We start from the raw sequence: 115,343 nt of genomic DNA, 5'->3' as shown, positions 1-115,343 counted from the left end.
GAACGTGCGTTCACTGACCGGCAGCCGGGTGATGTCCGACATCGTCTTGACGCCGAGTCGCTCCGCGGTGGGTGTGGCCACCGCGAATGCGTACGTGTCGTTGAAGTTCGCGGGCGGCAGCCACACGAGGTCGTTCTGTGCGAGTTCGACGTCGTGAACCTTCTGCCAGAGCAACTGCGAGTCCGGGATCGTCTGCGTCTCGTGGAGATAGGTGACCCACGCGGTGCCCGTGTAGTCCCACGTGAGGTCGGCGTCACCGTTGAGCATGGCCTGCCGCGACGACGCAGACCCTGGCGCATTGGTCATGTCGGTGATGTCGGCGCCGGCCGCGGCGAGATACGTGGCGGCGATCTTGCCGAGCAGGATGCTCTCGGTGAAGTTCTTGGACGTGACGGTGATGGCAGCGCCGTCGAGCGGCGTACTCCCATCGGGGAGTGAGGTGTGGTGGAATGTGCCCGAGGAACTCACCAGCCCGCAGGCGCTCAGCGTCATCAGTGCCGCCAGGAGACAGGCGAACAGGCGACCGCCCGTCATGAGAGACCCCGAGGGGTGGCGAACAACTCGACCAGCCGTCCGAGCCAGTCGATGGTGAGCGCCAGCAGCCCGACCAGGATCGCGCCCGACACGAGCAGTTTCGGCAGGAATAGCGTGACCCCTGTGGTGATCAGGGTGCCCAGGCTGGTGGCACCGATGAACGTGCTCAGCGTTGCCGTTCCGACCAGGATCACCAGGGCCGTGCGAACTCCGTTGAGAATCACCGGAACCGCCAGCGGAAGCTCCACCAATACGAGGGTGCGCGCCGCGGAATAGCCGATCCCCCGGGACGCCTCGATGGTGCGTTGGTCGACCTGTCGCAGACCGACGATGGTGTTCTGCAGGATGGGCAGTATGGCATAGACCACCAGGCCGACGACCGCGGTCCGGAAGCCGGTGCCCAGCCAGAACGTGAACAGCACGAGCAGGCCGACGGCGGGAGCGGCCTGCCCGATGTTGGCGATGTTCACCGCGATCGGATTGAGCCACCGCATCGACGGCCGGGTCAGCAGGATTCCCAAGGGTATTGCGATCACGATCACGATCACGGTCGCCACCAGGGTCAGCTTGATGTGGTCGAGCAGGGTGGTGCGCAGGACGTCCCAGCGGAGTGAGGCCTGCTCGGTCTCGGTGAGCGTCGTCGACCGGTACCAGACGATGTAGCCGGCGGTGAACACGACAATGAGGAGCGGCTCGAGCCACACGTCGATCGGCAGACTCCTCAGTCGCTTCATGGCTGCTCGTCGGGTTCGTCGGCGGCGACGATGGCCGGCATCTCGTCGGTCGATGTGCCCTCGGCGTGCGACACATAGGACAGGTGCACCTCATCAGGCCGGGCCTCCCTCAGCTGCCCGCGGATCACCTCCATCACCGTGTCGATCGCCAGTGACCCGATGACGGCGCCACGACCGTCGGTGACCAGCACGCCACCCTGACTGGCGGCGAGCATCGTGTCGAGAGCGTCGTTGAGGGTCGACGACCGCGCCACCACGGGCAGGCGACGGTCGATGTAGTCGGAGACCTGCGGCTTGGTGGCTACCTCGTCGAGCGTCGGCCATGCCCGCGGGTGGTCATGATCGTTGACGACGACCACCCAATCGGTGCCGGCCGCATGGGCGCGGGCGAGGACCGCCTGCGACGATTCACCCACCTTGGCGGTGACCACCGGCTCGTGCGGCACATCGCGGACTCGGGTGAATGTCAGATGAGCCAATGTCGCGCCGGAGCCGATGAACTGTTCCACGAACTCCGACGCCGGGTTGGCGAGGATCTCCTCCGGCGCCGCGTACTGCTCGATATGTCCGCCTTCGGAGAGGATCAGGACCTTGTCGCCGAGTTTGGTGGCCTCCTCGAAGTCGTGGGTGACCACGACGATGGTTTTGCCGAGTTCCTGCTGGATCCCGAGCAAGCTGTCCTGCAGACGGACCCGTGTGATGGGGTCGACGGCACCGAAGGGTTCGTCCATCAAGAGGATCGGCGGGTCGGCGGCCAACGCCCGGGCCACGCCCACGCGCTGCTGCTGGCCACCGGACATGTCCTTGGGCAGCCGGTGCGCGAACGTGTCGGCGTCGAGTCCGACGAGATCGAGCAGATACTCGGTGCGCTCCGCTATTCGCTGTTTTTCCCACCGGAGCACGCGGGGGATCGCCCCGATGTTCTTGGCCACCGACCAGTGCGGGAACAGGCCGCCCGACTGGATGACGTAACCGATCGACTGGCGTAGTTTGTCCGGATTCACGTGCGTGACATCGCGGCCGTCGATGAGGATGCGGCCCTCGGAAGGCTCGATGAGTCGGTTGATCATCTTCAACGTCGTCGTCTTACCGCAGCCCGAGGGTCCGACGAAGGCCACGATGTGCCCGGCGTCGATCTCGAGGTCGAGTCGCTCCACGGCCGGCTTCGGTTGTCCACGATACTGTTTCATCACGCCGTCAAGGTGGATCGGCACGCCGGTAATGGTGCGATCCGAGGGCTGGGGGCCGATGGAGGTTTCGGTCATTGCAGTCCTTTGGAAATCGTGGCGCGCCCGAGCAGGACGAGCAGACCGTCGAACACCAGGGCGATCAGCACGATGAGAATTGTTCCGGTGAGCGCCATCTCGAGTGCATTGGCACCGCCGAGTCGGGACAGGCCGCTGAAGATGAGCGAGCCGAGTCCGGGGCCGAGGACATAGGCGACAATGGCGGCGATGCCGATGATCATCTGCGTCGACACGCGGATTCCGGTGAGGATGACCGGCCACGCGATCGGCAACTCGACCGACAGTAGAATCCGCCAGCGCGGCAGCCCGATTCCGCGTGCCGCCTCGATGACCGCGGGTGGGACCGAACGCAGTCCTACGATGGCGTTGCCGATCACCGGCATGGTCGCGAAGAAGGCCAGCATGATGAACGACGGCACAACACCGAGACCGAACGGGATGATCAGCAGGGCGAGGAGCGCGAGCGAGGGGATGGTCAGGGCAACGCGACTGCTGGTCAGCGTGAGCGCCGAGACGAACGAGAGCCGATAGACGAGCACCGCGATGAGGACGGCGATCACCGTACCCAGCAGAACGGATTGGAAGGCCAGGGACGCATGCTGATACGTGAGAAAGGTCAGGGTCCCGGCATGGCCCTGAACGTAGTCCCACAGCTGCACGACAACGTCCTTCCTCCCTCTCCCGGCCGCGGCCAGGCACTGGAGAGGGTCCGTTGGCCAGCCTAGTGCGTGAATCCGCCGGGATCGTCCGCAGCCATGTGCAGGGTGGTCTGACCCGTGGGTTCCGGTGTCGCAATGACGGTCTGACCTGGACTGATGTCAAAAGGGTAACGATTCGCCCGAATCTGTTCGGGTTTGCCGACGGCCGTCAGAGCTGCTTGTCGAAGCACTTCTCCTGAGCGCGGGTGCGGATACGCCATCCACGGTCGGTCCGCACCCACGTGTCGGAGTACCACAGAGCTATCAAGAAGGTCGAATCATCAGGTGCCTGCATGGGATTCAGGCACAGGGTGCGGCTGGTGGCGGTGTCACCGGCGATGGCGATGTCGTGGTTGCCCAGGAGATGGCAGTAGGCCTTGAAGTTCGGGAGTACCTGGGCGAGCCAGGTTTTCACCTCGGCGAGGGGGCCGGCGATACCGCCCGTGGCGCTGAAGTCGATGACGGCGTCGGCAGTGAACACGTCGTCGAGGTCGTCGAAATGGCCGGAATCCACCGCGGTCGAGTAGTCGGTCAGAACCTGCTGGATCTCCAGCCGAGCCGAGATCTCCTCGATGGTCATCATGTCTCCTGATTACCGCATATGCGCGCGCGTGGATAGGCTGGTCGGCATGGCAGACAGCCGCCCGACCGACAAGTCCGGTGACGTGCAACGTGCGCCCCGGGCCAGGATGACCGGTCCCCAGCGGCGGCAACAGCTCATCGACGTGGCGCGCGGACTGTTCGCGGAACGGGGTTTCGAGGGCACCTCGATCGAGGAGATCGCCCAGCGTGCCGGGGTCTCCAAGCCGGTCGTGTACGAACACTTCGGCGGCAAGGAGGGACTCTACGCGGTGGTCGTCGACCGCGAGATGGAGACGTTGCTGGAGATGGTGACGTCATCGTTGAGCAAGAATCGGTCGCTCTACCGTATCCAGCAGGTGGCACTGGCGCTGCTGACCTATATGGAGGAGCGCACCGACGGATTCCGCATCCTTGTCCGCGGCGACAGCGCCAACACCAGCCGGCCGTCCACGTATTCCAGCCTGCTCAACGATGCGATCAGCCAGGTCGAGCACATTCTGGCCGGTGACTTCGAGCGGCGCGGGTTCGACCCGGCCCTGGCGCCGCTGTACGCGCAGGCACTGGTGGGCATGGTCTCGGTGACCGCGATGTGGTGGCTCGATGTCCGCGAGCCGTCCAAGGAGGTCGTCGCCGCGCACCTGGTCAATCTCTGTTGGAACGGTCTCACCCGCCTCGACCCCCACCCCGAACTCGTCGGCCCTGACTACGTGGAACCGACCGACCGCTCCACGGCGGAATCGCCGGGCGAGGACCGGGTGGTCTGACTCTCGGGGCGATCACCCGGACATCGCCGGCGCGGCCTTATCCCCGCGGGCCCCATATGCGCAAAGCCGGTGACGGGCTGTCTCGAATTCTGAGCTGTCGGCCCTGTTGCCTACAATCGTCGGAGTGTCCACACCCTCCGCCCTGCACGGGCTCGCCGCGGTCACCTGTGCGGACAAGGCCCTCGCGGACCTGGCGGGTCGGCGAGGGCAGAACCGCCTCGAGATCACCGCACCCGACGCCGCTCGCCCGTTCGTGGTGGCCTGCCTCGCCGAATCCGCCGAGGCGCCCCTGCTCGTCGTCTCGGCCAACGGCCGCGAGGCCGACGACCTGACGGCGGAGCTCGCCGAACTGCTCGACGACCCGGCCGCGGTGGCCCAGTTCCCGTCGTGGGAGACGCTGCCGCACGAGCGGCTGTCACCGAGCGCCGACACCGTCGGTCAGCGACTCGCGGTCCTGCACCGCCTCGCGCATCCGGGGGAGGGCACGCCGCTGCGCGTCGTCGTCACCACCGTGCGATCCCTCGTGCAGCCCATGGCGCCCGGCCTGGGTGATGTCCGCACCATCGCACTGTCCGAAGGCATCGAACTCGACTTCGATCAGCTACTCGCCGACCTGGTCGAGATGGCCTACGAACGCGTCGACATGGTCGGGCGGCGCGGCGAGTTCGCGGTCCGCGGCGGCATCCTGGACGTGTTCCCGACGACCGCGGACTATCCCGTGCGTGTGGAGTTCTGGGGCGACGAGGTCAGCGAGATGCGGGCCTTCTCCGTGGCCGATCAACGCAGCCAACCCGAGATCGACCTATCGGTGGTCCGTATCCTGCCGGGCCGCGAGATCGTCCTGACGCCCGCGGTGCGCGCTCGTGCCGCCGACCTCGGCGAGCGTCACACCGGTGAACGCGTTCTTGCCGAGATGCTCGAGAAGCTGGCCGAGGGCATCCCGGTCGAGGGTATGGAAGCGCTCATCCCGATGCTCGTCGACGGCGAGATGCAGATGCTGACCCAGGTGGTGCCCGACGGCACCGGTGTCCTGCTGCTCGATCCGGAGAAGATTCGGACTCGTGCGGCCGACCTGGCGCAAACCGGGGCGGAGTTCCTGGAGGCCTCCTGGACCGCGGCCGCGCTGGGTGCCGAGGCGCCGGTGCACGCCGGCGGCATCGACCTGCAGGCCAGTGCGTACCGGTCTCTCGATGAGGTCGAGAAGCTCACCCTGGCGGCGCATCGGTCCTGGTGGACGATGAGTCCGCTCGCGACCGGCGCCGCCGACGAACTCTCCCTCGACCTCACCGTCGGTCCCGCACCGCACGGTAACGACGACGAGATCGCGAAAACCTTCGCCTCCCTGCGGGCCCACGTCACCACCGGTGGCAGCGCCGCAATCGTTGTGGCGGGCAAGGGAACCGCGGCCCGCGTGCATGAACGTCTCGCCGAGGCGGAGGTGCCCGCGGAGATCGTCGAACCCGGTGCCGCGCCCCGGCCGGGCCAGGTGTCGGTGTTCCACGGCACGCTGCGGCACGGAATCGTCTGTCCCGCTGCGCGACTGGTCATCGTCACCGAGACCGACCTGACCGGCAACCGGGTCGCCAGCGTCCGCGACGGCCGCCGACTCCCCGCCAAACGCCGCAATCAGGTGGACCCGCTGGCCCTGACCGCCGGTGACCTGGTGGTACACGACCAGCACGGCATCGGCCGGTTCGTCGAGATGATCGAACGGACCGTCTCCGGCGCCCGACGCGAGTACCTGGTCCTCGAGTACGCGGCCGGCAAACGAGGGCAACCCGGCGACCGTCTCTACGTCCCGATGGATGCGCTCGATCAGTTGTCGCGCTACGTCGGCGGCGAACAGCCCTCACTGTCGAAGCTCGGCGGCTCGGACTGGCAGAACACGAAGCGCAAGGCGCGCAAGGCTGTTCGTGAGATCGCAGGCGAACTCGTACAGCTCTACGCCGCCCGGCACGCGGCGCCGGGTCACGCCTTCAGCCCCGACACGCCCTGGCAGCGTGAGATGGAGGACGCCTTTGACTTCACCGAGACGATGGATCAGCTCACGGTCATCGCCGAGGTGAAAGCCGACATGGAGAAGGCGGTCCCGATGGACCGCGTCATCGTCGGCGACGTCGGCTACGGCAAGACCGAGATCGCCGTCCGGGCCGCCTTCAAGGCCGTCCAGGACGGCAAGCAGGTTGCCGTTCTGGTGCCGACCACCATTCTGGCGCAACAACATCTGCAGACCTTCACCGAACGGATGACCGAGTTCCCGGTGCGTATCCGCGGCCTGTCTCGCTTCACCGACGCCAAGGAGTCCAAGGAGATCATCGACGCGATGGCGGCCGGTGACGTGGACATCGTCATCGGCACCCATCGTCTCCTTCAGACCGGCGTCACGTGGAAGGATCTCGGCCTGGTTGTCGTCGACGAGGAACAGCGCTTCGGTGTCGAACACAAGGAGCACATCAAGTCGCTGCGGACCCACGTCGACGTGCTGACCATGTCGGCCACCCCGATCCCGCGCACCCTCGAGATGTCGATGGCGGGTATCCGCGAGATGTCGACCATCCTCACCCCGCCCGAGGAACGCCACCCGGTACTCACGTATGTCGGTGGGTACGCGCCCAAACAGGTGGCCGCGGCGATCCGGCGAGAACTCCTGCGCGACGGTCAGGTCTTCTACGTGCACAACCGGGTGTCGACCATCGACAAGACGGCCAAGGAGATCTCGCAGATGGTGCCCGAGGCCCGGGTTGTGGTCGCGCACGGGCAGATGAACGAGGATCAGCTCGAGCGGACCGTCTCCGGATTCTGGAACCGCGAGTACGACGTGCTGGTGTGCACCACCATCATCGAGACCGGTCTGGACATCTCCAACGCCAACACGCTGATCGTCGACCGGGCAGAGAACCTCGGTCTGTCGCAGTTGCATCAGCTTCGTGGCCGCGTCGGACGCAGCCGGGAACGTGGATACGCCTACCTGCTCTACAGCCCGGAACGTCCGCTGACCGAGACCGCCTACGACCGGCTGGCGACCATCGCGCAGAACAACGAACTCGGTGCCGGCATGGCGGTCGCACTCAAGGACCTCGAATTGCGCGGCGCCGGAAACGTGTTGGGCGCCGAGCAATCCGGTCACGTAGCCGGGGTCGGGTTCGATCTTTACGTCCGGCTGGTGGGGGAGGCCGTGGAGGCCTATCGAGCCGCTGCGGACGGACAGACGGTGTCGACGACGGAGCCGACCGAAGTGCGCATCGACCTGCCTGTCGATGCCCACATCCCGGTGGAATACGTGGATTCGGACCGGCTGCGCCTCGAGGCCTACCGCAAACTCGCGTCGGCGGTCGACGACTCCGCCGTCGACGCCGTCATGGTGGAGTTGAACGACCGGTACGGCGAACCGCCGCAGGAAACCAAGCGGCTGGCGGCGATCGCGCACCTACGCCTGCGGTGTCGGGAGCGCGCCGTGGGCGAGTTGGGGATGGCGGGCACGAACGTGAAGGTCTCGCCGATGACCCTGCTCGACAGCGAGCAGGTGCGCCTCAAGCGGCTCTACTCCTCGGCCGGCTACCGCGCCACCACGTCGGTGATCACGCTGCCCGTGCCGCGCACCGGCGGGGTGGGCTCGCCCCGGCTGCGTGACGAAGAACTCATCGAGTACCTGACGACATTCCTGACGACGATCAAACCGATTCGGACTGAGAGTAATTCGACCGCATGACCGTGATCCTGCTCGACCCGCTCCGGCCCGACGTCATCCCGGCGCGCGCCGTGGCCCTGCTCTCCGGGCCGGTGATCGTCACCGAGGACGTGCACCCGTCGACGCTGTGGGACCTCGGTCTGACGTCGTCGGCCTGGGCGGCCACCGACGATCCCACGGCCACATTGCTCACCGGCGACCCCACCCATCCGTTCGTCGGCGCGCGAATCGCGAACGGCGAGCAGGTTATCGCGGGACAGAGCGTGCCCGGTGACGCGTTGCTGCAGGCGGTCTCCCTGATGGACACACTGCGGCGCAACGGACCGTGGGAGTCCACGCAGACCCACGGCTCCCTGCGCCGCTACCTCCTCGAGGAGGTCTACGAACTCCTCGACGCCATCGATGCGGGAGACCCGGCGGAGCTGACCGAGGAACTCGGGGATCTGTTGCTGCAGGTACTCTTTCACGCGCGCATCGCCGCCGACGACGAGCACGCACCCTTCGACATCGACGACGTCGCGCGCAGCTTCACCGAGAAGGTGATGGGCCGTACCCCGGGTGTGCTCTCGGGCGCGCACAGTGATCTCGAGACACAGATCCGGGAGTGGGAGGAGCGCAAAGCCGCCGAGAAGAACCGGGGGTCCGTCCTCGATGGCGTCGCCACCACCGCACCGGCACTCGCGCTCACCCAAAAGGTGCTCGAACGCCTGACCGGCGCCGGATACCCAACCGAGACAATCGACCCGGAGGTTCTGACGGTCACTGTCGTCGCGGGCGGTGACAGCGTCGAGGCCCAGGCGCGCGAGCGCACACTCGCGCTGATGGACCGGGTGCGCGAGATCGAGGCCCGTGCCGCGCAACTCGACATCACCCTCGACACCCGAGACGCCTGGCTGCGCGCCGCGTCGATCGGCTGAGGTGCGTCCCCCACGACCTGGTTCGTCCCCTTGCTGCAGGTGGAGGATGAACCGGCTTCCGGGGGAAGAACATTCGGATCGCGACGGGGAGCGCGCAGGGGAGCGCCCGGGGGCGAGGGGGAGTGTCTACTCGAAGAGGCGCTGACCCCACCATTCGCCGTCGCCGAGGCCGGGTGGCACCGCGAACAGCGACGATCCGTTCGGTATGAGGTACTCGGTCATCGCATCCTGCCGCGACAACACCTGCTGCATCGGCACGAACTGGGTGCCCGGGTCCCGGTTGAAGGCGATGAAGAACAGGCCCGCGTCCAGATGACCGAAACCGTCGGAACCGTCCGTGAAGTTGTAGCCGCGCCGCAGGATTCGCACTCCACCGAGGTTGTCGGGGTGTGCCAGCCGGACATGTGCGGTACGCGGGATCATCGGGGCGCCGAAGGACGTGATGTTGAAATCCGGTTCGTCGAACTCGTCCTTCTGGCCCAGGGGTGCGCCGCTGGCCTTCAGACGTCCGACGATCTGTTCCTGTTCGAGGAGGTTCGCCCGGTCCCACGGCTCGATGTCCATCCGAATCCGTCGAGCGACGAGATAGGTCCCCCCCGTCATCCACTGCGCGGCAGTGGGATTGTCGTCCTTGCCGACCCACACCCAGCGATCGAGCAGTTCGGTGTCCTCGGCGCGTAGGTTGGCGGTGCCATCCTTGAACCCGAACATGTTCCGTGGGGTGTCCTGCGACTTGGTGGTCGAGGAGGTCCGCCCGAATCCGAGCTGCGACCAGCGCACCGCGACGACCCCGGTACCGATCCGGGCCAGATTGCGGATGGCGTGCACCGCCACCTGCGGGTCGTCGGCGCAGGCTTGGATGCAGATGTCACCGAAGGACCGGGCGGGTTCGATGCGCTCCGCGGTGAATGCGGGCAGGTCGGTCAACGCCGCGGGTTTGCGGTCGGCGATGCCGAAGCGGTCGCCCCGATCGGGGGCTGACGCACTCGGTCCGAACAGGCCGGGCCCGAATCCGATGGTGAGCGTGAGTCGCGAAGCGTGCAGACCCAGCGCCTCACCGGTGTCGGCGGGCGGTGTGTAGTCACCGAGGCCGGTCGCACCGTCGGGCACGGTCTCCTCGCCGAGGGTCATCCGTTCGGCCGCGTCGGTCCACTTCTTGAGCATCGCGATCAGATCCGACCGGGAATCGGTGATCACGTCGAAACTGGCGAAGTGCAGGCGATCCTGCGCGGCGGTGATGATGCCGGACTGCCGCTCGCCGCGGAAGGCGACCACCTGTGACTCGGGGCCGATATCTCGCGACGCGGCGGCATGACCGACGGCGACACCACCGGCCGCGGCGGCGGCGACACCGGCACCCGCGCCCCCGATCAGCAGAGCGCGACGGGAGAAGCCACGGCGGCGTCGTTGACCGCCGTGCGGGTTCTGCGGCGAGTCCGGTTGCATCGGGGTCGTCTCGGTCATTGCTGCAACACGATCCCGGGCACCTGCGAGAGCGACGCCGACAGGGCGTCGATCTTGTTCGACAGATCCTTGCGTGCCTCGGCGGAGACCTCGGTGTAGGACACGTAGCCGTCGCCGCGCTGGAACTGGTTGACCGCGTCACGGACTTCGGCGAACTGTGCGGTGATCTTGTCCATCAGTTCCGGGCTCTTTGCCGAGATGATCGGCTGCATGGTGGCGATCGCGGTCTCGGATCCGTCCACGTTCGCCGCGAAGTCGTACAGGTCCGCGTGCGAGTAACGGTCCTCCTCGCCGTCGACCTTGGTGGCCGCGACCTCGTCGATCAGGGCCTGCGGGCCGGACACGAACGAGCGGGTCTCGAACTCGAAGTCGGCCTTGCTCACCTCATCCTTGAGTCGGGTCACGTTCGCGAGCAGTTCGTCGGCGATCGGGTCGATGGCGGCCTTGGTGTCGGAGGCGTTGGCGTGGGCGGCATCGGCGGGCGCCACCTGGCCGGGGTCGTCACCGATGTCGGACGCCTGCGGGGGCCACAGGTAGCGCTCGAGACGATGGAATCCGGTGAAGGCCAGGGAACCGTCCTCGGTGTCGTCCCACCGCATGTCGATCGCGGGGTCGAGATCGGCGAAGGATTCGGCGACCGGCTCGATGCGCTCATAGGGTGTGCGCACCAGACCGAACTGATCGCGGGCGGCGTCGAGATTGCCGCTCTTGATGTTGGTGACGAACGTCTGGGTCTGCGCCACCAAGGTGTTGAGCTGGTTGCCGACGTAGTCGAGATAGGCCACCTTCGCGGCGTTCACATCCTCCGGATCCTGCGACTTCTCCATCGCCTCACCGCTGACGGTCAGCTCCTGCCGGATTCCGGTGCCGACCATGCCCGGCTTGCAGGCGACGGTGTAGGTGCCGGGATCGACGATCTCGACGGTCAGGTTGCCGGTCACGCCGGGACCGATGTTCTCGACCTCGCCGAGTACGCGATTGTTGTCGCCGTACACGTAGAACTCGGTGACCTTGGTGCCGTTGTTCACCACGGAGAAGTCGACCTCCCCGGTCTGGGTCTCGGTACTCGCGAGGTCGCACGCCGACTCGGTCGACGTGACCTCGATGGCGCCCTCGGCCCCGGCCTTCGACGTGCACCCCGCGAGCAGGATCGGGGTGGCGACGGTCAGTGCGACCGCCGCAATCGACGTGGTGATACTGCGATTCACCTGGTGGTCCTTTCAGAGGTCGGCTCCAAGGTCGCCGGAGCGGGTGTGGGTGAGGTCTGTTCGGTCGTGTGGCTCGCCGAGGCGGTGCTGCGCCGGTTCGCGCGCAGGAACACCGTGAGCACAACGGCGACGTAGACGACCCAGGCCACGACCTGCAGCACCGACGGGTCGGGCCGGAAGTTGAAGATGCCGGCCAGCACCGTGCCGTACCAGGACGCTTGGTCGTAGTGCGCGGAGACGTCGAAGGCGGTGTTGTTCAGGCCGGGCAGCCAGCCGACCGTCTGCAGGGCGTGGACGCCGTAGGACAGGATGCCGGCGGCGACGACGATCAGGAAGATGCCGGTGTAGAGGAAGAACCGGTGGAAGTCAAGGCGGACGGCGCCCTGGTAGAGCAGCACGGTCAGGCCGACGGCGACGAGGACCCCGAGGATCAGCCCGATCAGCGGCCACAGTCCGCCGGAGACGCTCTCGGCGTAGCCCACCATCAGTAGCGCGGTCTCGAAACCTTCGCGGCCGACCGCCAGGAACGACAGCCCCAGCACCGACGCGCCTCCGGCCACCAGCGCGTGGGACATACTGTCCTTGAGATCCGACGAGATGTGCGCGGCCGCCTTACTCATCCACAACACCATGAAGGTGACGATCGCCACCGCGACCAGCGAGGCGACACCGGCAATGGTTTCCGCGGCCAGCGGGGTCATCGTCGACGTGCCCAAGTGGATGACAAGAAAGATGACGATCACCATCGCGACCGCGATCCCGACACCCGTCCAGATCCACTTCAGGGCATCGCGTCGTCCCGCCTTGGTCACGAACGCGATCAGGATCATGACCACGATGCCGGTTTCGAGGCCTTCGCGCAGTCCGATGAGTCCGCTCCCGAACATCTGCGCAAAAACCGAGGGTGCGCCACCCGAAGCGAGAAACTCCATGTGTCCTGTCCTGATCGTCGATATCCGCGGCTGATTGAGGTGAGGGTTGGATTACCTATTCATTTTTTGGTGAGGCTAACCAAGCGAGACTAACGCCCTCGTGCCGGGAACCGAAAGTGGGTCCGCGAAGTTGAGTGTCTGATTGGGGTCGAAAGACCCGGGCATGGGATGGTGGGACCGGTCGCCTCGCCGCGGAGGGCACTCGTGCGGGTCGTCGGTGCCGGGTTACGTCAGGGGAGTGTGAAGCAGGATGGGTGTCGCGCGCGGGGCGTCGTGGGGACGTGCACTGTCCGTCGGTGTCGTCGGACTGACGACGGCGTTCACTGTGTCGGCATGCCTGGACCTGCCGTCGTTGCAGCGTCCCGACATCCCCGACGGCCTCCCGCCGGGGGCCGGTGCACCTGTGCCCTACATCAACATCAATGCCCCCGGCCGGACCGCGGAGCTGCTGCGTGACTGGGCCCGCCCGATCTCGGAATCCACGGGGATTCCGCTGATCGCGCTCGAGGCCTACGGAAACGCCGCCGAGATCGAACGCCAGCAGCACCCGGAATGCGGTATCGCTTGGACGACGATCGCGGGCATCGGGGCCGTGGAGAGCAAACATGGCACCCATCACGGAACCGGCATCGCCACCAACGGTGATACGTCCCCACCCATCCGCGGGGTCGCCCTCGACGGCACACGTGGGAACATGCGCATCCACGACACCGACGGGGGGAAGATGGACGGCGACGCCGTACACGACCGGGCGATGGGGCCGTTCCAGTTCATCCCGGAGACCTGGCAGCGCTATGGCGTCGACGCGAACGGCGACGGCCGGCCCGACCCCGACAACCTCGACGACGCGGCACTGTCGGCGGCGCGCTACCTCTGTGTGTCGTCGGGCGGTGACATGACCACACCGCAGGGGTGGGAGAAGGCGGTGCAGGTCTACAACAACTCGATGGCCTACGTCATCGACGTCCGCGATCGCGCCAACGCCTACTCGATCAACGTTCGGTACTGACGCCTCCCGTCGGAGCGACCGTGGCCGAAAACGGCCTTGCCACGTGCGCCCGGCGGGCAACGATTAGGCTTTCCCTCGTACCTGTCGGCGCAGTCCAAGACGCCGACCCGTCCAGGTGAAAAGGGGCAAGAGCTGTGGCAATGATCGAGCAGGTCGGTGCGCGCGAGATTCTCGATTCCCGGGGCAACCCGACAGTCGAGGTCGAGGTGGTCCTCGACGACGGCACATTCACCCGCGCCGCGGTCCCGTCGGGCGCATCCACCGGTGAACACGAGGCGGTCGAATTGCGCGACGGCGGTGACCGTTACAACGGTAAGGGCGTCACCAAGGCGGTCGAGGGTGTGCTTAGCGAACTCGCGCCGGCAGTCATCGGTCTCGAGGCGGAGGACCAGCGGCTCGTGGACCAGGCGCTGCTGGACTGCGACGGAACCCCGGACAAGGGACGCATCGGCGCCAACGCCATTCTCGGTGTGTCGCTGGCAGTCGCCAAGGGCGCGGCCGAGTCGGCCGGTCTGCCGCTGTACCGCTACCTCGGCGGTCCCAACGCGCATATCCTCCCCGTGCCGTGCATGAACATCATCAACGGCGGTGAGCACGCCGACAATGGCATCGACTTCCAGGAATTCATGGTCTGCCCGGTTGGTGCACCCACGTTCAAGGAAGCCCTGCGCTGCGGCGCCGAGGTCTATCACGCCCTCAAATCGGTTCTGGGCAAGCAAGGTATGAACACCGCGCTCGGTGACGAGGGCGGATTCGCGCCGGACCTCCCCAACACCGACGCGGCGATCTCTGTGATCGGCGAAGCGGTCGGCAAAGCCGGATATGACTTCGGCAAGGACGTGGTCATCGCCCTCGACGCTGCCGCCACCGAGTTCTACTCCAACGGGGTCTACAAACTCGAGGGCAAGGACTATTCGTCCGACGACATGATTCCGTACTACGAGAAGCTGATCGCCGATTTCCCGATCGTCTCGATCGAGGATGGCCTGGCCGAGGACGACTGGGAGGCCTGGGCGAAGCTGACCGAGGCCGTCGGCGACAAGGTCCAGCTCGTCGGCGACGACCTGTTCGTCACCAACCCGGAGCGCCTCGAACGCGGCATCTCCGAGGGCGTGGCCAACGCGCTGCTGGTCAAGGTCAACCAGATCGGTTCGCTGACCGAGACGCTCGACGCGGTTGCCTTATCGCACAACAACAGCTACAAGACGATGATGAGCCACCGGTCCGGTGAGACCGAGGACACCACCATCGCCGACCTCGCCGTCGCCTGCGCCTGTGGACAGATCAAGACCGGTGCGCCGGCCCGAAGTGAGCGTGTCGCCAAGTACAACCAGCTGCTCCGCATCGAGGAGGGTCTCGGAGACGCGGCGCGGTACGCGGGAGACCTTGCCTTCCCGCGTTTCGCCTTCGGTTCGTGATTAGCTTGACCCCATGACATCGGGTCGTGGGGCGTCGAATGGACGGCGTCATCGGGGTCGGGCGGACCGGCGTGCGAGCACGCGCGGTCACGCCCGTCCCCGGTCGCCGGGGGCCCGGTCGGGACCGGCACGTCCCGCTGCGGACCCGGTCACAGAGACGGGCGAACACGAGGTCCACGCCGATGACGTGGACCTCGTCGAGTTCGACGAGGCCGATCAGGTCGATGAGGCCGATCAGGTCGATGAGGTCGCTCCGGGTTCCGACGGCGGCGGGGACGGTGAAGTGCGGGCGCCGCGGGTACGCGACCGTCGTCTGCGCGGATCTCGATCGTTGTCGACGCGGTGGGAGATGCTCGACGCGAAACGGGCGATCGTGCTTGCCCTGGTAATCAGCGTCGTCGCACTGACACTGGCCATGCCCGTGCGTACCTACTTCGCCCAGCACGCAGAGTTCGACCAGCTCCGCGCCAGCAACGATCAACTCCGCAGCGAGGTCACGGATTACCAGCAGAAGGTCAACGAACAAGGTGACCCCGCCTACATCGAGGCGCAGGCGCGTGAACGCCTTCAGTTCGTCCGGCCCGGTGAGACGCCGCTGGTGATGATGTTCCCCGGTGACGACGCACGGCGGGCCGCGCAGCAACGCGCCGAGGAATACGCGCGCAACCCCTGGTACGGCAACCTGTGGGAGTCCGTGGCGAACCCCCCGAACGCACAGTGAGCGTTTCACCGACCGACCTCGAGACGATCGCCGCGCAGTTGGGCCGCGAGCCCCGCGGCGTGATCGAGGTCAGCTACTACACACCCGATGGTCAGCCGGCGGTGGTCAAGACCGCTCCGCGGCTGCCCGACGGCACGCCCTTCCCGACGCTGTACTACCTGACCGACCCGCGGCTGACCGCGGAGGCGAGCCGCCTCGAATCGGCCGGTGTGATGAAGACGATGACGGCGCGACTGGCCGACGACCCCGACCTCGCCGCCGCCTATCGCCGTGCCCACGAGTCCTATCTCGCCGAACGCGATGCCATCGAATCGTTGGGCACCGAGTTCACCGGCGGCGGGATGCCCGATCGGGTCAAGTGTCTGCACGTGCTGATGGCGCACTCGCTGGCGAAGGGCCCCGGGGTGAACCCGCTCGGCGACGAGGCGGTCGCGCTGGCCGCGGAGGGCGCGCTGCGGGGGACCGCGATCCCACAGGACTGGCCGACCTATCCGGACGAGGCACGATGACCGTCGTCGGTGCCGTCGACTGTGGTACCAATTCCATCCGCCTCCTGGTGGCCCGCGCCTCTTCCGCTGGTGGAGTAGTCGGCACTTCTGCCGCTGATCGAGGTGCGGCTCGTTCCGCTGATCGAGTGGCTGACGAGCGCAGCGAGGAGGCGTCCCCTTCTGCTGATCGAGTAGTCGACGAGCCCAGCGAGGAGGCGTATCGAGATCACCCCCCACCCCACCTCGTCGACATCCACCGCGAGATGCGGGTCGTACGGCTCGGTCAGGGCGTGGATGCGACCGGTGAGTTCGCCCCCGAGGCGATCGAGCGGACGCGCGCGGCCCTCGCCGACTATGTCGACATCATGGTCTCCGCGGGCGTCGAGCGAGTGCGGATGGTCGCGACGTCGGCGACCCGCGATGCCGCCAACCGCGACGACTTCTTCGCGATGACCGCCGACCTGCTCGGGCGCGTCGTCGAGGGCGCATGCGCCGAGGTCATCACCGGCGACGAGGAAGCCCGGCTGTCGTTCCGCGGCGCCGTCGGCGAACTCGATCCGGCGAGTGGACCTTTCGTGGTCACCGACCTCGGTGGCGGCTCCACGGAGGTTGTCGTCGGCGATGCGCAGGGCGTCACGGCGGCCCATTCGGCCGACATCGGCTGTGTCCGCCTCACCGAACGATGCCTTCCGTCGGATCCGCCCACCGAAGCGGAGATCACGGCAGCGCACGATTTCGCCCGCACGCGACTGGCCGAGGCGTTTGCGACGGTGCCGGTGGAAGGCGCGCGGACCTGGGTGGGTGTTGCCGGGACGATGACGACGCTGTCCGCCGTGGGCGCAGGATTGACCGCCTACGATCCGGAGGTCATCCACCTGTCCCGGATCTCGCTCGGTGACCTCGACGCGGTGTGCCATCGACTCATCGGGATGACCCGCGCGGAGCGGGCGGCGCTCGGTCCGATGCATCCGGGCCGCGTCGATGTGATCGGAGGCGGGGCGCTGGTGACGATGGAGTTGGCGCGGGTCCTACGGGACCGGACCGCAATCACCGAACTGGTCGTGAGCGAACACGACATCCTCGACGGGATCGCGCTTGGTCTCCTCGACTGAGCCCCGCACCACCACCAGCATCTGTCTCACGACCATGCTGGCAGACGGTGGACGACCGGAACCGTGGGGGAAGAAGTCTCGGCGACCGTCTCAGGCGGCCGCCTGCTGCTGCTCGGCCGGTAGACGCAGCGACAGGTTGTTGCACGCTTCGCACACGGTCTCCGGGATGATGCCCTTGTTCTGCAGGAACCCGAAGGCGACACATCCCAGGCAGAGACCGAAGACGCATTCGAGGGTGGCTGCGACGATGAGCAGACCGACGACGATCTGCGCGGCGAGTCCGAGACCGAACAGCGACAGCACGAGGGCGGTGCTGCTGAAGACCAGTCCGACCGACTGGGCGAATCGTTTCGGCGGCCCGGGCACCAGCTTGGTCTTGCGCCAGATCTTCGGGGCGATCACCCGCACCGACAGCTGCCCGAACGGTGAGAACCGCGGCCCGGCCATCACCCGCAACAGGAATCCGACGGCGAGCATCGCGTACACGACGGGCTGGTTCACCGCGATCGCCACGATCGCGAGCACGATCACCAGGCCGGCGGTGGACCGGGCCGCGTACTCGTTGACCGGGTTGGGGAACGTCAGCGCCGACGGCAACGAACGGGACACCTGGAGACCTCCTGCAAAGACAACCTCACAGAGGTTAGTCAGTACAAACGGCCAGGACAAACCTTTTACTCATGCTGATTCGAATGCCGCGATCGTGGCCAGGACGGCGTCGCCGTACTGTTCGAGCTTCGCGTCACCGATGCCGGACACACTGCGCAGCTGCGCGGCGCTCTCCGGGCGTCGGGTGGCGAGTTCGCGCAGCGTCGCGTCGTTAAACACCACATACGGCGGCACCCCGCGCTGCGACGCCTCGGCCTTGCGCCAGGTGCGCAGGTGCTCGAACAAGCCGCGGTCGGCGTCGGGGAGCTCGGCCGCGGCTTTCGTCGAGCGTCCGCGGGTGGCCGGCGACCGCGCCGGATCGGTGCGCAGCATCACCGTCGTCTCACCGCGTAGCACCGGCCCACTCTTCTCGGTGAGCACCAGCACCCCGTAGTCGCCGCGGGGTTCGACGACCCCGGTGGCGACCAGCTGCCGGATCACGCTGCGCCAGGCGGCGGCGTCGAGGTCGGCGCCGATGCCGTAGGTGGTCAGCCGGGTATGGCCGCGTTCGCGGATACGCGCGGTGTCGGCGCCCCGCAGGATGTCGATCAGGTGCCCCGCCCCATAGGGCGGATCGCCGAGATCGCGCTGCAAACGCACCATCGTCGACAGCAGTTTCTGCGCCGGGACGGTACCGTCCCAGGTCGCCGGCGGATCCAGGCACGTGTCGCAGTTGCCGCAGGGCGCTGCCTCCTGGCCGAAGTACCGGAGCAACTGCACACGGCGGCAGTCGACGGTCTCGCATAGCGCGAGCATCGCGTCGAGATGTTGCTGCTGAACCCGACGATGCTGCGCGTCGCCGTCAGACTGGTCGATGAGCCGCCGCTGTTGCATCACGTCGGCCAGACCGTAGGTCATCCATGCCGCCGACGGCAGGCCGTCGCGCCCGGCGCGCCCGGTCTCCTGGTAGTAACCCTCGACGCTCTTGGGCAGATCGATGTGGGCGACGAAGCGCACGTCGGGTTTGTCAATGCCCATCCCGAAGGCGATGGTGGCGACCACCACCACACCGTCGGCACGCAGGAACCGTTCGAGGGTCACCTGCCGCAGACGACGGTCGAGCCCGGCGTGATACGGCATGGCGTCGATCCCGTTGGCCACCAGGAACTCCGCGGTTGCCTCCACCGATTTCCGGCTGAGCGCGTAGACGATGCCGGTCGCCGGCCTACCCTCGACGACCCCCTCGGAGCGGATGAAGTCGAGGAGTTGTCGTCGCGGGTCGGTCTTGGTGACGATCCGGTAGGTGATGTTGGGACGGTCGAAGTCCGCGACGAAGTGCCGGGCACGCTGCAGGTGCAGGCGGTCGGTGATCTCGTCGTGGGTGCGCTGGGTCGCCGTCGCGGTCAGCGCGATTCGCGGCACGTCGGGCCAGAGCTCGGCGAGGTCGCCGAGGGCGAGATAGTCGGGCCGGAAGTCGTGGCCCCACTGCGACACGCAATGCGCCTCGTCGATCGCGAAGAGCGCGATCTTACCCTGGGACAACAGGTTTCGGGTCCCGGCGGTGTTCAGTCGCTCCGGTGCGACATAGAGCAGATCGAGGTTGCCCGCACGGAACGCGGACTCCACCTCGGCGCGTTCCTCGGGCATCTGGGTGGAGTTGAGGAAGGCCGCCCGGACACCGAGGTCGCGCAGCGCCGCCACCTGGTCGGCCATCAGGGCGATCAGGGGGGAGACGACCACCCCGCAGCCCTCCCGAACCAGTGCGGGCACCTGGTAGCAGAGGCTCTTACCGCCGCCGGTCGGCATGAGTACGACGGCGTCACCGCCGCCGACGACGTGGGCGACGATCTGCTCCTGATCACCCCGAAACGACTCGTAGCCGAACGTCGACCGGAGCACCTCCCACATGTCGGACATGGGCCCAACGTTACTGGCCGGGTGCGTCAGGGCCTGGGTATGGCTGGTGGCGACGGCAGATGTGTACGGGACAAGGTACCGCCGCGCACATCCGCCGTTGTCCAGCCCACCACGTCATGTGTCGGGACGATCACGTGCCCGACGGCTGGTCGGTTGCGTCAGGTCTGTTCGCCCGGCAACTCGCCGATGTCCACAGGTTCTTCCGGGACGATGTCCGCGCTGAGCAGGGCGACCTGGTCGACGGCCGGTATCTCGCCGAGGTCGACAGGATCGCCGATATCGTCGATGTCGGGCTCGCCGTCCTCGATGAGGTCGATCTCCTCGACCTCGACGATGCCCCGCTCCTCGTCGTCACGGGCCCGACGCGCAGCGTCACGCATCTCGATACCGTCGGTGACCAAGTCGCCGATCTCGCGTGCCACCTCGGCGACCGCGCCGGTGATGATCATGGCGATCCGTCCCACATGAGTTGCGGTCGACTCGACCAGCTCCTGGACGAGGTCTTTGTTGCGTTCGAAGCTGTCCACCATGACTCCGTATTCTGCCATCGTCAGCGGGTCCGCGCCGTCACGCCGCCGCCGGCTTGCGCCGTTCGACGGTCACGACGAGGTCGTTGTCGTCGCGGGTCATGAAGTTGGGCAGCGAGAGCTTGGCGATCTTCTTCCAGGTCGATCCGAGCTGATGCGACAGCGAGCCGGTGTTGTAGGGCAGGCCGTAGCGTGCGCAGATCTCGCGGACCTCGCCGGCCATCTCCGGGTAGCGACCGGCCGGGATGTCGGGGAACAGATGATGCTCGATCTGATGCGAGAGATTGCCGCTCATGATGTGGAACAGGCGCCCGCCGGTGATGTTGGCCGATCCCAGCATCTGCCGCAGATACCATTGGCCGCGGGTCTCGTCTGCGCATTCCTCCGGTGTGAAGGTCTGTGCGCCGCTGGGGAAGTGGCCACAGAAGATGATCGAGTAGGCCCAGACGTTGCGGATCAGGTTGGCCGTCGCGTTGCCCAGCAGGGTCGGGACGAACAGCGGTCCGGTCAGGGCCGGGAAGACGACATAGTCCTTGAGCACCTGGCGGCGCGCCTTGCGCCACATGCCCTTCACGAGGCCCTTGACGTCATGCCATTTGCGTTTGCCGGCGATGATGTTCTCGGTCTCGAGGTCGTGCAGCATCACCCCCCACTCGAACACCAGCATCAGTCCGGTGGCGTAGGCGAGATTGCCGAGGTAGTACGGATTCCACTTCTGGTCGCGGGCCATGCGGAGGATGCCGTATCCGATGTCGCGGTCCTCGCCGAGAATGTTGGTGAACGTGTGGTGCATGTAGTTGTGGCTGTGCCGCCACTGGTCGGCCGGGCACACGTTGTCCCACTCGAACTGGCGCGAGTTGTAGGTGTCCTCGCGCATCCAGTCGTATTGGCCGTGCATCACGTTGTGCCCGATTTCCATATTGTCGAGGATCTTCGACACCGAGAGCGCGCCGACGGCGGCGAGCCACGCCGGCGGGAAGAAGCCGAGATACATCAGGCCGCGGCCGGCGATCTCGAATCCGCGCTGGGCCCGGATGATCGAGTACAGGTAGTCGCGATCCTGCTGTCCGAGGTCGGCGACGACGCGGGCACGAAGGGCGTCGAGGTCGCGGCCGAGCGCCTCGACCTGCTCGTAGCTCAGCGTGATGTGTTTGGGATCGGCGTCGTGCTCGACGAGTAGGCCCGTCAACGGTGTGGTCGTGGCGTCGGCGGGGGCGGGCAGGTAGGTGCGGGTGGTGATGGTCATGGCTATACCTCGATTTCCACATCGCCGACGGGAGCGTTGATGCACAGCTGGATCCGCTTGTCGGCTTCGGTGTTGGTTTCGCCGGTCAGCACGTTGCGGGTGCAGCCGGATTTCTTGATGGCGTTACAGGAGAAGCAGATCCCCATCCGGCAGCCGGAGTCCGGGCTCAGCCCGGCGGATTCGGCCTGGTCGAGGATGGTGCGACCGTCGTTGGTCGCGGATCGGCCGGAGCGCAGGAAGGTTAGTTCTCCGTCGACCGGAGCGTCCGGATCGATGGTGATCGGTGCGGCGAGTGTGAATGCCTCGCTGTGTAGCGGTTGCGTCATGCCCGTCTCGTGGTGGAACCGGGTGACGGCGTTCATCAGAGCCGGCGGCCCACAGACGAACAGGTGCGCGTCGTCGAGATCGGGGATGTCGGCGAGATGCGCGGCGGTGAAGTGATCGGGGTCGTCCCCGCGGGTGTAGTGCATGCGTAGGTCGATGGTGGGATGCGCGGCGTCGAGCGCGACCAGTTCGTCGCGGTAGGCGACGTCGGCGCGCGTTCGTGCGTAGTGCACGAAGGTGATCTGTCCGGTGTAGTGTTCGGCGACGAGTGTTCTTACCATCGAGAGTACGGGTGTAACCCCGCTGCCGCCATTCAAGAAGACCGCCGCCCGGGGACGTTCGGTGGGGAGGCGGAACTCACCCATGGCCGGACTCAAGCCCAGCACCATGCCCACGCGGGCATGCTCGCGTAGGTATGTCGAGACGACGCCGTTGTCGTGGGCGGTGATGGTCAGCTCGAGGTCGCCGCCTGGGCGCGCGGCATTGGCCGGGGAGAAACACCGGGTGTGCCGGACACCGTTGATCACAACGCTGAGCTGTACATACTGTCCGGCCTCGTGTCCGGTCCACTGTCGTGTCGGCCGCAACGTGAGGCGGACGGTGCGGTCGGTCGGGTGGTCCACGGCGATGACCTGCGCGCGCAGGTCGCGCCAGGTGAGCATCGGGTCGATCAGTTCGAGATAGCGATCGACGGGGTGGGGGGTCAGGGCTGCCTCGACAATCGAACCGACGAGGTGTGGCAGTCGGATACCCATGATGTGCTCCGTTTGTGGTCTGTTGCATTCAGTGAACAGATGTACACGAAACAGTGTGACACAGTGACGCGGCGTGGCGTCAAGACGAATCCGCTGTGACGGCAGTCACTGAATTGTCAGGGCGACGGGGAGGCGGCGGCGTCATCGCCGGTGGGCGCACTTACACTCGTTTCGTGACCAGGTCTCGGAATCCTTCGCGTTCGCGCGCCTCGCGTGCCGCCGCGGAGTCGGAGACCCGGGCCGAACGCAAGAACCGGACACGGCAGGCGTTGCTCGACACGACGATGCAACTGGTGGCCGACCGAAGTTTCGCCAGCATCAGTCTCCGGGAGGTGGCGCGTGGTGCCGGCATCGTGCCGACCGCGTTCTATCGGCATTTCGCCTCCATGGAGGACCTCGGCGTGACCCTCGTCGAGGACTCGATGCGCGTTCTGCGGCGCACCCTGCGGGACGGGCGGCGCGATCTGGCGGCCCGGCAGGCATTGCCCACCGCGCAGAATTCGCTCGCCATCCTGCTGCGCCATGTACACGACAACGAGGCGCAATTCCGATTCCTGGTGCGCGAACAGCATGGTGGGATCGCCGAGATCCGTCGCGCGATCGACACCGAATTACGTTTGTTCTCAAAGGAACTCGCGATAGATCTATCGCGCCTGCCCGATCTTGCGCAATGGCAGCCCGAGGATCTCGAGGTGGCCGCCGAACTGATCGTGACGATCATGCTGACCGCCGTCGCCGACCTGCTCGACAACGACTACCGCGGGCCCGGCGTGGAAAGCGAGATCGTCGAACGCACCGAACGTCAGCTGGTGATGGTGTTCCTGGGTATGGGGCGCTGGCGGTCTCGGGAGGATTGACCGCTCACCGATCCCGCCCCGAAAACCTCACCGGTGAGAGTCGCTGAGTGCAATGTGTCGATGGCGCGGCCCTGCGGTGATGTTTTCGGTGCGCGTGCTCCGGGGAACGCGGCCGATTACTACAGATTCGCATCGTCGCTGGTAGCCGACGGGCGGTCACCGTAGTCTTCCTGTTGCAGAAGTGACTCAGGAGACAAAAGTGACTCGTTCGAAATGGATCGTCGGTGTGGTCTCGATGACGGTGGTGTGCGGCGTCGTGTTCGGCGGCGGGTCCGCCGCCGCCTCACCCTCATGGTGGCCACCGCAACTGCCGCCGCTTCCGCCCGAGGTGTCGCGGTTCTTCGAGCCGCCGGTCACGATGGACAAGAAGCTCACCAAGAGCTTCGCCGTGCTCCAGAAGTCCATGCGCAAGTCTCTGCCCGGAAAGGTCGGGCTGGCCATCGTGCCGATCGGTTCCGACCGGGCGGTCACGATGGGGAATCTGAAATCGGGTCGTGCGTGGTCCACGCTGAAGGTGCCGGTGTCTCTGGCCGCCCAGCGCAAGAACGGGTACCGGGTCGCGGCGATGGAGGACAAAGCGATCATCTTCTCCGACAACGACGCGGCGGGTGAGTTGTGGGGTTCGCTCGGCGGGGGACAGGCGTCGGTTGCGGCGGTCACAAACGTGCTCCGTGAGGGCCACGACAGCCGCACCCGGGTGAGTTCGGAGGTCGACGATCCGCCGTCCTACCCCGGTTACACGCCCTGGGCGCTCTCCGATCAGGCTCGGTTCGGGGCCCATCTGCCCTGTATGCCCGGAACCGAGGACCTCATCCGCCTGATGAGCCACGTGGCGGCGAATCAACAGTGGGGCATCGCCAAGATGTCACGCAGCCGTGGAGTGGTGACCGCGGTCAAGGGTGGCTGGGGTCCGGCGACATCGACGTCGCCGGGTTACCTCGTGCGCCAACTCGGCATCATCACCACCAATCGGGGACAGGTGGCGGTTGCCATGGCCGCGATGCCGCGCAGCGGGTCGTTCGGTGATGGCACCAGGATGCTCAACAAGGTCGGTGGCTGGCTCGAACGCAATCTCGCAGGCCTGCCCGCGGGACGCTGCTGATCAACCCTCGACCCTGGTCGGATCAGTCGTCGGACCGGGCATGTCGTGCGGTCGGCGTCGGCGAGGTGGAACCGTGTGCGGGTTCGACCTGCGGTTGTGTCGGCACTTCGGCTCCCGCGGGTTGTGCGAGAGCGGCCGCGATGACGGTCGTCAGGGGCACCGACAGCGCGATGGCGATGCCGCCGACGAACGATCGCGCGAGCTCCACCGCCAAGGCGTCGGTGGTGAGCAGCGACGCGAACGGCTGCTGGGCCACCGAGAACAGCAGCAGAAGTGGCAACGCGCTGCCGGCATAGGCGAACACAAGGGTGTAGACGGTGCTCGCGATGTGGTCGCGGCCCACCCGCATCGCGGCACGGAAGGTGGCCAGCCGGGTCGGTTCACCCGCCGCCGCGAGTTCGAAGGCTGCCGACGCCTGCGTGATCGTGACGTCGTTGAGCACACCGAGGGTGCCGATGATGAATCCGGCCAGCAGGAGCCCGTCGACCGAGATCGTGCCCGAGTAGACCTGCAAATTGGTCGTCTGGTCGCCCGACAGACCGGTCAGGTGCATGGTGTTGATCGCCAGCCAGCTCAGTACCCCGGCGAGCACGAGCGACGTCAACGTCCCCAGGAGCGCCGAACTCGTTCGCAGGCTTACCCCATGCGCCAGGTAAAGCACGACGAACAGGATCGCGGCCGACGACACGACGGCGACGGCCACCGGTGGCTCGCCGTTGAGGATCGCCGGCAGGGTGAACACGCCCAGTACGAGGAATGCGAACGCCAGGCCGATGATCGAACGTAGACCACGCCAGGCGGCCACCATCACCACCGCTCCGACGAACAGCAGCGCCCATACCAGCGTCGGGACACCCCGCTGGAAGTCGAAGAAGGTGTAGCGACTGTTCCCGTAGGGGCCGGGGAGCGTCGTGAGTCGGATCTTGTCGCCGATCTCCAAGGTCGGCTGCCCGGCTTGCGGCTGATCGGGTGCCTCGGTGCTCATGACGGCGCCCGGCTCCGAGCCGGATTGGGCGGCGTTGGTCGGCACCTCCAGCAGGGTGTGGCGGCCGGTGTCGGGACCGCTGTCGAGCTGAACGGTGCTCAGGATGCAGGGTCCGCTCGCGCCCTCGATCTGGAATACCGGACTGTCCTGCACCGTGCCGGCCAGCGGATTCAGACACGCGGCCCGCGTCTGTGACACCACATGCCCGTCCACCGTCTCGATCGGGCCCCCGTCGGCCGCCCGGAACTGCAGGGGGATGGCGTGCTCGCCGTCGCCGGAGGGCCACAGTACGACCGTCCCCACGACGACCCCGACGCCGATGATCGCGAGGCTCACGATCACGAACCACTTGGCGAACGGGGACAGGACGGCGGGGATCTCCGAGAGATGATGGGAGTGCCCGGAACGGGGATGGGCGGACCGGCGTCGGTTGCCTGGATGACTCACGTCGACACCCTATGCGGTTCGGGATCCGGAGACCATAGTGGATGTATGAGATCAATCGACGTACTCATCGACGGCTTCGGGCGGGTGTCGGAGAACGTGCATGCGGTTCTCGACGGCATCACCGCGGAACAACTGGTGTATCGGCCGGGTCCCCGGGCGAACACGATCGCCTGGCTGATCTGGCATCTCAGCCGGGTGCAGGACGCGCAGATCGCCGATGTCGCGGGCACCGAACAGCTCTGGACTTCGGCGGACTTCTTCGGTCGGTTCGGCCTACCGTTCGAGGCAACGGCGTCGGGGTACGGCCAGACCGCCGAAGAGGTCGCCCAGGTGAAGGGGATCGACCCGGCACTGCTGGCCGAGTATTACGACGCCGCACACGCGGTCACCGTCGACCATCTGGGCGGACTGTCGGACACCGATCTCGATCGGGTGATCGACGAGCGGTGGAATCCTCCTGTGACACTGGGTGTTCGGCTGGTGTCCATCCTCGACGACGACGTCCAGCACGTTGGCCAGGCCGCCTACGTCCGGGGGCTGCTCGACTGATCTGCGCGTCCGCGGGCGACACGCAGTCGGACCGTGCCGTGAACGATATCGGCACGTCCCCCGAGGTGGCGTAGGTTGACAGACGTGGATCTACGCGTCTTCATCGAACCCCAGCAAGGTGCCACCTACGACGATCAACTGCGGGTGGCCCAGGCCACCGAGGCGCTCGGTTTCGACGCGTTCTTCCGGTCGGATCACTATCTGGCGATGGGTGTCGACGGTCGGCCGGGCCCCACCGACTCCTGGTTGACCCTGGCTGCGCTGGGGCGCGAGACGTCGACGATCCGCCTCGGCACCCTGGTGACCTCGGCGACCTTCCGTCATCCGGGTGCCCTGGCGATCGCGGTCGCGCAGGCCGACCAGATGAGCGGTGGTCGTGTCGAGTTGGGTTTGGGTGCAGGATGGTTCGAGGCCGAGCACGCCGCCTATGGCATCCCGTTCCCGTCGGTCGGTGAGCGGTTCGACCGGCTGGAGGAATCCTTTGAGATCATCACCGGACTCTGGGAGACGCCGTCGGGTCGCACCTTCGACTATCTGGGCGACCACTATCGCATCGCGAACTCACCGGCGCTGCCGAAGCCCGCGCAGTCGCCGCGCCCGCCGATCATCGTCGGCGGGCTGGGTAAGCAGCGCACACCCGCACTGGCCGCCCGATTCGCCGACGAGTTCAACACGGTGTTCATGCCGGTGCACGCGGCCGCCGAGCAGATCGGCCGGGTGCGCGCGGCGTGCGCGCGGGCCGGCCGGCGGCCGGGGACGATGACCTTCTCCTCGGCGCTCGTATTGTGCTGTGGCCGAACCGATGCCGAACTCGCGCGTCGGGCCGAGGCGATCGGTCGCGACCTCGGTGAGATGCGTGAGGTGGGTGCCGCCGGAACACCCGACGAGGTGGTCGAGAAGATCGAGGCCTACCGCGAGATCGGTGCACGGCGCATCTACCTGCAGGTGCTCGACCTCACCGATCTCGACCACCTGGACCTGGTCGCAAAGGAAGTCGTCCCGAAGCTGATCCGCTGATCGACCGCCGGCGGCGTCCTACGGCCCGGCCGGGAACGTCGGCGTGCCCAGCAGTCGATTGCACGCCGTCGCGCCCTGGAGGTAGCCGGCGTCGAACGCCGATTGGCGCTGCTGCGCGGAACCGTGACCGAGTCCTCCGGCGGCCGCGCGCAGCAACCCCTGGGCACCCGCGCGGGCCGTCGCAGCCAGCATGCCCTCGTCGACGAACCAGCGCAGCGCCATGCCGGCCCAGCAGTCCGCGGACAGTTCGAGTGGAAGGAGTCGGTGGCCGTCGAACGAGAGCGTGATGGCCACCGGGTCGAGGCCGGCGCGTTCGTGGACGCCGTGGGCGGATTCGTGGGCCAGAGCGGTCACCGTCGTCACGTCGTCGCTCAGCAGCATGAAGTCCTGGGACGGATAGACAAAGGTGCGGTGGTCGCAATGGTGCAGCCCGAGGCCGAGCTTGCCCGCCGCACCGAAACCGCAGATCCCGCCCGTCGTCGAGCTGCGCCACAGACCCGCGCCGACCGGCGCGACGAGCACGGTCTCGCGCACCACGTCACCGAGTCCCATCCGTCGCATCCAGCGCTCGGTGAGGTGCGCGGCGCAGCTGACCGAACGAACGCCGCCGTGATCGCCGCAGGCGCCCCGATCGGGGGTCACGTGGGTCGTCCCGATCGGTGCGGCCGTGGCCGGCGAGATCTGGGCGAACACGATCGACGCGAGCACGGCGAGGGCACCGATCGTGACCCTCGCCGCAACCCGTGTCGTGCGTGCTCGGTCGGCCGACCGCGGTCCGGCCATCTGGGTCCTCCTGCTCGATCGTGGTCGCCGACGAACCGCCGAGCGTGCCGACGTACCGATGTGTCGATGAGTTGATGGTCGGTGAGCGATGACGGGCCCGCACCACGATTCCGGCAGGATCATCCGAACGGATGCGGGCAGACCGTCAGCGTCGGGGCGACGACAGTGAATAATCGAGACATGGCCGACAAAGTTATCGGGAATCGGGGAATCGGTAATCAGGGCGATGTCTATGGGGGACGACCGCCCGAACGGCAACGTTTCAAGAAGCTCGCGCAGGCGGCCCTCAACGCCGACATGACCGTGGATCAGATCGAGGCGATCCTCTCGGATATGAGCGACGTCCTCGTCGACATGAACAAGACGATCGGTGGTCTCGACGGTGCCATCGAGAGCCTGGACACCACCATGAACAGGATCTCCGGGACACTGGATCAGGTGGACAAGACCGTGGTCACGATGACCGACGTGGTCGATCGGCTCGAGAACATCGTCGGACGGGTGGAGGCGCTCGTCGGGATCGGGGAGGCGGCGCTGCGCCCCATCGGGGCCATCGAGGGCGCTATCGAATCGGCGGGCCGCACTCTGGCCTCCCGACTGGGATTGGGGAATGGACAGTGAGCAACCTGAAGATCGAGGAGCGCACGTTCCGGGGACGGCACGGCGAACAGATCACCTACGACGTCTTTGCGCCCGAGGGTGACGCGGTGCGGACCGTGGTCATCGCTCACGGGCTCGGCGAGCACGGGCGGCGTTACCGTCACGTCGTCGAACGACTGGTGGACGCCGGTTCGGTGGTGGCGGTGCCTGATCATCTGGGGCATGGCCGATCGGGTGGCAAGCGGCTGCGGGTGCAGCGGTTCTCGGATTTCACCGACGACCTCGACACCGTCATCACCGAGGTCGCCGACGAGCGCCGCCCGACCTTCCTCATCGGGCACAGCATGGGCGGCTGTATCGCCCTCGACTACGCACTCGATCACCCCGACCGACTCTCGGGGCTGATCCTGTCGGGCGCCGCGGTGGCGCCCGGCGCGGATCTGTCGCCGATCATGATCAAGCTCGCGCCGCTCATCGGCCGCATCGCACCCGGCCTACCCACCACGGCACTGAGTTCGGCGAGTATCTCCCGGGATCCGCAGGTGGTCGCCGATTACGATGCCGATCCGCTGGTAGTGCGCGCCAAGATCCCGGCCGGACTCGGCGGCGCGATGCTGGCCACGATGCGGTCGTTCCCGGAGCGGCTTCCGACACTGCACATGCCGCTGCTGATCCTGCACGGCAGCGCGGATGCGCTCACCGATCCGGCGGGCAGTGAGATGGTGGCGCGGCTGGCCGGGTCCGACGACAAGTCGCTGATCGTCTACGACGGCCTGTACCACGAGATCTTCAACGAACCCGAGCAGGATCGGGTGCTCGACGACGTGACGGGCTGGCTGGCGGCCCGGACGCCGCCGGCGGCGTAGCGCCGCGAATGATCCGTGTGCACGAAGGCCCCCGCGGGTACCGACGCAAGGCGTCGGTACCCGCGGGGGGGCCGTTCTCGAGTCGTGTCCGGGCCGTGAGAGGGTGAGCCCGGGTCGCTCAGGCGCCGTATCCGAGCAGCGACTTCACCTCGAGGAACTCGTCGAACGCGTAATCGCCCCATTCGCGTCCATTGCCGCTCTGCTTGTACCCGCCGAACGGGGCAACCGGGTCGAGCTGAGCGCCGTTGAGGGAGATGGATCCGGCACGGATACGCGAACCGACGTCGCGGACGGCGTCGACGTCCTTTCCTGACACGTAGCCGGCCAGCCCGTAATCGGTGTCGTTGGCGATCTCGATCGCGTCGTCGAGTGAGTCGTAGCCGATCATCACCAGCACCGGGCCGAAGATCTCCGTGCGGGCGATCTCCATGTCGTTGGTGACGTCGCGGAACACGGTCGGGCGCACGTAGTAGCCCGTCGGCAGGTCGTCGGGGCGGCCGGGACCACCGAAGACGGGCTTGGCACCTTCGGCGATTCCGCGTTCGATCAGGCCCTGGATCTTGGTGAACTGCGCCTCGGACACCACCGGGCCCATCCGGACGCTGCTGGTCGGATCGCCGACAGTCAGGGTGGGCGCCACCGACAGTGCAGCCTCGGCGGCCTCGTCCATCCGGGACGCGGGCACCAGCATCCGGGTCGGTGCGTTACAGGACTGCCCGGAGTTCATCATCATGGCGGCGACACCACCGGCGACGTTCTTTGCGAAGTCCTCGTCGTCGAGGATGATGTTGGGGCTCTTGCCGCCGAGCTCCTGCGCGACCCGTTTGACCGTCGGCGCCGCATTCTTGGCGACCTCGATGCCGGCGCGGGTGCTGCCGGTGAACGACACCATGTCGATGCCGGGGTGGGTGGCGAGCGCGGTTCCGACACCGGGACCGTCACCGTTGACGAGGTTGAAGACACCGGCGGGAACTCCGGCGGCGTCGAAGATCTCGGCGACGATCGCCGCACTGAACGGGGCCACCTCGGACGGCTTGAGGATCATCGTGCAGCCGGTGGCCATCGCCGGGGCGACCTTGCACATGACCTGGTTGAGCGGCCAGTTCCACGGCGTGATGAACCCGCACACGCCGATCGGTTCCTTGACGATGCGCGAGCTGCCGCGGTCCTCGCTGAAGCTGAAGGCCGGCAGCTGCGCAGCGGCGGTCATCAGGTGAGCCAGACCGATGGGCACCTGGACGTTGCCGGACAGACCGCTCGGGGCGCCCATCTCCTCGGTCACCGCGGCAGCCAGATCGCCCATCCGCTTCTGGTACTCCGCGACCACGGCATTCAGCACATCGACACGCTCGTCGACAGTGGTCTTGCTCCAGGTGGCGAAAGCCCGGCGGGCGGCGTCCACCGCGGCATCCACGTCGGCAGCCGTGCCCAGTGCGACATGTCCCGCCGCCTTCTCCGTGGCCGGATTGATCACGTCGACGATGTTGAATTCGGCCGGTTCCACCCACTGGCCGTCGATGTAGAACTTGGTGATTTCGCGCATGTACTCGTTCCTCCGTCTCGTCATGGTGTTGCCACCCCATGTGTCGTCCACCACACTATGCCGATTCGCGCCGGGTCCGCGATGCAGTGGGGAAACCCCTGTTGTCAGATTAACGTCTCGAATTGAGACACGGAACGGGTTGGGTCCTCACCGTGGATCACTAGTGTTGAACCCATGATCTTCATCGTGGCAAAATGGCCGGTCAAACCCGAATTCGCCGATCAGTTCCCGGAACTCGTCAAGGACTTCACCGAGGCGACCCGGGCCGAACCGGGCAACAAGTGGTTCGAGTGGTCCCGTAGTCTCGACGACCCCACCGTCTACGTGCTCGTCGAGGCCTTCGACGACGACGCGGCCGAGGCACACGTCACCTCGGATCACTTCAAGGCGGCGACGGCGGAGTTCCCGAAGTATCTGGTCCGCACCCCTGACATCGTCAACTTCTCGATCGACCAGGACGACTGGTCGGCGCTGGGCGAGATGGCGGTCGAGTAGGCAGGCATCGGCAACAGGCGCGGCTCGCGACCGGTCGCCGGGACTGCGGGCTCATCTGCGGCGGTGTAGCCGGACCGCCCGGGACGCCGATGCCGCGAGAGCCGCCGCCGCGAGCACGATCATCGGCGCGACGAGGCCGATGGTGGGGGTGATCGTGCTCAGCAGCACCGGTAGACCGAATCCGAGGTAGCAGGCCACATAGAAGATCCCGGTGACGGCGCCGCGATGAGCCGGGGGCGTCAGGGCCTCGACATCCATCAGACCGTCCCGCAGGCACAGGCCGTAGGCCAGACCGAGCACCACGGCGGTCACCACGAATATCGCCATCCCGGGTTGGGCACCGGCCAGACCGACCATCAGGAAGCCGACGCCCGCCAAGGCCGCGCCGACCACCCCGGCGACCGGGCCGATGTGACGTCGACGCACCACGAACTGGATCACGACGCCGGTACCGAGGCTCAGGGCGGCAGCAACCCCCGGAATCCACGCCCCGTCGTGACCTGCGCCGACCCGCGCGGCCATCACGACCACCGCGACCGTCACCGACGAGAACACCCACAGCGCCATGGGCACCGACCAGGACAGTGCCGCTCCCATCGAGCGCTCCGACGGCTCGTCGATGTCAGTGGGAGGGTGATGGTGTTGCGGGACGCCGCCCGGAGTCAACAGGGCGGCGGCGCCGGCGACGACCAGCGACACGATCCCGGACACCGCGAACGGCGCCGCGAGGCGGTGCGGCACGAATTCCGCGAGCAGACCGGTGATGACCGGGCCCATGGCAAAGCCGGCGGTCAGCAGGACGCCTGCCATCGCGGCGCCGGATCTGCCCCGGAGGTCGGCCGCCCAGGCCGTGCCGGCACTGATCGTGAGGCCGGCGCCGAGTCCGACGACGAGTCGGCCGATCATGACGCCCGGCGCGTCATGCCAGAACACCATCGTGAGATTACCGACGCCCGCCAACCCGGCGCCGGTCAGCACGACCGGACGCCGACCGACCCGGTCCGACAGGGTGCCGCCGCCGAGCAGTCCGGGTAGCAGGCCGAGGGCGTAGATCCCGAACGCGGCGTCGAGGATCGTCGATGACAACCCCTCGTCCGCCTTGAGGACGGGGATCATCGACGCGAAATGGTTCGCGCCCCATCCGGTGGTGAACAGCACCGTCAGAATCGCCACCGACGCAGTACGTTTGGTGGTGGATTCGGCGGACATCATCGACGACGATTCTGCCGGTTGTCCGGCCGGTGAAGGAAATCGGGCCGGGCCTAAATGGTGCTACGCCACGCTGCTCGCGACAGCGACGACGACACCGACGATGACCAGCACACCGACGACGACCGCGGCGGTGATCGCCCGCGTCCGCTGATGACGGGTGACCGCGTTGATGCAGACTCCGATACCGACGAGGATCGCGGCGGCGTACAGCGAGATCCCGAGCGTCAGCGCGGCCGCCGACGAATCGGCCATCGCGACCACCTGCCCTGCGTGTTCGATCATGCGTCGAGTGCACCACGGCCGGTGCGCAAAGAGGGCAACCGGGTCCGGCTCGTGTCAGTCGGCCGTCGTGCCGCCTGCGCTGCCGCTCGACCCGGCCGAACCGGAGTCGGTTCCCGTGTCGGTGGAGCCGTCTGCCGTCGACGCGTCGGCGCTCGCCTCCGAACCGCTGCCGTCGCCGGTCGCTGCGGCGTTCGACTCGGACCCGCCTGCGTCTCCGGACGCCGAATCATCAGCCGAGGTGTCCTCGGAGGTGGCGTTCAGGGTCTGGCCGGTCGATTCCTCGGCGACGTTTCCGCCCTCGTCTCCGGTCGCCGACCCCGCAGCGGAACCGGTGGCGTCGGTGCGGCCGGTGCCCGTTGTCGCGGGGGGCTCCGGCGTCGACGGCGTCTCGGCGGGGGATGATTCGAAGGTCTGTTCCGGCGCGAAACCCGATGGCGCGGAGTCGTTCTGGATGGACTGCGACTGCCCGGTGGCGACCTCGGCCGGGACCGTCACCTCGTAGCTGCGAGCCGTGGTGCCCGGTGTCGAGATGCTCTGCGTCGAGGTGCTCTGGGTTGACGTGCTCTGGGTCGAGGAACCGTCGCTGACCTTGGTGACCTCGACGGCGGCGTTGTCCGCGGTGGGTTCTTGGATCGGATAGAACGCCTCGGCGGCCCGATCCCATCGGTCGAGGTCGTCCGCGGTGTAGGGGATGCCGAGTTCGTCGTACACCATGGCGTTCAGGAGGGCCAGGGGGTGGTGGGCGTCGTACACCTCGTAGGTGGTGTTGCCGTCGGCGCTCTGGTAGACGGTCGGATCGCCCAGCTCGTCGAGGTTCGCGTACGTCTCCGGGCCGTTGCCCGAGTGGATCGTGAGGAAGCCCGCCAGGTCGACGGCCAGCGACGACACCGGGCGGTACCACACCCATTGGAAGTTGCCCACCGGATCGCCGACGATGATCACCGACTTCACTTCGGTGTTACCGGTATCGGCCGGGTTGCGGGCACCGTTGGACTCGACGCCGATGACGCCGGCGAGCTGCGGCAACAACGGCATTCCGGCCACCCATGCCTTGATGCCCCATGGGCCACGAGGATCGGAGACGAGGATGATGATCGAGTTGTCCAGGAGCCCCTCTTTGGAGGCTGTTTCCGCGGCGTCACCGAGGGCGTCGGCGCCCTGGGAGAAGCCGGTGTAGACGATCAGCGGATGACCGCCCGAATCGTGGAACGCCTGCATGATGTCGAGGTTCGCGGCGATGGCGACGTTCTTCGACGCGTCATAGGTCGGCGCGAGGAAGGGGAGCGTACCCGACTTTCCGGCGATGATCGGCCCGAACGACTCCGGATAGTTGACGATCACGGTCTCTCGGGTGCCGATGATGGGTTGGATGCGTTGCGTCATTGTCACGTCGTCGGTGCCGGGCGTCACCACCATGATCGCGTCCGAAGGCAGGCCGGGGTAGATGTCCTTGGTGTTGTCCGGCTGCTGTCCGTCGCGAACCGTGCCGTCGGCGATGAGTCCGTCGACGACCGGGGAGGTGGTGGCAGCGAGCGCGGTGGGGACGACCATGCCGCCGAGGCAGATCGCACATGCCACCGCCGGGCCGACGGTCCAGCGGGAGACGCGGGGCAGTGCGGCTGTGCGTGAACGCCACGCCGGCCGCGTCGTAGTCGACCGATGTCGTCCGGCGCTGGTCACGTGGTCTCCTTCGACAGCGCGGCGTCGGGGCCACGCACAACCCGCCGGACCCGGGTAGAGCCTGGCTGTGGACATCCTAAGAGAATGCTGAATAGCAAATCTATCCTACGATCAGGGGACATTTTGCTAGGCGAAGTAAATTTTCGCCACGACGAGGTGAATTGCGGTTTGCGGTGGGGTTTCATACCGATGACCTGCGATGTCTGGGACTTGTGACCCCTGCGGGCCGCGTAATGGCGGTCGTAATGTGAAGGACGAAGCGTACAGATCACCCCCCGAGCGTTGTCGATCCGCACACCTGCGAGGAGTACGACCATGACCACTCATGCCGGTGACCACACCGTCGACAGCGGCAGTGGGAAGCTTCGCATTCCGGCATGGCGAGGGTTCATCCCGGGCGACTGGTGCGACCGCATCGATGTCCGCGACTTCATCCAGCGCAACTACACGCCATACGAGGGTGACGGTTCGTTTCTCGTCGGCCCCACTGAGCGCACCACCGGCATCTGGGCGACCCTGTCGGCGATGTTCCCGGACGAGCGACGCAAAGGGGTCTACGACGTCGACTTCGAGACCCCGGCGGCGATCACCGCGCACGCGCCCGGCTACATCGACCGCGACAAGGAAGTCATCGTCGGCCTGCAGACGGATGCGCCGCTCAAGCGCGCGATCATGCCGTTCGGCGGGTGGCGCATGGTGGTCAAGGAGCTGGAGACCTACGGCTACCCGGTGAGCCCGGTGCTCGAGGAGACCTTCACCAAGTACCGCAAAACCCACAACGACGGCGTCTTCGACGTGTACCCGCCCAACGTCCGGGCCGCCCGCGCATCCCACGTCGTCACCGGCCTACCCGACGCCTATGGTCGGGGACGCATCATCGGTGACTACCGACGCGTCGCTCTCTACGGTGTCGACGCCCTGATCGAGGGTAAGAAGCTCGATCGGCTCGAACTCGACATGGAGCGTTCAACCGAGGACGTCATCCGCGACCGCGAGGAGAACTCCGAGCAGACCAAGGCGCTCGGAGAGCTCAAGGAGATGGCCGCATCGTACGGCTTCGACATCTCCGGTCCCGCCACGAACGCCCGAGAGGCTGTGCAATGGCTCTACTTCGCCTATCTTGCGGCGGTCAAGGAACAGAACGGCGCCGCGATGTCGCTGGGACGTACCTCGACCTTCGTCGATGTGTACGTGGCGCGCGATATCGCCGCAGGTCTGCTCACCGAATCCGAGGCGCAGGAGATCATCGACGATTTCGTCATCAAACTGCGCATCGTGCGGTTCCTACGGACCCCCGACTACGACGCCCTCTTCTCCGGTGACCCGACCTGGGTCACCGAGACCATCGGCGGCATGGGCGCCGACGGCCGTCCGCTGGTCACGCGCACCTCGTTCCGCTACCTGCAGACGCTCTACAACCTGGGGCCGGCGCCCGAACCCAACATGACGGTTTTCTGGTCTGATCGCCTACCCCGCCCATTCAAGGAGTTCTGCGCGCAGGTCTCGATCGACACATCTGCCATCCAGTACGAGTCCGACGACCTCGTCCGGGAGTGCTGGGGTGACGACTCGGCGATCGCCTGCTGTGTGTCGGCCATGGAGGTCGGCAAGCAGATGCAGTTCTTCGGCGCCCGCGTGAACCTCGCCAAAGCCCTGCTGTACGCGATCAACGGGGGTCGGGATGAGATCTCCGGCAAGCAGATCGCGCCGGCCACCACCCCGGTGTCCGGGGACGTGCTGGACTTCGACACCGTGATGGGGGGCTACGACACCCTGCTCGACTGGCTGGCCGAGACCTATGTCGACGCGCTCAACTGCATCCACTACATGCACGACAAGTACGCCTACGAACGGCTTGAGATGGCGCTGCACGACCGCACCATCCTGCGCACCATGGCGTGCGGTGTCGCCGGGTTGTCGGTCGCGGCGGACTCTCTGTCGGCCATCAAGTACGCGACCGTGCGTCCGGTTCGCGACGACACCGGACTGGTGGTCGACTACGAGATCACCGGGGAGTTCCCCTGCTTCGGCAACGACGACGACCGTGTCGACGACATCGCGGTGGACCTGGTCGGCCGTTTCATGGACAAGGTGCGCAAGCAGCCCACATATCGCAACGCCACCCACACGCAGTCGGTGCTGACCATTACCTCGAACGTGGTGTACGGCAAGCACACCGGCAACACCCCGGACGGACGCCGCCTGGGCGAGCCCTTCGCGCCCGGCGCGAACCCGATGAACGGCCGCGATGTGCACGGCGTGCTGGCGTCCGGGCTGTCGGTGGCGAAACTCCCGTATTCCGAGGCGCAGGACGGGATCTCGCTGACCACGTCGATCGTGCCCAGCGGCCTCGGCCGCACCCGGGCCGAGCAGGTGGCGAACCTGGTGGGCACCCTGGACGCGTACATGGTGTCGAAGGGATTCCACGTCAACATCAACGTTCTGAACCGCGAGATCCTCGAGGATGCGATGGCGAATCCGGAGAAGTATCCGCAGCTGACCATCCGCGTGTCCGGCTATGCGGTGAACTTCATCCGCCTGACCCGCGAGCAGCAACTCGACGTCCTGTCCCGCACCTTCCACGCGGGAATGTAACGGTCGGCGATGGCAGACGACCACATGTCGGTGTCACCGCCCGACTCGCCCCCGATGCACGTCGCGGACCGGGAGCTCGCGGCCAGTGAGGTGATCACCGATCACCAGGTCGGCTCGGTGCACTCCTGGGATCTGTCGACAGGCGTGGACGGTCCGGGTTCGCGCATGACGCTGTTCATGGCCGGCTGCGGGATGCGGTGTCAGTATTGCCAGAATCCCGACTCGTGGCGTATGGGCGACGGTGTGCACAACACCGTCGACGAGGTGATGGAGCGGGTCGCCCGCTATCGCACGATCATGGAGGTCACCGGCGGCGGGCTCACCGTCTCGGGTGGGGAACCGCTGCTGCAGGCGCGGTTCGTCATGAACGTCTTTCGTCGCTGCCACGAGCTCGGCGTCCACACCGCACTGGACACCTCGGGCCTGCTGGGAGCCAGGCTGCACGACGAGGACCTCGACCTCGTGGACCTCGTGCTGCTCGACATCAAGTCCGGCCTGCCCGAGACCTACCGGCGGGTGACGGGACGCCCGCTGCAGCCCACCCTCGACTTCGCGCGCCGGCTCTCCGACCACGGCAAGACGATGTGGATTCGCTTCGTCCTCGTGCCCGGACTCACCGACGCGGTCGAGAACGTCGAGGCCGTCGCGGATGTGGTGGAGACGCTCAACGGCGTGGAGCGGCTGGAGGTGTTGCCGTTTCATCAGTTGGGGCGGGAGAAGTGGGTCGCCACCGGCGAACCCTACCTGCTGGCCGACACGCGGCTGCCGGACGCCGATCTTCTCGCCAGGGTGCACGGTCAGTTCGCCGCGCGAGGTATCACCGTGCTGTAGGTCCGGCGCCTCGTTCTGAGGAACCGGGCGCACGGTCATCCGGGTGGTTGTTAGGGTCGACGGATGTATCTCGACGAGTACATGTCGATGGATGCGATCGCGCTGGCCGAGCTCGTCCGGCGTAAACAGGTCACTCCGGCCGAACTCCTGTCCCTGGCGCGTCGTCGCGCCGACGCGGTCAATCCCAGGTTGAATGCGATCGTTCGCCGTCTCGATGATGTCGCGGACAGGCAGGTCGCCGACCCGGATCTGCGTGGCGCATTTGCCGGGGTGCCGTTTCTGCTCAAGGACCTCGCACAGGAGTATCGGGGCTTTCCCACCTCCTGGGGTTCCCGGTCGCTGGCCGGTGATGTCGCGGACCGACATGCGCTGATCACACAGCGGTTCCTCGACGCCGGCCTGGTGATCTTCGGCATGACCAACACGCCCGAGTTCGGCGCCAAGGGCGTGACGGAACCGGAGTACTGGGGTCCGACCCGCAACCCCTGGAGCACGGCGCGGACCTCGGGCGGTTCGTCGGGCGGATCGGCATCGGCGGTCGCCGCGGGCATCGTCCCGGCAGCAGGGGCCAGCGACGGTGGCGGATCGATCCGCATCCCGGCCGCGTGCAACGGACTTGTCGGTCTCAAGCTCAGCCGGGGACTATCCCCGTATGGCCCCCAGGCCGGCGAGACGATGTTCGGCATGGTCAGTCAGGGCGTCGTCTCGCGCACCGTGCGCGACAGCGCGGCCCTCTACGACGCGATCATCGGCCCCAATCCACGCGCGGAATACCAGGCTGCGCTCCCGGACACCCCGTTCGGCGAATACATCAAGACCCCTCCGAGCACCCTCACCGTCGGGTATTCGACATCCTCCGCGATCAATCCCGATCCCGATCGGGAAGCGGTCGCCGCGGTCGAGCAAGCGGTATCGCTGCTCGACGAACTGGGTCACCGGGTGGAGGAGGTCGCGCCGCCCTACGACGACGCGGCGCTGGCGCGCGACTTCCTGACCATCTGGTTCGCACAGCTCTACCGGCATGTCGCCGAGGCCAGACGGCGAACCGGGGCGCGCGACCGCGATTTCGAGGCGGACACCCTGGCCATGTGCGAGCTGGCCCGATCCGCTGGGGTCCTGGCGCCGATGCTGGCTCTGGAGAACAGGAACAGCTACGTCCAATCCCTCGCGACGTTCCACGAGAGCTACGACGTCTTCGTGACACCCACCCTGGCCACACCGCCTCTCGCTGTCGGTGCCACGACGACATCGCACCGCCTACAGACCGTGGCCCGGGCCGTGAGCAAAGCACATGCCGGAAAAGTGCTGGCGTTCAGCGGGATCATGGATGACCTCATCCAGGCGAGTCTGGGCTGGGTGCCCTATACGCAGCTGGCGAACCTCACCGGGCGGCCCGCCATCAGCGTGCCGCTGCACTGGACCGATGACGGGCTGCCGCTGGGTGTGCAGTTCGTCGGACGTCTGGGCGCCGACGGCGATCTCCTGAGGTTGGCTGCCCAACTCGAAGATGCCCGGCCCTGGGCGCACCGCCATCCGGCCCCCGCCGTGCCGGCAGATTAGCTGCTGCCGGCCATGAGGCTGTTGACGTCCCGCGCGCGCTGAACGCGACGATCACCGCGAGGCGACGCTGCTCGAGACACGGCAGATCACGAGCGTCATCGACGACGTCCATCCGCTTCGACACGCGGCCCGAGCCATCGGGACGATGCTCGGCCACCAGGCGCGGGGCATCGTCGTGATAGCGGTCGACGGGCACGACGGGCTTGCGTGACGACAACCCGCCCCAACGTGACGGCGGGGCATCTCGGTAGTCGGCCATCTCAGTGTGCGTACCAGCAGACCTCTACGGCTTCGAGCGGAACCGACGCGTTCGGGTGGTACGGCACGACACGGGGGGTGTACGCGTCGGGCGGTCGCGGCCCTTCGACGTGGGCGTGGTAACTGAATGTTCCACGGATCACCTCGTCGCCACGCTCCATCGGTATTCGTTCGGTCCCGCCGTGCTCCCAGGCGGCTGCGTACAGCTGCACCTGCACCGCGTCCGGTCCGATCGCGCCGAGCGACACAAGGACCCGGAAGTCCGTCCCGGCCGCGGTCGCCTTGATGTGGAGCGCGCCGAACGACACGTCTCCCCAGTAGTTCGCGATCATCTCCCGCCAGCGCTGTATGTCGATGCCGACCCGGCAGTGGTCGGCCAGGCGGATGCGGTAGGCGACAGCCGAGGGGGCATAGAGTTCCTCGACGTACTGGCGGACCATTCGTTCCGACGAGAACCGGGGAGTCAAGGTCGCCATGCTCTCCCGCACACGCTTGATCCAGTCCCCCGGAATCCCCCGCTCGTCGCGCGCGTAGAACATCGGCACGATTTCGTTCTCCAGCAGCGCATACAGGTTGTTCGCCTCCTCGGCATCCCACTCTGCGGCGTCGTCGTGTTCCTGTCCGTCACCGATCGCCCATCCGACCTGCGAGGTATGTGCTTCGGCCCACCAGCCGTCCAGCTCCGACAGGTTGAGGCCGCCGTTGACGAGCACTTTCATCCCGCTCGTCCCGCTGGCCTCCCACGGCCGGCGCGGTGTGTTGACCCACACGTCGATGCCACCGACGAGCTGTTCGGCGAGCAGCAGGTCGTAGTCGGAGATGAACGCGACGTGCGAGCGAAGCTCTGGACGTTGCGAGAACTCGTACCAACGCTGGATCATCGCCTTACCGAACGTGTCGGCAGGATGTGCCTTCCCGGCGACGGCGATCTGGACGGGACGTTCGAGATTTGTCAGGATGCGCGCGAAGCGGCCGGGATCATGCAGCAGAAGGCCGATTCGTTTGTATTCGGTGAACCGCCGGGCGAAGCCCAGCGTCAGGACGTCCGGGTCGAAGACACGCTGTGCTTCATCGATGTGGTCGGCGTCGGCCCCGGCGATCGTCGCTTGACGCGCCAGCCGGCGGCGCGCCCAGAGCACGAAGCGCTCGCGGTTTCGATTGCGCATCCGCCACAACTCGGACGCTGGGAGCTTGTCCACCCGCTCGCCGATCGGTGTTGGACGACCCAGCCACTGATGACGTAGCTCCGCGTCCGTCCACAGCTCGTCGGCGGCCGGCGTATCCCATGAGGGAACGTGGACGCCGTTGGTGACGTGCCCGACCGGAACCTCCTCGATCGGGCAGCGGGGGAACAGATCCGCGAAGAGCTCGCGACTGACCTCGCCGTGCAGCCGACTCACGCCGTTGATGCGTGACGCCCCGCGAATCGCGAGATACGCCATGTTGAACGGTTCGGAATCGTCTTTCGGATGCATGCGGCCCAAGCCGAGGATCTCGCCGATGCTCACCCGCATCTCGGCCGCGAACGGCGACAGGTAGCTTGCGACGTAGCCGGGATCGAATCGGTCGAAGGCCGCGGCGACGGGCGTGTGTGTGGTGAACACGGTGCCTGCGCGTGCGATGGTCAGCGCGACGGCGAACGGCACGTTCTGGTCCCGGGCGATCCACCGGGCGCGTTCCAGTACTGCGAAGGCGGCATGCCCTTCGTTGAGGTGACAGACGTCCGGATCGAGTCCGATTTCGCGCAACAGCCGCCAGCCGCCGAACCCGAGTGCCATCTCCTGCTCCCACCGCACCTGGGGATCGGCCTCGTAGAGATGTGCCGTGATACCGCGATCGGACGGTTCGTTGGCCGGATCGTTGCTGTCCAGCAGGTACAACGACAGCCGGCCGACGTTCACCTCCCAGGCGCGCAAGTGCACCGTCCGGCCCGGAAAATCGAGCGGGATGCGGATCCAGGCACCGTCTTTGCCGCGCAACCGCTGCACCGGAATCTCGCTGGGATCGCTGAACGGGTACAGCTCGCGCTGATTGCCCTGCGAGTCGAGCGCCTGGCGAAAGTATCCCTGCTGGTACAGGAGGCCGACGCCGACCACCGGCGCACCGAGATCGGTCGACGACTTCATGTGATCGCCCGCCAACACGCCGAGCCCGCCGGCGTAGATCGGCAACGCCTCGGAGAGCCCGAATTCCATGCTGAAGTATGCGGTGAGATTCAGCGTCTTCGACGCCTCCGAGCGAGGAAACCAGTACGGGTCGCTGTTGCGTCGTCGGCGATCCTCGATCAGAGCGCGTACTTGGGTCACGAACTCGTCGTCGCTGCCCAGCTCCTCGAGCTGGGCCTGGCCGATCGATTTGAGCGCCGCCCAGGGATTGCGCGACGCGGCCCAGAGCTCCGGATTGACGCGACTCCAGACGCGATCGGCCCGGTGCGATGCGATGAGCCGCATGTCGAGTGCGAGGTCGTCCATACCGCGCAGCGAGTCCGGGAGTGTGATTTCCGTCCGATGATCCGCCATGTGTACGTCCTACACGTCGGTGTGCGAAAGCACTTGCGAACCTACGTCGGCGGGATGAATCCGAAGTGAAGCCTCGGTGACGGCATGCATTCGGATATCCCCGCAGTCAGAAATCACAGACACGGCCCGCACAGCCGCCGCTGAACGACGTGTCGGCCCGTGGAATCGCCGACCGGTCTGCCGCGAACGTGAGCACCTGTCCCTCGCGGCTGCCATATCGATAGACGGTCACGCCCTTGACCTTTGCCTTCCATGCGGCCAGGTAGATCGCGCGAACGTCGTCGACCGTCGCCGTCGCCGGAAGATTCACGGTCTTGGACACCGCGGCGTCGACGTGGCGCTGCACGGCGGCCTGGATCCTCAGATGCCATTCGGGTGCAATCTCCAGCGCGGTGGGAAACGCCGCACGCACCGCCGCGGGAACACCCGGGTAGGCCCGCACTCCGCCCTTCTGCGCGATCTCGGTGGCGAGCGAGTCGGTGTAGAAGCCCTGGTCGCGCGCGAGCCGGTCGAAGCAGGGGTTGACCTCGAGAAGGTGCCGGCCCAGCACGGAGCGTGTGTAAGCGATCGCGAACATCGGTTCGATCCCGGCGGTGGTGCCGGCGATCAACGAGATCGTCCCTGTCGGCGCCACCGAGGTGAGTTGCGCATTGCGGATCGGCTGCGACGCGGCAAATCTGCTGTCCGCGAACGCCGGAAACGGTCCTCGCTCGACGGCAAGCTCTGCCGACGCCGCGTGCGCCGCGCGCTGGATATGGGCGGCGATACGTCCGGCCAACCGAACGGCCTCGTCGCTGTCATAGGGAATCCCCAAGGCCGCCAGCAGTTCCGCCAGACCCATCATCCCCAGCCCGACCTTGCGGCTCGCATGGCTGGCGTCGGCCAGTTCGCCGAACGGATAGACATTGACGTCGATGACGTCGTCAAGAAACCTGACCGCCTCAGTCGTCACCGCTGTGAGTCGATCCCAGTCGACGGTGCCGTGGGCACACATCCGCGCAAGGTTGATCGAGCCCAGGTTGCAGGACTCGTGGGGGAGCAACGGAACCTCGCCGCATGGGTTCGTGGCCTCGATCCGGCCACGGTGCGGCAGCGGGTTCGCGCGGTTTATCGCGTCGAGGAACAGCAGTCCCGGATCCCCGCAGGCGTGCGCCGCCTCGCAGATCGCGCCGAAAAGATCCGCGGCCGATACCCGCGCGACGGTCTTGTGCGTGCGCGGATTGACCAGGCGGTGAGTGGCGCCGCGCTCGACGGCCCGTAAGAACGCGTCGGTGACGCCCACCGAGAGATTGAAGTGAGACAGTTCGTCCCTCGCGCCGGCCTTGGCGGTGGCGAACTCGTAGACGTCCGGGTGCGACACGTCCAGCACGGCCATGTTGGCACCCCGACGGCGCCCGGCCATGGACACCACGTCCGAAGCGGTGTCGAAGAGCCGCAGGAAAGACATCGGTCCGCTCGACATGCCGCCGGTACCAGCGACGAAGTCACCCGCCGGTCGCAGGTGGGAGAACGCATAGCCGGTGCCGCCTCCGGCCTGGTGGATCTCGGCGGCGTGCCCAAGCGTGGTGAAGATCGACCGCAGCGAATCGTCGAGTGGCAGAACGACACAACCGGAAAGGAACCCGATCCGTGTCCCCGCGTTCATCAACGTCGGCGAGTTCGGCAAGAACTCCAGCCCGCGCAGCAGCGCGGAGAAGCGCTCGGCCCACTGCGCCGACGACCCCGCGCGGTGGGTGTCCTCGGTCGCCGCCACGTGGACGGCGACGCGGTCCATCAGCTCGCCGGTCGATTCCGTGGCCCGGCCCTGCTCGTCGCGAAGCAGGTATCGGTCGTTGAGCACCGTCACCGCGGCCAGGCTCAGCTTCAGCTCGTCGCGGACGCCCACGAGCGCCTTCGCGGCACGCAGTTCGGCACGACGCTGCCGATAGACGATATAGGCCCGCGCGATGTCGGACCGCCCCGCCGCGTTGAGCTGCGTCTCGACGAGGTCCTGCACTTCCTCGACGGTGACTTGCCCGGTGTGTGGCCGGGTCGCGAGCGCGTCTGCGACCGCGGCAGCCACCTCGGTGGGCAGCCGTGACTGCGGATCTCCGACTTCGCGTGCCGCCCGCGCGATCGCCGACTCGATCCGCTTCACGTCAAAGGCCACCAGTCGCCCGTCTCGCCGCTGCACTCTTCTCGGCCACCGAGCGGCCGACTTCGCCGAGCCCACGAAGCCAGTATCCGCGCCGTCTCAACAGACCACCCACGATTGCGGGATGTATCCATAGGACTCGACCCCGCTGGTCGACCACAGCGGAATGCGGCATTTGCCGGGATACTAGTAGACCGCAAACAGCACATCGGCGTGGTCGACGGTCGTGGCGGCCGCCCACCCTAAGAGCAGGGGGAGCGCGTGACAACTGTCGCCATCTATCTCGTCATCACCTTCGGTCTCGGCGGCCTCGCGATGGCGCTACGCCTGCCTCCCCTGGTCGGATTTCTGGCGGCCGGGTTCGTCATCAACGCCCTGGATGTGGAGGAACTGCCGCAGCTGGACGTGCTGGCGGACCTCGGCGTCACGCTGCTGCTGTTCGCGATCGGACTCAAGCTCAACGTGCGCATCCTGCTGCGTCGCGAGGTGTGGCTGACCACCTCCGTACATCTGTTGATCAGCGTCATCGTCGGCAGCGTCGTCATGTGGCTCGCCGCGGTGGCCGGTATGGCGATGCTGGCGGGCCAGAGCCTGCAGACGATCGCCCTGCTGGCCTTCGCGCTGTCGTTCTCCAGCACCGTGTTCGTGGTCAAGATCCTCGAGGAGCGCGGTGAATCGCATTCGCTGTACGGCCGCGTCGCCATCGGCATCCTGGTCATGCAGGACATCGCCGCGGTGATCTTCCTGACCGTGACCAGCGGCCATCCGCCCAGCCCGTGGGCGGTGACGCTGGTGGGGCTGTTTCCGCTGACCTACGTGCTGCGCAGAATCTGGAGCCGGTTGGGCCACGGCGAGATGCAGTCGCTGTTCGGCATCGTCATGGCGCTCGTGCCCGGGTACGCCTGGTTCACCGCCGTCGGACTCAAAGGTGACCTCGGTGCCCTCATCGTCGGTGTGCTGCTCGCCTCGCACCCGGCCTCCTCCGAACTCGCCCGTTCCCTGTTCCACATCAAGGAACTACTGCTCGTGGCGTTCTTCGTGTCGATCGGACTGACCGGGCTGCCCGATCTGCCGACCATCGGTGTCGCCGTGCTCATGCTGCTGCTCCTGCCGTTCAAGGCGGCGCTGTACGTGGGGCTGCTGTCGTTGATGAAGCTGCGCTACCGCACCGCGATACTCGGCGGGCTGGGGCTGATGAACTTCTCCGAGTTCGGACTGATCGTGGTGTCGGTCGGGGTCACCGCCGACATGTTGGGGCAGGAGTGGCTGGTGGAGATGTCCATCGCGGTTGCCCTGAGCTTCGTGGTGTCGGCACTGGTCAACGGGCGCGGGCACCTGATGGTGGAGAAGATCGCGGCGCGGCTGCCCGCCCAGGACGAACGCACGTTGCACCCGGAGGAGCGTCCCGGCGACGCCGGCGACGCCGAGGTCGTGGTGATCGGGATGGGCCGGGTCGGGGCCGCCGCCTACCGACGGCTGACCGATCACTATCGGCTGCGGGTCGTCGGTGTCGACTACGACGGACCCCGGATCGGCCGGCTCAAGGAGGAGGGCCTCCGGGTCATCGAGGGCGACGCCACCGACCTCGACTTCTGGAACCAGCTGCGACGCTCGCAGTCGGTCCGCATCGCCGTGCTGGCCATGCCGCGTCACGGCGCCAACGTCACCGCGCTGGAATGTCTGCGCGAGTCGGGATTCAGCGGCCAGGTCGCCTCGGTCGCCCGATACGACGACGAGGTGGCCTGGGCCAAGGAACACGGCGTCGATATCGCCTTCAACGTCTACGCGGGCGCGGGATTGGAACTGGCCGACCAAGTGGGCGGGGCCCGGCCGGCGGGCGACGACTCGCCGGAACACGCCCAGTCGCACCCGGACTGAGGCGCGCGGGGCCGGGTGGCCCGACGCGCCCCAGGAATCGGTCAGCGACGCAGCCGGCGCACCAGGACGAACAGGATCGCGGCGATCACGACCGCACCGACGATCGGCCCGACCCGCTTCAGCACCGAACCGCCGGCGTACTGCATCAGGTCGAGCGCCTCGGCCTCCGCGGGCTGTGCCGCCGCGCCGGCCGAGACGACCGCGCCCTCGGCGGCCGGCTGCGCTTCCGGCTCCGGCCCGGCGAGCTTGCTCGACAGGCACGACGCGAACTGCTCGATGATCTTGCCGCCCACGTCCGAGAGCATGCCCCGGCCGAACTGCGCCGGTTTGCCGGTGATGGCCAGGTCGGTGACGACGGTGCCGGTGGTCTTGTCACCCTCGTCCTTGAGTGACATCGTGACGGTGGCCTTCGCTGTGCCCTGGCCCCGCGACTCCTTCGCGTTGCCCTCGATCACGGCGCGGTGTGCACCCTCGTCCTTCTCGATGAACGCGCCGGTGCCCTTGTACACCAGGGCGACCGGGCCGATCTTGACCTTGATCTGTCCGGTGAAGGAGTCCCCGTCGACTCCGGTCAGGCTGGCGCCGGGCATACACCCCGCCACCCGCTCCGGTTCGATCAGGGCCGCCCACACATCCGCGAGGGGTGCGTCGACGGAGAACGTGTGTTCCAGTTGCATGGTCAGACCCCCGCCGCTGTGACGACGGCGCGGCGTGTGAGCACCTTCGCCAGATGGGTGCGGTACTCGGCGTCGGCGTTGGGGTCGCTCAACGGATCGGTGCCCTCGGCGGCGTGTTCGGCGGCTGCCCGAATCACGTCGGTGTCCGCGGACTGCCCGACGAGGGCCTGCTCCACCGTGCGCGCCCGCACCGGCACCGCGCCCATGTTGGTCAGCGCCACGGCGGCGTTGCGGATCACTCCGCCGTCGACGTCGAGCGTCGCGGCGACGGCGATCATCGACCAACTCTGCGCCACTCGATGGAACTTCTCGTAGTGCGCGGTCCACCCGGTGTGCTTGGGGATACGCACATGGACCAGGATCTCGTCGGGTTCGAGCGCGGTGGTGAAGAAGTCGGTGAAGAATTCTTCCGCGCCGATGGTGCGCTGCCCGTTGGGCCCTGCGATGGTCAGCTTCGCGTCGAGCGCCAGCGCCGCCGCGCCCAGATCCCCGGCCGGGTCGGCATGGGCGAGTGAACCACCGAATGTGCCGCGGTGACGGATCTGCGGGTCCGCCACCGTCTGCGTGGCCTCGGCGAGCAACGCCGCATGTTCGACCACGAGTGCGTCGTTCATGACGTTGTGATGCGTGGTCATCGCCCCGACGACGATCGACTCGCCATCATCGCGCACCCCGCGCAACTCCTCGATCCGCCCGAGGTCGACGAGCGTGCTCGGTGAGTTCAGCCGCAGGCGCAGCACCGGCATCAGGCTCTGTCCGCCGGCGATGATCTTGGCGTCCTCGCCGGCGTCGGCGAGCGCCGAGATCGCGTCGGCCAGGCTGGTCGGGGCGACGTAGTCGAAGCTGGCCGGAATCACTGGGCACCTCCCTGGGCGGATTGGATCGCTTTCCAGACACGCATCGGACTGCACGGCATCTCTACATCGCGCACGCCGAGAGGGCGCAGCGCATCGAGCACCGAATTGACCACCGCCGGTGTGGACGCGATGGTTCCCGCCTCGCCGACGCCCTTCGCGCCCAGCGGATTGCTGAGCGCAGGGGTTTCGGTGCGGTCGGTGTCGAAGTGCGGGAGGTCGGGCGCGGCCGGTACCAGGTACTCCGCCAGCGAACCGGACAGCAACGTGCCGGACTCGTCGTACACGGCGTCCTCGTACAGCGCCTGAGCGATGCCCTGGGCGAGTCCACCGTGCACCTGTCCCTCCACGATCAGCGGGTTCACCACGGTCCCGACGTCGTCGACGCACACGTACTTGCGGATCTTCACAAACCCGGTCTCGGTATCCACCTCTGCAGCACACAGATGCGTGCCGTGCGGGAACGAGAAACTCTCCGGGTCGAACGTCGCCTCGGAATCGAGGTTCGGCTCGACCCCTTCGGGCATGTCGTGCGCGGCGAACACCGCCAGTGCGACGTCGGTGATGCCGACCGCCTTCTCGGTGCCCTTCACCGTGAACTTGCCCTCGGTGAACTCCAGGTCGTCCTCGGCCGCTTCCATCAGATGCGCGGCGATCGGGCGGGCCTTCTCGACCACCTTCTCCGCCGCCTTGATGACCGCGACAGCGCCGACCACGAGCGACCGGGAACCGTAGGTGTCCAGTCCGCGCGGCGCGGTTTGCGTGTCACCGTGCAGCACCTCGACATCCTCGAACGGCACGCCGAGTCGATCCGCCACGATCTGACTCCAGGCGGTCTCATGACCCTGTCCGTGCGGCGATGTTCCGGTGACCACCTCGACCTTGCCGGTCGGCAGCATCCGGATCGCGGCGTGTTCCCAGCCACCGGCACCGTAGGACAGCGCGCCGAGCATCCGTGACGGCGCGATCCCGCACATCTCCGTGAACGTCGACACCCCGATCCCGAGTTGCACGGTGTCGCCGCGCTCGCGCCGCTGCGCCTGCTCGCGACGCAGTCCGTCGTAGTCGAACAGCTCCTTCGCCTTCGCGGTCGCGGCCTCGTAGTTGCCCGAGTCGTAGGTCAGCCCGCAGACCGTGTCGAACGGGAACTCCTCGTGTTTGATCCAGTTCTTCTCCCGCAGCTCGAGCGGGTCCATGGACAGCTCGGTGGCGAGTTCGTCCATCATCCGCTCGATGGCGAAGGTGGCCTCGGGACGCCCGGCGCCGCGGTAGGCGTCGGTGGGCACCTTGTTGGTGAAGACGTTGGTGCAGGCGAAGTGATAGGCCGGGAACTTGTAGATGCCGTTGTACATGAACGCACCCAGGATCGGCACGCCGGACGTGACGAGGCGCAGGTAGGCGCCCATGTCGGCGAGCAACTCGGCCTTCATGGCCGTGACCGTGCCGTCGCGGCGAGCCGCGATCGTCAGCTTCTGGATCTGGTCGCGGCCGTGGTGGGCCGCCTGCATCGACTCACTGCGGGTCTCGGTGTACTTCACCGGCTTTCCGAGCCGCCGCGCCGCGAGCAGGGTGAGCACTTCTTCCGGGGTGACCTGGAGCTTGCCGCCGAACCCGCCGCCGACATCGGGGGCGATCACCCGGATCTTGTGCTCGGGGATGCCGAGGGTCATGGCGAGCATGAGGCGCACGATGTGCGGGACCTGGGTGGCCGACCACATGGTGATCTGCGCCGCCGTGGGGTCGACGACCACCGAGCGCGGCTCCATGAACGCCGGGATGAGGCGTTGCTGGCGGAAGGTGCGCTCCACGACCACCTCCGCGTTGCGGATCTCGTCCGCCACGTCGGTTCCGGTGCCCGCCTCCGCGGAGTCGAACACCCACACCGCGCTGACGTTGGTGCCCAGGTCGGGGTGCACCAGGTCGGCACCGTCCTGCGCGGCGGCGGCCAGGTCGAGCACCACCGGTAGCTCCTCGTAGTCGACGTCGATGGCCTCGCTCGCGTCGCGGGCCTCAGCGGCGGTCCGGGCGATCACCATCGCGACTGCCTCGCCCGAGAACTGGACGGTGTCGACCGCGAGCGACGGTGCCGCCGGCGCCTTCATGTCCGGGGTGATCTGCCACGCGTTCGGGAGGCTGCCCTGCTCCTCGGCGAGGTCGGCGCCGGTGTAGACGGCGACCACGCCCGGCATCGAGCGGGCCTCTGCGGTGTCGATGTTCGTGATCCGCGCGTGCGCCATCGGGCTGCGCAGCAGCGCGGCGTGCAGCATGCCCGGCAGCACCAGGTTGTCGGTCCACTTGGTGCGCCCGGTGATGAGGTGCTCGTCCTCCTTGCGGACGCGGGCCTTGCCGATCTCGTGTTCGGCGGCGGCGCTTGGTTCGACGGTCGCGGTCACTGGGCACCTCCTGCACCCTGCATCCGGCCGGCTGCGTCGAGCGCGGCCCGGACGATGTTCTGGTAGCCGGTGCACCGGCACAGGTTGCCCTCGAGGCCCTCGCGCACCGCATCTTCGTCGGGATTCGGATTGTCACCGAGCAGGTCGATGGTGGACATGATCATGCCGGGAGTGCAGTAACCGCACTGCAGGGCGTGATTGTCGCGGAAGGCCTCCTGGACCGGATGCAGCGTGCCGTCTCTGGCCAGGCCCTCGACGGTGGTGATGTCGGCCCCGTCGGCCTGCACGGCCAGCACGGAGCACGACTTGACGGTGTGTCCGTTCATCAGCACCGTGCACGCGCCGCAGTTGCTGGTATCGCATCCGATCACGGTGCCGACCTTGCCCAGCTGATTCCGGAGGTGTTGGACGAGTAACGTGCGTGGCTCCACCTCGTCGGTATAGGTCGTGCCGTCGACCGTGACTGTTATACGCATAGGGCCTCCAATGCTTGCCGCCAATCGTGGGTTGGTGCTAGGCGAAACACTCACGGATCACTTTGCGCCGCCCGCCCGCATCAGATAGCCGGAATCGTGGAATCCGTAGTCAAGACACGGGATTCGCCGGTGATCGCAGCCTCAGGCGTCCCGGACCGCGGCAAGCAGTTCCTGCAGGGTGGCCAACGAATGCCCGGCCAGCAGGCGGTCGACATAGGGCAGTGCTGCGACGATCCCGCCCTGCACGGGCTCGTAACCGGCCGCACCCGCGTGCGGGTTGACCCACAGCACGGCCCGGGCGAGCCGGTGCAGCTGTGCCATCTGCTGCGCCAGGAGGGTCGGATCGCCTCGTTCCCAGCCGTCGGAGAAGATCACCACCACCGCACCGCGGGCCAGTCCGCGCCGGCCCCAGCGGTCCAGGAACGCCTGCAGTGTCTCGCCGAGCCGGGTGCCGCCGGCCCAGTCCGGCACCGCGCGGCCGGCCGCCGCGAGTGCCATTTCGGGATCGCGGGCGCGCAATGCCCGTGACAGCCGGGTCAGTCGGGTGCCGAGCGAGAACACCTCGGTGCCGGCCGGATTCGCCCGGGTCACCACGTGTGCAAAGCGCAACAGCGCGTCCGCGTACGGGCTCATCGAACCGGAGACGTCGATCAGCAACACCACCCGTCGCGGCCGGGTCGCGGGACGATGTCGGCTCGGGCGTACCGGCTCGCCGCCGGCGGCGAGCATCTCGCGCACGGTGCGGCGCGGGTCCACGGCTCCACGCCGGGCCGGGGCGCGGCGCAGGGCTGCGCGGCGTGGTGGCTCCGGTTTCAGCGTTGCGACGAGTTCGGCCAGGTGAGCGCGCTCGGCCGCGGACAGTGTCGCGATGTCGCGGTGCCGCAGTACCTCCGTGTCGTCGGCGGCCACCGCCAGATGCGACCCCGATTCGGTGGTGGTGCCTTCCCCGGACGTGCGCAACGCCGCCATCCGGCTCTGCTTCGGTTGTGTGGGGCGTCGGACCGCCCGTGGCATCCGGTCACCGAACCAGGCGTCGAATGCCAGGTCGAAGCATGGATGATCGTCCGGATCACGGCACAGGGTCGCCCGGCCCGCCCAATACACCTGTTCGGCGTCGGCGAGATCGATCTCGCGCAACGCCCGGACGAAGGCCTCCACGGAGTCGGTCGCCACCGGCAGGCCCGCGTTGGTCAGGCTCCGAGCAAATCCGGCGATGCCGACCAGTTCGCCGGTCATGCGCCGGTTTCGTTCGGCCCGCTCGCTCCGCTCCCGGCGCCTGTTGTATTCGGCCCGCTCGCTCCGCTCCCGGCGCCTGTTGTATTCGGCCCGCTCGCTCCGCTCCCGGCGCCTGTTGTATTCGGCCCGCTCGCTCCGCTCCCGGCGCCGAGCAGGCGGTCCAGCCCGCCGCGTACAACGCGGTCGAGGTCCTCGCGGTATTTCAGCACCGCGCCCAAGGTTGCCGCGGCGATCTCGGCGTCGAGGACGTCGCGATCGAGTTCACGCAGCGCGCGAGCCCAATCCAGGGTCTCGGCGACTCCCGGCGGCTTGAGCAGCTCCATCCTGCGCAACGCATGGATCGCATGCGCGACCTGCTCGGCGAGTTCGTCACCGACGCCCGGTACGCGGCGATGCAGGATGGCTATCTCGCGGGCGAGACTCGGGTGCTCGAGCCAGTGGTACAGGCAGCGGCGCTTGAGCGCGTCGTGCACCTCGCGGGTGCGGTTGGAGGTGAGGATCACCAGCGGTGGAGTCTCCGCCTGCACGCGCCCGAGTTCGGGGATCGTGACCGCGTTCTCGTCGAGCAACTGCAGCAGGAACGCCTCGAACTCGTCGTCGGCGCGGTCGATCTCGTCGACGAGGAGCACACACGGCGCCTCGGTCAGCGCGCGTAGCAGCGGTCGCGCGAGCAGAAACCGCTCGGTATAGAGGGAGCTCTCGGCCTCATCCGCATCGAGGGCGCCGCCACTGGCCGCCTCGAGCGTCCGCAGGTGCAGCAGTTGGCGAGGGAAGTCCCAGTCGTAGAGCGCCTGCGAGGCGTCGATTCCCTCATGACATTGCAGCCGGATCAGCGGCAACTGCAGAGCCTGCGACAGCCCGACCGCGAGCGAGGTCTTGCCGGTGCCGGGCTCGCCCTCGCAAAACAGCGGCCGGCCCATCCGCAATGCAAGGAACGCGGCCATGGCCAAGCCGTCGTCGGCGAGATAGCCGGTGGATTCCAGTGCCGCCGCCAGTTCGTCGGGTGATCGGGGGACGGGTCGTGGATCGGTCACGTCGCGAGCCTATGCCCCGGCTTCGTGCCCGCGGGCCGAGACCGCGCACATCGACCGGTGGGTAGCTGATCGTGCCCACCCGAGGGCGGGACGCGATCAAGGCGGGAGCAGACCATTGAGGGGATGGAAGCGTTCAGGGTGTGGTGCGGTTCGTGGCCATCCCCAGGATGCGGTAGATCGGGCAGAAGCCCACGGCAGCGGTCACCAGCAGGATCGCGGCCACCACCAGCAGGATGATGCCCGGGACGCTGCCTGCCCCGACGACGATCCCGAGGATCAGCGCGAGGACGCCGACCCCGGCTCGGAGCGCCCGATCGAGGGCCGATTCGTTTGTCTTCATCGTCATTCCCTTTCCTCGGCGGCAGTGGTGCGGCAGATATCGACGTATACCCGGCGGGGTATACGTCGATGTTACTCCACGGGTCGTGAGCTGCGCGGCCGGATTCGGGCAGTTGATGTCGAATGCGACCGGTCCGGGATGCCGTGTTTGTCGGGCGGATCGGACTGCGAGCACGCGCTGCTCGTTGGCGCCAGAGCGGATGATTGTCGAATCCCATTCACGCGGCGGGTGTTTGGTCGATTGCGAGGAGCGCGTCGATTTCCGGCCGCATGGCCTGGCTCAGGTCTCGGAGATGTCCGCGCAATACATCGAGATCCCAGGCGTAGCTCGCGATGCGCTCGGTGACGTCGAACAAGGGCGTAGCGAGTCGATCGCGGATGCGTTCGTAGTCCGTCAGGGCATCGCTTCGGGCACGTCGGCCAACAGGTGTGTCGAGAACCGCGTCGGCGAGCAACTCCGCGTCGCGCAGCGCATCGGTGATGCCATGGGCGGTGATGGGGTCCTTGAGATAGGCGGCGTCGCCGACCAGCGCCCAGCCGGGGCCCGTCGAGGCGCGGACCCAGCCCGGCCGGCCGGGGTCGGCTCGGAGCGTGCCGACGGGCGACGTGGCACTGATGGCGCGCGCAAGTCTCGGGTCTGCCTCTGCGAGCAGCCAACGGAAGGTGGCGTCGAGGCTCGTGCGTCGTTCCCTGGCGAACCGGGTGCTTGCGGTGCCCGCCCACACACACGCCAACCCGTCGCCGGTGGGTATCACGCCGCCGGCGAATCCCGGGCGGTATGCCCAGTGGTAGCGATCCCGCGGGAGCCCGGGAAAGTAGCCGTAGACGACCGCACCGGACTCGACTCCTCGGCGTCGGAAGGGGGCGTCCACAGCGTGCGCGATCGTCGAGTTCCGGCCGTCGGCGCCGATGACCAGTGGCGCCGCGGCACGGAACCTGGTGCCGGTTCCGCGCTCGATTCCCTCGACCCCGTACACCCTGCCGCCCTCGGTCAGCACACGCATGACGCGGGCCGGGGTGCGCACCTCGGCACCTGCGGCGCGGGCGGCTTCGAGAAGCAGGGGGTCCAGGACGGTCCGGCGCGGGGCGCGGAGTGCGGAGATCCCACCGCCGGGGCGGATGTCGACCGTCTCGATCTCGTCGCCATAGACGAACTCGGTCGAGCGGATGGCCGGGGTGCCGGCGGCTACGACGTCGTCGAGCAGTCCCCAGCGGTGCAGCTGTAGTACTCCGCCACGCATGAGCGCATGCGTGGACAGCGTGTCGGTGCCGGGGCGGGACGCGTCGATGACGAGCACGCGCATGCCGCCGCGGGCGAGCAGCATCGCGGTCGCCGCGCCTGCACACCGGCCGCCGACGACGATCGCGTCGTAATGGTGGTTCATCGGAAACTCCTTATGTGGCATCGAGGTAGCTGGTGAGGTGGCCGCTGAGGTATGCGGAGTCTGCAGCGGCACCGTCGATGAAGGTCGACTTGCGACGCCGCAGGAACGGCATGCCCATGACGTACAGGCCGGGGCTCGCGGTCACTCCGCCGTCGTGACGGACATCGCCCTTCCGGTCGAAGACCGGGACGTCGAGCCACGACAGGTCCGGACGAAACCCGGTGGCCCACACGATCGTTGCGATGGCGCCTGAGGTCAGATCGAGAGACAGCGGGGCGGGTCCGGAAATCTCAGTGGGAGAGAACCGTTCTGGCGGATCGTCGACGTCCAGACCAGTGATCGCCCACGCGTCGATCGTGTCGAGCAGCCGTCCCAACTTCAGGTCCGCCAACGCGAACATGTTGGGCAGCGAACCGGAGAACTGGGCGACCCCATCTCGGATGCCCGTCAACCGCCCGACCAACTGCACCCCGATCCTGGACAGGGAATTCAGGTCGACGGTGCGACGGTCGTCGGAGCCGACCAGTTGCATCGACGGCAGGCGACGAGCCCGGGCGAGGTCGGGAATCCGGTCGTAACGCTCGTCGAGGAGTCCGGACGCGTCCATCCACCACAGGATGTCCTTGCCCCGATAGGTTCGCGGCATCCGGACGTGCTCGCCGACGGCGAGGGTGACCGGGCGGCCGGAGCGGTGTAACTCCTCGGCGATCTGGACACCGCTCGCCGAGGCGCCGACGACGAGAACGCCGCCCTCGGGGAGTTCGCCCGGATTGCGGTAGTCCGCCGGGGTGAGGTTGGTGATCCCGTCAGGAACTCCGGCCTGCAGCGCAGGCACTTTGGCGACGGTGCAGGCGCCCGCGGCGACTACCACCGACCGCGCGAGCCAGGTGTCCTGGTCGGTCTGCACCCGGTACCCGCCGTCGGTGCGTCGCACAGACGTCACGGTGGTGTTCGCCCGGACGGGTGCCGCGGAATCCTTCGCGTAGTCCGCGATCAGGGTCACGACGTCGGCTGCGGCGAGGTAGCCGTGGGGATCGTCACCGCGGTAGGCGTACCCCGGCAGCCGGGTCATCCAGTTCGGTGTGAGCAGCCGCAGCGAGTCCCACCGCTGCGTGCGCCACGCATGCGCCACCTCGCCGCGTTCCAGAACGAGGTGATCGATGGAACGGGCGGCGAGGCGGCGACTCATGGCCAGCCCGCTGTGACCTGCACCCACCACGACGGTGGTTGTCTTCAGCATGGGGGACTCCTACTGCGCTGCGCCGGCCTACGCCACGTCGACGGTGACGTTGGTCGGATTGGTCAGGATGTCGTAGACGGCGGATCGCTTCTGCGACTGCGCGACAAGGGCCTTGATCTCGTCCGCGGTGGCATCGGCGTCGATCGTGTAGTTCACCCTCACGCCGCTGAAGCCGTTGCGGATCTGCGGGTCGGCCCCGAGGATTCCGTGCAGATCATGATCGGCCTCGACGGTGGCCTGCACCGAGCGCAGCTGAATCCGACGTTGCTGGGCGATGGAGGCGATGCCGGCGGTCAGGCAGCTGCCCAACGCGACCAGGATGTACTCGACCGGCGTGATGCCGTTGTCCTGCGCGGCGAACGCCAGGGGATGGTCGGCATCGTAGGTGAACGTCGTCTTGTGCTGCTGTTGCGCGCCGAAGCCGTAGAACGTGTCCACGGCCGAGCGGCTGTGGGTGCCGCCCATCCAGGAAACCGTTGCTTTCCAGTGAAATTCGGCGATCTCCGGCGTGTCGGCCATCGCGTCGCGGACGCCGAGCAGTGCTGCGACATTGACGCCGTTGTCCGCGGCGGTGTGCATCGTGGTCATGTGAGTTCTCCATCTCTGGGTGAAACGTGCTTGGTGATTGGTGCATCGGTGATGACGTCGGTCGCGGAAGAAGGACGCAGTGCGGGGTGTTCGATTGCGTTCGCCTTGTGCGATGGCGTCTTCGGGTGTGCACTCAAAAGATAGGAATTCGGCGTCCCCCACCGCATCGGTGCTACTACCCAAACAGTGACGACGAGCATGTCGGCGCGCACGTAGCATGTGCACATGCGGCAGGAACTGCGGTTCTGCACGGCGCCAGATGGGGTGCGGCTTGCGTACGCCACGAGCGGACGCGGCGAAGCGGTGGTCAAGGTCGGACATTGGATGACCCACCTCGAGCGGGATCGGACGTCGCCCGTCTGGCGCCACTGGGTGGAATTCCTGAGTGAGGAGCACACCCTCGTCCGATACGACGAGCGCGGCTGCGGACTTTCCGACCGGGAGTATCCGAGCCTCACGCTGGAGAACTGGGTCGACGATCTCGAGGCTGTCGTCGACGCTGCGGGCTCCGACGAGTTCACCCTGTTCGGCGCCAGCGGGGGCGGTCCGGTGGCGATCGCGTATGCGGCTCGTCATCCGGAACGAGTGACCGGCCTCGTGCTCTACGGCACGTACAGCCGTGGCCGGATGACCCGAGACCCGACACCGGAGGCGCGCGAGGAAGCCGAAATGCTCCTCTCGCTGACCAGGCTGGGCTGGGGCAAGTCGAACCCGGCGTTTCGACGAGTGTTCACGACCCTGTTCATCCCGGGTGGCTCGGATACGCAGACGGCCTGGTTCGACGAATTGCAGCGAGCATCGTGTTCGGCAGAGCACGCGGCCCGCTCCCGTGCCGTGCGCTACACCGTGGACGTCAGCGACATGGCGCGGACGATCACCGTTCCGACGCTGGTACTGCACTCCCGGGACGACGCAGTGGTCTCGATGGACGAGGGGCGCAACGTCGCGTCGCTGATTCCGGGCGCCACGTTCGTCCCACTCGACAGCGCCAACCACATCTTGCTCGACAACGAACCGGCCTGGAGCGAGTTCCGCGCGCAACTGCGCAACTTCCTACCCGCCGGTCACCCGGCGCCGCCACCGCTGCAGGACGGCCTGTTCACCGATCGTGAGATCGAGGTCCTCCGCTTCATCGCCCAAGGCAGGGACAACGAAGAAATCGCGGCCGTCCTGCATCTGAGCGTGCGGACCGTGGAACGGCACCTGTCCAACTGCTACGCCAAGCTCGGGGTGCGCGGGAAGTCGGCGCGAGCAGCCGCTGCCGCCCGTCTCGCCACCCTGCAGCGGTAGTGCCGCGGTCGGGAAACGGGGATGGACTTCCTCACCGCCGAGGCGAAGAATCGACAACGGGACATCTGGCACCAACGGCGCATGAATGCATCGAGGAGGCGTCATGGCCCACACCGATCCCACTTTTTACCGCAGTCCGGGGGCCGCCATCACGGCAGCACCCGAACAGATCGCCTACGTCGCCGCGTACGACCCGGCCGGGCAGCAACGCGACGCGATCGCCGTCGTCGACTGCGACCCCGACTCGTCGACATACGGCGGTGTCGTGGGCTGGACAGAGCTGCCGACCGCCGGCAACGAACTGCATCATTTCGGCTGGAACGCCTGCTCGAGCGCGCTGTGTCACGACCACGGCCATCACGAGCACGGCCATCACGGCGACGCGATGGAGCGCCGCTACCTCGTCGTGCCCGGCATCCGGTCGTCGAATACCTACGTACTCGACACCAAACCCGACCCCCGACACCCGGTGCTGGCACACACGATCGAGGCCGACGAGTTGGCCGCCAAGGCCGGATACTCCCGCCCGCACACCGTGCACTGCGGGCCGGGTGGCATCTACATGTCGGCGTTGGGCGGACCCAACGGCGACGAGGGCCCCGGCGGCGTGGCACTGATCGACCACGACACGTTCGAGGTCATCGGGCCATGGGAGGTCGATCGGGGACCGCAGCATTTCGCCTACGACGTGTGGTGGCATCTTCGGTACGACACGGTGATGACATCGGAGTGGGCGTCGCCGTCGATGATCGAGAACGGACTCAATCCCGCGGACCTGCTCGGCCGCAAATTCGGTCACCACCTGAATTTCTGGAGCATGTCGGAGCGGAAGCTGACCCAGCGCGTGGACCTCGGCGATCAGCACCAGATGGTGCTCGAGTTGCGGCCTGCCCATGACCCGTCCAAGGCGTACGGCTTCGCCGGCGTGGTGATCAGCGTCGAGGATCTCTCGGCGTCGGTGTGGTTGTGGCATCGCGATGGCGACCAGTGGGCGGTCGACAAGGTGATCACCATCCCCGCCGAACCTGCGGCCGTCGACGACCTGCCGCCGGCGCTGCAGCCCTTTGCCGCCGTACCGCCCCTCATCAGCGACATCGACCTGTCCGTCGACGACCGATGGCTGTACGTATCCTGCTTCGGCACAGGCGAACTCAAGCAGTTCGACGTCAGCGATCCGTTCCATCCGCGCGAGACGGCATCGGTGCGGCTCGGCGGGATCACCGGTCGCACGCCGCATCCGGCCGCGCCCGACCTGCCGCTGGCCGGTGCGCCGCAGATGGTCGAGATCAGCCGCGACGGGCGGCGGGTGTATGCGACCAACTCGCTGTATGCCGCCTGGGACGAGGTGTTCTACCCCGACGGCGTGGGGGCGTGGATGGCCAAGATGGACGCTGACGTCACCGCCGGTGGCCTCGTCCCCGACGCTGGATTCTTCCCCCACGGTGACGACTTCCGTGGCCTGCGAGTGCATCAGACCCGGTTGCAGGGCGGCGATGCCTCGAGCGATTCGTACTGCTACACCGACTGACCGCTGGCGCGGTCTCATCCTGGAGGCGATTTCCACGGCTGTTCTTTGAGGCTGATGCCCCATGCCTCGTGGTGGCGTTCGGGTCGAGCATTGCTCCGTAACGGATCGAGCATGATCGCGACGAGGCCAGGAGGAATCATGTTCACGGTCGACGAATTGTCCACCCTTCCGCTGTTGTCGGGGCTGGGGGAGAAGGAGCTGGAGTATCTCGCCGGAGCCGTCGAGGACCTCCACGCGGTCCCCGGCGAGTACGTGGCCCACGAGGGCGACGGCCGATTCCTGGCGATCGTGGTCGAGGGCGAGACCGAACTGACGAAGCTGGTGAACGGCGTCGAGCAGGTGATCGCCGTCCGGCACCCGGGCGAGGTCGGCGGTGAGGTTCCGATGACACTCGGTACCCCGCTGCCCGCCAGCATGCGGGCGGTCGAGTCGTCGCGGGTGCTGAAGATGACGGTCGACGTGTACCACACGCTCGTCGCCATGGCTCCGCAGATCTCCACGATCGTCGGGACCGCCGCGTTGGAGCGGATGGAGATGCTCACGACGGCCACCGCACAACCGCTCGAACCCGCGATCTTCGTGATCGGCCCACGCCTCGACCAGGGAATTCACAGCTGCGACGCATTCCTGCACCGCAACCGGATTTCCTACCATCGTCTGGATCCCGACGATCCCGCAGCCATCGCACTCACCGGCGGCGCTGCCACCAGGTATCCGGTCGTGGTGCTGCGCGACGGCACCCAGCTCGTCGCGCCCACCATGAGGGCCGTTGCCACGGCGGTCGGCCTGACCGTCAAGCCGAGCCGGGCGCACTATGACGTGGTCATCGTCGGCGGTGGGCCGGCCGGTCTGACAGCGGCGGTCAACGCCGCATCCGAGGGCCTGCAGACCGCAGTGATCGAGTCCTTCGCCCCGGGCGGGCAGGCGGGTACGTCGACCCGGATCGAGAACTACACCGGATTCCCGTTCGGTGTCTCCGGCGACGAATTGGCAAGCCGGGCACTGCAACAGGCGAGTCGACTGGGTGCCGAGATCCTGGTGACCCGCCGCGTCGTGGGTATCGATCCCATCGGAATGACCGTCACACTCGACGGCGGTGACATCCTCCATACCAAGTCGATCGTCCTCGCGACGGGGGTGGAGTGGCGCCGCCTCGACATAGACGGCATCGACCGATTCGTCGGTTCCGGGGTCTACTACGGAGCGGCCCGCAGCGACGCCGGTCTGGTGCAGGGCATCGACCTGTACCTGATCGGGGCGGGTAACTCCGCCGGCCAGGCCGCCGTCTTCTTCTCCGGCCACGCCCGATCGGTGACGCTGCTGGTGCGAGGCGAATCATTGGCAGACACCATGTCGCACTACCTCATCGAGCAGATCGCGACGAAGGCGAACATCCGTGTGGAGACGCGATCCGAGGTTGTTGCGGCGTACGGCGACGAACTGCTCGTGGCGATCGACGTCGTCGACCGAAGGACCGGGTCGACCTCGCGTCGTGATGCCACGGCGTTGTTCGTGCTGATCGGCGCCGAAGCGGCGACGGATTGGCTGCCCCCGGACATCGCCCGTGACGAGCATGGGTTCGTGGTGACCGGGCCCGATGTGCTCGGTGCCGGACAGTGGACGGGTGACCGCAGGCCGTATGCGCTGGAGACGAGCGCTCGCGGCATATTCGCCATCGGTGACATCCGCTCGGGTTCGGTGAAACGCGTTGCGGCGTCGGTCGGTGAGGGCGGCATGGCGATCGCATTCGTGCACGGCTACCTACAGCTGCCCGCCGGCGTGGCGTCGCGACCCTTCCGCCCATCGGGAAGGAAGGGCGACGCCGAGGTCAGGGCAGCTTGACGGCCGACACGTACATGTCGACCATCGGCCGATAGAGATCGACATCGTCGAGTTCGCTGCCGAGGACGACGGCATCACTGGTGGCGATGAGTATCTGAGCGAATGTCTGCGGTGAGATGAGGAGCGTTGCGCCGAGCCGAGTCACGCCTTCGACGATGAAATCGGACAATGCCGCGACGACCTCGGATCGCTTTGCGGCGACCCGCTCTCGGGCGTCGGGGTTACGTAGAAGATAGAGCGTGAACTCGTGCCCCAGCGCAGCGCGCTCGACGCCGCGGTCGCGGCTCAGGCGAAGCCAACGCTCGGCGATCGCGTCTCGCTCCTGAGCCCCGACCTGCGGCGCTGCCATCACCGCCTCGGCGAAATCATCGAAGTATCCGCGCCAGTATCTGTCGCTGACCGCCAGGAACAAGTCTTCCTTCGTCGAGAAATGCTTGTAGATGGCGCCCTTCGTATAGCCGGCGGCGCGGGCGATGTCGTCGAGAGTCGCCGGAGCGAATCCCTTCTCGGCGAATACGTCCTCGGCAGCATCCAGCAGGAGCGTGCGTGTGTGCGCGAGGCGCCGTTCCGGTGTCCAAGGCTCCGCCATGTCGGAATTCTGTCATACGTATTCTCAGAAACTTATCAGTTACCGAGATACCGAATGGTATCTTGACCGTGCAATCAAGGGGAGCACGTCGAGGAGGGGCAGTGAGCGAACTCTCGAATACCAAGCGGGTTGTCACCGAAAAGCTCAGCGGCACAATCGAATCAGACAAGAAAGATCAGCCTCGGAGCAGTCGGGTCAAGATCTGGGCCATCATCGGGGGCCTGGTGCTCGCGCTTCAGCTGTACGTGTGGATTCGCTGGGTCAGCGGCCCCTACTTCGAGCGGGTACCGAGCGGACCCACCGATCCGCCGATGTACATGAAGGTCTTCCTGACCTCGAATGCCATCCTGATGTGGGTGATCCTGCCGATCACGATCTGGTTCTTCATCATCAGACCCTGGCTCCGGGAACGCCGGATCACGCTCGACGGCATCCTGCTGGTGTCGATGGGTCTGATGTTCTTCCAGGACCCGATGCTGAACTACTTCAACACCTGGTGCACCTACAACACCTGGCTGTTCAACCTCGGGGCGTGGACCCCGTACGTCCCGGGATGGCTGTCCCCGGACTCTCCCGGCCGGCAGGTCTCGGAACCGATCCTGACGAACGCTCCGGGCTACGCGGCCGGCGTTCTGATGCTGACGATCTTCGGCTGCTGGGTCATGCGCAAGATGAAGACGCGGTGGCCGAACATGAGCAACCTGCGCCTGATCGCGGCCATGTTCGGAATCGCGTTTGTCTTCGACTTCGTCATGGAGGCCCTCTTCCTGTTGCCGTTCGGGCTCTACACGTACCCGGGCGCGATTCGCGAGCTCTCCTTCGCCGCGGGTACCTATCACCAGTGGCCGGTCTATGAGGGAATCCTGTGGGGCGGGGTGCAGACCGCACTGTGCTGCCTGCGCTACTTCACCGACGACCGTGGGCGCACCGTCGTCGAACGCGGGCTCGACCATGTCCGTGGCGGGTTCGCCCGACAGCAGTTCACCCGATTCCTGGCGATCTTCGGAGCGGTGAGCGCCTGCTTCTTCCTGATCTACAACGTGCCGATCCAGTGGTTCGCCATGCATGCCGATCCGTGGCCCGAGGATCACATGAAGCGTTCGTACTTCATCGGCGGCATCTGCGGTGAGGGCACCGACGTCCCGTGCCCGGACCCCATCCTGCCGATGCCGACCGACCGGTCCGGATTCATCAACTCGGACGGCAAGCTGGTGTTGCCCGACGGAGCTCAACTGCCGACGACCGTGCCGATCGAGGTGTCGAAGTGATGGCGGTCAACGGTCGTCCCGTCATCGACTCACCCGCTGCGGACACACCCTCTGCGGCGGCCCCGTTCTACCGTGCCGTCGGAGATGAGGTGGAGGTGTTCCGCGCGGCGGCGCGCCGCGGACTGCCGGTGCTGTTGAAGGGACCGACCGGATGCGGCAAGACACGGTTCGTCGAGGCGATGGCGCACGAACTCGGAAAGGAGTTGGTCACCGTCGCGGGCCACGAGGACATGACCTCGGCTGACCTGGTGGGTCGCTTCCTGCTCAGGGGCGGCGAAACGATCTGGGTGGACGGCCCGCTGACCCGCGCTGTGCGCGACGGCGCCATCTGCTACCTCGATGAGATCGTCGAGGCACGCCAGGACACCACCGTGGTCATCCATCCACTCGCCGATCACCGGCGTGAACTTCCGCTCGACCGGCTTGGCACGACTTTGCCCGCCGCACCCGGCTTCCAGCTTGTCATCTCATACAACCCGGGCTACCAGAGCGTGCTGAAGAACATCAAGGAGTCGACCCGCCAACGCTTCGTCGCCATCGAACTCGACTTCCCTCCCGCCGACATCGAAACGGAAATCGTCGCCCACGAGGCGGGGATCGATGGCGAGACCGCGGGGACGCTGGTCACGCTCGGGCGGGCGATCCGCAGCCTGGACGGCTCACCGCTGCGTGAGGTCTCTTCCACCCGGATGCTGATCCTCGCCGGCGGACTCGTCGCCGAGGGACTCAGCCTGCGCAGCGCCGTGCGGGCAGCGGTCGTCCGGGTCCTGTCCGACGACCCGGACGTCGTACGCGCGCTCGGTGAACTCGCCGATGCGGTGCTGCCCCAGTGAGCGATCGCGCGAAGGGCATGTGACTCGCCGTGAACGAATCCGGCCCCGTAGCGCCCGAACGATTTCGGCTGCTCGCCGGCTACCTCGCCGGCCGGTCGATCGATGTAGCGGTGGCAGCGGCGGGAGTTCCCGCGCACACCGATGGACAGGTGGTGTTCGTGTCGGCGGGAGGCTCTGCCGAGCAGCAGCGGCGCGAGGTGATCGTGCAGGCGGCATTGATCGGAGCGGGCAGTCTCGACCGGCGACTGGTGAAGAGCTTGCGCGGACACCCGCCGGCAGCGCGCCGCTACGTAGCCCTGGAGGGGCACCGAGTGTTGGACGAACTGGCTGCACGCCTGCCCCTCGCCGCCTCGATCGGCCCCGACGCGGCGCCGATCACGGCCACCGCGGACGAGTCACTCGACATGGCACGAGGCCGCACCCACGTGGATGATCCGCCGGAGTGGTACGGAGCCATCAAGCCATCGAAGCTGCTGGGATCATCCGCCGGACCGGGTGCACGCGCGAGTGATGAGGAACTGCGCCTGCAGTTCCATCCCATCGACCTGCCTGAGTCGGATGATGACGACGACGAGGACGCCCAGGAACTGTTTGAGAACAGCAAGATCCTCAGGCTGTTCGAGAATCCCGTTGTCAATTCCCGGATGATCTCAGACTTCCTCCGAAAGATGTTCGGCGGTAGACGATCTGAGAGCAGCGACGCCCCGGGTGGTGAGTTGGCGGTCCGCTCGCTTCGTCGCATGCGGGAAGCGGGGCCGGATGCGCGGCCACTGCCCAGTCATATCCGGTTCGCCGACGGCGACAGACCCGGTGCGGCCGTCGGCGTCGGCGGAGCGCTGCATCCCGAGTGGGACGTATTCGGCAGCCGGTATCGGGCCGACTGGTGCCGGGTGATCGACTTTCCGCTGATGGTCCCCGCCGACGTATCCTCCGCCGGTATCGAGCAGGATGATGTGCTCCGACGACGCCTGTCTCGAGTTGGCCTCGGGCGTAGGGTCGTGCGCCGCAGCCCCGATGGCGACGACCTCGACGTCGAGGCGCTCATCGATCTGGCCGTTGATCTGCGCTCTGGCCACTCACCGTCGGAGAACGTGTACACGGACCGCCGCCTCCTCGCGCGCGAACTCGGGGTGCTCATCCTGGTCGACGCCTCGGGCTCTGCGACCGACACCGATTCGGACGGGCTCGCCGTTCACGATCACCAGCGGCGTGCGGCCGCGACACTCGCTGCAACGCTGGAAGAACTCGGCGACCGGGTCGCCGTGTACGCGTTCCGGTCGCACGGCCGCCACGCCGTTCATCTGCCGGCGATCAAGAACTTCGGACAACCCTTCGGAGCCATCGGACGTGCGCGGATCAACCAGCTTCGACCGTCGGGTTACACCCGCCTCGGTGCCGGCATCCGTGGTGCCGGCACGATTCTGAAACAGGAGGCCGGCACGCCCAACAAACTGCTGTTGGTGCTCTCGGACGGATTTCCGTACGACGACGGGTACGAAGGGCGTTACGCCGAAGCGGACGCGCACCGAGCGCTCGAGGAACTCCGGGCGGATGGCGTTGCGTGTCTGTGCCTCTCGCTGGGTGCCGCCACGGACACGGCTTCGCTCGAACGTGTCTTCGGCTCTGCAAGCCATGCCAGCGCCGCAAACCTGGCGGCACTGAGCCCACGGATGGACGAGCTCTTCCTATCGTCGCTTCGGGAACTCGCCGCCCCGAGGCGGCGGGCCCCGAGAACAAAGGTCAGACCATAGCAGTCTGAGGAAGTAGCGATGATGTTTGCGCTGGATCGCGGACGTGCCGCCGGCGACGGTCCGCGCAAAGCTTCCCAGATGCCGTAGTTGTCCGCGCGCCTGGTCGCGGGGGATCGACTGGTGTGCGTGCACCCACCACGGTATGGGGCCAATCCGCCCGGTCTGCTATCGCCACACCCAGAAGTCGACCTGGGGAACATTGTTCAGGAATCCGTAGCCGAGGTAGACGCCGTTGGGCATGCGGCGCAGTTCGTCGTGAGCGAACGGCAAGCCGCTGCGCGAGTAGTCGATCCACACGACCGGCTTCCGGTCGATCGCCGACAATCCGTATCGGACGTTCGCCGCGACTCCCTCGCCGCCCAGAACCCGGTTGTTCAGCCAGCCGTCGTAGAAGTGCTTGCCGGACCACACAGCCGCCGCGGCGGCCATGGCCGTCGGGTTGGGCGCCCCGACCGGCCGGGTTTGGCCGTTCATCACCACGTTCGTCGGCAACGGACCGGCGGGGAGCCGGCCGAACAGCGAATCGAACTGGGCCTGGGTGCAGGTCTCTCCAAGTGCGGCGACGGTCTCGGACACCGCGACAGGCGCGTTCAGGTTGGTCGGGCAGACCGGTGCCGCACGCGCGGCGCCGACACCTGCCACGGACATACCCGCCGCGGCCCCGGCGACGAGAACGGCCGATAGGCCCCGCCGTAAGCGGGTGGATACCGTGGGCGACGTGAGAGTCATGGTCACTCCTTCATTTCTCGTGGTGCACGCTGTACCAGAAGGAACCCTCTGAATCTCACGGTACGCCGTCCCGCCCAGCCGCACCGGACCTCGGTCCACTTCTGTGGAAGGTGTTGAAGGTGCTTCTACCTGCGGTTATGCCCATCAACTCCCTGTGCCCGCTGCCCGGCGTCCTCGAGGAACTGGTCCGATTTCGGACGCACCCTGCACCGATGGTGATCGCTCTTGCACACCGGTGCACTACACGTACGGTCAATGCACTCGAATCGCGAAGAACCCGTTTACACCGCACTGGGGAGCGAGCAAAGAATAGAGTTGCCGCATGGGTAATCCGGTTTAGCCCAATCGCGGAATGCCAGAGTCATGCAACCCGGGGAGGTGGCTGGGTGGTTATCACGGCTCACTTGGTGGCCGGGCATGTCGGATACGGTCGGAAGCTCCCTTTCGCGCAACCCGTCCGGCCCGGTCGTGTTCGGCGAGGTGTCACACGGTGAGCGCTGGAGTCCTCATTCGCCGTCTTGGTCCGTTTCAGGTCCTCAAGACCGGAAGTCCTCTGTCGCTGCGGTCTGGAGGCAAGGCGGAACAGCTACTCAGCTGTCTGGCCCTGCACCCGCACATCGGGATTCATCGCGAAACGTTGGTCGAGCGTATCTGGCCGGAGACCTCGCTTGGGCCAGCAATCCAGTGCCTGAACACGTTGACGCACTCGCTGAAGATGCAACTGGCCGATGCGCTCGGGGGACAACCGCCAATCGTGCATAGCGAAAGCCACTACGCCCTCAATCTGGACGGCGGTGTAAGGGTGGATGTGCTTGAGTTCGAATCAGCTATCGAGACAGGACACCGCTTGCATTCGGAAGGGTCGACGGGGGCGGCCATCAAGTCATACGAACGCGCCGTCGATCTTTACCGCGGTGACCTGACACCTGCTCCCGACATTTCCGCACTGCTGGAGCGTGAGCGGTTGCGCGCAGCATGCCTGACAACTCTGGCCCGGCTCGCGGACACGCATTTCGGAGTCGCGGCCTATGACAGGGCGCTTGAAACTGCGCTCCGACTGCTCGCGATCGACCCATGTCGCGAGGACGCACACAGGATGGTTATGCGCTCATACGTCCGTCTTGGTGCGAGGGCCCAGGCACTTCGGCAATACAAGCTGTGTCGGATCATCCTCGACGGCGAGTTCGCTGTCGCACCCGAACCTGCCACAGAGCGGCTCTTCCGGCTCATTCGCACGGATCCTGGCCAGGTCTGAACCCGGCGGAGCGAACCGAGGCTCCCACCCCGAGCGGACCTCACCAAAACATCATCGCGAGCTTTCTGGCTCTTCACCCATCGGTGCCGCAATCTCATCGCCTTGTCAGAAGGCGGGACTATAACTGCCTTCGTAATCACGACAACGAGGGCCCAGTGACCGAAGGTGAACCCGAGGACAGGCTTTCAGCGAAGCGTCAGTTCGTCCTGGTGCTTCGCGTAGTTGTTGACGAGGGCGGGAAGGTGGCGGGTGAACTCGTGGACCCATTGTCGAAGCGAAGACAACGGTTCACCAGAGAAACCCTCGTTGGCGCCATACGCGCATGGATTGATGAGGTTCTCACCGGCACTGCCCAGGAGTCGAGCAGTCAGCGGAAGACAAGGACCTCCGACACGTAGTCGGTCACAGGGGACAGTCGTGCCGATCGTACGCACGTTTCCGGGCGTGATCTCGGGGTCACGGGCGCATCCGCAGGCCCAACGACCTCGAGCCCGCTGGTTCGAGATGCCACCGCAATCAGCTTCCTTGTCCGGTTGCACGGGGGCCGGTGCTGTTGCCGATTGACCAGTGTTGCTTGATCACCTTCTCAGTGAAACGGGGTGAAAGACATATGCGCCAACCTGGCGGCGTCCTCATGCCGGCGGTGCGAGGTCGTGGTCGGGCTGCTCGTGAAGGAGAATCGCAATGAACAGAGTGACGTCGCCTGTGAAACTTCAGATGCGCGGACAGAAGGTAGCCGATCTCCAGGACGCTCTGACGGTTATTCTTGGCCGGCAGCTTCTTCTGCGGGGTGACGAGGCAGCCGGGCGTGAACTCGCCGAGGGGCTGAAGCCCGAACGTGAAGCGAAGCGGTATGGCCGGTTCACTCGCGGATTGGTCTCAGTCTTCCAACAAGAGCGCCAACTCCAGCCGACCGGTGAGGTGGACGAACCGACGGCAAACGCTCTGAACAATCTGCTGGAAGAACTGGGGGGCATTGGCCCAGCCGTGACTTATCACGTCGAGGGTCGCGTCGTGAGTCGCGTCAGCGCGTCGGTGGATGGACTGCGCGTCGTCGTGGTTGACAAGTCTGTCGGGGGTGACGTTGTCCTAGCCGAAGCGACGACGGACGTGCGCGGCAACTACGAGGTCTCGTTCTTGGATGGCGAACTCATGCGCCGCGGCAAGCAGAAGCCGGACCTGCAGGCGCGCGTCTTTTCCGGCGGGCATTTCCTGGTCGCCTCCACCGTCCGCTACGACGTGTCCACCCAAGTGAAGGACTTGAATGTCCTTCTGGACGAGAAGATGTCGAGAAGTCTGCGGTCGGAGCATGAGACCCTGATCGCCGCGCTCTCCGTCCACTACAGGGGCGACTTGCGCGATCTTCAGGAGACCGACGAGCGCCAGGATGTCACCTACCTCGCGAACAAGACCGGCTGGGATGCCCGCGCGGTCGCGCTGGGAGCGCTCGCCGACCAGTTCAGTGCCCGGACGACGTCTGCGGGCGCCGACACCCGCATCGAACCGGCGTTCTTCTATGCGTTGTTGCGTGCTGGGCTTCCCGCCAACGACGCGGCGCTCTATCGGACGGATTCCAAGACGGTCGAGGGGATTTGGAAACAGGCCCTCGAACAGGGACTGATCCCTACAGGGCTTCAGACGCGCTTCCCGGCGGCTTTGGAACAGTTTCAGCAGTTGGCCTCCCGGCACTTGATGGAAGCCGCGCCGGACGTCGGAGCATCGTCCTTCAAGGAAATCCTGGAGCTCTCCTTGGGCGATGATGCCCGGAAACAGCGGCAGATCGCCGACCTTTACACCCGCCACACGGACGATCCGTCCGAGTTCTGGGAAGCTGTGGAGGGCGCCGTCGGCGAAGCGACGGCGAGGCGGCTGCAGTTGGACGGGCAACTTGCCTATCTCACCCTGAACAACGCGCCGCTGATCCGGAAGCTCCATGCCGCTGTCGGCGCGAACGGTCTCCGGGACAGTTCGGAGCTGGTGGGGCAGGGGTTCCATGGCGCCCAGAGGTGGAAGGAGGTTGTCGGGAGCGACCCGATCCCGCTGGAGATCCGTGGCGAGGACGCCGACATGAAGCGTGAGCGCTACGCCGAGTTGCTTGCCGCCCAGGTGCGACTCAGTTTTCCCACGGCGGTCGTGGCGCAGATGGTGAAGAACGGCGAGACGCCGGTCGGCTCGGCCAGGCTGAAGGACGCCGTGCACACTTTCCTCACCCAGCATGAAGGCAAGTTCGAGATCGGCATGCAGCCCGTCGCCCAGTACGTGGCGCGCCACAATCTTCAGGCGGATGTCGAGGTGATACAGGAGATCACCCGCATCCAACGTGTCTACCAGATCTCGCCAGGTGACGAGGCGATGAACGGCCTGCTCAAAAAGGGGATCGACTCGGCGCATGCCGTGGTGCGTCATGAGCGGGATGAGTTCGTCCGGGCTTTCAAGGATGACGTCGGTGGCGAGCAGAACGCGCGGCAAATCCACTCAAAGGCGAAACAGGTACATGCGGCGGTGCTGAACGTCGCGCTCACCTTCCTCACCGCCAGGAATGCGCCAGGCATCGGCGTTCACTCGCCCGCCTCCATCGTCGCCCCGACGCCCTCGCCGCCGGCCAATGCCGCCGACGTGCTCGCCTACGGCACGCTGGAGAGCCTCTTCGGCGAGATGGACTACTGCACCTGCGAGCATTGCCGCTCAATCCTCAGTCCAGCGGCCTATCTGGTCGACCTGCTGCAATTCATCGACCGACCGGCGAGCGAAGTGCCACACGGGTTCACCAACCCCCAGACGGTCCTCTTCGATCGTCGCCCCGACCTCCAGCACCTGTCTCTGACCTGCGAGAACACCCACACGCCCCTTCCGTACGTCGATCTCGTCAACGAGACGCTGGAGTACTACATCGCGAGCGGACTCACGCTTGCGGGTTACGAGGGCTACAACACCGACGACAGCGTCAAGGCCGAGGAACTGCTGGCCAGCCCACAGTTTGTCATCGATAACGCCTACACCGCGCTGGCAGGGGAGCACTTCCCGCCCCCGTTGCCCTTCCACCAACCCTTGGAGAACCTGCGCCGCTACTTCCACCGTTTCGAGACCCCGCTGCCCGAGGTCATGGAGGTCCTGCGCAAGGACGATGGCCTGGAGCGGACCAGCGCCGCAGACTACGGCTGGCGCGATATCTGGATGGAGACCCTCGGGCTCTCGCGGGCGGAGCACCGCCTGCTGACCGAGGGCTGGCGCACCGGTCGCGCCGCCGATGCGATGCTGACGGTGAAGCGTCTCTATGGCTTCGACCCGGCCAGACCTGACGCTGAGGTCCTGTTGGGAATCTCGGATCCCGGTACGGATCACGAGAGGCGCCTTGGTCTCTCGTATGCCAAAGCGTTCTCCCGCCGAGTCGGGGTCACCTACGAGGAGCTCGTGGAGATCCTCATGACGCGCTTCGTCAATCCGAACTCCCGCCTCATCCCCAGATTGGAGCGGCTGGGAGTCTCTTTCGAAACCCTCAAGGCGCTCAGGGATGGCACCATCTCCGAAGCCGGATTCGACAGCTTGGTTGCCGCCGGCCTCAATCCCGCCCAGTACGGCGGCGACATCAAGGCGTGGGTGAGGAACGACGACAACTTCGGCCAGATCATGGGCCTCCTCACGCTGACAAATCCCACCGACCCCGAGGACGTGTGCAGCTTCGACAAGGTTGAACTGCGCTACTCGAACCCCGACACACGCGTCAACCGGCCCCGCCCGTTCGAGTTCATCCGGTTGATCCGCTTCATCCGGCTCTGGAAGAAACTTGGCTGGACCATCGAACAGACCGATAGGGCGATAGTCGCTCTCTATCCGGTGACACGAACGCCCGACGACGCGAACGATGCGGTGAACCTGGAGCGACTCGACGCCGGGTTTCTCTCCTTGCTTCCCGCCCTGGGCGTGGTGATGCGGGTGATGAACATTCTCAAGCTGGTGCCCAAGAGGGACCTGCTCCCGCTGCTCGCCTGCTTCGGCCCGATCGACACCCATGGAGAATCATCCCTCTACCGGCAGATGTTCTTCAGTCCTTCGCGGATCGACGACGCCTTCGCCGAGGACGGCTACGGTAACTACCTCACCAACGCGAACGAGAAGCTGCTCGACCATACCGAGACCCTGCGTGGCGCCTTCACTCTCACTGCCAGCGAGTTCAGCGAGATCACGGCCGCGCTCGGCTATGACGCCAACACGGTGCTGACCCTCGACAACATCAGCGCCGTCTTCCGCCGCGGCTGGCTGGCTCGCAAGCTGAAGCTGAGCGTGCGGGAGTTTCTTCTTCTGACCAGGTTCACGGGCTACGACCCCTTCGAGGGTCCCAATCCAGTGGCCCCCGCCGTCCTGCGCTTCATCGGCTTCGTGCGCCGTCTGAGTGCCCTTAAGCTCAAGCCGGTCCAGGCTCTCTACCTGATCTGGAACCAGGACCTGAGTGGGAAGTCGATGCCGGCCGAGGCGGAGGTGACGGGGTTTGCCCGTACTTTGCGCAGCGGTCTTGCAGCGATCGAGGAGTCATTCGCGCGGGTGGACGATCCGGACGGCACCATCGCACGCGCACACATGGCATTGGTCTACGGAAACGAGACAACCGACCTCTTCTTCGGCCTGTTGGAGAACACCTTTGTCACCGAGGTGGAGTACAGCCACGTTGATCACGCGGGTAAGAAGCAGTCCACACTGGAACAGCCCATCCTCGATGCCGCGCCTGGGCGCATCGTCTATGACGACTTCAGAAAGCGGCTCTCCTACAGCGGTGTCCTCACGACGACCACGCGCGAGGCGCTGAAGGCGGTACCCGGGTCGGCCCAGGCGTTCAAAGACGCAGTAGGTACCCTCTACGACGAGAATCAGAAGGTGGTGGGGCCGTTCTTCGCCCGCTACCCGGCGCTGCTGCCGCTCTATGATGCCTTCGTCGCTTCCGCCGACCCGCTGGAGAAAAGAAGGACGACTCTGCTCGAGGCCTTCCTGCCGGAGCTGAAGCGGCTGCGCAAGCGCCAGCAGGCGTTACAGTCGGTCAGCGTCGCAGCCGAGGCCGATATCGGGCTGGCGAGCGCTCTGCTCGAGGATGCGGCCGCCCTGCACGCGGCCGGGGATGCGGCCCGGCCCGCCCTCGACGAATTCACCGCGATGGAGACGGCGGGCCTAGCCGCACAGTTCTCCTATGCGGTCACCGCGGCGGGGAATCCCGACCTCTCTCACAACGCCGAGGCCAGCCTGGAATACGCCCCCTCGGGGACCACCACACTGCCACCAAACGCCACCAGTCCGGCCGCTGCCATCTCCTGCGTCTGGAGCGGCTACCTGGAGGTGCCGGAGAACGGCTTCTACAACGTCCGCATCGACACGGACACCACCGCAGCCGTGACGCTCACCCTGAACCGGGAGCAGAAGCAGATTTCGCGAGCGCAGAACGGCGGCACCTGGGAGAACACCGAGCCCATCGAGTTGCGCGCCGGCGCGCTCTACGCCATTTCTCTCACGGTGGAGAACGTCAAGAACACCGTCGTCGTGCGCTGGCAAACGGCCGGGCGCGGCTGGGAGATCATCCCCGCCCGGTACCTCTACTCGGAGACGCTGGTCGCGAACCTGCGCCTAGCTTATGTCCGGTTCCTGAAGGCCACCGCGCTGGCAACGGTGCTGAAGCTGACTGCCGCAGAGGTGGCGCACTTCGCTGTCGACGCCGCCTATCACGTCGGCGGCGAAGGCTGGTTGAACCACCTGTCCGTGACGGGCAGCCCGGACAACCCCACCGCCGCCGCGCTGCTCAAGGCCTTCGCCGGGCTTCTCGACTTCAGCCGCATGAAGGCAGATGTGTCTCCCGGCGACGAGCGATTGCTTGAGGTTCTGCGGCAGCCGGCAGCGGCGACAGCCGATGCGAACGGCCTGCTCTACGTTCTCACTCGTTGGGAGAAGGACTCGGTCGACGCCCTTCTCTCACGCTTCGGCAAAGTGGCCTCCGATCTGGCCCATGTGGAGACCCTGCGACGGGTCTACGACGCCTACGGGTGCGTGAGCAAAATAGGCACCCCAGCGACAGCGCTCACCAACGTAACGACCAACGAGCCTGCCGCCGCCGCGGTGCGCAGCTTCCAGGCCTCCCTGCGCGCCCGTTACGACGAGAGCGCCTGGCTGGAGGTGCTCAGGCCCATCAACGACGAGATGCGGTCGGTACAACGCGACGCACTGGTGGCATACACACTGCACCGCATGCGGTCGAATCCGGCCTCCGCACACATCGACACACCGGGGAAGCTCTTCGAGTACTTCCTGATGGATGTGCAGATGGACCCGTGCATGCTCACCTCGCGTATTCGCCACGCGCTCTCGTCGGTGCAACTGTTCATCGAACGCTGCCTGATGAACCTGGAGCCCGGGGTCTCGCCGGCGAGCATCAAGGCGAAGCAGTGGGAGTGGATGAAGCGCTACCGGGTCTGGGAGGCCAACCGCAAAGTCTTCCTCTGGCCGGAGAACTGGCTCGAGCCCGAGTTGAGGGACGACCAGTCGCCCTTCTTCAAGGAGGCAATGAGCGAGCTTCTGCAAGGGGACATCACCGAGGACAGAGCGGCGGAAGTGCTCACGCGCTACCTGACAAAGCTCGAAGAGGTGGCGAAGCTCGAGATCTGCGGTGTCCACTACGAAGAGAACGGAGTAGGCACGGCCGACGACGTCGAGCACGTCATCGGCCGCACCGCCGGCGCGAATCGCAAGTACTTCTGTCGCCGCCACGACGGCTCCTGGACGCCGTGGGAGCAGATCAGCCTGGACATCGAGGACAACCCCGTGCTGCCGGTGGTGTGGAAGGGCCGCCTCTTTCTCTTCTGGCTGAAGCTCGTCGAAGAGATACAGCAGGAGACGCCGTCGCCGCCGACCGATGCCAACACCCTGGCCGACGTCAAGCCTTCGGAGGCCTTTCCGAACAAGGCGCCGATGCTCGTCGTCAAAGTCATCTTGAACTGGAGCGAATTCCTGGACGGCACATGGCAGCCGCCACGCAATTCGGACCCTCAAGAGCTGGTTACGCAAGCCTGCCCCAAAGGGGGCACTTTCGATCGCTCTCAACTGAAGCTCTCGGTCCGCCGGATAGACGACGAACTTCGCGGGATAAACGACGGACTTCGCGTTTACGTGTCGCGCGGATCTTATCCCCATGCCCAGTTCTTTGACCTGTACAACTCCTTCTCCAATCCCGAAGTGTGGGGCTCCACGTACTTCTTTCCGAACCGGTCAATGGATACGGCCACGGAATCGCTCACAATCACCTACTACGGCAAGGTTGTTCCCGAATACGCCGAAGAACTCGGCTCCCATAGCATCCTGAGTAACAGCATTACAGACCGCACGGTAGACCCCCACCATCCCGTGAGCGGAAAACCCTGGGATTCGCCGTTCTTCTACGAGGACAACCGTCACGTTTTCCACGTGACCACAGACGCGACCCTGTTCACGGTGCCTCAGTGGAAGGGTATCGGCATCGTCAGCAAAATGTCCAAGCCGATTCCCTCCAAGATCCCCGAACTCGTGGTTCCGCCGGGAGGGGTGGATCTCCTGAACCCAACAATTCACCAACCGGGATTCGGCGTTATCGATCCGTCGCCCGTCGAACGCTTCATCACCGAGGATGCCTATATCAATACGGCTATCGGCACGCCCGGAACCGTGACTTATGGCAACAAGATAATCGGCCCTTCTGGCAGTTGATTCGAAGCAAACCGGATTCGAACGACTCCTTAGAGGAGGAAAGAAATGGCATACAAGGCAACAAACATGGTCGGCTTCCACGCCTTCAAGGACGAGATGGCCGCAACGGATCTGAGCCTGCTGGTAACCCAGCAGGAGTCGGCGTTCACATACACGTTCGAGAACTTCTTCCACCCCTTCGCTGGGGAGTTGATCGAGAAGCTCAACAAGGAATCGCTGTCCGGGCTTCTTGATCCGCAGTTTCTCGGAGCGCTCGGCGACGTCACCAAGACCCCATCGAGCAGGATGCCCGGGAGCTACTACGACACCACAAGCTCTTCCGGCACCAAGCTCGTCAAGACAGATTTTCACGACAAGCAGATCGACGTCACGCTTGGCGGGCCGTATGCCAACTACAACTGGGAGCTGTTCTTCCACGTCCCGCTCACCATCGCTGTGCACTTGAGCAAGAACCAGCGTTTCGCCGAGGCGCAGCGGTGGTTCCACTTCATCTTCAATCCCACCGCCAACGACACGAATGTCGATGTGCCCGAACGCTATTGGAGGTTCATCGCCTTCCGGAAAGGGGGCGCCGGCAAACAGGTCGACGAGTTGCTGACCTTGCTCAGCAAGCCCACTTCTGAGCTCGATGTCGATGAGATGGATCTGAAAGCGAAGATCCTGAACGATTACGAGAAGATCTTGGACCATCCGTTCCAGCCTCACCGCGTTGCCCGATCCCCGGGCCGGCACCTTGCCTACATGTACTGCGTGGTCATGAAGTACCTCGACAACCTCTTTGCCTGGGGCGACCAGCTATTCCGGCAGGACACTCTCGAGTCGATCAACGAGGCGACGCAGATCTACGTGCTGGCAGCCAATATCCTGGGCACGCGGCCCGAGAAGGTACCTCTGCAGGGACGGGTGCGGCCCAAGACCTTCGCCCAGCTCAAGAAGAAGGGCCTCGACCAGGGAATGCACGACGCCCTGGTGGAGCTTGAGGGGCTCTTTCCGTTCAACCTCGGCATGCCGACGGGGAGCGATGGCGCCGACACCGCCGCGCCGCTCTTCGGCATCGGGCGGACGCTGTACTTCTGCATCCCACACAACGACAGGCTGCTCTCCTACTGGGATACCGCAGCCGACCGGCTGTTCAAGATCCGCCACTGCATGAACATCGAGGGTGTGGTGCGTCCACTCGCCCTCTTCGACCCGCCCCTCGACCCAGGCATGCTGGTCAAGGCGGCCGCCGCCGGCATCGATATCGGCGCAATTGTCGCTGGATTGAACCAGCCGGTCAGCCCCGTACGCTCCCAACTGCTGATCCAGAAGGCCCTCGAACTATCCGCCGAGGTCCGGGGCCTCGGCTCCTCCCTGCTCCAATCGATAGAGAAGGAGGACGCGGAACGCCTCGCCGTGCTGCGCCAGGGCCACGAAATCAAGATTCAGCAGCTGCAGCAGGAAGTTCGATTCCTGCAGTGGAAGCAGGCGCAGGAGTCGACGGAGTCGCTGCTGAAGTCGCGTTCGGTTGTGTTGGGACGCTACAAACACTATCTGCGCCTGATGTCCCAGGAACCGAATCCCAACCTCGTTCCGGACTCCCTCCCCGCAGACCGCCGCGAACTCACCGAGGAGAACTTCGACGAAACCTACGCCGAGCTCGTCGGTCAGTACGAGAAGGAAATACCGCTCAACGCTTACCCGAAACTCGACATCGAAGGCGGCGGATCGCCAACCATCGAAGCCGACGCCGAAGGCAAGGGAAACCTTTCGCTCATCACCGCCGAGAGCGACGAAATCAGCCACTTGAAAACCGCCAGGGACCTAGGGCTCGCCGCCTCCTTCGTCGATGCCGCCGCGACCGCTGCCGTCTACATGCCAGATATCCACTTCGACTTCCACTATTGGGGCATCGGCGGCACGACAAAGCTGCCGGTCGGAACCGCTATAGTCAAGGCCCTTGAGATTACCGCCCAGGTTCTGCGAATGAAGGCGGCCTGGGATCGCGACCAGGCAGGGCTCCAGTCGCTTGATGCCGCACACACGCGCCGCGCCGACGACTGGATCCTGCAGGCGAACTCTGCCGCCCTCGAACTGCGACAGATCGGACGACAGCTCATCTCCTCTCTGATCGCCGAGCAGGTCGCCCAGCGCGAGTACGAGAACACTCAGCGTCAGATCGAACAGTCGCAGGAGGTCGACCTCTTCCTGCGGGAGAAGTTCACGAGCGCCGAACTCTACGCCTGGATGCAGGGCGAGCTCTCGCGCCTCTACTACGAGTACTACCGTTTTGCCTTCGACGTGGCGCGCCGGGCCGAGCAGACGATGAAGCGCGAGCTGATGCGACCTGAACTCGACAGCAAGACACTAATAAAATTCAACTATTGGGACGGCGGCCGCAGGGGGCTGCTCTCCGGCGAAGCGCTCTACCTGGATGTGAAGCGCATGGAGATGGCCTACCACGAACACAACCTGCGTGAGCTGGAACTCACCAAACACGTCTCGCTACGCCAGCTCGACCCGCTGGCACTCTTGAGTCTCAAGGTCACCCGTTCGTGCGAAGTGAGCCTGCCCGAATGGTTTTTCGACCTCGACGGCCCCGGTCATTACATGCGCCGGGTGCGCAACGTCGCGGTCACCGTACCCGCGGTGACCGGGCCCTACACCAGCGTCAACTGCACGCTGTCGCTGCTGAAGAGCTCTATCCGGAAATCGCCGACGTTGACCGATGGCGGCCAGTATGGGAGAACCGGCAGCGAGGACGGACGGTTCGTCGACTCCTACGGCACGATCCAGTCGATCGTCACCAGCGAGGCGAACAATGACAGCGGCATGCACAACGTCGACCTGCGAGACGATCGCTTCCTGCCATTCGAGGGCGCCGGCGCCGTCAGCACGTGGCGGATCGAGCTGCCGCCACTGGCCCAGTTTGACTACGACAGCATCGCCGATGTGGTGCTGCACCTGCGCTACACGGCCCGCGACGGCGGCGCCCAGCTTCGTCAGGAGTCCACCGACGCAGTCACCGAGCTGCTGCAAACCGCTGGCGCGGCCGGCATGGCCCGGCTGTTCAGCCTGCGCCACGAGTTCCCCAGCGAATGGCACCGCTTCGCCAATGGCAACTACGACCTGCGGTTCAGTTTGTGCAAAGACCACTTCCCCTACCTGGTGCGATCCGAGGATCTGACGCTCGAGGGGCTTCAGCTGTACCGGCGGGATGGTGCCGACGACTTGGCGGCGGTTGCGCCTGCCGGACTGGATCTCGATGCCGCGACCACGACGCTCAATGACGAAGGACAGGTAGAGCTAGCCCTTCCGGAAGACACCAACGTCCTGACCCGCGACGCCACCGACCCCGTGTTCCTGGTGGTCCGCTACTCGGTGGCCTGAGCCATGGACCCCGAACCCTGCTGCGCGTGCGGCAAGCGCCTTGGATGTGGTTGACCATGACCGGTAACGAGATTCCGACGATTGGTCTCCACCACAGCGGCTCCTCAGCGGCGACCGCCGGCCGACCCGGGCGTGGCCCCCAAATCACCGCACCTGCACCGACGCTGCCCAAGGGTGGTGGCGCGATTCGCGGCGTGGGCGAGAAGTTTGCCGCCAATCCTGTTACGGGAACAGGTTCGATGTCCGTGCCGATTGCGACCAGCCCCGGACGCGCCGGGTTCGGCCCTTCGCTGTCGCTCTCCTACGACTCCGGTTCCGGCAACGGGCCATTCGGGTTCGGCTGGAGCCTTTCGCTGCCGTCGATCACTCGCAAGACCGACAACGGTCTGCCGCAGTACCGCGATTCCGAGGACTCCGATGTGTTTCTGCTGTCCGGCGCCGAGGACTTGGTGCCCGTGTACCGGCAGGACCCGAACGGTGAATGGACCGGCAACCATTCCGAGTTCACCAGGGATGCCGACGGTTCGTGGGTCCGCGACGCGGCGGGACGTCTGCTGGCCCACGAAGACGACATCGACGGCCACCGGGTGCGGCGCTACCGGCCTCGCATCGAGGGGCTGTTCGCCCGCATCGAGCGCTGGGCCGACACCGCAACGGGACAGGTCCACTGGCGGTCGATCACCCGGGACAACGTCACCACGCTGTACGGCACCGACAACGAGTCAAGGATCTTCGACCCAGCCAACCCGACATCGGCCGCGCCCACCCGCATCTTCAGTTGGCTCATCCGCGCCAGCTACGACGACAAGGGCAATGCCATCGTCTACAACTACGCCGCGGAGAACGACGAGGACATCGACCCCAGTTGCCTCAGTCAGAGCAACCGGGTGCGCTCCGCGAACCGGTACGTGAAGCGGATCCGCTACGGGAACCGCACGCCCAATCGTGATCCTGTGTCCTGGGAGGCTTGGCATCCCGCCCAGCTGCCGGACGACAAGTGGATGTTCGAGGTGGTGTTCGACTACGACGAAGGCCATTACGAGGAGGTCGCGCTCGACTCCTCGAAGCCGGAGGCGGAGCAGCATCGCTACGTCGTGGCATCGCATCTCCCGGATGTGGCGTGGGACTCGGCGAGTCGGGGTTGGTCGACACGACCCGACGTCTCCACCTCTCAGCGGTCAGGATTCGCCGCCGGTGTTTCGACGTTGCGCCGGTGTCGACGAATCCTGAGCTTCCACCACATCCCCGACCTCCCGACCGGTGAGCCCGGGTACGAGGGCCTGGTTCGCGCGACCGAGTTCGACTACGCAGATCTCGACGACCAGCAGCCGTTCACGGTCGATGACGAGTTGGCGCACCAGGGCAGCACCCGGTTCGCGTCGTTCATCAGATCTGTGACGCAGTCGGGCTTCGTGCGCGACGACGACCAGGTGCCGGTGATCCGCTCCGGCGTCTCGTACCCCGTCCACCTCAAGAAGTCGCTACCACCACTCGAGTTCGAGTACAGCAAGACGACCATCTGCGACCACGTCCTCGAAGCCGACGCCCAGACGCTCGAGAACCTCCCTGCCGGTGTCGACGGCTCGACGCATCGATGGGTCGACCTCGACGGCGAAGGCATCTCGGGCATCCTGACCGAACGAAGCGGGGAGTGGTACTACAAGGCCAACCTCGGCGGCGGCGCCTACGGTTCACTGCAGACCGTCACTACGAAACCCTCACTCGCCGCCCTCAACGGTGGCCGGCAGCAGCTGCTCGATCTCGCCGGCGACGGCAACCTCGATCTCGTCGACTTCTCGGAGCCGACTCCCGGCTTCTACGAGCGCACCGCGGATCAGGACTGGGCACCGTTCCGCACCCTTCCGCAGCTGCCGCGCATCGACTGGGATGACCCAAACCTGCGCCTCGTCGACCTCGACGGCAACGGCCACGCCGACGTTCTGATCACCCAGGACGACGTCTTCACCTGGTACCCCTCGCTCGCCGAGGACGGCTTCGGCCCGGCGCAGACCGCCCGCCGGCCCAGCGACGAAGAGCGGGGGCCCCGGCTGGTTTTCGCAGACCGCACCCAATCGATCTACCTCGCCGACATGAACGGGGACGGCCTGACCGACCTCGTGCGGATCCGCAATGGCGAGGTCTGCTTCTGGCCCAGCTACGGATTCGGACGCTTCGCCGCGAAGGTGACCCTCGACAACAGCCCATGGTTCGACCGTCCGGACCAGTTCGACCAGCGCCGTGTCCGGCTCGCCGACATCGACGGCTCGGGCACGACCGACATCATCTACCTCCATGGTGACGGAGTCCGGCTCTACCTCAACCAGTCAGGGAACCGGCTGACGGACCCGCGTGTCCTGCGTCAGTTCCCGCCCATCGACAACACCACCTCCGTCACGACCGCGGATGTGCTCGGGAACGGCACCGCGTGCCTGGTGTGGTCATCGCCGCTGCCCGGCGCTGGGCAGCGACCGTTGCGGTATGTCGACCTCATGGGGTCGTGGCCCGCCTTCTCCGCCGACGACTTCACCGACCTGCGTGCCCTCGCCGACCGACTCACCAACCCGGCGCGAGCGATCGACACCTGGCTCTCCGCGCAGCTCACCGAAGAAGCGTCGGCGGCCCTCGCCGGACTCGACCACACGGTTGCGAAGTCGAGGCGGCTCAGAATCGCGCTCGCGGACAGCCTGAACAGCCTGATCATGGACCGCGGCAGCATCCACACCGCACAGCGCTTCGCCGGTGTCGACCTTCGAGTCGAGACGAAGGAGCGGCTCGCTAAGGCGCCGGATGCCGGCGATCCCAGACATCTCAACCGGCTGCTACTCGAAGATGCCTACCCCGCCGAACTTGCGAGGCATCACTCTGCGAAGCCGCACCTCCTGATCAAGACGGTCAACAACCTGGGCGCCGAGACACACGTCCGCTATGTGCCGTCCACCCACTTCTACCTCGAAGACAAGCTTGCCGGGCACCCCTGGATCACACGCCTGCCATTCCCCGTGCACGTGATCGAGCGCGTCATCACCGCCGATCGCGTCAGCGGCAACCGGTTCGTCACCCGCTACGCCTACCATCACGGCCACTTCGACGGGATGGAACGCGAATTCCGGGGCTTCGGACTGGTCGAGCAATGGGACACCGAGGAGCTAGCGGCGCTTGCCGGCGGACAGGCATCCGCCGGTACCAACACCGACACCTCCTCCAACGTCCCGCCGGTGCTCACCCGGACGTGGTTCCACACCGGCCCGTACCTGGGACGCGAGCACGTCTCCGACTTCTTCGCCGGCCTGCTTGACGGGAACGACGTCGGCGAGTATTACCGCGAGCCGGGCTTGAGCGATCCCCAAGCGCGCGAGCTCCTGCTCGACGACACGGTCCTGCCCGACGGCCTCACGGTCGATGAGGAACGCGAAGCCTGCCGCGCCCTCAAAGGCTCCATGCTGCGCCAGGAGGTGTATGCCCTCGACGGCGTCGGGCAGGACGCCGATTATCCCTTCGGTCAGCCCTATACCGTTGTCGAGCAATCTTTCGCCGCCTGCTTGGTACAGCCGCGTGGCGACAACCGCCACGCGGTCTTCTTCACCCACCCCAATGAGGCGATCACCTACCACTACGAGCGCGGGCCATCCGACCCGCGCATCCAGCATGCCTTGACGCTGGAGGTGGACCGGTACGGCAACGTGCGGAAAGAAGCGTCCGTCGGGTATGGCCGCCGCCAGTCGCCCCTGACCGAGAAGTGGGACAGGGACAGGCAAGAACGGACGTTGGTCACGTACACCGAGACTGACCTCACCAATCCCATCGACGACATGGCCGCGCATCCGGACGACTACCGAACGCCGCTCCCGGCTGAGACGCGTACCTACGAATTGACCGGCTACCCTCCGACAGGCACGGCGGGCCGCTACAGGGCACAGGATTTTGTACAACCGGACATGGCCGACCCCACCCGGCTGGTGGCCATCTGTGAGGGCGAGACGGATTACGAAGATGTACCGCCCGACGACAAACAGCGCCGTCTCATCGAGCGCGCCCGCACTCTCTACCGGTGCGATGACCTGACGGCGTTCCTGCCCGCCGGAGCAGTCGGGCGGCTGGCCCCGCCGGGGGAGAGCTACAGGCTGGCCTTCACGCCTGGGTTGTTGGCCCAGGTCTTCCGCCGGCCGCTCGACCTAATCCGCCCGTCGGGCGCGCCGCCGCCCGAAGACCTTCTGCCCAATGCGGGCGAAGTCCTGCCGATCGACCCGGTCGCCGGGAAGTCTGCCGACCGGGGCGGGTACGTCGATCTGGAGGGGGACGGCCAGTGGTGGATCCCGTCTGGGCGCGTCTTCTATTCCGCCACCGATGCCGGCGGCGCCGCGCAGGAGCTGGCCCACGCCCGCCAGCATTTCTTCTTGCCCCGGCGTTACCGCGATCCGTTCCACACCGCTGCGCTCAGCACCGAAACGATCGTCACCTACGACACCTACGACCTGCTCGTGGCACAGACGACCGATGCGCTGTCGAACATGACGCAGGCGCGCAACGACTATCGCGTGCTGCAGCCGGCGCTGGTCGCCGACCCCAATCACAATCGCACGGAAGTAGCCTTCGATGCCCTGGGCTCGGTGGCGGGTACCGCGGTGATGGGCAAGATAGCTCCGGCGCCCGCGGAGGGTGACTCGCTGGACGGCTTCGCTGCCGCTCTCACCCAAGCACAGATTGACGGTTTCTATGATGTGGTGGATCCGAGTCAGCCCGCCTCGGGCCTGTTGAACAAAGCCACAACGCGCATCATCTACGACCTCGATCGCTTCTGGAGGACCCAACGCGACCACCCGCAGGCGCCTGAGAAATGGCTCCCCGCGTACGCCGCCACCCTGGCGCGGGAGACCCATGTCGGCGATGCGCCCTCTCCTGGCGGGCTCAAGATCCAGATCAGCTTTTCCTATTCCGATGGCTTTGGTCGCGAGATCCAGAAGAAGGTCCAAGCGGAGCCGGAGTCGCTGGTCCCCGGGGGGCCGCACCCGCGCTGGGTCGTCAGCGGTTGGACCGTGTACAACAACAAGGGCCGGCCAGTACGCCAGTACGAGCCCTTTTTCAGCCAGCTTGCAGCCAAGCGTCATCATTTCGAGTTCGGCGTCAAAGTCGGCGTCAGCCCGGTGCTGTTCTACGACCCGCTCGAGCGCGTGGTCGCCACCCTGCACCCCAACCACAGCTATGAAAAGGTGGTGTTCGATTCATGGCGGCGGGTGACTTACGACGTCAACGACACCGTCGCCGCCAGCGGCCTACAGACCGGTGACCCGCGGACCGATCCAGATATCGCCGGCTATATAAGCGCGTCCTTCAAGGCGCAGCCCCCAAACTGGCAGACCTGGTACCAGGAGCGGATCGGCAATCTGCCCGGCGAACCCGAGCACGATGCCGCGCAGAAGGCCGTCGCCCACGCCGACACCCCCAGCGTCGCCCATTTCGACGCGCTGGGCCGTCCCTTCCTCACCGTCGCCCACAACCGCGTGGTCTGCCCGGGACACGTCGATGATTCGGCGGAAGAGATGCTCTGCACCCGTGTGGAATTGGACATCGAGGGCAACCACCGTGCCGTGGTCGACGCCAAGGGGCGGGTCGCCATGCGCTACAGCCACTGCATGGCTGGCCCCGACGAGGATGAAAAGACCGCGGGCGCCAACCGCATCCACGAGGCCGGCATGGACGCCGGCGAGCATTGGGTTCTGAATGATGTCGCGGGTAACGCGATTCGTGCCTGGGACAGCCGGGGGTTCGTGCGCCGGATGACATACGACGAGCTGCGTCGGCCAACCGGCCTCTACGTCACCGAGAAAGGCGCGGAGCGCCTGGCTGAGCAGACCATCTACGGCGAGGGCCAGGGAGCCGCCACCAACCATCGCACCCGGGTCTATCAGTTGCGGGACGCCGCCGGGATCGCCACCAGTGCGGCCTACGATTTCAAGGGCAACCTGCTGGAGGGCCGCCGCGACTTCCTGCCGATCGAGGAATCGAAGCTGGGGGTGGACTGGAAGCGGAACCTCGTCGCGGGCGACGGAAGCTACACCAGCAAGACCGAATACGACGCACTGAACCGCCCGCACACTTTCACTTCCGCGGACGGCAGCGTCCACCGGCGGACCTTCAACTATGCCAACCTGTTGGACACAGTCGAGGTGAACCTGCGGGGCACGGCTGCGGCGACGCCCTTCGTCACCAACCTCGACTACAACGCCAAGGGCCAGCGCACGCAGATCGCCTACGGCAACGGCGTGACGACGACATACGCCTACGACCCGCTCACCTTCCGCCTGAGCGAGCTGAAGACGACCCGACCGCCTGGCTTGAATGGTTTTGCCTCCCAGATCTTGAATGATGCAACGCGGTTACAGGACCTGCGCTACACCTATGACCCAGCGGGCAACATCACCCGCATCAAGAATGCCGCTCTCAAGGCTGTCACCTACAACAACCAACAGGTCGATCCGGCCAGTGACTACACCTACGATGCGCTCTATCGACTGATCGAAGCCGAGGGCCGAGAGCATATTGGCCAGACGGCGCACTCGTTCAACCCTGACAACTATCGCGATTTCGACCAAGCGGGACTGGCGCACTTGAGCGCCCACCCGAACGATCTGCAGTCGCTGCGCAACTACACCGAACGGTACGCCTATGACGAGGTCGGCAACTTCGAGCATCTCCGCCACATAGCTGAGGGCGGCAGCTGGACACGGCATTACGACTATGAGGAAGACAGCCCCATAGAATCCGGAGCGAAGAGCAACCAGCTGACGAGAACCCAGTTGGGCAACAACATCAACCGCATCGAGGCCTACACCCACGACGCCCACGGCAACATGACCTCTATACCCCACCTACCGGAAATGGTCTGGGACTTCGAAGACCAGTTGCAGCGGGTGGATCTGGTGGGTGGCGGCACCGTCTGGTACGTGTACGACGCCGGCGGCGAGCGGGTTCGCAAGGTCATAGAGAGGCCGAACGGGAAGCCTCAGAAGGAGCGCCTCTACCTTGGCGGATTCGAGGTCTACCGCGCGTACGGCGCCAATGGCGCTGCCGTGACGCTGCAGCGCGAGACGCTGCATGTGATGGACGATGAGCAGCGGATTGCCCTGGTGGAGACCGAAATCCCGAGTTCCAGCGGACCCCGGGCAGGCGGTGCGGTGCCGCTCATCCGCTACCAAATCGGCAACCATCTTGGCTCCGCCAGTTTGGAATTGGCCGAAGACGGCGCGCTGATCTCCTACGAGGAGTACCACCCATACGGCACCACCGCCATCCAGGCTGGGCGCAGCGTAGCCGAGGTGAGTCTGAAGCGGTACCGATATACGGGCAAGGAGCGGGATGAGGAGACGGGCTTCAGTTACCACGATGCACGATATTATGCGCCATGGATGGGGAGGTGGATGAGTTGTGATCCGGAGATGGCAAAATATACGCCCGATGCGCCCTATCTCTATTCGAGTAACAATCCACTCCGATATATTGACAAGGAAGGACGCAGTGCCACGGAAACGGCCATGAGTGGACTAAATTTCGGGTTGCAGGCGCTCAGAGTGTTGATTCTTGGTGCGCTAGGAATGTACGCAGGAATGTTTGCGGGCGGTGTGGCGGGCGGTGTAATTGGTGGTATCTATGGCGGTCCATGGTGGTTTCTTGGAGGCTCGTTACTCGGTGCGATTGCTGGTGCGGCGGTTGGCTTCGTTGCGGGAGCGGCTTATGGTCTTAGCACGTGGAAGTGGGCTAGACGCAAGGCTTGGAATTGGATAAGAGATGCGCCAAAGTCTGCATGGGCAGGGATGAAGACGGCCGGAACGTCGGTATGGAACTGGGCAAAGAGCTTTGGAAAATCTGCCTGGAGTGGGGTATCGGCCACCGCAAGTGGGGCGTGGAGCTGGTCAAAGGGCGTGGGAAAGACTGTGTGGAGCGGGATACAAAGTGTATGGAAAGGGATATCGACTGCAACCGGAACTATACGTGGCGCAATGGATAAGGCATGGAGCGGCCTCAAGTCCGCTGTCGGCTGGATCTCCGAAAGAGTGGCAGGATTCTTCCGTGATTCGGGTAACACGCAATCTGGCCCATCAACTACGAAGTCCCATGCAAGGACGCCGCAGTCCAGAATTGAAAACAAGGTAAGAGAGGTGATAGAAGGCCACTTCGTAGGGCCGTTGCTCCCAGTCTTCAACCCACTCGGGGCAGGTATCGATCCGATTGGGAGCGGGTCTGATGCGGATACCGAGGGGACCAGAGCGCCCGAATCAACAACGAAGGGACCACTCTTGTTATTTGAACCCGGTATCGGGTTTGGCTATTCATACACAAGGTCCTCAGGCGGTCGAAGAATGCAATTCTCCTTGGGTTTTTCTCCTAATAGTGAATTAGTTCCATACTACCCTGGAGGTGCGCATCAGCCGTTTTCTGGTCCTTCTCGTGGGTATTTTCTCGGGTTCAAGCTGAAAACGGAATGGTAACGGAATATGCTTGGCCTGGTTTCCGTGAACTCCAGATTGTCGAGTCGCAATCTGACTTTGTCCGAGGGTAAGAAGGTGGAGCAGGAAAATGCCTGACAATGCCTGTTGACATATGCGCCACTAACCTGAGGCTAACCCCAACGGCGAAGGTGCCCTCCACGAAAAGAATCGTAATGAACACGGTCATGTTTCTGCCGAATCTGTAGATGGGTGACCAAAGATGGCAAAACTCTGGGACACTTAGCCCTTTTGCCGGCCACGACCGAGTGGAGATCTACGGTGGCGAACCGGCCGTGCACCGCTGCATGCCCCAACTCCCAGTCCACGTCCGCGGCGCTGTCGCCACCAGCACCCATCGAGCGGTCAATCATGCTTCCTTGACCGCGCCATCGTGGCAGCGGAAGTGGATAAGGTTCGGTCATGGCACTCAGTGAATCCCGCGAAGTGGTCATCGAAGCGACGCCTGAGGAGATCCTCGATGTCATCGCCGACGTCGAGTCGGCCTCCGAATGGTCGCCGCAGTACGAGAGCTGCGAGGTCCTCAACCGCCACGACGACGGCCGTCCGAAGCAGACCAAGATGGTCGTCAAGACCGTCGGCATAAGCGACACCATGGTCATCGAATACTCCTGGACGGACACCGGTGCGAGTTGGACGTTGGTGTCGGCGGGACAGCTCAAGACTCAGGATGCGAAATACACGCTGACGCCCGACGGTGACAAGACGAAGGTGCGGTTCGACTTGACGGTCGCCACGCTGATCCCGATCCCCGGGTTTCTGCTCAAGCGTGCACTGAAGGGGGGCATGGTGACGGCTACCGATGGGCTGCGCAAGCGGGTGCTGGAGCTCAAGAAGGAGTAGTCGGCCCGAGGACGGCGACTGGATGCCACGCGAAAGGTGCGTCGTCGAACTGCCTCTATCGGCAACAACGCTCGTGCCCCCAGTCGGACTCGAACCGACACTTGGCGGATTTTAAGTCCGCTGCCTCTGCCAATTGGGCTATGGGGGCGCGACGACCATCGTGCCATGCCGCCCTGGCCCAGCCGCGCCGGACTATCCGCTCGGAGAACGCCGCGTTCCCGGCTGCTGCTGAGGCATCCGGTTCGGCGGTACGGGATACGGTCGCCCGAAGCCGAGCGTGCCGGCCGCGATGTTCGGACCGCACTGGGTGAGTGCGTTCTGGGCGCCGGGTACTGGGTCCCCGAAATGCGGTCGGGCGGCATTCGGGCGGTGCGCGAAGTCAAAGGTCGAGGTCATGTCGCCGACCACGCCACGGCGCCACGCGGTGAGGTTCGGTACGTCGACATCGAAGCGCTTCTCGATCAACCGCAGCTGCGACGTGTGGTCGAAGGTCTCCGACGCGACCAGTCCGCCGCGGCTGTACGGCGAGATCACGAAACACGGCACGCGGTAGCCGAGTCCGATCGGCCCACGGATGCCGTCCGATGACGCCACGCTGTTGATGTTCGGCACGCTCACGTACTCGCCGGGCGTACCCGGTGGCGGTGTGGGCGGGGTGACGTGGTCGAAGAAGCCGCCGTTCTCGTCGTAACTGATGATCAGGGCGGTCTTCTCCCACACCCGCGGGTTCGACGTGAGGATGTTGAGCAACTCGACGATCCCGACGGCCCCGAGCGCCGCGGGCAGCGCAGGGTGCTCGCAGTTGAGGACCGACGGGACCACCCACGACACCTTCGGCAGCCGGTTGGCGGCAACATCGGCCGCGAAATCGGTCGGATACGTCGGGGCGATGCCGCGGCGGGCGAGCTCGGAGTTCGGGTTCTGTGCCTGCTTGAAACAGCCCATCATGCCGTCGAGGGCGACGCTCGACACCGGCCCGAAGTCCTTGTTGTTGTAGATCTTCCAACTCACCCCCGCGTCGCGGAGGTTCTCCGGCATGGTCCGCCAGGTGTAGACGAACTTCGGTATCAGCGTGGGCGTTTCGAGGAGTGGTCCGCCATGCGTGCCGGCCGGGTCGAGCGACGCGCTCATCCAGTAGAGCCGGTTGGGGTCCGTCGGCCCCAGCACCGAGCAGTGGTAGTTGTCGCAGATCGTGAACGCCTCGGCCAATGACCGGTGGACCGGGATGTCCTCCCGTTCGTAGTAGCCCATCAACGCGGGTGCATTCGCGGGTCCCACAGACTTGACCGACATCGGTAGCCAGCCGTCATTGCGGCCACCGTTCCACGCCTGGTGAAGCCCGCCCCAGGAGTGGTCGGGGTCGTTGATGCACTCGCCGTCGAGGTTGGCGTCGTGGCGGGTGTCGAGCCGGAACGGCAGCGTGTAGCCGCTGCGCGTCGGGCCGACACCGGGGGACCACCCGTACTGCTTCCAGACCTTCGACTTCTCGCCGAATCCACGGACGCCGGAATAGGTGCCGAAGTAGTGGTCGAAGGACCGGTTCTCCTGCATGAACAGCACGATGTGCTCGATGTCCGTCAGAGAACCTGTGCCCGCGGGGTCGGCCGAAGCGTAGGCCCGATCGATGATGGGGGCGGCCCACGAGGTCAGGAGCGCACCGCCGCCGACGGCGGCGACCCGGCTCAGGAATTCACGACGCGACAAACCTGCAAACGAGCTGTTCGACATGGGTCTCCTCGTCGGGGACGATGCCTTGGGGTGCTTCAGGCGGGGTCGGTGTACTCGGTGAAACCGTACTGTTGGTGCGGACCGATCGCCGCGAATTCGAACAGACCGTCACCGAGATGTTCGGTGTCCCCGTCGGTCAGGACAAAATGCGCGAAATGGTCTGTGACACAGAACAGCTTCATGGTCGGATCGAGTTCGGAGACCTTGAGGTGCAGCCCCTCGACCTTGAGGTCGCCCTGCCACATCCCGTGCCGCCAGTCTGCTTCGAGTCCGTAGCCGGTGCCGAAGGCCAGGTAGTTGGCGAGCGCGGGCCGGCACGTCACCGTCGTCACCGCCCCGGTCGGGCGGGTGAACCGCAGGATGGCCTCGGCGGTTTCGCGTGTCCCCGGGATGAAGGTGATCTCGTGGGCGACGTGGCCGAGCCATTCGGGCTCCCGGCCCGGGTCATGCCAGACGCGGCGGGCGTCATCCATCACGCGCTCGCCGGTCTCGGTCTCCTGCACGATCACCACGATCGCGTATTTGTCGAAGTCCATCACCGAATAGGTCCAGAAGAAGGTGCCCGAGATGTCGGCGGCCGCCTTGCGCCCAGGTGGTTCGGGCTCACCGACCGGACGGACGCCCCAGGACCGGTCGCGGTTGCCCCGCCAGGCCTCGGGTTCGACCTCGAAATCGCGACCGTCGACGGTCAGGGTGCCCGACCATGCGCCGGTCTGGACGAAGCGTTGGGTGTCGAAGAAGACCCGTTCCATCTGTCGCTGGAAGTGCCGCGGCTCCAGCGCGGCGGGGCCGGTCGCGGTGAAGGTCAGATCGAAGGCCAGATCGCCGTGGCCGGGATCGAGAGCCACGCGCAGGCGCCGCAATCCCTCGAGGATCTCGATGGTGAACGGGCCCACCCGCAGGTCGCTGCGATCGGCGCCGAGCGCGCGCGAGGCGCGGACCACGATGTGCTCGTCGTGGTAGCGGATCACCGCGAAGCAATCGGTGACACCGAGATTCGGGTACACACCGAGGCCGACGATAAGCCACGGCGAGTTCTCGTCGGGGCCGTGGCAGTTGAAGTAGTAGCGGTCGTAGAAGTTGCGATCCGAGGTCTGCACATGACGGATCACCTCGGCGACCTGGTGGATCGGGTAGTCGTCCATCGGGGAGAGCATCAGCGGACCTGCTGCCAGTAGGTGCCGTCCAGCATCGCCTCGAGCGTCGCGCGGTGCAGGATCATGTCGTCGGGATCGTCGGGTTCGTCCGCCTGGCCGAAGTCGATGGCGCGGCACTGGATGCGATACATCACGACCGCATGGATCAGCGCCGCGTAGGCGGTGTAGAAATCCAGATCGCGCGGCTCGTGGCCGCTCGCCTCCCGATAGATCCGGGCGACGTCGTCGGCTCGCAGAAAATCCGGCAGACCCGGCAGCCCGGCCATCTCGGCGAGGTCTTCGAAGAACCTGTGCAGGAAGATGAGCCAGGCAAGGTCGAGTTCACGCGGGCCGAAGGCGGCCATCTCCCAGTCGAGCACCGCGACCGGGCGGCAGTCGCGGTAGATGACATTGCCGATGCGCGCGTCACCCCAGGTCAGCACCGGGTCCCCCTCGGCCGGGAAGTGGTCGTCGACCCATGAGAATCCACGATCGATCAGCGGGGATCCGGTCCTGCCGTCGCGCGCCCAGTGATAGAACTCGCCGAGCCGTCGCACGTGGGCGTGCAGTGGACTCTCGCCCGGACCGGGGAGGTCGAGGAGTTCTTTGGGCACCGGGGCCGCGTGGATCTTCGCGATCGTCTCGATGGTGGTCTCGGCGAGGACCGCCCGATCGTCGGCCGTTGCCTCGCTGACCCAGGAACCGAAGGTGTAGGGCATCACATCAGGCGGGACCTCACCCTCGACACGTTCCATGATGAAGAACGGCGCACCGAGTGGTCCATCGTCGGGCTCGGACCAGTAGAGCTTCGGCAGCGCGACATCCGTGGTTGCCGCGACATGCGCGATGATCCGGAACTGACGGTCGAGGTCATAAGTGGGGAAGACCGGGTCGCTCTCCGGCAGCGGGGCCACGCGCGCCACCAGAGGATGCGACGTGCCATCCCAGTCGGCGTCGAGAACGACGGTCTCGCTCGACATCCCGTTCGCCGACGGGATCTCGAGTCGGGTGATCGTCGGTGTGGAATCGGTGACGGTGGTCAGCCAGTCGCCGAGACGGGCCCGCAACGAGTCGGGGTCGCGACGTGACGCGCTGGGGCGGGCGAGTTCGTTTGGGTCGCCTGGGGTGCTGTCCGGCATCGGTACTTCCCGTGCGAGAGGAGTGTGGGGCCGTCACGAATTAGAACACGTTCCAAAGGTTGGATGGGGGTTGTTCGGGGGAAATCCCGTGGACGTCGCGGCGGGCGCGGTGGGCTCATCATCGGAGCGGTTGGGACGGTTGACCAACTTTGGCTGGTGGTATTGACTTATCGGTGTTAACCAACTGACTTTCGGGGGAGAATTCATGTTGGCGATGATGACGCGCAGAATCATCGGTGCTCCGCGGATCGTGCTCGGGGTCGCGGCACTGGTGCTGGTCCTCGCGGGCCTCTACGGGGCGGGGGCCGCGCAGCAGTTGCTCGCGGGTGGCTACAGCGATCCGCACTCCGAGTCCTCCCGGGCCGACCAGATCCTCAACGACACCTTCGACCGCAGCGGCTCGCAGGTCGTGCTGAAGCTCGACGGCCCGGCCGGGATGAACATGGCGACCGATCCGGCTGCGCGGGAGGTCGGTGCCCGCCTCGTCGACGAGCTGGGTCGTTTCGAGTTCGTGCAGCGTCCGATCCTCTCGGCCTGGCAGAACCCGGCACTCGCGCCGGCCCTGGTGAGCAGCGACGCATCATCGACGCTGATCATCGCCTCACTCGACGGTGGCGAGGAGGAGGCGCCCGACCACGCCGCCCAGATCGAACGTGAACTGGGCGGCGAGCGCGACGGGATCGCGGTCCGGGTCGGGGGACTGGCACTCGTCTTCAACCAGGTGAACGAGCAGGCGGCCAAAGACCTCGCGGTCGCCGAGGCGATCGCCATCCCCATCAGCTTCCTGGTGCTGATCGTGGTGTTCGGCGGCCTCGTCGCCGCGGCACTCCCGGTGGTGATCGGCATTGTCGCGATCATCGGGACCTTCGCGCTGCTCCGGTTGATCTCCGAGTTCACCGACGTCTCGATCTTCGCGCTCAACCTCACCACCGCGTTGGGGCTGGCGCTCGCCATCGACTACACGCTGCTGATCGTGACCCGCTACCGGGAGGAGGTCGCCGCCGGCGCGCCACGACCCGACGCGATCATGGCGACGATGGCCACCGCCGGACGCACCGTGGCGTTCTCCGCGGTGACCGTCGCCCTCTCCCTCGCGGCGCTGGTCGTCTTCCCGATGTACTTCCTGCGTTCCTTCGCCTACGCGGGGGTCGGTGTGGTGATCGTGGCGGCAATCGCCGCGCTCGTGCTGACCCCGGCGCTGCTGATGGTCCTCGACCACCGGGTCGACGCCCTCGACATGCGCCGGCCCGTACGGAGACTGCTGCGCCGACCCGAGCCCGCCGACCGCCCGATCGAGGAGGGCCGGTGGTATCGCCTCGCGCAGTTCGTCCTGCGGCATGCGGCGCCGGTCGCGATCGTCGTGACCGCGGTGCTCGTCGTCCTCGGTGCACCGTTCCTGGGTATCCGGTTCGGCTTCCCCGACGATCGGGTACTCCCGGAGACCGCGAGCGCCCGCGTCATCCAGCAGGAGATGCGCGACGACTTCGCGCAGGATCTGTCCTCGGCGGTCACCGTGGTGATCACCGGGCAGGCATCCGACCGGGAGCTGGCCGCATACACCGCGGCTCTGTCCGAGGTCGCCGACGTCGAGTCCGCGACAGCTCCGGCCGGGACATTCGTCGACGGAACGGCGGTGGCGCCCGGGAATCCTGCCGATCGCCGCGGTGACGTCGCGATCGTCTCGATCACCACGCCGCTCGAACCGATGCGAGACGAGGGACGCAATCAACTCGACGCACTCCGGGCCGTGCCACCCCCCGCCGGCACCGACGTCCTGTTCACCGGTGTCGCCGCCACCAACGCCGACACCGTCGGCGCCATCTACTCTCACCTGCCCTGGGTGCTCGCACTCATCGCGATCGCGACCTTCGTGCTGCTGTTCCTGTTCACCGGCAGCGTGGTGTTGCCGCTCAAGGCGCTCGTCCTCAACATCCTGTCCCTGTCGGCGACCTTCGGGGCGATGGTCTGGTTCTTCCAGGACGGCCATCTCGGCGGTCTCGGGACCACGGCGACGGGGTATCTCGCGGCCACGATCCCGGTGCTGATGTTCTGCATCGCATTCGGGCTGTCGATGGACTACGAGGTGTTCCTCCTCGGACGAATCCGGGAGGAGTGGCTGGCGTCGGACCGCAGCCGGGACGGATCCGATCATGCGGTCGCGATCGGGCTGGCCCGCACCGGCCGGGTGGTCACCGCCGCGGCACTGCTCATGAGCATCGTGTTCGCCGGGATCGCCGCCTCCGAGGTGTCGTTCATGCGGATGTTCGGGGTCGGCCTGACCCTTGCCGTCCTGATGGACGCCACACTCATCCGTATGCTCTTGGTTCCGGCCTTCATGCGCCTGGCGGGCCGTGCGAACTGGTGGGCACCCGGACCGCTGCGATGGCTGCACGACAGGTTCGGATTGTCGGAGGGGCCGGCGGCGCAGAAAGCGAATCGGGAGAGCGGTGCAGAGCAGGACGAAGCGGTCGCGGTCACCCCGCGGCTCCGGTGAGCTGCTGGCCGAGGAGATCATCTCGGCGGCCGGCGCGTTGCTGGTCGAGACCGGCGACGAGGCGGCGATGTCGATCCGGGCCGTGGCCGGCCGCGTCGGGGTCACCCCACCCTCGATCTATCTGCATTTCGCCGACAAGGACGCCCTCCTCGACGCGGTGTGCGCGCGGTATTTCGAGCACCTCGACGGCGTCCTCGACGAGGCGTCGTCGGGCATCGACGACCCGCTGGAACGGGCCCTGCAACTCGGCCTGGCCTACGTGCGATTCGCGTTGGCCACGCCGGTGCTCTATCGCATCGCCTTCCGGACGTGCGCTCCCGACGGACCGTCGAAGGTCGACGAGGTGCTCGCCGCGTCGGCGTTCGAACGGATCTCGGCAACCGTGTCCGAACTCGCCGACGACGGGCTGTTCGCCGATTCGGAGGTCCTCGAGGTGGTGCTCGAGTTCTGGGCCGCCGCGCACGGGATCGCCTCGCTGATGCTCGCCAAACCCGACCTCCCGTGGGGCGACGACCTCGCCGTCGCCGAGATGCTGCTGCGGTCGGTGTGTCTCGGGCGGGCTTGCATTGGTTTCCCCGGTGCCGATCACAGCCCCGCCGATATGCGCGAATGGCTGCGCGGTCAGCGCTCGGCGCACCACGCCGGAGGCGACCGGACGACATAAAAGTCAAGAGAAGGTAAAGTCGGAACCTGAGGGCCCCAGCGCCCGTTGTCAGTTTGTACCGTTGTCAGTCCGTACCGGTTGTCACGGCAGACCTACACAGCGAGAAGGAGCACATAGGTGCGAGAAAGCAGCAATCCGGTTATGCGCGGTGTCGTCCGCGATAACCAGACCGGCTACGCCGGATTCGGCGCCGGATCGGCCGCCGCCGGTCAGGGCGCCATGTGGAATCAATTCGGGCAACAGACCGATCCGTATACGCAGCAGGCCCCGCCCGTCAGCCGTCAGCTGACCATCGACGATGTCGTCACCAAGACGGCGATGACGCTGGGTGTGCTCACCACCACGGCGATCGTGGCCTACTTCTTGTCCCAGTCCAACCCGGGTATCGCCGGTCTGCTGATGGGCGTCGGCGCCATCGTCGGCCTCGTCCTGGTCCTGGTCGCCTCGTTCGGCCGCAAGCAGGACAACCCGGCGATCGTTCTCGCGTATGCGGCGTTCGAGGGGCTCTTCGTCGGTTCGATCTCGTTCGTGTTCGCCGATGTGATGGTCAGCGACGCCTCGGCCGGGGCACTGATCGGGCAGGCCGTGCTCGGCACCTTCGGTGTCTTCTTCGGCATGCTGCTCGTCTACAAGGTCGGCGCCATCCGCGTCACCCCGCGTTTCACCCGCATGCTGTTCGCGGGCATGATCGGCGTCATCGTGCTGATGCTGGGCAACCTGCTCATCGGCCTGTTCAACGGCGGCGCGGGCTTTGGTCTGCGCGACGGCGGACCGCTGGCGATCATCTTCTCGCTCGTCTGCATCGCGCTGGCCGCGTTCAGCTTCCTCCTCGACTTCGACGCCGCCGACCGCCTCATCCGCGCCGGCGCTCCGTCACGCGCCGCATGGGGTGTGGCCCTCGGGCTCACCGTCACCCTGGTGTGGCTCTACATCGAGATCCTGCGCCTGCTGAGCTACTTCAACTCCGAGTAGGCCAGAGCCGACCACAAGAGAACCCCCGCATCGTTCGTGTGATGCGGGGGTTCTGTCTTGTCGCTCCCCCGTTGCGTTCTCGCTCCCTCGGCCGAAGGAGCGAGAACATAGCGAGGGAGCGAGAAACGAGCAGCGGTGCTAGCTCAGGCGCTCGAGCACCATCGCCATGCCCTGGCCGCCGCCGACACACATCGACTCTATGCCGAAGGTCTTGTCGTGGGTCTGCAGGTTGTTCAGCAGGGTGGTGGTGATCCGAGCGCCGGTCATGCCGAAGGGGTGGCCGAGCGCGATCGCGCCGCCGGAGACGTTCAGCTTGTCGTGGTCGATACCGAGCTCGTTCGCCGAGCCGAGCACCTGTACGGCGAACGCCTCGTTGATCTCGACGAGGTCGATGTCGGACAAGGACATGCCCGAGATCCGCAGCACCTTGCGGATCGCCTCGATGGGGCCGAGTCCCATGATCTCGGGGGACAGCCCGGTGGCCGCGGTCGCGACGACGCGTGCCAGCGGCGTCAACCCCAACTCCTTGGCCTTGGTGTCGCTCATGATCACCAGCGCCGCCGCACCGTCGTTGAGCGGGCAGGCGTTACCGGCGGTGACCGTGCCGTCGGGACGGAAGACCGGCTTGAGCTGGGACACCTTCTCGTAGGTGGTGCCGGCGCGCGGGCCGTCGTCGGTGGTCACCGTGGTGCCGTCGGCCAGCGTGACCGGGTCGATCTCACGCTCGAAGAAGCCGGACTTGATCGCCTCCTCGGCGCGGTTCTGGCTGCGCACACCCCAGTGGTCCTGATCCTCGCGGGAGATCCCGGTGAGGCTTGCGACATTCTCGGCGGTCTGGCCCATGGCGATGTAGACGTCGGGGATCAGCCCGTCCTGGCGGGGATCCTGCCATGCAGGGGCGCCGCCCTCCGCGGCCTTCTCGGTACGGGCCATCGCGTCGTCGAACAGCGGGTTCTGCGAGTTGGGCAGGCCGTCGGCGCCGCCAGAGATCCCCATGCTGGAGACGCTCTCGACGCCACCGGAGATGATCACGTCGGCTTCGCCCGCCTTGATGGCGTGCAGGGCCATACGCGTGGTCTGCAGCGACGACGAGCAGTAGCGGTTGATGGTCACGCCGGGCAGATGGTCGTACCCGAGTTCCACGGCGAGGACGCGGGCGATGTTGTAGCCGCCCTGACCGCCGGGCTGTCCGATACCCCAGTGGATGTCCTCGATGTCGGTCGGATCGAGCTGCGGAACCTTCGCCAGCGCCGCAGCGACCATCTGGCGGGACAGTTCGTCCGGGCGGACGTCCTTGAGGGATCCTTTTCCGGCGCGGCCGATGGGGGAGCGGGCGTGGGCGACGATGACTGCATCAGGCATGCAGATCACGTTACTGCACCACCCGGAACGACGGTGCCGGGTATTCAGTCCGTCGGGACGACCACCTGCTCGTTCTCCGGCATCGGGGCCGAAGCCACCGGCCCCGCCCGTCGAGGCGCAGCACGCGACGGAGCCGGTTGACGATGCGGTCGCCTTCCACCGCCTCGGACACCTCCGGCGGCTGCGGCAGTGGGGCCGGGCCCCACTCGCCGATCGCGGCGAGGACTTCCGGGATCAGATGGTCGGCGGCCAGCGCGTAGCCCGCCGCCGACGGGTGGAACCGGTCCGGCGAGAACATGTGCTCGGGTTTGGCGAGGAACTCCTTGGCGAGCAGGTCGGCGAGCGGCACCGGACGACCGCCGGCCGCACGCACCGCGCCGCGCTGAGCGGCGGCGAGCCGCAGACCCCACCGCCGCACGACGGTGCGCAGCGGTTGCGGGATGGCGGTGATCACCCCGAAGTCCGGGCAGGTCCCGACGACGACCTGCGCGCCGATGTCATCGAGCAGGCGGACGGCGTGGCCGAGACGGCGCGCCGACGCGCTGATGCCGTTGCGGGCGGTGATGTCGTTGGCGCCGATCAGTATGACCGCGACGTCGGGTCGTTCGCGGGTGATGAGCATCGCGTCGATCTGGGCGGCCAGGCCCTTGGAGGTCGCACCCACGATCGACTTGTTGCCGTAGCGGATTCTGCGGCCCGTCTCGGCCGCCACCCGACGGGCCAGCAGCACGCCGGGCGTCTCGTCGGCGGTCTCGGCGCCGAGGCCGGCGGCGGTCGAATCGCCGAAGACGACGACGTACAGGTCGACGGAGTCTTCTCGGTTGAATCGGTGCGGACCAGTGCCGTCGGGGTGGTAGACACCGTCCCCGTTGGGTGCGTTGTCCGTCCGGTGCGGGATCACCGTGCGCGCCGTGTGAGCCTGATTGTTCAGATAGTTGTAGGCTGCCCAGGAGGCGCCCGCGCTCGCGGCGGTCGCCGCCACGGTCGCGCCGACGTCACGCAGCAAGCGATTGTTGATCATCGTGACCCGGGTACGCGACGACTCGTCTTCGGACACGGATGCCAGGATAGTCTCCAGTCTCGGTCCGGGTTCGAGGCGTTTGCACGCCTCTGCGACGATGGACGCATGCGCATCGCAGATCATGTCGTCGACCTCGTGGGCAACACCCCGCTGGTCAAGCTCAACTCGGTGACCAAACCCGGTTCGGGCCTGGTCGCGGCCAAGGTCGAATACCTCAACCCGGGAGGCAGCAGCAAGGACCGGATCGCGGTCCGGATGGTCGATGCCGCCGAGAAGTCCGGAGCGCTCAAGCCCGGCGGGACGATCGTCGAGCCGACCTCGGGCAACACCGGCGTCGGTCTGGCCCTGGTCGCGCAGCAGCGCGGATACAAGTGCGTGTTCGTGTGCCCCGACAAGGTCGCCGAGGACAAGCGCAACGTCCTGAAGGCGTACGGCGCGGAGGTGGTGGTCTGCCCGACCGCGGTCCCGCCCGAGCATCCCGACAGCTACTACAGCGTCTCCGATCGGCTGGTCCGTGAGATCGACGGCGCCTGGAAGCCCGATCAGTACTCGAACCCGGCCGGCCCGCAGAGCCACTACGAGACCACCGGTCCGGAGATCTGGCGTGATACCGACGGCAAGGTCACGCACTTCGTCGCCGGCGTGGGCACCGGAGGCACCATCACCGGCACCGGCCGCTACCTCAAGGAGGTCTCCGACGGCAAGGTGAAGGTGGTCGGTGTCGACCCCGAGGGCTCGGTCTACTCCGGCGGCTCTGGGCGCCCGTACCTGGTGGAGGGTGTCGGCGAGGACTTCTGGCCCGCCGCCTACGACCCGTCGATCCCGGACGAGATCATCGCGGTCTCCGACGCCGACTCCTTCGACATGACCCGCCGGCTGGCGCGCGAGGAGGGGCTGCTGGTCGGTGGTTCGTGCGGCATGGCGGTCGTGGCGGCACTGAAGGTCGCCGAGCGCGAAGGGCCCGATTCGCTGGTCGTGGTGCTGCTGCCCGACGGTGGCCGCGGCTACATGTCCAAGATCTTCAACGATGAGTGGATGAGCAGCTACGGCTTCCTGCGCACCCCGCTCGACTCCCACACCGCCGAACCCGTCGTCGGAGATGTGTTGCGCGGCAAGGACGGTGCGCTGCCCGATCTGGTGCACACCCATCCGCAGGAGACACTTCGCGATGCCATCGAGATCCTCCGTGAATACGGCGTCTCGCAGATGCCGGTGGTCGGGGCCGAGCCCCCGGTGATGGCCGGTGAGGTCGCGGGTGCGGTCACCGAACGTGACCTGCTCAGCGCGGTCTTCGAGGGCCGGGCCAGCCTGGCCGACCCGGTGTCGGCGCACATGGGGGACCCGTTCCCGCTCATCGGTTCCGGTGAACCGATCTCGGCGGCGACCAAGGCGCTGAGTGAATGTGACGCGCTGATGGTCGTCGAGGAAGGCAAGCCCATCGGGGTCATCACCCGTCACGATCTGCTGGCGTTCGTCAGCACCCACCCAATCGTCGGATAGGAGCCACCTCTCGTGAGCGAACAGCGCAGTGCAGCGGATTCGACTCGTTGGCAAGGGTTCTCCACCCGGGCGATCCACGCCGGCTACGAACCCGACCCGCGTACCGGTGCGGTCAACGTCCCGATCTACGCCAGCTCCACCTTCGCCCAGGACGGCGTCGGTAACCTGCGCGACGGATTCGAATACTCCCGCACCGGCAACCCGACCCGTCGGGTGCTCGAGGCCAACGTCGCGGCCATCGAAAAGGGGACCCTCGGACGAGGATTCGCCTCCGGCATGGCGGCGACCGATGCGTTGCTGCGCGCCACGCTGCGTCCGGGAGATCACCTGGTGATCCCCAACGACGCGTACGGCGGCACCTTCCGCCTCATCGACAAGGTCTTCTCGCAGTGGGGGATCACCTACTCTGCGGCGCCGGTCTCCGACGTCGACGCCGTCCGCGCCGCGATCACCCCGGCCACCAAGCTGGTCTGGATCGAGACCCCCACCAACCCGCTGCTCAACGTCGGCGACATCGAGGCGCTCGCCGCGGTGGCCCACGACGCCGGTGCGAAACTGGTGGTGGACAACACCTTTGCCTCGCCCTACCTGCAGCAACCGCTCACCCTGGGGGCGGACGTGGTGCTGCACTCCACGACCAAATACCTCGGCGGGCACTCCGACGTCGTCGGCGGTGCGCTGGTCACCAACGACGAGGAACTCGACGCGGCGGTGGCCTTCCTGCAGAACGGTGCCGGCGCCGTCCCGGGCCCGTTCGACGCCTACCTCACCATGCGGGGGATCAAGACCCTCGCCGTCCGCATGGACCGACACTGCGACAACGCCGAGCAGGTCGTCGAGTTCCTGTCGTCGCATCCCAAGATCGACTCCGTGTTGTACCCGGGTCTGCCGACGCACCCCGGCCACGATGTGGCGGGCAAGCAGATGCGCCGGTTCGGGGGGATGGTCTCGGTGCGGGTCAAGGGTGGCCAGGCCGCCGCGATGGAGTTCTGTGCGCGCACCGAGGTGTTCACGCTGGCCGAATCGCTCGGCGGCATCGAGTCCCTCATCGAGCATCCGGGTGCGATGACCCATGCGTCGACGGCGGGCTCGCTGCTCGAGGTGCCCGCCGACCTGGTCCGGCTGTCGGTCGGCATCGAGGACATCGGTGACATCCTCGGCGATCTCGAGAACGCGCTGAGTTAGCGTCCCGGCCATGCTGTTGACGCAGGCCGACATCGACGGCGCGGTGGGCGATCTGTCCGGCGTCATGCGCCGCACCCCGATGATCGCCTCGCGCACCTTGTCCGAGCGCATCGGCTGCGATGTGTGGCTCAAGTGCGAGAACCTGCAGCGCACGGGATCATTCAAACCGCGGGGCGCGTATCTGCGGATCTCTCGGCTGACCCCCGAGGAACGCGTCCGCGGGGTGGTGGCGGCCAGCGCCGGCAATCATGCTCAGGGCGTCGCGTGGTCGGCCACGCAGTTGGGCATCACCGCCCGCGTCTACATGCCGACCGGCGCCGCGCTGCCGAAGATCGCTGCGACGAAAGCCTACGGCGCCGAAGTGGTCCTCGAAGGCACTACTGTCGACGAGGCGCTGGTCGCCGCTCGACGATACGCCGAGGAGACCGGCGCGGTGCTCATCCATCCGTTCGATCACCTCGACATCGTCGCCGGGCAGGCGACGGTGGGAGTCGAGATCCTCGAACAGCTCCCCGATGTCGACGCGATCGTCGTGCCGCTGGGCGGGGGCGGACTGCTGGCCGGAATCCTGGCGGCGGTCAAACCGCGGCGCCCCGACGTCACCGTCGTCGGCGTGCAGGCCGCCGAAGCCGCCGCCTGGCCGCGGTCGCTGGCGCAGGGTCACCCGATCGCGGTGACCGCAATGAATACCATCGCCGACGGGATCGCCGTCGCACGTCCGGGCGACATCCCGTTCGCGCACGTCAGCCGGTTCGTGGACGCCGTGGTCACCGTGAACGAGGAATCCCTCAGCACCGCACTGCTGCTCATGCTCGAGCGGGCGAAACTGGTCGTCGAGCCGGCCGGGGTGGCCGGGGTCGCCGCGATCATGAGCGGCGCAGTGGACCTGTCGGGTCGGGTGTGCGTCGTCGCCTCCGGGGGCAACATCGATCCATTGCTGCTGAGTCACGTCAGCACCCATGGGCTCACCGCGGCCGGACGATTCCTCACCGTGAGCGCGACCGTGTCCGACCGTCCGGGAGGTCTCATCGCGCTGCTCGAGTTGCTCCGCGACCTCGGGACAAACGTCGTCGACGTCGTCCACTCCCGGGTCGCGAACGGCCTCGAACTCGACGAGGTGGCCGTGACCGTCAGCGTCGAGACCCGAGGACCCGAACATCAGCGCGAGGTGTGCGGCGCGTTGTCGGAGGCGGGTTTCCTGCGCGAATGACGCGAATGTCGCGCTGCGTGCTCAGGTCTGCGGTGTGAGATGCGCGAAGTGGCGCAGGGTGTCGGTCTCGATGGTCTTGAACACCGAGTTGGCCGTGGGACCGGAGAACGCGACGACCGCCTTGGCGGAGCTGGCGAGTTCGAGCGCGAACGACCAGATCATCCGGCAACCGACATCGGCGGGCTTGACCTCGGTCACCTCGCCGAATCGTCTCAGTCCTGGTGTGCTCGCCGACACCGCACGGAAGGCGTTGCGGTAGTGGCCGGTCTCCGGGTCCTCGTCCCAGACGAAGAAGTGTTCGGAGAGCCCGGCGAAGCCCGGTCCCAGCGAGGCCTTGCGCGTCGTGCCCACGCCGTAGGGCGGTGGCGAGGTGAACTCGATGGCCTTGATCGCCCGACACCAGTTCAGGGTGTTCTGTCGGGTCAGCTCTGCCCACGCCCGTTGTGGGGAGACGGGCAGGTTCACGTCGATGCGGTAGGTGACCGGGGCGGTGTCGAAGAAGCCCAGGTCGATGTCGTCGAGTGGGTAGTCGCGCGCCATGGATTCCATTCATACACGTCATGTGCCGCCCGGTGGGTGGTGTGGCGCTAACCTGGCGAAGTGTCCGACGGCGTCACCGTGATCGGCCTGTTGGGCCCGGTCGCGGTCGGTGATGAGCGTGGGGGTCCGGACGGGTTGGTGTCCGTGCCCGGAGTCCGTGCGCGTCGCCTGCTCGTCTCGCTGGCCCTCGCCGGTGGACGCGCCCGGTCGGCGGATCGACTCATCGACGATGTGTGGGGTGACCGTCCGCCGCGGTCACCCGCGTCGGCACTGCACACCCAGATCTCCCGTCTGCGGCCGCTTCTCGGTCACACACGGATCGAAGGTGTCGGAAACGGATATCGGCTCGTCGGGTGCCGCACCGACCTCGATATCGTCGCGGGCCTCGTCGACTCGTCGGATACCGACGATCTCGGCCGCGCGACCCGATGGTGGCGGGGGGCACCCGGCGATGACCTCGGCGACGACGGTGACGACCTGCATGCGGAACTGCGTCGGCGCGCCGGGCACTTGCAGGAGCAGATCGATCAATGTCAGGTTGCTGCGGCGTTGGCGGCGGGGGAGTACCGAGTGGCGCGGGAGATCGCCGACAAGCGTTGCCGCGCAGATCCTCTCGACGAATCCGCGCACGTGGACATGATGCGTGCGCTGGCCGGTGAGGGCCGGGTCGCGGACGCGTTGGCCGCGTTCGCGCGATTGCGGCGGACGCTGTCCGAGCAACTCGGCGTCGACCCGGGGGCACCGGCGGTCGCGCTCCACGCCCAACTCGTCGCCACCGAACTCGTCGCCACCGAGAACGGCCCCGCGGCGGTCGACACCAGCCCCGACGCATCCGGTCGGTCATCGAAGACCACCCGGGCTCGCACCGTCGGACTCAGGGTCGACGCATCGGATCTGATCGGCCGCGACGATGACATCGCGGCGATCGTCGGGCTACTGGACCGCCATCGCCTCGTCACCGTTCAGGGGCCCGGCGGCGTCGGCAAGACGCGGGTCGCCCACCGGGTCGGGGACGCGATGGCCGACACCGGGCGGCCCGTCTTCTATGTGCCGCTCGCGCCGATCCGCAACGACGACGACGTGGTGGCCGCCATCGCGGCCGCGCTCGGGGTCGGAGAGACCGACATCGGCAGCGGTGGGCGGCCCCGTCTGGCCGTCGGGGATCTCGCCGACCGGCTCGTCGACGCGGTACGTGGCCAGCGAGCGGTGCTCATCCTCGACAACTGCGAGCAGGTCGTCGAACGCTGTGCCCGCGTCGCCACCGACCTGCTGACGGTCGAGCCGCAACTGTCGATCGTCACGACCAGTCGGTCCCCGCTGATGCTGGCGGCCGAACAGATCTACCAGCTACCCGTGCTCGACGTCGGACTCGACGGCGCCGCGGTCGAACTGTTCGAGCGACGGGCGCTCGCGGTCCGGCCCGATGCCCGCCTGCCGCGGGAGGAGGTTGCGGGGCTCTGCGTACATCTCGACGGCATTCCATTGGCGATCGAACTCGCGGCGGCTCGTATCCGCACCATGACCGTTGCACAGATCTCCGCACGCCTCGTCGAACGCTTCGCGCTGTTGCGCGGGTCCGACCGGACCGCGCCCGACCGGCATCGCACCCTCTTCGCCGTGATCGAGTGGAGCTGGGATCTGCTGGAACCGGACGCGCGACAGGCGATGCGCCGACTGTGCCGATTCCCGGCCGGCGTCACCACGGATGCGGCCGCAATCGTCGTAGGACACGATGGCGTCCGGCTCGACGACTCCCTCGCGGCCCTGGTCAACCAGTCGTTGCTGTCGGTGATCGAGGCCGACGGGCACATCCGCTACCGCATGCTGGAGATGGTCCGTGAGTTCGGCGAGGAGATGCTCACGCGGTCATCCGACCCTGCCGAATCCGACGACCTCGACTCGGCGATGTGGCGCTGGGCACGAGAGTTCGCCGCACGAGCCGAATTCCGCTTCGGGGTCGCGGTCGACGAAGGGTTGTTCGCCGGGATCGCCGCGGATGCCGAGAACCTCGTCTGGGTGCTGCGGCGATGCGTCGAGGCGATCTCCGGCGCCGACACCGCGCGGTCCCTCGACGCGGTGCGCACCGTCGTCTCGGTCTTCCCTGTGCTCGGCGGGTTCTGGATGGGTCGCGGATTGCACGGTGAGGTGATGGCGTGGGGTGCGCGGCTCATCCCGGTACTGCCCCGGCCGCCCCGCGATCCCGACGATGAGACTCGTCGCCGGTGGCAGGCCACCCTGCTCGCATCGATGGCACATCTCGCGATGCGGCACGACCTGCGGCTGGTCGCGCGGGCCCGCTACCACACCCGGTTGCTGCATCGGCCGGATCGGGTGTTCGACGAACCGACGGAGTTGTTGTCGGCCTGTGCCGTGAGTCGAAATCCCCGTTCCGCCATGCGATTCGTCAGTCGTTCCACGAGAGCCGCCAACGATCAGGTGAGATCCGCCGGCCTGACGATCCGCATGAACTTCCGCGAGAATCTTGGCAACCTCGACCGCGCGCTGGCAGACGGGCTGGCCCTGCATGCTCTCGCACGGGGCGAGAACAACGAGTGGATGGGAGCGATGACCAACATCGCGATCGGTGCCATCTACGGGCAGCGAGCGCAGTGGGGGGCCGCGCTCGAGTACTACCGCGAGGCGGTCGGAAACCTCGCCCGGCTCGGTGCCCGCGACGACGAGTTCCAGACCCGGTCGTACCTGGCTGCCGTGCTGGTGGCGCTCGGACGACTTGACGAGGCCGCCACGGAACTCGAGATCGTCGGCGGCGGTTGGGAACCGTCCGATCCGGACCCTCAGGGCAATCCCGAGGTGATCGGCGGAATGATGATCAGCCTCGCCGAACTCGAGTATGCACACGGCGATGTCGCGCGCAGCGCCGAGATCTATCGGCGTGCCGCGCATCTGATCGAACGAGACCACCCGCTGGGGGCCCAGGACCCCGGCGTGGCCCTGCTGGTGAGTACCGCGATGGTGGGGCTGACGAGGGCGGGCGAACTCGACCGGGCCTCGGAGTTCTTGACGATGCTGGCCGACGGGGTCAATCCGACCGTCGGACCGGTCATCTGGTTCGACCAGGCCCAGGCCGGGTCGATGGCGATGGCGGTCGGCTACCTGCTCTGCGAACGGGAGCCGGGAAGCCGCGACGGTCGGCGCCTGCTCGCCATCGCCGGGCGAGTCGGGGCCCGGCAGGACTTCCCGGCGCTGTACGCCACCCGTTCCCGCTTGCCGGACATCGCCGGATTGACGGCTGTGGAATGGGAATCGCTGGTTGAGGAGGTGCGGATGCTGACGCGGCGCCAAGCGGTCGACGAGATCCGGACCATCTTGGCGCCGCAGAGCCGTGCGGGTCGTCGATGAGTCACGTGTTGCGCATATAGGCGCGCACCGCAAGCGGGGCGAACAACGCCGTGATGGCCGCCGCCCCGAGCAGGGCCCAGACCACGTGCATGCCGGCGTGGCCGGTGGCGGTCAGCTCACGCACCGCGGTGACCAGATGGCTCACGGGATTCGCCTTGACGAAGGCCTGTAGCCACCCGGGCATGGTGTCGACCGGCACGAAGGCGTTCGACATGAAGGTCAGCGGGAACATGATGAGCATCGAGATGCCCTGCACCGCCGAGGCCTTGCTCATCAGACATCCCATCAGCGCGAAGATCCACGAGACGGCGAAGCTGCACACCATCACCAGCAGTGCCGAGGCGACCACGCCCCAGAAATCCGGGCGCCAGCCCATCAGCACTCCCATGACGACCGTGAGCACGGTGGCGACGAGGTAGCGGATGACGTCGGCGAGCAGTGCACCCGCGAGCGGACTGATCCGGGCGATCGGTAGCGACCGGAACCGGTCGAAGACCCCTTTGTCCATGTCCTCCCGCAGCTGGGTGCCGGTGACGATGGAGGTCATCACGACGGTCTGCACCAGGATGCCCGGGATGATGACCGGCAGATAGTCCTGGACGTTGCCGCTGATCGCCCCACCGAAGATGTAGGTGAACATCAGCGTGAAGATGATCGGCTGGATCGTGACGTCGAAGAGCTGCTCGGGGTTGTGCCGGATCTTCAGCACACCCCGGTAGGCCATGGACAGGCACTGCCGGGCCGTTTCGGCGAGGCTGATCGTGGTCTTCGCGCTCGGACGCGCGGCCCGGGTCGTGATCGCGACGCCGGTGGCGGTGTCGTCGATGGTGGTGGCGGTCATCAGGCGGCCTCCTCGTCGTTTGTGCTGGTGTCGGGGTCGGCGGGTTTTCCGGTGATGGTCAGGAACACCTCGTCGAGGCTCGGTTTCTGCACGTTGATCTCGTCGATGGCGATGTGGTGCTCGCGCAACGCGATGAGCACGTCGGGTACGAGGTCGGGTTTGCACAGCCCGACCGCCACGCGACCGGCCTCGGGGCTGAGACTTGCGGTCTCACCCAGCACGGATTCCACGATGTCGCAGACCCGCGGGGCATCTGCCTGATCGACCGGGACCAGCTGCAGGGTGCTGGCCCCGACCGAGTGCTTGAGTTCGTCGGCGGTGCCGTCGGCGATCACCACTCCGTGGTCGATGACCGCGATGCGATCGGCGAGCTGATCGGCCTCGTCGAGGTATTGCGTCGTCAGCAGCACCGTGGATCCGTGGGCGACCAGATCGCGGATGGTCTGCCACATCTGGGCGCGGGTGCGCGGGTCGAGGCCGGTCGTCGGTTCGTCGAGGAACAGCAGCGCAGGCGTGTCGATCAGGCTTGCGGCGAGGTCGAGGCGCCGGCGCATGCCGCCGGAGAACTCCTTCAGCGGGCGATTGGCCGCTTCGGTCAGAGCGAACTCCTCGAGGAGTTCGCCGGCGCGCGAGCGGGCCGCCGGACGTGAGAAGCCGAGCAGCCGCGCGAACAGGATGAGGTTCTGCATCGCGGTGAGGTCTTCGTCGACCGACGCGTACTGTCCGGTCACACCGACCAGTGATCGTACGGCGACCGCGTCCTCGACGACGTCGTAACCGAAGATCGTGGCGCGGCCCGAATCCGGGCGCAGGAGTGTTGCGAGCATGCTCACCGTCGTCGTCTTCCCGGCCCCGTTCGGGCCGAGCACGCCGTAGACCGATCCGGTCGGTACGGTCAGGTCCACACCGTTGACGGCGCGGGTGGATCCGAGGTGTTTCACCAGCCCGCGCGCATCGATCGCGAGGCCGGCAGCGGTGGTTTCTGTCATGCCGACGAGCGTGCCCGCGTGCGCTGTCGTCGGTCTTACATGGCCTGTCATGGGCACCGGCATGGTGCATGGAAACGGTGCTCGTTTCGGCGTGGCGCCGTCGAATGTGACAAAGTGTGCGCAAACTCAAGATGAACGCGGAGTTGTTCGGGGACTACTCCGAGGTAATACTCGGTTGAACTGTGCAACCGCTTCGCTGAGAGGGCCATTAGGGGGGTCGATGTCCGTAAGCTCGCAGCAACGGCCGGAGACGCGGAATCTGCCTGCCACGTCCCGGGTGGGCCGCGTCGTGCGTGGCCTGCCGGCGCGGGCGACGGAGTTCTTCGCTCAGCCTCGTTGGTGGGTCGAGATGATCCTCGTCGTCGGCCTCTACGAGATCTACACCTTCGTCCGCAACCTCGGCGGTACGGACGTCGCCCGCTCGTTCGGCAACGGATCGACGATTCTGGAGATCGAGCGGTCCCTGCACATCGATGTCGAGCTATCGATCAATCGGTGGGTGCAGGAGCACTCATTCGTCGCGGACGCGAGCGCGCTCTACTACAACACACTGCACTGGTGGGTGACGATCGGCGTCGCGATCTGGTTGTACTCGCGGCACCGGCACGCCGAGGGAGTCCCCCGAATCGGCATCGGGTACCGGAAGGCGTCGCTCGTGCTGGCGGTGACCACGCTCATCGCGCTGGCCGGGTTCTACCTGATACCGACGGCTCCGCCGCGGATGTATCACGGCTATGTCGACATCGGGGCGCAGACCGCGACGTGGGGCTGGTGGGCCGAGTCGGGTTCCCCGGGCCCGGAGTCGTTCACGAATCAGTTCGCGGCCATGCCCTCGCTGCACGCGGGCTGGGCCATCTGGTGCGGCCTGATGATCGTGCTGCACGCGCGCCGGACGTGGGTGCGCGTCGTCGGGGTGCTCTACCCGATCGTGACGGTCTTCGTGGTCGTCGGGACGGCCAACCACTATCTACTGGACGTGGTGGCGGTCGGCGTCGCGATCGCGGTGGCCTGGGTGGTCGTCGGTTTACCGAGGCGTCAGGCGGCCGAAACCGCGGAACGCCGAGCCGTGACCGCCGGCAGATCGGCTGCGTAGCGCACGACCGAACCGACGCGCCCGAGGCGGCGTTCGACGATCACGATGGCTTCGGCAAGCTGGTCGGGATCGTCGACGTCGGCGACCAGCGCAACGGTATAGCCGTTGTTGCCGAGCATGAACGGCACGACGGTCGAGTACTGGCTGCTGACGACGGCGACCGGGACGTTCTGGGCGAACAGCGCTCGCGCGTGGTCTGCGACTGCGGGATCGTCGTCGAGGACGATCAGTGGGACGGTGGTCTGGGTGCGAGTGAGCTTTCTCATATTTCGAGGATGAACCCGCAGGTTGAAGACGATCTGGCCCATGGCTGTGCGTTCGCTGTGCATGGATGGCCACGGAGCCGGTTTCCGCCCAGAAACACGCAAAACTCCCGCAAACACACAAGACTCTGTGTGTTTGCGGGAGTTTTCGGTGTGCTTGCCGCTCAGATCAGCTGTGGTACGGCTCGGCGCTGACCAGGGTCACCTTGACCACCGCGCCGCTGGGCACGGTGTATTCGCGGGTCTCGCCGACCTTGGCGTCGATGAGCGCAGCACCGAGCGGGGAGCTCGGTGAGTAGGTCTCGATGGAGGCGTCCTTGGCGCTTTCCTCGCGGGTCGCGATGAGGAAGGTCTCCTTGTCGCTCTCGTCGCCGTCGTAGTAGACGGTCACGACCGACCCGGGCAGCGCGACACCAGACTGTGTGGGTGCCTCGCCGACCTTCGCGTTGTTCAGCAGTTCCTGCAACTGGCGGATCCGCGCTTCCTGCTGGCCCTGCTCTTCGCGTGCGGCGTGGTAGCCGCCGTTCTCCTTGAGGTCGCCCTCTTCGCGGCGCTCGTTGATCTCAGCAGCAATGACCGGGCGGTTGGCGATCAGAGAGTCCAGCTCGCCCTTGAGGCGGTCATGCGACTCTTGCGTCAGCCATGTCACCTGTGTGTCGGTCATCGGTTACTCCTTTGTGTTGTCCGCGCACCCAGGCGAAGTCTTCACCTGGGCATATGGACTGCTCTAAATGCAGCAACACGACCCCTTGCGGAGCCGTGTATCGATACAGACTACCAGTCATCGAGCGTTACGGCACCCCGACACCGTCGGTGCGGGTCAGTGCGAGTGCTTCCTGGTAGCTCGGTTCGCGGCGTTTCAACCACCCGCACGCCCAGTACGTGACCGGCATGATCACTATCTCCACCAACGTCTTCCACACGAATCCGACGACGGTGTAGTTGACGAAATCACCCCACGTGGAAATACCCAGAGCCGACGCCGCGATCGAGCAGAAAACGAGCGTGTCGGCGAACTCGCCGACCACGGTCGAACCGATTAGGCGCACCCAGAGGCGACGCTCGCCCTCGCGCTGCTTCATCTTCACGAGCACGAACGAGTTCAGGAACTCGCCGGCCAGATAACCGGCGAGACCGGCGAGCAGGAACTGCGGTACGACGCCGGCGACGGTGCGGAAGGCCTCCTGCCCGGTGTAGAAGTCGGCGTCGGGCAGCAGGATGGTCAGCCAGAAACACAGCGAGGCCAACAGCAGGATCGCGAAGCCGGCGAAGATCGCGCGGCGCATCGCCCGGAAGCCGTAGACCTCGCTGATCACGTCGCCCAGCACGTACGCGAGCGGGAACAGGTAGAACGCACCGTCGGTGACCAGACCGTGCATCTGGATCGGCCCGAGTGAGACGTTCAGCCAGTCGTCGAACAGCACGACACCCTTGGTGCCGGTGATGTTGCTGATGAGCATCACGCCCACGAAGGCAGCCACCAGGAACGCGTAGTAGGGACTCGAGACGGTCGCGAAGGCCGCCCGGTCGCGGGTCGTCGTCGTCACGTCGTCGACGAGGTGAGGTAGGCCGGCACGTTCGCCGTACATCCGAAGACCTCACCGATCACCGGTGGCCTAGAGGTGGCGACCTCGGTGCGGACACCGGTCTGGGTCTGGGTCCCGGACGGGATGAGGATCTCGCGCCGGCCGGTCTCGTCGCCGTCCTTCGAACGCCCACGCACCACGCAGGCGACCTGTTGGGCCGGATCTTTGCGGGTGAGGGTGAACTGCACCGCCACCGTCGACGGATTCAGGATCTCGTAGCCGGTGACCTCGCCGGTGACGTCGGAGCCGGCGAACTTGGTGTAGCCGAGCCAAGCGATCGCGACGCCGGCCACGACGACGAGGACGGACAGGCCGACGAACCACCGTCGGCGGCTGTCGGCCGGTCGGGCCGTCGGATACGTCGCCCGCGGTCCGCTGCGCGGCCGGTCGCCCACGACGTCCGAACCCCCGTCTGAACTGTTCACGCGTCAATACCTACCATGGGAGGAGTAGCGATCCGAAGGTGAGGAAGCGTGACCGAATCTCACACAGGTGGACCCCATGCCGGTCTCCGTCTGATGGCGGTGCATGCTCACCCCGATGACGAGTCCAGCAAGGGTGCCGCGACGTCCGCCAAATACGCGGCCGAAGGGCATGAGGTCCTCGTGGTCACCCTGACCGGGGGTGAACGCGGCGACATCCTGAATGCCGCGATGGACCGTCCGGGGGTCAAGGAGCGGATGAGCGAGATCCGCAAGGAAGAGATGGCGGCCGCGGCCGCGGCGCTCGGTGTCAACCAGATGTGGCTCGGGTTCGTCGACTCGGGACTGCCCGAGGGCGACCCGCGGCCCCCTGTGCCGGAGGGTTCGTTCGCGGCGATCGACATCGAGGCGCCGATCGAGGCGCTCGTCCAAGTGGTCCGGGAGTTCCGGCCGCACGTGATGATCACCTACGACGAGCACGGCGGATACCCGCATCCCGACCACATCCGCGACCACGAGGTCTCGGTGGCCGCGTTCGAGCGCGCGGGTGACCCGCAGGCCCACCCCGAGGCCGGGGAACCGTGGACGGTGTCCAAGCTCTACTACACACACGGCTTCATCCGTGACCGCATGGTCCTGTTCTCCGACGAGTTCGCGCGCAACGGAGAAGAGAGTCCGTTCGCCGAATGGCTGAGCAACTGGGACCCGAGCCGCGGCGATCTGATGGGCCGGATCACTACCCAGATCGAGTGCGCCAAGTACTTCCCGCAGCGTGACGACGCGCTTCGGGCCCACGCCACCCAGATCGATCCGAACGGCGTGTTCTTCAAGGTCCCGCTCGAGTGGCAGCAACGGCTGTGGCCGACCGAGGAGTTCGAACTCGCACGCACCCGCGTGCACACCTCGATCCCCGAGACCGACCTCTTCGCCGGAATCGAGGGACGATGAGTGCTGATATCCCGACGCAGCTGGTCACCGGCCTGCAGGTGCTCGCCGCTCAGGAACCCGAGGGCCCGGAGTTCGGCAAGGCGTCGCCGCTCGGGCTGCTCATCATCATCGTGCTCCTGGTGGCGACCGCACTGCTGATCCGGTCGATGAACCGCCAGCTCCGCAAGCTGCCGAAGACCTTCGACACCGACCATCCCGAGCCGGACCAGGCGTTCGACGAGGGGACCGATTCGGTCGACCCCACCGATGTGGGAGGGCCGCCGCACACCGACGACGTGCAGGCCGATGAACGAAAGTCCGCCGGGACCTGACCCTGTCGAAGCTGATCCGGTCGCCGTGACCCGACACGAACTGAGTGCTCTGACCTTGCGGAGGGCTCAGGCGAGCTTGCGGGGGTCCGGGAATCCGAGGCTGAGGTAGCCGGGTGCGCGCTTGGTGAGCGCGGCCGCCAGCACCGGCACATCGATGTCGTAGTAGTCGTGGACCTCGGCGGTCTGCTTGCCCGGATGGGCGCGGAGGATGCGGCCGGCGTACTGGACGAGGCGTCCCTTGAACGAGACTGGGCCGGCGAGGAACAGGGTGTCGAGGGCTGGGCAGTCGAACCCCTCGCCGACGAAATGGCCGGTGGCGACAACGAGGAGCGGAGGACCGCCATCGGTAGGGACAAGCAGTTCGTTGGCGGACGCGCGCTGTCTGGCGCCCATGCCGCCCTTGAGGACGACCGGTTCCATGCCTCGTTCGTTCAGTGACGCTGAGAGGTAATCGACGTGGCTGGTTCGCTGGGCGAGAACGAGGCAGTGCCGGCCGCGCCCGAGCGCCTCTGCCACGTCGGTGAGGATCTGCCCGTTGCGCGCGTCGTCCTCGGCGAGCGCGCCGTGGACCCCAGCGATGGCGCCCGGGACCGACAGGTCGACTGGGTCTTCGAGCTGGAAGGACGTGGCGTGGACAACGAGCACGGGCCGCGGCCGGTCGGCGCTGGCGCCTTCGAGGGTGTCGGGGTCGGCGTGGGTAAAGGTGTGGCGGACCGGGCCGAGCTGAAATCCGATCAGGTCATCCAGGCCGTCGCGCCGGTAGGGCGTGGCGGTGAGCCCGAGCCATGGCGCGCAGGGATGGCGCGCACGGCCGTTTCGAACGCGGCCGCGGGGACGTGGTGGCACTCGTCGACGATGACTTGTCCGTAGCTGCCCAGCTTCTCTGTGAGATCATGCCGTCGAGCGAGTGTCTGCAGGGTGGCGATGTCGACGACGCCGGTGAGCTTGGATCGACCGCCGCCGAGTTGCCCCGGTTTGAGGCCGAGGAGGCCCGTGATCGCGCGGCGCCACTGATCGGCGAGCGTCTTGCGGTCGACCAGCACGAGCGTGGAAACGGTTCGCTGGGCGATGACGGCGCAGGCCATGACGGTCTTCCCAGAGCCGGGTGGAGCGACCAAGACACCCAACTCGTGCGGTAGCACCGCCTCCACCGCTTCCTGCTGCTCTGGCCTGAGATCGAAGGTCGGCGTGAGGTCCAAAGGATCTCCTGAGGCTCGCTTGTCGTCGACCTCGACCGTGCTGCCGGCTCCCTCGATGAGTCGCGCTGCCGTGTCGCGTAAGCCCCGGGGTAGGACAAGGTGGTCGTCGAGCGTCTCGTCGTAGGAGGTGATGATGCGCGGGACGTTCCACGTCGATTGGCGGCGACGCTGGCGGTCGTAGAACTCGGGGTTGAAGGTGGAGGCCGCGTGTTTCAAGGTCGCACACAGGGACGGGCTCAGCTCCGAGCCCGGAATCCTCACGGTGCCGTCCAGACTCAGGTGCACGATCGGTGCCGGATTCGGTTGGGTCTTGGTCGACCGGGCGGGCTGGGCACGGTCGACGCGTGCTCCGACCGTCGGCTCCCGGAGCGCCGAGGCGAGCGTCGTGACCTGCTTCGGGGTCAGGCGCTCCAAGGTGGAGAGGTACTCCCACTGGTCCTCGAACGGCTCCAGCGTGGCTAGGAGCCTGCTGAATAAGGGTCCGAGTCGACCTGTGGTTTCTACTGTGCGGATTTGTCCACCTGGACTGTGCCTCGGCGGGCCCAGCTTACGTTGTGGCCAGTGTCCAGGTGCCGTTGGTT

At 66.4% G+C, this 115,343-nt stretch carries 86 protein-coding genes, 1 tRNA gene and 1 pseudogene (1 of these 88 running past the window's edge); 40 read left to right on the top strand and 48 right to left on the bottom strand.

The features are described 5' to 3' along the window. The 5 genes from GORHZ_RS29080 to GORHZ_RS29060 form a co-directional block, all read right to left on the bottom strand. A protein-coding gene (locus tag GORHZ_RS29080) for a glycine betaine ABC transporter substrate-binding protein (RefSeq protein WP_006339610.1) crosses the window boundary here: on the bottom strand, positions 1-534 show its 5' portion. The gene continues 438 nt to the left of window position 1, outside the view; the window shows 534 of its 972 coding nt (coding positions 1-534); its start codon is at positions 532-534; the stop codon falls past the left edge of the window. After that, positions 531-1,268 carry an ABC transporter permease gene (locus GORHZ_RS29075; protein ID WP_006339608.1) on the bottom strand — a complete coding sequence of 246 codons (738 nt, stop codon included), beginning with the start codon at positions 1,266-1,268 and terminating at the stop codon, positions 531-533. The genes GORHZ_RS29080 and GORHZ_RS29075 overlap by 4 nt, the downstream gene beginning before the upstream one ends. Next, the gene (locus GORHZ_RS29070; RefSeq protein ID WP_006339607.1) at positions 1,265-2,533 is read right to left on the bottom strand and encodes an ATP-binding cassette domain-containing protein; all 1,269 of its coding nucleotides are present in this window, start codon (positions 2,531-2,533) and stop codon (positions 1,265-1,267) included. The genes GORHZ_RS29075 and GORHZ_RS29070 overlap by 4 nt, the downstream gene beginning before the upstream one ends. Next, on the bottom strand, positions 2,530-3,174 hold the full coding sequence (locus tag GORHZ_RS29065; protein ID WP_006339605.1) for an ABC transporter permease: 645 nt from the start codon (positions 3,172-3,174) through the stop codon (positions 2,530-2,532). Before GORHZ_RS29065 ends, GORHZ_RS29070 begins: the two co-directional genes overlap by 4 nt. A 208-nt stretch (positions 3,175-3,382) precedes the next feature. Then, complete coding sequence (locus tag GORHZ_RS29060; protein WP_040533984.1) at positions 3,383-3,796, bottom strand: nuclear transport factor 2 family protein; 414 nt, start codon at positions 3,794-3,796, stop codon at positions 3,383-3,385. Positions 3,797-3,842: 46 nt separating this feature from the next. Between GORHZ_RS29060 and GORHZ_RS29055 the strand changes: the two genes are divergently transcribed. The 3 genes from GORHZ_RS29055 (at position 3,843) to GORHZ_RS29045 (ending at position 9,164) form a co-directional block, all read left to right on the top strand. Next, positions 3,843-4,559: a TetR/AcrR family transcriptional regulator gene (locus GORHZ_RS29055; RefSeq protein ID WP_006339600.1), complete on the top strand. Its 717-nt coding sequence runs from the start codon at positions 3,843-3,845 to the stop codon at positions 4,557-4,559. Between the two features lie 124 nt (positions 4,560-4,683). After that, positions 4,684-8,268 carry a transcription-repair coupling factor gene (gene mfd / locus GORHZ_RS29050; RefSeq protein WP_040533982.1) on the top strand — a complete coding sequence of 1,195 codons (3,585 nt, stop codon included), beginning with the start codon at positions 4,684-4,686 and terminating at the stop codon, positions 8,266-8,268. Then, entirely contained in the window at positions 8,265-9,164 is a 900-nt protein-coding gene (locus GORHZ_RS29045; RefSeq protein WP_006339598.1) for a nucleoside triphosphate pyrophosphohydrolase, read from the top strand. The genes mfd and GORHZ_RS29045 overlap by 4 nt, the downstream gene beginning before the upstream one ends. A 126-nt stretch (positions 9,165-9,290) precedes the next feature. On the opposite strand, the gene efeB is transcribed toward GORHZ_RS29045, so the two are convergent. Genes efeB through efeU form a run of 3 tightly spaced genes read right to left on the bottom strand, consistent with a single transcriptional unit; the run spans position 9,291 to position 12,768 of the window. After that, on the bottom strand, positions 9,291-10,628 hold the full coding sequence (gene efeB / locus GORHZ_RS29040) for an iron uptake transporter deferrochelatase/peroxidase subunit (RefSeq protein ID WP_006339597.1): 1,338 nt from the start codon (positions 10,626-10,628) through the stop codon (positions 9,291-9,293). After that, on the bottom strand, positions 10,625-11,836 hold the full coding sequence (gene efeO / locus GORHZ_RS29035; protein ID WP_006339594.1) for an iron uptake system protein EfeO: 1,212 nt from the start codon (positions 11,834-11,836) through the stop codon (positions 10,625-10,627). The genes efeB and efeO overlap by 4 nt, the downstream gene beginning before the upstream one ends. After that, positions 11,833-12,768, bottom strand: a complete 936-nt coding sequence (gene efeU, locus GORHZ_RS29030; RefSeq protein ID WP_006339591.1) for an iron uptake transporter permease EfeU — start codon at positions 12,766-12,768, stop codon at positions 11,833-11,835. Before efeU ends, efeO begins: the two co-directional genes overlap by 4 nt. Positions 12,769-13,018: 250 nt before the next feature. On the opposite strand from efeU, the gene GORHZ_RS29025 reads away from it, so the two are divergent. The 5 genes from GORHZ_RS29025 (at position 13,019) to GORHZ_RS29005 (ending at position 17,516) form a co-directional block, all read left to right on the top strand. Continuing rightward, a complete protein-coding gene (locus tag GORHZ_RS29025) occupies positions 13,019-13,777 on the top strand; it encodes a lytic transglycosylase domain-containing protein (RefSeq protein ID WP_006339589.1) in 759 nt (252 codons plus the stop codon). A gap of 134 nt (positions 13,778-13,911) precedes the next feature. Beyond that, complete coding sequence (gene eno, locus GORHZ_RS29020) at positions 13,912-15,195, top strand: phosphopyruvate hydratase (RefSeq protein WP_006339587.1); 1,284 nt, start codon at positions 13,912-13,914, stop codon at positions 15,193-15,195. Between the two features lie 187 nt (positions 15,196-15,382). Further along, positions 15,383-15,916, top strand: a complete 534-nt coding sequence (locus GORHZ_RS29015; protein ID WP_006339585.1) for an FtsB family cell division protein — start codon at positions 15,383-15,385, stop codon at positions 15,914-15,916. Continuing rightward, a complete protein-coding gene (locus tag GORHZ_RS29010) occupies positions 15,913-16,425 on the top strand; it encodes a DUF501 domain-containing protein (protein ID WP_006339584.1) in 513 nt (170 codons plus the stop codon). The genes GORHZ_RS29015 and GORHZ_RS29010 overlap by 4 nt, the downstream gene beginning before the upstream one ends. Continuing rightward, positions 16,422-17,516, top strand: a complete 1,095-nt coding sequence (locus GORHZ_RS29005; protein ID WP_083877481.1) for a Ppx/GppA phosphatase family protein — start codon at positions 16,422-16,424, stop codon at positions 17,514-17,516. Before GORHZ_RS29010 ends, GORHZ_RS29005 begins: the two co-directional genes overlap by 4 nt. Before the next feature lie 90 nt (positions 17,517-17,606). Here the strand turns inward: GORHZ_RS29005 and GORHZ_RS29000 are convergent, their stop codons facing one another. From GORHZ_RS29000 to GORHZ_RS28980, 5 genes are all read right to left on the bottom strand, one after another. Further along, a complete protein-coding gene (locus GORHZ_RS29000; RefSeq protein WP_006339582.1) occupies positions 17,607-18,125 on the bottom strand; it encodes a DUF4395 domain-containing protein in 519 nt (172 codons plus the stop codon). Positions 18,126-18,194: 69 nt separating this feature from the next. Then, on the bottom strand, positions 18,195-20,021 hold the full coding sequence (gene recQ, locus GORHZ_RS28995) for a DNA helicase RecQ (protein WP_006339580.1): 1,827 nt from the start codon (positions 20,019-20,021) through the stop codon (positions 18,195-18,197). A gap of 158 nt (positions 20,022-20,179) precedes the next feature. Then, positions 20,180-20,551: a hypothetical protein gene (locus tag GORHZ_RS31345; RefSeq protein ID WP_006339579.1), complete on the bottom strand. Its 372-nt coding sequence runs from the start codon at positions 20,549-20,551 to the stop codon at positions 20,180-20,182. Positions 20,552-20,588: 37 nt separating this feature from the next. Then, positions 20,589-21,794 carry a fatty acid desaturase family protein gene (locus GORHZ_RS28985; protein ID WP_006339578.1) on the bottom strand — a complete coding sequence of 402 codons (1,206 nt, stop codon included), beginning with the start codon at positions 21,792-21,794 and terminating at the stop codon, positions 20,589-20,591. Positions 21,795-21,796: 2 nt separating this feature from the next. Continuing rightward, positions 21,797-22,873 carry a ferredoxin reductase gene (locus GORHZ_RS28980; RefSeq protein ID WP_006339577.1) on the bottom strand — a complete coding sequence of 359 codons (1,077 nt, stop codon included), beginning with the start codon at positions 22,871-22,873 and terminating at the stop codon, positions 21,797-21,799. A 173-nt stretch (positions 22,874-23,046) separates the two neighbouring features. On the opposite strand from GORHZ_RS28980, the gene GORHZ_RS28975 reads away from it, so the two are divergent. Together GORHZ_RS28975 and GORHZ_RS28970 are read left to right on the top strand one after the other, a co-directional pair. Next, the gene (locus GORHZ_RS28975; RefSeq protein WP_040533976.1) at positions 23,047-23,730 is read left to right on the top strand and encodes a TetR family transcriptional regulator; all 684 of its coding nucleotides are present in this window, start codon (positions 23,047-23,049) and stop codon (positions 23,728-23,730) included. 235 nt (positions 23,731-23,965) lie between these two features. Then, the gene (locus GORHZ_RS28970; protein ID WP_040534005.1) at positions 23,966-24,832 is read left to right on the top strand and encodes a serine hydrolase; all 867 of its coding nucleotides are present in this window, start codon (positions 23,966-23,968) and stop codon (positions 24,830-24,832) included. Between the two features lie 22 nt (positions 24,833-24,854). Here the strand turns inward: GORHZ_RS28970 and GORHZ_RS28965 are convergent, their stop codons facing one another. Further along, entirely contained in the window at positions 24,855-26,264 is a 1,410-nt protein-coding gene (locus GORHZ_RS28965) for a YibE/F family protein (RefSeq protein WP_006339574.1), read from the bottom strand. 45 nt (positions 26,265-26,309) lie between these two features. Between GORHZ_RS28965 and GORHZ_RS28960 the strand changes: the two genes are divergently transcribed. Both GORHZ_RS28960 and GORHZ_RS28955 read left to right on the top strand, forming a co-directional pair. Next, complete coding sequence (locus GORHZ_RS28960) at positions 26,310-26,813, top strand: mycothiol transferase (protein WP_006339573.1); 504 nt, start codon at positions 26,310-26,312, stop codon at positions 26,811-26,813. A gap of 84 nt (positions 26,814-26,897) precedes the next feature. After that, positions 26,898-27,830: an LLM class F420-dependent oxidoreductase gene (locus GORHZ_RS28955; RefSeq protein ID WP_040533975.1), complete on the top strand. Its 933-nt coding sequence runs from the start codon at positions 26,898-26,900 to the stop codon at positions 27,828-27,830. 18 nt (positions 27,831-27,848) lie between these two features. On the opposite strand, the gene GORHZ_RS28950 is transcribed toward GORHZ_RS28955, so the two are convergent. Continuing rightward, positions 27,849-28,613 (bottom strand): neutral zinc metallopeptidase, encoded by a 765-nt coding sequence (locus GORHZ_RS28950; protein WP_006339570.1) that lies wholly within the window; start codon positions 28,611-28,613, stop codon positions 27,849-27,851. Between the two features lie 180 nt (positions 28,614-28,793). Here GORHZ_RS28950 and GORHZ_RS28945 point away from each other — a divergent pair, with 180 nt between their 5' ends. Continuing rightward, positions 28,794-29,234 carry a hypothetical protein gene (locus GORHZ_RS28945; RefSeq protein WP_006339569.1) on the top strand — a complete coding sequence of 147 codons (441 nt, stop codon included), beginning with the start codon at positions 28,794-28,796 and terminating at the stop codon, positions 29,232-29,234. A gap of 5 nt (positions 29,235-29,239) precedes the next feature. Further along, positions 29,240-30,079: an alpha/beta hydrolase gene (locus GORHZ_RS28940; protein WP_040534003.1), complete on the top strand. Its 840-nt coding sequence runs from the start codon at positions 29,240-29,242 to the stop codon at positions 30,077-30,079. Positions 30,080-30,197: 118 nt separating this feature from the next. Here the strand turns inward: GORHZ_RS28940 and GORHZ_RS28935 are convergent, their stop codons facing one another. Beyond that, complete coding sequence (locus tag GORHZ_RS28935) at positions 30,198-31,622, bottom strand: aldehyde dehydrogenase family protein (RefSeq protein ID WP_006339564.1); 1,425 nt, start codon at positions 31,620-31,622, stop codon at positions 30,198-30,200. 174 nt (positions 31,623-31,796) lie between these two features. On the opposite strand from GORHZ_RS28935, the gene GORHZ_RS28930 reads away from it, so the two are divergent. After that, positions 31,797-32,117 (top strand): putative quinol monooxygenase, encoded by a 321-nt coding sequence (locus tag GORHZ_RS28930; RefSeq protein ID WP_006339562.1) that lies wholly within the window; start codon positions 31,797-31,799, stop codon positions 32,115-32,117. A 51-nt stretch (positions 32,118-32,168) separates the two neighbouring features. Here the strand turns inward: GORHZ_RS28930 and GORHZ_RS28925 are convergent, their stop codons facing one another. The 3 genes from GORHZ_RS28925 to GORHZ_RS28915 are packed head-to-tail and all read right to left on the bottom strand — an operon-like array spanning position 32,169 to position 35,291. Beyond that, complete coding sequence (locus GORHZ_RS28925; protein ID WP_006339560.1) at positions 32,169-33,329, bottom strand: MFS transporter; 1,161 nt, start codon at positions 33,327-33,329, stop codon at positions 32,169-32,171. A 60-nt stretch (positions 33,330-33,389) separates the two neighbouring features. Then, on the bottom strand, positions 33,390-33,611 hold the full coding sequence (locus tag GORHZ_RS28920) for a hypothetical protein (protein ID WP_006339559.1): 222 nt from the start codon (positions 33,609-33,611) through the stop codon (positions 33,390-33,392). A 54-nt stretch (positions 33,612-33,665) separates the two neighbouring features. After that, entirely contained in the window at positions 33,666-35,291 is a 1,626-nt protein-coding gene (locus tag GORHZ_RS28915; protein ID WP_245551548.1) for a hypothetical protein, read from the bottom strand. 315 nt (positions 35,292-35,606) lie between these two features. Here GORHZ_RS28915 and pflB point away from each other — a divergent pair, with 315 nt between their 5' ends. The 3 genes from pflB to GORHZ_RS28900 all read left to right on the top strand — a co-directional run bounded on the left by pflB (position 35,607) and on the right by GORHZ_RS28900 (position 40,277). After that, complete coding sequence (gene pflB / locus GORHZ_RS28910; protein WP_006339557.1) at positions 35,607-37,886, top strand: formate C-acetyltransferase; 2,280 nt, start codon at positions 35,607-35,609, stop codon at positions 37,884-37,886. Between the two features lie 9 nt (positions 37,887-37,895). Then, positions 37,896-38,717, top strand: a complete 822-nt coding sequence (gene pflA, locus GORHZ_RS28905; RefSeq protein WP_006339556.1) for a pyruvate formate-lyase-activating protein — start codon at positions 37,896-37,898, stop codon at positions 38,715-38,717. 63 nt (positions 38,718-38,780) lie between these two features. Next, positions 38,781-40,277: an amidase gene (locus tag GORHZ_RS28900; protein ID WP_006339547.1), complete on the top strand. Its 1,497-nt coding sequence runs from the start codon at positions 38,781-38,783 to the stop codon at positions 40,275-40,277. Between the two features lie 260 nt (positions 40,278-40,537). Here the strand turns inward: GORHZ_RS28900 and glgP are convergent, their stop codons facing one another. Continuing rightward, positions 40,538-43,054: an alpha-glucan family phosphorylase gene (gene glgP, locus GORHZ_RS28895; RefSeq protein WP_006339545.1), complete on the bottom strand. Its 2,517-nt coding sequence runs from the start codon at positions 43,052-43,054 to the stop codon at positions 40,538-40,540. Between the two features lie 106 nt (positions 43,055-43,160). Next, positions 43,161-45,266: an adenosylcobalamin-dependent ribonucleoside-diphosphate reductase gene (locus GORHZ_RS28890; RefSeq protein ID WP_040533974.1), complete on the bottom strand. Its 2,106-nt coding sequence runs from the start codon at positions 45,264-45,266 to the stop codon at positions 43,161-43,163. Between the two features lie 183 nt (positions 45,267-45,449). On the opposite strand from GORHZ_RS28890, the gene GORHZ_RS28885 reads away from it, so the two are divergent. Continuing rightward, positions 45,450-47,066, top strand: a complete 1,617-nt coding sequence (locus GORHZ_RS28885; protein WP_006339534.1) for a cation:proton antiporter domain-containing protein — start codon at positions 45,450-45,452, stop codon at positions 47,064-47,066. 41 nt (positions 47,067-47,107) lie between these two features. Here GORHZ_RS28885 and GORHZ_RS28880 read toward each other — a convergent pair whose 3' ends face one another. From GORHZ_RS28880 to GORHZ_RS28835, 10 genes and pseudogenes are all read right to left on the bottom strand, one after another. Then, a complete protein-coding gene (locus tag GORHZ_RS28880; protein ID WP_006339533.1) occupies positions 47,108-47,743 on the bottom strand; it encodes an SRPBCC family protein in 636 nt (211 codons plus the stop codon). Between the two features lie 2 nt (positions 47,744-47,745). Next, entirely contained in the window at positions 47,746-48,600 is an 855-nt protein-coding gene (locus tag GORHZ_RS28875) for an FAD binding domain-containing protein (RefSeq protein ID WP_006339532.1), read from the bottom strand. Beyond that, entirely contained in the window at positions 48,597-50,990 is a 2,394-nt protein-coding gene (locus GORHZ_RS28870) for a xanthine dehydrogenase family protein molybdopterin-binding subunit (protein ID WP_006339531.1), read from the bottom strand. Before GORHZ_RS28870 ends, GORHZ_RS28875 begins: the two co-directional genes overlap by 4 nt. Beyond that, positions 50,987-51,466, bottom strand: a complete 480-nt coding sequence (locus tag GORHZ_RS28865; protein WP_006339530.1) for a (2Fe-2S)-binding protein — start codon at positions 51,464-51,466, stop codon at positions 50,987-50,989. The genes GORHZ_RS28870 and GORHZ_RS28865 overlap by 4 nt, the downstream gene beginning before the upstream one ends. A gap of 141 nt (positions 51,467-51,607) precedes the next feature. Further along, the gene (locus GORHZ_RS28860) at positions 51,608-52,702 is read right to left on the bottom strand and encodes a vWA domain-containing protein (RefSeq protein ID WP_006339529.1); all 1,095 of its coding nucleotides are present in this window, start codon (positions 52,700-52,702) and stop codon (positions 51,608-51,610) included. A 149-nt stretch (positions 52,703-52,851) separates the two neighbouring features. Further along, positions 52,852-53,736, bottom strand: a pseudogene (locus GORHZ_RS28855) (AAA family ATPase); the annotation flags it as partial. Between the two features lie 133 nt (positions 53,737-53,869). After that, complete coding sequence (locus GORHZ_RS28850) at positions 53,870-54,082, bottom strand: YgaP family membrane protein (protein WP_217998368.1); 213 nt, start codon at positions 54,080-54,082, stop codon at positions 53,870-53,872. Between the two features lie 211 nt (positions 54,083-54,293). After that, on the bottom strand, positions 54,294-55,460 hold the full coding sequence (locus GORHZ_RS28845) for an NAD(P)/FAD-dependent oxidoreductase (protein ID WP_006339526.1): 1,167 nt from the start codon (positions 55,458-55,460) through the stop codon (positions 54,294-54,296). A gap of 10 nt (positions 55,461-55,470) precedes the next feature. Further along, positions 55,471-56,700, bottom strand: coding sequence for an NAD(P)-binding domain-containing protein (locus GORHZ_RS28840; RefSeq protein WP_006339525.1), 1,230 nt, complete (start codon positions 56,698-56,700; stop codon positions 55,471-55,473). A gap of 27 nt (positions 56,701-56,727) precedes the next feature. After that, on the bottom strand, positions 56,728-57,288 hold the full coding sequence (locus GORHZ_RS28835; protein ID WP_006339523.1) for an OsmC family protein: 561 nt from the start codon (positions 57,286-57,288) through the stop codon (positions 56,728-56,730). Positions 57,289-57,513: 225 nt separating this feature from the next. Between GORHZ_RS28835 and GORHZ_RS28830 the strand changes: the two genes are divergently transcribed. The 3 genes from GORHZ_RS28830 to GORHZ_RS28820 all read left to right on the top strand — a co-directional run bounded on the left by GORHZ_RS28830 (position 57,514) and on the right by GORHZ_RS28820 (position 61,948). Further along, complete coding sequence (locus tag GORHZ_RS28830) at positions 57,514-58,578, top strand: alpha/beta fold hydrolase (RefSeq protein ID WP_006339515.1); 1,065 nt, start codon at positions 57,514-57,516, stop codon at positions 58,576-58,578. Between the two features lie 103 nt (positions 58,579-58,681). Further along, positions 58,682-60,106, top strand: a complete 1,425-nt coding sequence (locus GORHZ_RS28825; RefSeq protein WP_006339513.1) for a selenium-binding protein SBP56-related protein — start codon at positions 58,682-58,684, stop codon at positions 60,104-60,106. A gap of 138 nt (positions 60,107-60,244) precedes the next feature. Next, the gene (locus GORHZ_RS28820; RefSeq protein ID WP_006339512.1) at positions 60,245-61,948 is read left to right on the top strand and encodes an FAD-dependent oxidoreductase; all 1,704 of its coding nucleotides are present in this window, start codon (positions 60,245-60,247) and stop codon (positions 61,946-61,948) included. On the opposite strand, the gene GORHZ_RS28815 is transcribed toward GORHZ_RS28820, so the two are convergent. After that, positions 61,935-62,537, bottom strand: a complete 603-nt coding sequence (locus GORHZ_RS28815) for a TetR/AcrR family transcriptional regulator (RefSeq protein WP_006339511.1) — start codon at positions 62,535-62,537, stop codon at positions 61,935-61,937. The genes GORHZ_RS28820 and GORHZ_RS28815 overlap by 14 nt on opposite strands. A 101-nt stretch (positions 62,538-62,638) precedes the next feature. On the opposite strand from GORHZ_RS28815, the gene GORHZ_RS28810 reads away from it, so the two are divergent. Genes GORHZ_RS28810 through GORHZ_RS28800 form a run of 3 tightly spaced genes read left to right on the top strand, consistent with a single transcriptional unit; the run spans position 62,639 to position 66,389 of the window. Then, complete coding sequence (locus GORHZ_RS28810; protein ID WP_006339510.1) at positions 62,639-63,805, top strand: spirocyclase AveC family protein; 1,167 nt, start codon at positions 62,639-62,641, stop codon at positions 63,803-63,805. Beyond that, the gene (locus GORHZ_RS28805; RefSeq protein WP_006339509.1) at positions 63,805-64,638 is read left to right on the top strand and encodes a CbbQ/NirQ/NorQ/GpvN family protein; all 834 of its coding nucleotides are present in this window, start codon (positions 63,805-63,807) and stop codon (positions 64,636-64,638) included. Before GORHZ_RS28810 ends, GORHZ_RS28805 begins: the two co-directional genes overlap by 1 nt. A gap of 29 nt (positions 64,639-64,667) precedes the next feature. After that, a complete protein-coding gene (locus tag GORHZ_RS28800) occupies positions 64,668-66,389 on the top strand; it encodes a nitric oxide reductase activation protein NorD (RefSeq protein ID WP_006339508.1) in 1,722 nt (573 codons plus the stop codon). Positions 66,390-66,554: 165 nt separating this feature from the next. On the opposite strand, the gene GORHZ_RS28795 is transcribed toward GORHZ_RS28800, so the two are convergent. After that, a complete protein-coding gene (locus GORHZ_RS28795) occupies positions 66,555-67,118 on the bottom strand; it encodes a hypothetical protein (RefSeq protein WP_006339507.1) in 564 nt (187 codons plus the stop codon). A 490-nt stretch (positions 67,119-67,608) separates the two neighbouring features. Between GORHZ_RS28795 and GORHZ_RS28790 the strand changes: the two genes are divergently transcribed. The 5 genes from GORHZ_RS28790 (at position 67,609) to GORHZ_RS28765 (ending at position 88,799) form a co-directional block, all read left to right on the top strand. Further along, the gene (locus tag GORHZ_RS28790) at positions 67,609-68,373 is read left to right on the top strand and encodes an AfsR/SARP family transcriptional regulator (protein ID WP_006339506.1); all 765 of its coding nucleotides are present in this window, start codon (positions 67,609-67,611) and stop codon (positions 68,371-68,373) included. A 684-nt stretch (positions 68,374-69,057) separates the two neighbouring features. Beyond that, positions 69,058-76,086, top strand: a complete 7,029-nt coding sequence (locus GORHZ_RS28780; protein ID WP_006339504.1) for a neuraminidase-like domain-containing protein — start codon at positions 69,058-69,060, stop codon at positions 76,084-76,086. Between the two features lie 45 nt (positions 76,087-76,131). Beyond that, complete coding sequence (locus GORHZ_RS28775; protein WP_006339503.1) at positions 76,132-79,455, top strand: Tc toxin subunit A-related protein; 3,324 nt, start codon at positions 76,132-76,134, stop codon at positions 79,453-79,455. 56 nt (positions 79,456-79,511) lie between these two features. Then, complete coding sequence (locus GORHZ_RS29815) at positions 79,512-87,938, top strand: SpvB/TcaC N-terminal domain-containing protein (protein ID WP_006339502.1); 8,427 nt, start codon at positions 79,512-79,514, stop codon at positions 87,936-87,938. A gap of 420 nt (positions 87,939-88,358) precedes the next feature. Beyond that, the gene (locus GORHZ_RS28765) at positions 88,359-88,799 is read left to right on the top strand and encodes an SRPBCC family protein (RefSeq protein ID WP_006339501.1); all 441 of its coding nucleotides are present in this window, start codon (positions 88,359-88,361) and stop codon (positions 88,797-88,799) included. A gap of 74 nt (positions 88,800-88,873) precedes the next feature. Here the strand turns inward: GORHZ_RS28765 and GORHZ_RS28760 are convergent. The 4 genes from GORHZ_RS28760 to GORHZ_RS28745 form a co-directional block, all read right to left on the bottom strand. Further along, positions 88,874-88,947, bottom strand: a tRNA-Leu gene (locus GORHZ_RS28760). 44 nt (positions 88,948-88,991) lie between these two features. Beyond that, the gene (locus tag GORHZ_RS28755; protein ID WP_006339498.1) at positions 88,992-90,527 is read right to left on the bottom strand and encodes a phospholipase C; all 1,536 of its coding nucleotides are present in this window, start codon (positions 90,525-90,527) and stop codon (positions 88,992-88,994) included. Positions 90,528-90,562: 35 nt separating this feature from the next. Beyond that, complete coding sequence (locus GORHZ_RS28750) at positions 90,563-91,684, bottom strand: Rv3169 family protein (protein ID WP_006339493.1); 1,122 nt, start codon at positions 91,682-91,684, stop codon at positions 90,563-90,565. Beyond that, positions 91,684-92,802 (bottom strand): phosphotransferase family protein, encoded by a 1,119-nt coding sequence (locus GORHZ_RS28745; protein ID WP_006339492.1) that lies wholly within the window; start codon positions 92,800-92,802, stop codon positions 91,684-91,686. Before GORHZ_RS28745 ends, GORHZ_RS28750 begins: the two co-directional genes overlap by 1 nt. A 205-nt stretch (positions 92,803-93,007) precedes the next feature. Between GORHZ_RS28745 and GORHZ_RS28740 the strand changes: the two genes are divergently transcribed. The 3 genes from GORHZ_RS28740 to GORHZ_RS28730 all read left to right on the top strand — a co-directional run bounded on the left by GORHZ_RS28740 (position 93,008) and on the right by GORHZ_RS28730 (position 96,932). Next, entirely contained in the window at positions 93,008-95,296 is a 2,289-nt protein-coding gene (locus GORHZ_RS28740; protein ID WP_006339491.1) for an MMPL family transporter, read from the top strand. Further along, positions 95,250-95,960 (top strand): TetR/AcrR family transcriptional regulator, encoded by a 711-nt coding sequence (locus GORHZ_RS28735; protein ID WP_006339489.1) that lies wholly within the window; start codon positions 95,250-95,252, stop codon positions 95,958-95,960. Before GORHZ_RS28740 ends, GORHZ_RS28735 begins: the two co-directional genes overlap by 47 nt. A gap of 117 nt (positions 95,961-96,077) precedes the next feature. Beyond that, positions 96,078-96,932, top strand: coding sequence for a Bax inhibitor-1/YccA family protein (locus GORHZ_RS28730; protein ID WP_040533973.1), 855 nt, complete (start codon positions 96,078-96,080; stop codon positions 96,930-96,932). Between the two features lie 138 nt (positions 96,933-97,070). Here GORHZ_RS28730 and GORHZ_RS28725 read toward each other — a convergent pair whose 3' ends face one another. After that, entirely contained in the window at positions 97,071-98,294 is a 1,224-nt protein-coding gene (locus GORHZ_RS28725) for an acetyl-CoA C-acetyltransferase (protein WP_040533991.1), read from the bottom strand. 10 nt (positions 98,295-98,304) lie between these two features. Beyond that, positions 98,305-99,315 carry an SGNH/GDSL hydrolase family protein gene (locus tag GORHZ_RS28720; RefSeq protein WP_174347287.1) on the bottom strand — a complete coding sequence of 337 codons (1,011 nt, stop codon included), beginning with the start codon at positions 99,313-99,315 and terminating at the stop codon, positions 98,305-98,307. 105 nt (positions 99,316-99,420) lie between these two features. Between GORHZ_RS28720 and GORHZ_RS28715 the strand changes: the two genes are divergently transcribed. The 3 genes from GORHZ_RS28715 to ilvA are packed head-to-tail and all read left to right on the top strand — an operon-like array spanning position 99,421 to position 103,210. Continuing rightward, a complete protein-coding gene (locus tag GORHZ_RS28715) occupies positions 99,421-100,815 on the top strand; it encodes a cystathionine beta-synthase (protein WP_006339480.1) in 1,395 nt (464 codons plus the stop codon). Between the two features lie 12 nt (positions 100,816-100,827). Continuing rightward, positions 100,828-102,000: a cystathionine gamma-synthase gene (locus GORHZ_RS28710; protein ID WP_006339479.1), complete on the top strand. Its 1,173-nt coding sequence runs from the start codon at positions 100,828-100,830 to the stop codon at positions 101,998-102,000. Between the two features lie 10 nt (positions 102,001-102,010). Then, complete coding sequence (gene ilvA, locus GORHZ_RS28705) at positions 102,011-103,210, top strand: threonine ammonia-lyase (RefSeq protein WP_006339478.1); 1,200 nt, start codon at positions 102,011-102,013, stop codon at positions 103,208-103,210. 21 nt (positions 103,211-103,231) lie between these two features. On the opposite strand, the gene GORHZ_RS28700 is transcribed toward ilvA, so the two are convergent. Next, positions 103,232-103,750, bottom strand: a complete 519-nt coding sequence (locus GORHZ_RS28700) for an SRPBCC family protein (protein WP_006339477.1) — start codon at positions 103,748-103,750, stop codon at positions 103,232-103,234. A 60-nt stretch (positions 103,751-103,810) separates the two neighbouring features. On the opposite strand from GORHZ_RS28700, the gene GORHZ_RS28695 reads away from it, so the two are divergent. Further along, entirely contained in the window at positions 103,811-107,110 is a 3,300-nt protein-coding gene (locus tag GORHZ_RS28695; RefSeq protein WP_006339476.1) for an AfsR/SARP family transcriptional regulator, read from the top strand. Between the two features lies 1 nt (position 107,111). Here GORHZ_RS28695 and GORHZ_RS28690 read toward each other — a convergent pair whose 3' ends face one another. Further along, entirely contained in the window at positions 107,112-107,951 is an 840-nt protein-coding gene (locus GORHZ_RS28690; protein ID WP_006339475.1) for an ABC transporter permease, read from the bottom strand. Further along, on the bottom strand, positions 107,951-108,940 hold the full coding sequence (locus GORHZ_RS28685) for a daunorubicin resistance protein DrrA family ABC transporter ATP-binding protein (protein WP_006339474.1): 990 nt from the start codon (positions 108,938-108,940) through the stop codon (positions 107,951-107,953). The genes GORHZ_RS28690 and GORHZ_RS28685 overlap by 1 nt, the downstream gene beginning before the upstream one ends. Before the next feature lie 220 nt (positions 108,941-109,160). On the opposite strand from GORHZ_RS28685, the gene GORHZ_RS28680 reads away from it, so the two are divergent. Next, the gene (locus tag GORHZ_RS28680; protein WP_245551547.1) at positions 109,161-110,033 is read left to right on the top strand and encodes a phosphatase PAP2 family protein; all 873 of its coding nucleotides are present in this window, start codon (positions 109,161-109,163) and stop codon (positions 110,031-110,033) included. On the opposite strand, the gene GORHZ_RS28675 is transcribed toward GORHZ_RS28680, so the two are convergent. The 4 genes from GORHZ_RS28675 to GORHZ_RS28660 all read right to left on the bottom strand — a co-directional run bounded on the left by GORHZ_RS28675 (position 109,976) and on the right by GORHZ_RS28660 (position 112,307). Next, complete coding sequence (locus GORHZ_RS28675) at positions 109,976-110,299, bottom strand: hypothetical protein (RefSeq protein ID WP_040533970.1); 324 nt, start codon at positions 110,297-110,299, stop codon at positions 109,976-109,978. The genes GORHZ_RS28680 and GORHZ_RS28675 overlap by 58 nt on opposite strands. Before the next feature lie 166 nt (positions 110,300-110,465). After that, positions 110,466-110,960 (bottom strand): transcription elongation factor GreA, encoded by a 495-nt coding sequence (gene greA / locus GORHZ_RS28670; protein ID WP_006339471.1) that lies wholly within the window; start codon positions 110,958-110,960, stop codon positions 110,466-110,468. 127 nt (positions 110,961-111,087) lie between these two features. Further along, positions 111,088-111,885, bottom strand: a complete 798-nt coding sequence (locus tag GORHZ_RS28665; RefSeq protein ID WP_006339470.1) for a queuosine precursor transporter — start codon at positions 111,883-111,885, stop codon at positions 111,088-111,090. Further along, the gene (locus GORHZ_RS28660) at positions 111,840-112,307 is read right to left on the bottom strand and encodes a DUF4307 domain-containing protein (protein WP_040533969.1); all 468 of its coding nucleotides are present in this window, start codon (positions 112,305-112,307) and stop codon (positions 111,840-111,842) included. The genes GORHZ_RS28665 and GORHZ_RS28660 overlap by 46 nt, the downstream gene beginning before the upstream one ends. Positions 112,308-112,355: 48 nt before the next feature. Between GORHZ_RS28660 and mca the strand changes: the two genes are divergently transcribed. Both mca and GORHZ_RS28650 read left to right on the top strand, forming a co-directional pair. Next, entirely contained in the window at positions 112,356-113,252 is an 897-nt protein-coding gene (mca, locus tag GORHZ_RS28655; protein WP_006339468.1) for a mycothiol conjugate amidase Mca, read from the top strand. Beyond that, positions 113,249-113,563, top strand: a complete 315-nt coding sequence (locus GORHZ_RS28650; RefSeq protein ID WP_006339467.1) for a hypothetical protein — start codon at positions 113,249-113,251, stop codon at positions 113,561-113,563. Before mca ends, GORHZ_RS28650 begins: the two co-directional genes overlap by 4 nt. A gap of 66 nt (positions 113,564-113,629) precedes the next feature. Here the strand turns inward: GORHZ_RS28650 and GORHZ_RS31470 are convergent, their stop codons facing one another. Together GORHZ_RS31470 and GORHZ_RS29805 are read right to left on the bottom strand one after the other, a co-directional pair. Continuing rightward, on the bottom strand, positions 113,630-114,208 hold the full coding sequence (locus tag GORHZ_RS31470; protein WP_051999123.1) for a DEAD/DEAH box helicase: 579 nt from the start codon (positions 114,206-114,208) through the stop codon (positions 113,630-113,632). 89 nt (positions 114,209-114,297) lie between these two features. Continuing rightward, on the bottom strand, positions 114,298-115,176 hold the full coding sequence (locus GORHZ_RS29805; RefSeq protein ID WP_006339465.1) for a DEAD/DEAH box helicase family protein: 879 nt from the start codon (positions 115,174-115,176) through the stop codon (positions 114,298-114,300). Positions 115,177-115,343 lie beyond the last annotated feature (167 nt).

It is taken from the genome of Gordonia rhizosphera NBRC 16068, assembly GCF_000298195.1.
GTDB classification, from domain to species: Bacteria; Actinomycetota; Actinomycetes; order Mycobacteriales; family Mycobacteriaceae; genus Gordonia; species Gordonia rhizosphera.
This window is presented reverse-complemented; position numbering and strand designations above follow the sequence as displayed.

What these genes read in the sequence shown, in the direction of transcription:
- GORHZ_RS29075 (WP_006339608.1), bottom strand. Translation starts at nt 1,268, where the DNA reads ATGAAGCGACTGAGGAGTCTGCCGATCGACGTGTGGCTCGAGCCGCTC.
- GORHZ_RS29070 (WP_006339607.1), bottom strand. Translation starts at nt 2,533, where the DNA reads ATGACCGAAACCTCCATCGGCCCCCAGCCCTCGGATCGCACCATTACC.
- GORHZ_RS29060 (WP_040533984.1), bottom strand. Translation starts at nt 3,796, where the DNA reads ATGATGACCATCGAGGAGATCTCGGCTCGGCTGGAGATCCAGCAGGTT.
- GORHZ_RS29055 (WP_006339600.1), top strand. Translation starts at nt 3,843, where the DNA reads ATGGCAGACAGCCGCCCGACCGACAAGTCCGGTGACGTGCAACGTGCG.
- GORHZ_RS29045 (WP_006339598.1), top strand. Translation starts at nt 8,265, where the DNA reads ATGACCGTGATCCTGCTCGACCCGCTCCGGCCCGACGTCATCCCGGCG.
- efeB (WP_006339597.1), bottom strand. Translation starts at nt 10,628, where the DNA reads ATGACCGAGACGACCCCGATGCAACCGGACTCGCCGCAGAACCCGCAC.
- efeU (WP_006339591.1), bottom strand. Translation starts at nt 12,768, where the DNA reads ATGGAGTTTCTCGCTTCGGGTGGCGCACCCTCGGTTTTTGCGCAGATG.
- GORHZ_RS29025 (WP_006339589.1), top strand. Translation starts at nt 13,019, where the DNA reads ATGGGTGTCGCGCGCGGGGCGTCGTGGGGACGTGCACTGTCCGTCGGT.
- GORHZ_RS29005 (WP_083877481.1), top strand. Translation starts at nt 16,422, where the DNA reads ATGACCGTCGTCGGTGCCGTCGACTGTGGTACCAATTCCATCCGCCTC.
- recQ (WP_006339580.1), bottom strand. Translation starts at nt 20,021, where the DNA reads ATGTCCGACATGTGGGAGGTGCTCCGGTCGACGTTCGGCTACGAGTCG.
- GORHZ_RS31345 (WP_006339579.1), bottom strand. Translation starts at nt 20,551, where the DNA reads ATGGTGGACAGCTTCGAACGCAACAAAGACCTCGTCCAGGAGCTGGTC.
- GORHZ_RS28985 (WP_006339578.1), bottom strand. Translation starts at nt 21,794, where the DNA reads ATGACCATCACCACCCGCACCTACCTGCCCGCCCCCGCCGACGCCACG.
- GORHZ_RS28980 (WP_006339577.1), bottom strand. Translation starts at nt 22,873, where the DNA reads ATGGGTATCCGACTGCCACACCTCGTCGGTTCGATTGTCGAGGCAGCC.
- GORHZ_RS28970 (WP_040534005.1), top strand. Translation starts at nt 23,966, where the DNA reads ATGACGGTGGTGTGCGGCGTCGTGTTCGGCGGCGGGTCCGCCGCCGCC.
- GORHZ_RS28960 (WP_006339573.1), top strand. Translation starts at nt 26,310, where the DNA reads ATGAGATCAATCGACGTACTCATCGACGGCTTCGGGCGGGTGTCGGAG.
- GORHZ_RS28950 (WP_006339570.1), bottom strand. Translation starts at nt 28,613, where the DNA reads ATGGCCGGACCGCGGTCGGCCGACCGAGCACGCACGACACGGGTTGCG.
- GORHZ_RS28945 (WP_006339569.1), top strand. Translation starts at nt 28,794, where the DNA reads ATGGCCGACAAAGTTATCGGGAATCGGGGAATCGGTAATCAGGGCGAT.
- GORHZ_RS28935 (WP_006339564.1), bottom strand. Translation starts at nt 31,622, where the DNA reads ATGCGCGAAATCACCAAGTTCTACATCGACGGCCAGTGGGTGGAACCG.
- GORHZ_RS28930 (WP_006339562.1), top strand. Translation starts at nt 31,797, where the DNA reads ATGATCTTCATCGTGGCAAAATGGCCGGTCAAACCCGAATTCGCCGAT.
- GORHZ_RS28925 (WP_006339560.1), bottom strand. Translation starts at nt 33,329, where the DNA reads ATGATGTCCGCCGAATCCACCACCAAACGTACTGCGTCGGTGGCGATT.
- GORHZ_RS28920 (WP_006339559.1), bottom strand. Translation starts at nt 33,611, where the DNA reads ATGATCGAACACGCAGGGCAGGTGGTCGCGATGGCCGATTCGTCGGCG.
- pflB (WP_006339557.1), top strand. Translation starts at nt 35,607, where the DNA reads ATGACCACTCATGCCGGTGACCACACCGTCGACAGCGGCAGTGGGAAG.
- pflA (WP_006339556.1), top strand. Translation starts at nt 37,896, where the DNA reads ATGGCAGACGACCACATGTCGGTGTCACCGCCCGACTCGCCCCCGATG.
- GORHZ_RS28900 (WP_006339547.1), top strand. Translation starts at nt 38,781, where the DNA reads ATGTATCTCGACGAGTACATGTCGATGGATGCGATCGCGCTGGCCGAG.
- glgP (WP_006339545.1), bottom strand. Translation starts at nt 43,054, where the DNA reads ATGGCGGATCATCGGACGGAAATCACACTCCCGGACTCGCTGCGCGGT.
- GORHZ_RS28880 (WP_006339533.1), bottom strand. Translation starts at nt 47,743, where the DNA reads ATGCAACTGGAACACACGTTCTCCGTCGACGCACCCCTCGCGGATGTG.
- GORHZ_RS28865 (WP_006339530.1), bottom strand. Translation starts at nt 51,466, where the DNA reads ATGCGTATAACAGTCACGGTCGACGGCACGACCTATACCGACGAGGTG.
- GORHZ_RS28860 (WP_006339529.1), bottom strand. Translation starts at nt 52,702, where the DNA reads ATGACCGGCGAACTGGTCGGCATCGCCGGATTTGCTCGGAGCCTGACC.
- GORHZ_RS28850 (WP_217998368.1), bottom strand. Translation starts at nt 54,082, where the DNA reads ATGACGATGAAGACAAACGAATCGGCCCTCGATCGGGCGCTCCGAGCC.
- GORHZ_RS28845 (WP_006339526.1), bottom strand. Translation starts at nt 55,460, where the DNA reads ATGAACCACCATTACGACGCGATCGTCGTCGGCGGCCGGTGTGCAGGC.
- GORHZ_RS28840 (WP_006339525.1), bottom strand. Translation starts at nt 56,700, where the DNA reads ATGCTGAAGACAACCACCGTCGTGGTGGGTGCAGGTCACAGCGGGCTG.
- GORHZ_RS28835 (WP_006339523.1), bottom strand. Translation starts at nt 57,288, where the DNA reads ATGACCACGATGCACACCGCCGCGGACAACGGCGTCAATGTCGCAGCA.
- GORHZ_RS28830 (WP_006339515.1), top strand. Translation starts at nt 57,514, where the DNA reads ATGCGGCAGGAACTGCGGTTCTGCACGGCGCCAGATGGGGTGCGGCTT.
- GORHZ_RS28825 (WP_006339513.1), top strand. Translation starts at nt 58,682, where the DNA reads ATGGCCCACACCGATCCCACTTTTTACCGCAGTCCGGGGGCCGCCATC.
- GORHZ_RS28820 (WP_006339512.1), top strand. Translation starts at nt 60,245, where the DNA reads ATGTTCACGGTCGACGAATTGTCCACCCTTCCGCTGTTGTCGGGGCTG.
- GORHZ_RS28815 (WP_006339511.1), bottom strand. Translation starts at nt 62,537, where the DNA reads ATGGCGGAGCCTTGGACACCGGAACGGCGCCTCGCGCACACACGCACG.
- GORHZ_RS28805 (WP_006339509.1), top strand. Translation starts at nt 63,805, where the DNA reads ATGGCGGTCAACGGTCGTCCCGTCATCGACTCACCCGCTGCGGACACA.
- GORHZ_RS28795 (WP_006339507.1), bottom strand. Translation starts at nt 67,118, where the DNA reads ATGACTCTCACGTCGCCCACGGTATCCACCCGCTTACGGCGGGGCCTA.
- GORHZ_RS28780 (WP_006339504.1), top strand. Translation starts at nt 69,058, where the DNA reads ATGAACAGAGTGACGTCGCCTGTGAAACTTCAGATGCGCGGACAGAAG.
- GORHZ_RS28775 (WP_006339503.1), top strand. Translation starts at nt 76,132, where the DNA reads ATGGCATACAAGGCAACAAACATGGTCGGCTTCCACGCCTTCAAGGAC.
- GORHZ_RS29815 (WP_006339502.1), top strand. Translation starts at nt 79,512, where the DNA reads ATGACCGGTAACGAGATTCCGACGATTGGTCTCCACCACAGCGGCTCC.
- GORHZ_RS28765 (WP_006339501.1), top strand. Translation starts at nt 88,359, where the DNA reads ATGGCACTCAGTGAATCCCGCGAAGTGGTCATCGAAGCGACGCCTGAG.
- GORHZ_RS28755 (WP_006339498.1), bottom strand. Translation starts at nt 90,527, where the DNA reads ATGTCGAACAGCTCGTTTGCAGGTTTGTCGCGTCGTGAATTCCTGAGC.
- GORHZ_RS28750 (WP_006339493.1), bottom strand. Translation starts at nt 91,684, where the DNA reads ATGCTCTCCCCGATGGACGACTACCCGATCCACCAGGTCGCCGAGGTG.
- GORHZ_RS28745 (WP_006339492.1), bottom strand. Translation starts at nt 92,802, where the DNA reads ATGCCGGACAGCACCCCAGGCGACCCAAACGAACTCGCCCGCCCCAGC.
- GORHZ_RS28740 (WP_006339491.1), top strand. Translation starts at nt 93,008, where the DNA reads ATGTTGGCGATGATGACGCGCAGAATCATCGGTGCTCCGCGGATCGTG.
- GORHZ_RS28725 (WP_040533991.1), bottom strand. Translation starts at nt 98,294, where the DNA reads ATGCCTGATGCAGTCATCGTCGCCCACGCCCGCTCCCCCATCGGCCGC.
- GORHZ_RS28720 (WP_174347287.1), bottom strand. Translation starts at nt 99,315, where the DNA reads ATGATCAACAATCGCTTGCTGCGTGACGTCGGCGCGACCGTGGCGGCG.
- GORHZ_RS28715 (WP_006339480.1), top strand. Translation starts at nt 99,421, where the DNA reads ATGCGCATCGCAGATCATGTCGTCGACCTCGTGGGCAACACCCCGCTG.
- ilvA (WP_006339478.1), top strand. Translation starts at nt 102,011, where the DNA reads ATGCTGTTGACGCAGGCCGACATCGACGGCGCGGTGGGCGATCTGTCC.
- GORHZ_RS28700 (WP_006339477.1), bottom strand. Translation starts at nt 103,750, where the DNA reads ATGGCGCGCGACTACCCACTCGACGACATCGACCTGGGCTTCTTCGAC.
- GORHZ_RS28690 (WP_006339475.1), bottom strand. Translation starts at nt 107,951, where the DNA reads ATGACCGCCACCACCATCGACGACACCGCCACCGGCGTCGCGATCACG.
- GORHZ_RS28685 (WP_006339474.1), bottom strand. Translation starts at nt 108,940, where the DNA reads ATGACAGAAACCACCGCTGCCGGCCTCGCGATCGATGCGCGCGGGCTG.
- GORHZ_RS28680 (WP_245551547.1), top strand. Translation starts at nt 109,161, where the DNA reads ATGTCCGTAAGCTCGCAGCAACGGCCGGAGACGCGGAATCTGCCTGCC.
- GORHZ_RS28675 (WP_040533970.1), bottom strand. Translation starts at nt 110,299, where the DNA reads ATGAGAAAGCTCACTCGCACCCAGACCACCGTCCCACTGATCGTCCTC.
- greA (WP_006339471.1), bottom strand. Translation starts at nt 110,960, where the DNA reads ATGACCGACACACAGGTGACATGGCTGACGCAAGAGTCGCATGACCGC.
- GORHZ_RS28665 (WP_006339470.1), bottom strand. Translation starts at nt 111,885, where the DNA reads ATGTACGGCGAACGTGCCGGCCTACCTCACCTCGTCGACGACGTGACG.
- GORHZ_RS28650 (WP_006339467.1), top strand. Translation starts at nt 113,249, where the DNA reads ATGAGTGCTGATATCCCGACGCAGCTGGTCACCGGCCTGCAGGTGCTC.